Below are 112,923 nucleotides of genomic sequence, written 5' to 3' on the forward strand. Positions count from 1 at the left end.
GCAAGGCGCGGCAGCGCTGCACCCAACTCAATTCGCAAGAGCGGCAAAGCCGCGCCTTGCCGCTTCCCAGGCCAAACCGCCGGCGCACACGAGCGTGCGGCGATGTTCCTGCTCGCCCCGCGCGCCACGCTCCATCGTCACCCCGGCCCGCAATACGCGGACTTGGCCGCATATGGCGGTAATCCTCTACATGATCGCCGGCAGGATCGTGATGATCGCCGGGAATGCGACCAGCAGGGCGATCGTCAGGACGTCTGCGACGAAGAACGGCGCGCAGCCGCGGAAGACTTCCTGCACGGGAATGTCCGGGCGCACGCCCGACACCACGAAACAGTTCAGGCCTATGGGCGGCGTTATCAGACAGAGCTCCGCCATCTTCACCACCAGGATGCCGAACCAGATCGCGCAAAGTTCGCCCGACATGCCGAAGGCGCTGTCGGCCGCGCTCACCGTTTCGCCGCCATTGAGCGCCATCACCGCCGGATAGACGACCGGAAGCGTCAGCACCAGCATGCCGATTGCGTCCATGAACATGCCGAGCACGGCATAGGCGCACAGGATGATGACAAGCGTCAGCCACGGACTGAAATGCAGCGACACGATGAAATCGCGGAAGGCGTCCGGAAGGCCGGCGAAACCCAGGAACCGCACATAGACGAGCACGCCCCAGATCAGGGTGAAGATCATCACCGTCAGCTTCGCGGTTTCGTGCAGCGCCTGACCGAGCTGTTTGGTTCGCATGCCGTTGATGAAGGCGGCGATGAGCACCACGAAGGCGCCGAGCGCGCCGGCTTCCGTCGGAGTGGCGATGCCGAAATAAAGCGAGCCGAAGATGATGGCGACGACGGCGAGGATCGGCAGCGTTCCCGGCACGGACTGGATGCGCTGGCTCCAGGTGAAGCCCCGCACCGGCGGCGCGTCGCCGCGGAAGGCGGAGATCCCGACAATGATCAGGATGTAGATCAGCGCCGAGAAGAGGCCGGGCAGGAAGCCGGCGATCAGCAGTTTAGCCACCGACTGTTCGACGAGGATCGCATAGATGACGAGGATCGCCGACGGCGGAATGAGCGAGGCAAGCGTGCCGCCGGCCGCGACCACGGCAGCCGACAGGCGCTTGGAATAGCCGACGTCCAGCATTTCCGGAATTGCGACGCGGGCGAAGACGGCCGCTGTCGCGACGCTGGCGCCGGAGACGGCGGCGAAGCCCGCGGTGGCGAAGACGGTGCCGACCGCCATGCCGCCGGGCAGCCAGCCGAGCCAGCGCTTGGCGGCCTCGAAGAGCTGCCGGGTAAAGCCGGCGTAAAAGGCGAGAAAGCCGATCAGGATGAAGGTCGGCAGCACGGACAGCGAATAGGTGACAGACTTGGAATGGGGGATCGTGCCCGCCATTTTCAGCGCCGCCACGAACCCTTTCTCGAAGCCGAGCCGCATGGAGAAGATGGCGATGAGCCCGAGCGTGCCGACGAGGGCGGCGGCGAAGGCGACGCGCATGCCGATGACCACGAGCACCAGCAGCAGGCCTGTCATCAGCAGGCCGATTTCAAATGGCGTCATTATGCGCGCCCTCCCTCGTTGGCGCCGTCTTCGCCGAATGCTTCCTCGATTTCATGCTGAGCGGCCGTCGTCACGTCCTCGATGACGGGAACCGCGATCGGCTCCGCGTCGGGATGCAGGACGAGGCGCAGGTAGCCGTAGATCTGCATGGAGAGCCGCAGCCAAAGGAGCGAGAGCGCCACGGGCACCAACAGCTTCGATGGCCATGTCGGCAGGCCGACGTCGATGGTGCTGTCGCCGATCTGGTACGAGCGTTCGAAATGGAACCACGAGCCGTAGATCAATGCCGCAACCACCAGCCAGATCAGCACGACGCCGACGAGTTCCGCGATCCAGAGCGCGCGGCCCTTGAAGCGGCCGAGCACGATCTCCATGCGGATATGGCCGCCGACGCGCTGGCAATAGGCGATGCCGCCGAAGGCGAAGGCCGCCATGGCCTGCTCGGTCAGGTCGATGAAGCCGGGAACGGGCGAGTTGAAGAAGGTGCGGCCGATGATCTGCACGACGGCGAGCAGCATGAGCGCGAGGATGCTGGCAGCGGCGATGAGATTGAACAGATTCTCGATCCTGCCGAGGGCGCCGTCGAACCGGATATAGGTTTCCGGCCGGCCGCTTGGGGCGGTCTGCGATGTCATGGCGGGTTTCCGTGCGGACAGTGGATGCGCCCGGTGCGCGCGCCGGCGGCCGGGCAAGAAATCCTGCGCTCCGTCCCGTGGGATCGCGGGACGGAGCGCGAGGTTTTCCGATCGATGTCAGTCTCAGTTGAGCTTCGACTGGACCAGGTCAAGAAGTTCCTGGCCGGGAATGCCCTTGGCATTCATTTCTTCGACCCAGGCCTGCCAGAGCGGCTCACCGGCCTTATGCTTGAACGCGGTCAGCTCGTCCTTGTCGAAGGTCACCTGCTCGATCTTCATTTCGTCGAGCGTCTTGTACCACTGGTCGTAGACCTTGTCGTATTCGGCAAGGTAGTGGTCGAGCGATTCCTTGACGGAGGAATCAAGCGCCTGCTTGTAGTCGTCCGGCAGGGCGTTGTAGGCGTCGATATTGATCACCACCGGGCAATTGACGGTGCCCGGATTGAGGTTGGTCGTCCACCAGTTCGAGGCTTCGTAGGTCTTGAACGACAGGTGGGCATGCGGCGCGAAGGACGCGGAGCGCACGGTGCCGGAATCGATCGCCTGGAAGGTTTCGGCCGCGGTCACGGTCGTCGGCACGGCGCCGATGGTCTCCATGGCCTTGCCGATACCGCCGAGCGCGCGCACGCGCATGCCGGAGAAGTCCTCGACCTTCTTGGGCGCGTCGCCCTTGCCGACGAAGTTGTACTGCGGCATCGGCGAGGACATCAGCAGCTTGGCGTTCCAGCGGGCCAGGTCCTTCTGCACCGCCGGGTGATGGTAGAGCGCCTCGTCGACCTCGATCTGCGTCTTAAGGTCGGGCACGCCGAGGAAGGGAAGCTCCAGAACCGTAAGCGTCGGGTTCTTGTCCTCGTGATAGGAAGCGCAGATCTGCGCCATCTCGAAGGCGCCGATGGAGATGCCGTCAAGGTTCTCGCGCGACTTGGACAGCGCCTCGCCATAGGCGATGTTGAGCTTGAACTTTCCGTCGGTCTTCTGCGCCAGCAGTTCGTTCAGCTTTTCCAGATGCTCGGTAAAGGCGCGCCGCTTGCCCCAGACGGAAACGTTCCAGGTCACGTCCTGGGCGAATGCCTCGGCTGTAAAGGCGAAGCCGAGCGCGAGCGCGGTGGCCGCCGTCAGCAAGGTACGAGTGCGTTTCATTCCCTTCCTCCCAAAGATATTAGCCAAACTTGTTGGCAGTCTTATCGTTACGGGTCGCTTGTTGAAGCCCGTTCTGCCGACGTCGCGCGACCGCAGGGCACGCTCGCCGGCAGAAGAAAGCGCAGCCTACGTTTTTACCCATACCCAACTCAACCCTGTTAAGCCGATGACGTCGCGGCCTTCCTCAGCAAATTTACTTCACCGATGCGTGGGACGGGGAAACCAGGGTTTAAATTCAATCGGGAGGGCGTTTGGCCCCTTAGCCCTCGGGTGCAATGGACAGGCGCAACCTTCCGATCTAACGCTACCAACCGGAGCGTTTTTCGATTTCACGAGGCAGGCCTATGGAATTCTCGCTGACAGAAGAAGAAACCCTGATCCGCGAGACGGCGCGCAAGCTGGCGGCGGACCGCATCGCCCCGCTGGCACAGCGCCTCGACGAAGGGGAGGGGCGGCCGGAATTCCTCGCCAATCTCAGGCTTCTGGCCGAAAACGGCTTCATGGCGCTCAATGTCGGCGCCGACTACGGCGGCACGGAAGCGGGCACCGTCGCCTTCGCCCTTTCGGTGGAAGAGATCGGACGCGCCTGCGCTTCCACCGGCGTGACGGTCTCGGTCACCAACATGGTGTGCGAGGTGATCCAGGCGGTGGGATCGAAGGAGCAGCGCGAGGCCTATCTGCCGAAACTCGCCGACGGCACCTATCCGGCCGGCGGCTTCTGCCTGACGGAAGCGGGGGCGGGCTCCGATCCGTCTTCCATGCGCACGCGGGCGGAGCGCGACGGCAACCATTATGTGCTGAACGGCTCGAAGCTCTACATCACCTCGGCCGAATATGCCGGTGTCTTCGTCGTCTGGGCGGTGACCGACCCGGACGCGCCGAAGGGCAAGGGCATTTCCTGCTTCCTGGTGGAACGGGAGACGGAAGGCCTCATCGTCGGCAAGGCCGAGAAGAAGATGGGCCAGCACGGCTCGGTCACCAACGAGGTGCACTTCGAGAATTGCCGGGTGCCGGCGACTGCGATGATGGGCGCGGAGAATGACGGCTTCCGCATTGCCGTGGGCGAGCTTGCGGGCGGGCGCATCGGCATCGCGTCGCTGGCGCTCGGCATCTCGCGGGCCGCGATGGACGCGGCCAAGGCCTATGTCAAGGAACGCAAGCAGTTCGGCAAGGCGATCGCCGACATGCAGGGTATCCAGTGGATGATCGCCGACCGTGAAACGGAGCTTGAGGCCGCGCGCCTTCTGATCCTGCAGGCGGCCTACCTGAAGGACCAGGGCCGGCCCTTCGCCCGCGAAGCCTCGATGGCAAAGCTCTTTGCCTCGGAAGCCGCGCAGCGTGCCACCTATACCGCGCTGCAGCTGCACGGCGGGGCGGGCTTTCTGCAGGACCTGCCGCTGGAGCGGTACGCGCGCGATGCCCGTATCACGACGATCTACGAGGGTACGTCGGAGGTACAGCGCCTGATCATCGCCCGCGAGGTGATGAAGGCAATCTAGACATTGCGTGCGCTCTCGTGCCAGGCGGGACGATAGCCGGCGGCAAGGACCGCCAGGATGGTGGGCGGCGTCAGCACATCCGCGATGCCCGATACGGGACGCGGAACGGGTTGGCCGTAGCCCTCGAAGCTCCAGGGCAACAGGGTCTCGCCCTTGATCGCGAATATATGGCCGTCGCGCAGAATCATGGCGCCGTCCGGCAGGGTGGAGATCTCAAGTCGATGCAGACGCTTGACCTTGCCGTCGAGGCGTTCGGCATGGAGGCAGCGGTCCATCTGCGGAGCGGAAGGCGGCGCATCGTGACCGCCGGCCGCGGCCCATGCGCCGACAAAGGCTTTCGCATCCTCGCGCCGGCATTCGAAACAGGGGCGGTGGCCTGCGGCAAGCGCTGTCACCTCGTCGAGGAAGAACAGCTCCGTATAGCCGGGACCCATCACCTCCCGTTGCCGTCCCTTGAAGGAGAGGCGGCAGCAGATCCATTGCCGGCTGGCAAATGCGCGCGTCCCGAGCAGCTTCGTTTCCGGGTCATGCAGCCGGCCGCCGCGATTGCCCATGAAGGCGCCGCGCTCCGGGCGGGCATGAATGGATCCGTCGGGGGCAACGCGGTTTTGCAGGGGCATCGCAATTTCCAAACGTAGCGTTAGATGGTAGAGCGCGGCTATTCCATTGGACAGGTCGCGATTTTACAGGGGTGCGGGCGATGAACATTCTGCTGATCGGATCGGGCGGCCGCGAGCACGCCCTTGCCTGGGCAATAGCCAATTCTCCTCTGACGACAAGGCTTTATGCTGCGCCCGGCAATGCCGGTATCGCCGGCGAGGCGGAACTGGTCGCCCTTGATACCACGGACCACGATGCGGTGATTTCATTTTGCCGAGATAAGGAGATCGGCTTTGTCGTCGTTGGCCCCGAAGCCCCCCTCGTCGCCGGCCTCGTGGACGACCTGACGGCTGCCGGCATCAAGGCCTTCGGGCCGTCGAAGCAGGCAGCGCGCCTTGAAGGCTCGAAGGGTTTCACCAAGGACCTCTGCGCCAGGGCGCATATCCCGACCGCCGCCTATCGCCGCTTCACCGATGCGTCGTCGGCCCGCGCCTATGTCGAGGTCAAGGGCGCGCCGATCGTCATCAAGGCGGACGGGCTCGCGGCGGGCAAGGGCGTGACGGTCGCCATGACAAAGGAAGAGGCCTTTGCCGCCATCGACGCCTGTTTCAGCGGTGAATTCGGCGAGGCGGGCGCCGAACTGGTGGTCGAGGAATTTCTGACCGGCGAGGAAGCGAGCTTCTTCGTGCTGTGCGACGGCACACACGCGCTGCCGCTGGCCACGGCGCAGGACCACAAGCGCGTGCTCGACGGCGACAAGGGGCCGAATACCGGCGGGATGGGCGCCTATTCGCCGGCTCCGGTAATGAGCGACGACCTGATCGAGCGCACGATGCGCGAGATCATCATGCCGACGGTCAAGACGATGGCGGCGGAGGGAACGCCCTTCAAGGGCGTGCTCTACGCGGGACTGATGATCACCGGGGACGGGCCGAAGCTCATCGAATACAATACCCGCTTCGGCGACCCGGAAACCCAGGTGCTGATGATGCGGCTGAAGGACGACATCGTCCTGCTGATGCTGGCATCGGTCGACGGCACGCTCGACAAGATGAGCGCGCGCTGGCGCGACGAGGTGGCGCTGACCGTCGTCATGGCCGCGAGGGGCTATCCCGGCGACTATGCCAAGGGGACGGAAATTCGTGGGCTTGAAGCCGCCGCGGAGGACCCGATGGTGGAGATCTTCCATGCCGGTACCAAACAGGACGGCGACCGGCTGCTTGCCAATGGCGGGCGGGTGTTGAACGTGACGGCGCTGGGCAGCACCGTGGCCGAAGCGCAGGACCGGGCCTATGCGGCGATTGCCAGGATCGACTGGCCGGAAGGCTTCTGCCGTGCGGATATCGGCTGGCGTGCCGTGGAGCGCGAAAAAGCCTCCTGAAGCCTTGCCCGGTCCACGCCCTTCGTTCCATGCTCCCGGCAACAACGGGAGGAGACGAACTTGAGCACGGAAAACGGATTGCAGACCGATCTGCCGGAGCTTTTTCCAGGGTTCCGGGCCGGGCTTGTCGAGGGCGAAGGCGCGGAGATCTTCTGCCGCATCGGGGGCAGCGGTCCGCCGGTGCTGCTTCTGCACGGCTATCCGCAATCGCATGCCATGTGGCATCCGATCGCGGCGCGGCTTGCCGCAGAGTTCACGGTCGTGGCGGCCGATCTGCGCGGCTACGGTGCGTCATCCGCTCCGCGGGGCGACGACGGGCACGTTCTCTATTCCAAGCGCGCGATGGGCGCGGACATGGTCAGGATGATGGAACGCCTCGGGTTCCAGCGCTTTGCCGTGGTCGGCCACGACCGGGGCGGTCGGGTCGCCTACCGGATGGGCTTCGACCATCCGGATCGACTGACGCGGGTCGCCGTGCTCGATATCCTGCCGACCTATGCCTATTGGGCGCGGATGGACTGGCGCTACGGCATGCGCATGTATCACTGGATGTTCCTCGCCCAGCCGAAGCCAATGCCCGAGCGCCTGATTGCCGGCGACAGCATTGCCTATCTGGAACACACACTGGCAAGCTGGACGAAGGCCAAGGACCTCTCCGCCTTCGATCCGCGCGCGCTGGAGCATTACCGTGCCTTCTATCGCCAGGAAGCGAGAATCCATGCCGTCTGCGAGGATTATCGGGCCGGCGCCACGGTCGACATGGCGCAGGATACGGCCGATCGTGAGGCCGGCCGGAAGATCAAGGTGCCGCTCCTCTCGATCTACGGGGAGGCAGGTTTTGGCGGCGGCGAGCGTTCGCCGGCTGAAGTCTGGGGCGAATGGGCGCAAGAGGTCGAGGCTGTCGGCGTCGACGCGGGCCATTTCCTCATCGAGGAAGCCCCTCAGGCAACCTATGCGGCGCTGCGTCCGTTCCTCGCGAAAGATATCCAATGAGTGGGACAATCGACAGGCAGGACGCTTTTTCCGGCACCAGGGAAGTGCCGCAAGCCCTTGCCTTCGACGCCGAAAGGCTGGCGGCTCATCTCGGTCGCCGGATCGACGGATTTGCCGGTCCGCTGCAGGTCCGCCAGTTCAAGGGCGGCCAGTCGAACCCGACCTATCTGCTGGACACGCCCGACAGGGCCTATGTGCTCAGGCGCAAGCCGCCGGGCACGCTCCTGCCTTCGGCGCACGCGATCGACCGGGAGTATCGGGTGATGTCGGCGCTTGGAAAGGCCGGCTTTCCGGTGCCGCGTACCTTTCTGCTCTGCGAGGACGAGGGTGTCATCGGCACGGCCTTCTACGTCATGGAAAAGGTCGAGGGCCGCATCTTCTGGGAGCCGTCGATCCCGACCGTGGGCGGGCAGGAGCGGGGCGCAATCTATCGAGCGATGAACGCGACCATTTCACGGCTGCACGGTTTCGAACCTGAAGCGCTGGGGCTCTCCGATTTCGGCCGGGCGGAAGGCTATGTCGCGCGCCAGATTTCCCGCTGGGCCAAGCAGTATCGTGCGTCGGAAACCGAAGCGATCCCGGAGATGGACCGGTTGATCGAGTGGCTGCCGGCTCAGGACGTTCCCGCCCATCCGCCGCGGATCGTGCATGGGGATTTCCGTCTCGACAACCTCATCGTCGCGCCAATAGGCCCGGACGTGCTTGCCGTCCTCGACTGGGAGCTTTCGACGCTCGGCGATCCGGTTGCCGATTTCACCTATCACTGCATGCAATGGGTGATGCCGGCCATGCCGGACGGTTCCGGCATCGGCTCTCTGGACGGCCTCGACCTCGACGCGCTGGGTATTCCGGGGCTTGCCGACTATATCGCGCTCTATGAAGCAGCGACCGGCTTCGAGGTCGCGGAACGGCTCGACTTCTATTTCGCCTATAATTTCTTCCGCATCGCTGCGATCCTGCAGGGGATCGCGGGCCGGGTCCGGGACGGAACTGCGGCCAATGCCAATGCGGCTGCGATGATCCGTCAGATCCGCCCGCTGGCGGAGACGGCCTGGACATTCGCCAGGCAGGCGGGGGCGTGAGGCCGCGACGTGGCGTTGCGGTGGAAAATTCGGGAAAGGTCAGTTCCTGGCGATGATCTCGTATTCGCCGCGGTGGACGAGTTGCCTTGCAGCCGGCGAGCCCGCCTTGCGCCGGCACAGAAAACGCGGGCGGCGGTTGGTGAGCGCGGCGACGCGACGGCGGGCAGCGGAAATGCGCGGCGTGCCGGTCGGGGCCTGATCGTCGAGGACGCGGATCGCGCCATTCGGTTCGACGGCGACCAGCGGCAGGCCAAGAAGGCTCGACCAGGAGCGCCAGTCCTCGGCCGCGGCTTCAATATCGGCGCCGGAAAAGAGCTCGACGCAAAGGCTCGGATCGCGGTGATGCAGGCCGATGCTGATTGAAAGTGCCGCGGAATTCGGCGCCGGCGTGACCCGCGCATAGACCCCGGTGAAGGTTCCGACCGGCAGGACGACGGTGAGGGGCAGGCCGGAAAGGCGCCGCTTCATGATGACCGTCTGCTGGTCGATATAGACGTTGAAGGCTTCGTTGCCGGTCGGCTCGCCCAGCGGGTCGGCCTTTGCGGTGAAGCGATGCGGGAGCCTTGCGGGATCGAGTCGCAGAGCGCGGCTCGATCCCGCGGCAGCGGCATCCTGGAGTGCTGTTTGACGCCTCAATTGCCTCTCCATCGGACCCTTTGTTTTGTGGGCCTCTGATGGAACCAACTTAAGCGGGGGACGTACCGATCTGCTTAACAAGCACGGTTAAATTTCTCTGATTTTGAAGAGGGTTAGGGAAGAGTGACCAAAGTTGGTTGCCAGCAGGTTAGGAAATGGAGCGGCCGCGCGGGCGTCGGCCGGTGTTCCGCGCTGCTTGCCGAAGGGCGGGCGAATGCCTAAACACAGGGCTGACACGCTCCCGCAGCCGCAGCCATGGATGAACAATGACGGAACTGGTCGATCAGGCAGTGCTTGAAAAGCGCGCCGCAGCGCTTGTCGAGGCGGCGAAGAAGGCGGGTGCGGATGCCGCCGACGCGGTCGCCGTTTCCGCCGTATCGCTCGGCGTCGACGTGCGTGAGGGGAAGGTCGAGGAGACCGAACGCGCCGAAGGCGACGATTTCACGCTGCGCGTCTTCGTGGGGCGCAAGGTGGCGAGCGTTTCCGCAAACAGCCTTGGCGATATCGCAGCACTTGCGGAGCGCGCGGTCGCGATGGCGAAAGTGGCGCCGGACGATCCCTATGCCGGGCTGGCCGATCCCGGCGACCTCATCCGCGACATGCCGGCTCTCGACCTGCTTGACGGGACCAGCGTCGATGCGGCTTTCCTCGGCGAGCGGGCGCGGGCGGCCGAAGCCGCCGGCCTTGATGTCGCAGGCGTCAGCAAATCGGGCGGTGCCAGTGCCTCCTGGCAGCTTGCGGGCCTGGTGCTTGCCGCCAGCAACGGCTTTTCCGGCTCCTACCTTACCTCCCGCTTCGGCCTGTCGATGACGGCGGTGGCGGGCGAGGGCACGGGGATGGAGCGCGACTACGATTACGACTACCGCACCTATCTCTCCGACATGGACCGGCCGGAAGATATCGGCCGCCGCGCCGGCGAGCGGGCAGTCAGGCGGCTCAACCCCCGCAAACTGTCAAGCCGTACGGCCGACGTGATCTACGAGACCAGGGCAGCGCGCTCGCTGGTCGGCCATTTCGCCGGCGCGGTCAATGGCGCCGCGATCGCGCGCAAGACAAGTTTCCTGAAGGACAGGATGGGAAGCCGCGTCTTCGCCGAAGGCATTACAATCACCGACGATCCGAGGAAGCCGCGCTCCCCCGCCACCCGTCCGTTCGATGGCGAGGGGCTGGCCGCGCTGCCGCTTGCGATGGTCGAGGACGGCGTGCTGCGGCACTGGTTCCTCGATACGGCGACGGCACGCGAACTCGGCCTTGTCTCCAACGGGCGCGCCTCTCGCGGCGGCGCCGGGCCTTCGCCGAGCGCCACCAACCTTTGCCTCAGTCCCGGCAAGGAAAGCCCGGAGGCGATGATGAAGGCGATCGGCACCGGACTGCTGGTGACGGACCTGATCGGCCATGGCGTCAACGGCGTGACGGGAGACTATTCCAGGGGCGCTTCGGGTTTCTGGATCGAGAATGGCGAAATCGTCTATCCGGTGAGCGAGATCACCCTGGCCGGCAACCTGACCGACATGTTCGCCCGCCTCGTGCCGGCCTCCGATCTCGACGACCGCTATTCGACCGCCGCACCCAGCATCCTGATCGAGGGTATGACCATTGCAGGTCAGTGAAATCGAAGACGCGCAATCCGACCTGGACCTGCTGGAGGCCGCCGCCCGCGAGGCGGGGCGCGTCGCGCTCGGCTTTTTCGGCTGCGATCCCAGGCGTTGGTCCAAGGAAGGGGACTCCCCGGTCTCCGAAGCCGATATCGCCGTCGACCGGGCGCTGCATGAGTTGCTGACCTCGGCGCGGCCCGAATACGGCTGGCTTTCCGAAGAAACGACGGACGATGCCGCCCGCCTGTCGCGCCGCCGCATCTTCGTTGTCGATCCCATCGACGGCACACGGGCGTTCCTGTCCGGTGGCGACGAATGGACGGTGGCACTGGCCGTGGTGGAAGAAGGGCGGCCGATTTCGGCAGCCGTCTACCGGCCTGTCGGTGACGAGATGTACTTGGCGCGGACGGGCTCCGGAACGATGATGAACGGTGCGCGCGTGCGGGTATCGCGGAGGGACAGCCTGGAAGGTGCGACCTTCGCCGGCCCGAAGGCCGTTGCGGGGCGTTCGGACCTGAAGGCGCGCGGGCTGGAATATGCCGGTTACATCCCTTCGCTCGCCTATCGCCTGGCGCTGGTCGCCGCGGGGCGCATCGATATTGCGGCGGCGCGCGGGCGGGCCTGCGACTGGGACCTTGCGGCAGCCGATCTTTTGGTGCAGGAAGCGGGCGGCCGCCTGACCGACCTTTCCGGCAGGACGGCACACTACAACAAGACGGATGTGCGCCATGGCGCGCTGATCGCCGGTCCGGCAAATCTGGTCGAGGATCTACGGCCGATGCTGGACTTGGCGATGTAGCGGCCGCCGATTTGGCCCGATCGCACCCCCCGATCGCATCCTGCGAACAACGCCCGGCAACCGGGTTTCGAACATGTGCACTGATGGAGAGCAGGAATGACTGGGAAAGACCAGCCCAAGCAGCTTCTTCACCTCGTATTCGGCGGCGAACTTGAGAAGGTCGACGAGCTGACCTTCCGCGACCTTTCAGATCTCGACATCGTCGGGATCTATCCGAATTACGCAACGGCCTATACCGCGTGGAAGGAAAAGGCGCAGGCTTCCGTCGATAACGCCCACATGCGCTATTTTATCGTCCACATGCATCGCCTGTTCGATCCGGAAACCGACAAGCACCCGTCGTGAACCGGATCTTCCTGTCACTCGCCTCGCCGCGGGCAGGGGGGATCCTGCCTTGCTGAAGAGCCTTGGCCGTCATCCGATGGTGCTCAACGCCATTGGTTCGATGCTTGCCGGCTACCTGCTTGCCGTGCGCAAGACGAGTTCGCTTGTCGTCGATCCGCCGGATTTCTACGAGAAGGTCCTGCCGGACCTGCCGATGATCGTTGCCATGTGGCACGGCCAGCATTTTCTGATGCCCTTCGCGCGGCCCGACGGCTGGGATGTTCGCGCCATGATCTCCCGTTCGGCGGATGGCGAGATCAATGCCATCGCCGCGCGAAAGCTGGGTCTCGGCCTCATCCGCGCGTCCGGTGCGCAGAAGGCGCATCAGGTGACCAAGCGCGGCGGCATGCGCGGCTTCATCGAGGCGATGCGCGCGCTCAGGGAAGGCGGCACTGTTGCGCTCACCGCCGATGTTCCGAAGGGGCCCGCGCGTGTTGCGGGGCTCGGCATCGTGCAGCTTGCCAAGCATTCCGGCCGGCCAATCGTTCCCATGGCCTTTGCGACCAGCCGGCATATCGATCTGAACTCCTGGGACAAGGCCTCGATAAACCTGCCCTTCAGCCGCGCGGCGCTGGCAATCGGTGATATGATCCATGTGGACGCGGATGCCGGGGAAGAGGCTTTGGAAGTGGCGAGGAAAAAGGTCGAGGACGGCCTGAACGAGGCGACGGAACGTGCCTACAGGCTGGTGAAGGCTCGATGACGGCTTCGCGCCCTCCGGCCGGTACGCTTTCGCGCGCCGCCGCGTTGGCGCTTCTTTCCCTCTATGACGGGGTGGGGCATATCGCCTACCCGGTCCTTTCCCTTCTCCATCGGCGGCGGGCAAGGCTCGGCAAGGAAGATCCGGCCCGGCGCGGCGAGCGTTTCGGCGCAGCGAGCCAGCCGCGCCCCGAAGGCGACCTCGTCTGGGTGCATGCGGCGAGCGTCGGCGAGACCAATGCGGTCATGCCGGTGGTTCGCGCGCTGACGGATCGCGGCCTGAAAGTGGTGCTGACTTCGGGGACGGTGACGTCGGCCAAGACGGCGGCGGAGCGCCTGCCGGACGGCGCGCTGCATCAATATGTGCCCTACGATCTCTCCGGCGGCGTGGCGGCGTTCCTCGACTATTGGCGACCGGCGGTTGTCATGCTGGTGGAGTCCGAGATCTGGCCGGCGACTTTTCGGGCAGTTAAACGGCGCGGTCTGCCGCTTGCGATCCTTAACGGCCGGATGTCGCCGAAATCCACGTCCGGGTGGCTGAAGGCGCGCGCGCTGGCGCAGACCCTGTTTGGCCTCGTGGATGTCTGCCTCGCCCGATCGGAAGAAGACGCGGAAAACTACCGCAGCCTTGGCGTTCGCGATGTTCGCGTGGTTGGCGACCTCAAGTTCGAGAGCCCGGTTCCGGATGCCGATCCGGCGGCCTTGGAAGACTTTCGCCGATGGATCGACGGCAGGCCGATCTGGCTTGCAGCGAGCACGCATCCCGGCGAGGAGGAAGTGGTGGCGGAGGTCCATCGCCGCCTGCGCGACGAACATCCGGGACTTCTGACACTGCTGGCGCCCCGCCATCCCAACCGCAGCGGTGAGATCCGCGTGGTGCTGGAAGGGCGGGGGCTCAATGTCGCCGTCCGCAGCCGTCATGACCTTCCCGGGCCGGAGACGGACGTCTATCTTGCCGATACGATCGGCGAGATGGGGCTCTTCTATCGGCTGTCGCCGATCGTCTTCATGGGCGGTTCTTTCATGTCGGCCGGCGGACACAATCCTCTGGAGCCGGCATTCTGCGGTGCCGCGATCCTGACCGGGCCCGGTTTCGCCAATCAGCAGGACGTGTACGATCGCCTGATTGCCGAGAAGGGGACGCTGGTCGTGCATGGGGCGGAAGATCTCGCGGAAACCCTGAGCGAACTCCTGCACAATCCGCGGCACGCGGCTGAAGTGGCCGCCGCGGCGGGCCGGACCGCGCATGATGGCCAGGGGGCGGTGTCGCGGACGATGGATGCCCTGTCCGCGTTGCTTCCCCGAAACGGTGCTGCCTGACCATGGCGCTCTTCGGCCGGGCACCGGCGTTCTGGTGGCAGCCGCAGCCGAGCCTGCAGGCGCTGGCGCTATGGCCGATCGGCGCCTTCTACGGAGCGGTTACGGCGAGCCGCATGCTCGGCGCTCCGTCCGGCAAGGTCGATACAGGTGTCGTTTGCATCGGCAATTTCGTTGCCGGAGGCACGGGAAAGACGCCCTTCAGCCTCGCTTTTTACGAGCATCTGGCGCGGCGCGGCAGGAAACCGGTGTTTCTGTTGCGGGGCCACGGAGGCGCTCAGGCGGGGCCGTTGCTGGTCGATCCGCTGCAACATCGCTCGGAAGATGTCGGTGACGAAGCACTGCTTCTTGCCGAGAGGGGACCTACCGTTGTGTCCCGCAACCGGCTTGCTGGCGCCGAACTGGCGGCGCGCCATGGGGACATGATCCTGATGGATGACGGCTGGCAGAACCCGAGCCTTGCAAAAGACTTTTCCTTTGCGCTCGTCGATGCGGCGACGGGCGTGGGCAACGGCTTCTGCCTCCCGGCAGGACCGCTGCGCGCGCCGGTCGGGAAACAGATCGTCGCCGCCTCCGCGCTAGTCGTCGTGGGCGAGGGGAACGCCGCCGACCCGGTCATCCGGTTCGCCGCCCGCAAAGGGTTGCCGATCTTCCACGCGCGGCTCGAAGCGAGGATCGACGATGACTTGCGCGGCAGCAGGGTGCTGGCCTTCGCCGGTATCGGCCGGCCGGCGAAGTTCTTCGACAGCCTGAGGGACAGCGGCGTTGACGTTGTCGCGGAAAGGGCCTTCGCCGATCATCAGCCCTATAGCCGTCAGGACGCGGAAAGCCTGCTGATGGAGGCGGAGGAAAAAGGCCTGGAACTTGTAACGACGACCAAGGACATGGTGCGGCTCAAGACGGGAGACGGCGAGGTCCTGCGATGGCTGGCCGCGCGTGCGCGGGTGGTCGAGGCCGAAATGCGGATCGACGACGCAGGCCGCATGGTCGATCTGGTGCTAGGGACGCTCCGCCGGAAGGCGTGAGCATTGCAGTCAGGGGAGGTTGCCGGCTTCCTGGAAGCGTTTCAGGGCCGCCGCCGCATCTACGTAAGCCTCCTGGCGCGATACGCTCCAGTATTTCAGCTCGTCGATCGGGATTGCCTGGCCGGTCACCGCGCAGCGTACGAAAGTGCCCGGCGCCTCGATCTGGAAATCGCCGTCGAGAAAACGGACGCGCGCCTCGCTCGGCATTCTGGGCTTTTCGAAACGGTTCATTCTCTGCGCTCGCCGACTGTCAGCTGATGGGCCTTGATAACGCCTGCCGCCCGGCTTGACCAGCCCGTTGCCCCTTGCCGAGCGACCGCGCGCCGATCTCAATTCACTTGTCCTCCGGGTGAGAGCTCGCTCCCAGCGTCTCCAGAATACGGCAGGACGAGACATCCTCGCCATCGCATCTTTCGATCATGCCGGAAAGCGCCGATCGAAGCGCCTGGAGCCTGGCGATCTTGCGGTCGACTTCCGCCAGCTGACATCGCGCCATGCGGTCCACCGGTTCGCAAGGCTTGCCGGAAACGGACGACAGGTCAATCATCTCGGCGATATCCGGCAGCGAGAAGCCCATCTCCCGCGCATGGCGAATAAAGAGAAGGCGGGTGCGGTGGTCGTCGGTATAGCGGCGCTGTCCGCCATCCGAGCGCGGAGGCTTCGGCAGAAGGCCGCGTGCCTCGTAGTAGCGCACCGTCTGGACGCTGGTGCCCGTGTCGCGGGCAATCTCGCCGATGGAAGAAATCCCGGTCATGCCTCAACAAGCCTCTTGAAGCTACAATTGCTATAGGGATTAGGGTCGCCGGGCTGGAATTCAAGATGCGGAGAAGACGGCCAATGGCTGGATGCTGTTCCCATGAGGCCCGTTTCGAGGGCATGAGCAAAGCCTACAAGCGGTCGCTGGTCGCGGTCATCGTCATCAATGCGGCGATGTTCCTGGTCGAACTGACGGGTAGTGCCGTTGCCGGCTCGCAGGCGTTGCAGGCCGATTCGCTCGATTTCTTCGCCGATACGATGACCTATGCGATCAGCCTCGCCGTGATCGGCCGGCCGCTGCGCATTCGCTCGCTTGCCGCGCTGGCGAAGGGCGTCAGCCTCTGCTTCATGGGCTTCTTCGTATTCGGCGCGACGATCTGGCGGGTTTTCTTTCTTGGAGTGCCAGATGCTCCGATCATGGGCGGCATCGGGATGCTGGCTCTTGCTGCAAACCTTGCCAGCGTCCTGATCCTGCTGCGCTATCGGGACGGCGACGCGAATGTGCGTTCCGTCTGGCTGTGCAGCCGCAACGACGCGATCGGCAATCTGGTCGTCGTGGCGGCGGCGGGCGGGGTGTTTGCATCCGGGACTGGCTGGCCGGACGTCGCGGTTGCCGGCCTGATGGCCGGGCTCTTCCTGTGGTCGTCCGTCTCCATCCTTCGCCAGGCGATCGGCGAATGGCAGCATGGACTATTGCATCGGCTCGAGCATGAAGACGCGAAAAGTCATGGAAGTGCGGCCAGTTGAGCCACAGATGCCCGGATCAGTCGTCGGACCCACCTTCGCCGCCTGCGTCCCGTGTTCGCGGTGTTACCTGATGCAGCCGGTCGGCGCCTGCAAAGAGCCCTTCCTTGAGTTGAAGCTCGAGCCGTTCCTTGTCCCGCCGCCGGACATCCGTTTCGATCTCGATGATCCTCTCGCCTTCTATGCCGAGTGCGTCGAGGGCGGCGCGGCCGAACGCAATGCCGGACTCGAAGGTTTCGCGGATCTGGAAATCCACGCCGCGTTTCGTCAGGTCTAGGGCGTGGGCCCGGTCCGTCGCGCGGCAATAGAGCTTTGCAGTGGGAAAATGGGCGCGGATGACGTCGATGGCCCGGGCCATCACCTGTTCGTTTTCGATGCAAAGGGCGATGAGGACCGCGTCGCCGGCTCCCGCGTGGGTCAGAATGTCGGCCCTTGTCGCGTCGCCATAATAAACCTTGTAGCCAAGCTTGCGCGCATAGCGGATCCGGTCCGGATGCAGGTCGATCGCCGTGATCGCCACGGCGTCGGACGTCAGCATTTGCGCCACCACCATGCCGAAACGGCCGAAGCCGACGACCAGCACCGTCGGTTTGGCGGCGCTGAATTCCTCGATGACGGTGGTATCCGCGCCGCGTCGCTGCATGCGGGTGGCGACAAGGTCGTGTGCCGTACACGCTAGCGGCGTGCACAGCATGGTGAGGATGACGATCGCAATCAGCAGGGTAGTCTCGGGCCGGTCGAATATTCCGGCGACCGTAGCCGAGGTGAACAGGACGAAGGCGAATTCGCCGCCTTGCGGCAGCGTGACGGCGATCTTCAGTGCATCGGAATTCGAAGACCCGAACAGGCGCGAGATCAGCCAGAGCAGCACGCCCTTCACCCCCATTACCAGGAGGACGCCGGCCGCGACGAGCCAGATGTTGTTCAGGAGCAGGCCGATATCCAGCACCATGCCGATGGAGATGAAAAAGAGGCCCATGAAGAGGGAGCGGAAGGGCTCGATATCCGCTTCCAGCGTTGGGCGGAAGCTCGATTCGGCGAGCATGACGCCGGCCAGGAACGCACCAAGCGCCATGGACAGGCCTGCGGCATGCATGACGCCGGCGCTTCCCAATGCGACCAGCAGGGCGGCGGCCAGCATCACCTCCCGGGCGCGCGAGGCTGCCAGGAAGGAAAAGATCGGGGTGAGCAGGTATCGACCGGCGAAGATCACGCCGGCCACCGCTGCCGCCGTGATCCCGATCTCGTTGAATATTCCCGACACTGAGGTTGGTGTCTGCGATGGCGCCAACATGGGGACGAGCGCCAGAAGCGGTACGATGGCCATGTCCTGCAGCAGCAGGATGCCGAAGGCGCGCTGGCCGTAATTGGTGGAAAGCTGGCCGCGCTCCTGCAGGATCTGCAAGGCGAAGGCTGTCGATGAAAGGGCCAGCCCGAAGCCGCCGATCACCGCTTTTTCGGCAGTGCCGCCGGCCAGCAGCAGGCACGCGGTGAGGGCAGCGCCGCAAGCCAGTACCTGCGTGGTGCCAAGGCCGAATATGTCGCCCTTCATGCGCCAGAGCCGCGCGGGCTCCAGTTCCAGGCCAATGACGAAGAGAAGGAGAACGACACCGATCTCGGCAACGGAAAGGATTTCGCCCGGGTCGGGGATCACGTCGAAGCCGAAAGGGCCGATCGCGATGCCGGCGGCCAGGAACCCCACCACCGAGCCGAGCCCCAGCCGCTTGAAAAGCGGTACGGCGATGACCGCAGCCGAAAGGAAGACGATAGCCTCGGTAAAAATCGGCGGGGCGGCTTCGGCGGCCATGAATCGCATCCGGTGGCGTTGTTGCGGCGATCCAGCCTAGTCGCTGTTCGGTCCAGGTCAAACCGGCTTCGTCAAATGCCGATAATCCGTCGCATCGCCTTGAAATGGGCAATCGCCTGCACTTCGAAGACCTGCATGAACTGGCGGGCGGTCTCGCGGGCGACCTGGTCCGGGATGATCCTGAGTGGCTTGCCGGTCGAAAGCGCGAGCACGTGCTGGCGACAGGCGCGTTCCAGGTAGTAGAGGTCGTCGAAGGCATGGGCGACGCTGGGGCCGCCCACGACGACGCCGTGGTTCGCGAGGAAGATCACGTCGGCCGAGGGATCGTCCTTGGCGCGCTGGGCAATCCGCCGGCCCTCTTCCTCGTCGAGCGCAATGCCGCCGAACTCGTCGTCATAGGCAAGGCGGCCATAGAAACGGCAGGCGGTCTGGTGCGCCATTTCCAGGCGTCCGTTCTCCAGCATGGTGAGCGAGGTCGCGTAGGGCATGTGGGTATGCAGCACGCAGACATGGCGCGGGTTGGCGCGGTGGCTGGCGATGTGGATGTTGCGCGCGGTCGCCTCCACTTCGCCGTCGCCCTCCAGGATCTGGCCGTCGCCGTCGATCATGACCAGGTCGTCCGGGCGCATCTCGGACCAGTGAATGCCGTATGGATTGATGAGATAGCGCTCGCCGTCGCCGGGCAGGACGACGGAAAAATGATTGCAGATGCCTTCGTTCAGGTCGAAATGTGCGGCAAGGCGCAGGACGGCGGCAAGCTCGCGGCGATACTCGGCCACAATCGACATTGGAAGGCACCTCTTTTTGTAATACGAATAGCCTTTGTTTATCCAATCCCTTTATCGAGGGAAAGAGGCTCCGTATCGAGTCGGCGAGCTAAAGAATCCCGCAGGAGTGCAGGGCCGACTTGAGGGAGCCGGCGTCCGTGTAGAGATGCGCCTGCAGACCGGCGGCTTCCGCCCCGCGCACATTGGTTTGGCTATCGTCGATGAAGAGCGTTTCCGAAGGCTTGTGCCCGTAGCGTTCGCAAATCCTGAGATAGCAGGCAACATCCGGCTTGCGGGCGCCGAACTCGGCCGAAACATGTGCCGACTCGCCGAAGATCTCGATCGCCTCCGGCGCACAGAAGGGGAGTGCCTCCTTCAGCATCATGCCGTTGTTGGTCAGCAGTGCGGTGTCGACCTCTTCCGATACCGCGCTGGCGACCGCAAGCGTTTGCGGGCGCGGGCGCATCATTGCCTTTTGCACGGAAATCCAGGTCTGCCGGTCGATCCTGTGGTTGAGGCGTCGGGAAAGGGCGGCGAGATAGGCGTCGCCCGTTGGCGGATCGCCCGCTTCCGCGCGTTCCTCGAACTCGGATCCGTAGATCAGGCGGTCGATGTCCTCCCCGGAAAGGCCTGTCAGCCTTTCCAGCGCGCCAAGGCGGATATCCGTGTCCCAGTCGTAGAGGACACCGGCCATGTCGAAGATGACGAAGGAGATCGTCATCGTGCTGTTCCTATCCGTTCGCGTTCAAAGCGCGGTACCGCCGATGGTCATGCCGTCGATGCGGAGCGTCGGCTGGCCGACGCCGACCGGCACGCCTTGACCCTGCTTGCCGCAGGTGCCGATACCCGGGTCGAGCTGCATGTCGTTGCCGATCATCGCCACCCGCGTCAGCGCATCGGGGCCGTTGCCGATCAGCATGGCTCCCTTGATCGGCTGGCCCACCTTGCCGCCTTGCACACGGTAGGCCTCGGTGCAGGAAAACACGAACTTGCCGGAGGTGATGTCGACCTGGCCGCCGCCGAAGGAAACGGCATAGATGCCATCCTCGACGCTTGCCAGGATTTCGGCCGGGTCGCGGTCACCGGCCATCATGACCGTGTTGGTCATGCGCGGCATCGGGATATGGGCGAAGGACTGGCGGCGGCCATTGCCCGTCGGCTTCACGCCCATCAGTCGTGCATTCTGCCGGTCCTGCATGTAGCCGACCAGAATGCCGTCTTCGATCAGTACCGTGCGGTTCGTCGGCGTGCCTTCGTCGTCGACCGTCAGCGAGCCGCGCCGGTCGGGGATCGTGCCGTCGTCGACGATGGTCACGCCCTTGGAGGCGACCCGCTCTCCCATGAGGCCGGCAAAGGCGGACGTCTTCTTGCGGTTGAAGTCGCCCTCGAGGCCATGACCGACGGCTTCGTGCAACAGGATGCCCGGCCAGCCGGGGCCAAGCACCACGTCGAAGCTGCCGGCGGGAGCCGGAACCGCGGAGAGGTTGACGACAGCCTGGCGCAGGGCCTCGTCGACCGCCGCCTGCCAGCGGGCCTCGGCGACGAATTCACCGAAACCGGCGCGGCCGCCGAAACCGTAGGAGCCCGATTCCTGCCGGTCGCCTTCGCCGACGACGATGGAAACGTTGAAACGCACCAGCGGGCGAATATCGCGCACGCGGTGCCCGTCGGCGCGCAGGATGTCGACCACCTGCCATGTGCCGGCAATCGACACGCTGACCTGCCGCACGCGCGGATCGCGAGCGCGCGCGAAGGCGTCGACCTCCTGCAGCAGGCGCACCTTCTCTTCGAATGATGGTTGGCCAAGCGGATTTTCATCCACGTAAAGATGGCGGTTCGTGCGCTGGGGCGCTGCGGCATAGGTGCCCGAGCGCCCGCTCGCAACTGCCGACACCGCATCCGCCGCACGCTTCAGGGCGGCTTTCGAGATTTCGCCGGAATGGGCGTATCCAGCCGCCTCGCCGGCAACCGCACGCAGGCCGAAGCCCTGGGTCGTATCGAAGTTCGCGCCCTTCAGGCGGCCATTGTCGAAGACGAGGCTTTCGGACTGGCGGTATTCCAGGAAAAGCTCGCCGTCATCAGCGCCCGCAAGCGCACCTGCCGTGATAGCCCGTGCCGTTTCCTCGTCCAGGTCGGACAGGGCCAGAAGGTCGATGGTGCTGTCGGTCATTGTGGGCTCGGTATCCTGAACGAATTTGAATTGGGCCGGCCGTCTTGCCCGGCCACCCGATAAGATAGGGTTGCGATCCAGCAATTGCAGGCCGGCATTCGCCGTGGCGTCAGGGCAGTGCCGCGAAACCTTCCTTGAAACCCTTGAGCGAGATCGGAATGCCGATACCTTCCTCGGGCGTCTGGAAGATGACGAAGGTGGCGGTCTCGCCCGTCTCGAACTTGGCAATCAGGTCGTCCTGGAGCACGGCTTCCGAAATGCAGCCGGTCGGCAGGCAACGCACGAATGTCGCATTTCCTATGTCGTCGCCGTCTACCCTGAGACCAAGGCCGGTCGGGATCAGCACTCCAAGCGGGGCTAGTACGCGCAACAGACGTGTCTTCTTGTCCGCCGTTTTCAGGACGATGACCGAAAGGCCGACGTTTTCGCGATCCTCGGCGGTGACATTCTGGATGAGCGCGCATTGCTCCTCCTTGGCACCGGGGGGCGTATCGCAACGCATCTGCCAGTCGCCATGGACGGTGCGGACTTCGCCTTGCGCCTTTGCGACTGGAGCGCCGCCCGACGCGGCCAGGGCCAGGGCGACGAGGGCCGTTGCCGCATGCCTGGCAAGGCACGCTCTCAGATCGCGAGCATCCCGCCTGGCCGTTGAATAGATTTTCCAGGGCACGGTCTTTTCTCCGTCCTCGACCATTTTCGGTCTCTCGTGCGGTCTGCGATTGTCGCCCTTGCCGAACGGGGCCGATCCGGGCGATTCGCAAAAAAGGGTTACAGCCCCATGGTTTTCCGATGCGCGCGCGTTCTTTTCAAGGCGAAAGCGGGATTCGGTCCTCGAAAGCCCCAACACTGACGGCGGACGGTCTGGAAATGCGGCCCGGGCATCCCTTCTGTCGGCGATACGCCGCGGCGCGGCGATATTCTGGGTAGCGCTGCCAGAACCTTATTGCGGTCGAGGCCGGCTTGTGGTTTCACATGCGCGACTATGATCTCGATCAAGCGGGGCTGCGGCGTTTCGCCGCTGGTCGCTGCTTTCGATCATGCAGTATGTGGCTGTTTGCGTATTATACTGCGTCGAATTTATGGTCATTCCGGCATGAGGTCTACCGCGCGCCATCAAGAAGGCGCGCTGGCCGCCAGGCTGGACGACCACGTTTTGGTGAAGGACCCGGCCGCAAAACGGGGGCTGAGGGTCAGGGAAGGGAGCGTAGACGTGACGAATACGGTCAAGCGTCTTACAGCGGGAATTGCCGGCGTCGCCGGATTTGCGGGCCAGGCAGCCGCGTCGCAGCCTGTGCCGTGGCAGACTGGCCTTCAGCCGTCCGTCACGAGCGTTATGGATGACATTCACTGGTTCAACGGCTTCACGTTGGCCATCATCACGGTCATCACGCTTTTCGTTTTGGCGCTTCTGATTGTCTGCATCACGCGCTTCAGCGCCAAGGCCAATCCGCAGCCGTCCCGCACCTCCCACAATACACTCATAGAGGTGCTGTGGACCGTGGTGCCGATCCTGATTCTGGTCGTGATCGCGGTGCCGTCCTTCCGCCTGCTGTTCAAGCAGCTTGAAATCCCGTCCTATGACATGACGGTCAAGGCGACCGGCTATCAGTGGTACTGGGGCTACGAGTACACTGACGAGAACATGGATGGCCTCTCCTTCGAGGCCTACATGCTGCAGGATGACGGGCGCGAGGAGCGCGCTTCCCAGCAGGGCGTTTCCGTTGATCAGTTTCCGCGCCTCCTTGCCGCCGACAACGAGCTCGTTGTGCCGGTGGGCAAGACGGTCCGCGTGCAGGTCACGGCCAACGACGTCATCCATGCCTTCGCCATGCCGGCCTTCGGCGTGAAAGTGGACGCCGTTCCGGGGCGCCTGAACGAGACCTGGTTCCGCGCCGACCAGACCGGCGTGTATTACGGCCAGTGTTCCGAGCTCTGCGGCAAGGATCATGCCTTCATGCCGATCGCCGTTCGCGTTGTGACCGAGGAGCAGTTTTCGGCCTGGGCCGAGGCCGCGAAATCCGACCTGGAGCAGGCGAACAAGGATCTTTGGGCTGCGATCGCGGCGGAAAAGAAGACGGCCCAAAAGGCTGTCACGCCGATTGCCGTGGCCAACCGCTGATCGGTTGAAGGACGCACGGGCGGCGCCTTCTGTGCGGCGCCGCCTCGCACAAGTTCGAAAGAGGGAGCTTCACTCATGGCCACTGCGACCGACGCGCATGGCGCCCACGACCACCCGACAGGGTGGACCCGCTGGGTCTACTCGACCAATCACAAGGACATCGGCGTCCTTTATCTCTGCTTCGCCATCTGCGCCGGCATTGTCGGCGGCCTGCTTTCGGTCGGCATTCGCCTCGAGCTGCAGCAGCCCGGCATGCAGATCTTCTCCGATCCGCATCTGTTCAATGTGTTCACGACGGCGCACGGCCTGATCATGATCTTCTTCATGGTGATGCCGGCCCTGATCGGCGGCTTCGCCAACTTCTTCGTGCCCATCATGATCGGCGCGCCGGACATGGCGTTCCCGCGCATGAACAACATCTCCTTCTGGCTGCTCCCGCCGGCCTTTATCCTGCTGCTGCTGTCGCTATTCGTCGAAGGCCCTCCTGGTGGCAACGGCGTCGGCGGCGGCTGGACGGTCTATCCGCCGCTCTCGACCTCCGGTCAGCCCGGTCCCGCCATGGATCTGGCGATCCTGTCGCTGCACATTGCCGGTGCTTCGTCGATCCTCGGCGCGATCAACTTCATCACCACCATCTTCAACATGCGCGCGCCCGGCATGACGCTGCACAAGATGCCGCTCTTCGCCTGGTCCGTGCTCGTGACGGCCTTCCTGCTCGTGCTCTCCCTGCCGGTTCTGGCGGGCGGCATCACGATGCTGCTGACCGACCGCAATTTCGGGACGACCTTCTTCGACCCGGCCGGCGGCGGTGACCCGATCCTTTTCCAGCACCTGTTCTGGTTCTTCGGTCACCCGGAAGTGTACATCCTGATCCTGCCGGCCTTCGGCATCATCAGCCACATCATCTCCACCTTCTCCAGGAAGCCGATCTTCGGATATCTCGGCATGGCCTATGCCATGGTGGCGATCGGCGTCGTCGGTTTCATCGTGTGGGCGCACCACATGTTCACCGTCGGCCTCGACGTGAAGACGCAGGCGTATTTCGTTGCCGCGACCATGGTGATCGCCGTGCCGACGGGCGTGAAGGTGTTCTCCTGGATCGCCACGATGTGGGGCGGCTCGATCCAGTTCCGCACGCCGATGCTGTGGGCAATCGGCTTCATCTTCCTGTTCACCGTCGGCGGCGTGACGGGCGTTCAGCTCGCCAATGCCGGTCTCGATCGCGCGCTGCATGACACCTATTACGTGGTGGCCCACTTCCACTACGTGCTGTCTCTCGGCGCCGTGTTCGGCATCTTCGCGGGCTGGTACTACTGGTTCCCGAAGATGTTCGGCTACATGTACAACGAGACGATCGGCAAGGCGCATTTCTGGATCACCTTCATCGGCGTCAACCTGATCTTCTTCCCGCAGCACTTCCTGGGTCTGGCCGGCATGCCGCGCCGCTATGTCGACTACCCGGATGCCTTCGCCGGCTGGAATGCGATCTCCTCCTACGGCTCCTATATCTCGGCCTTTGCCGTGCTGGTTTTCCTCTACGGCATTGTGGAGGCATTCAGCCGCAAGCGCGCCGCTGCGGACAATCCGTGGGGCGAAGGTGCCACGACGCTCGAGTGGACGCTGTCGTCGCCGCCGCCGTATCACCAGTTCGAGACGCTGCCGCGGATCAAGTAACAGGCAGGCGGCGCGCGGGATTGCCGTGCGCCGCCCGCAGATCTCGGGAATATCGCGCCATCGGTCGCACGACATGGACGGCGCGTGGAATTCAAGGGAAGTCGAAGGATGTCATTGGCGGAAGTCCGGGAAGAGATGGTCGACGAAGCCTGGGCCGGCGGGCAGGGCGGCGTTGGCGACTATCTCGCTCTGCTGAAGCCGCGCGTCATGTCGCTCGTCATCTTCACCGCATTGGTGGGAATTGCGATCGCACCAGGCGGCATTCATCCGGTTCTCGGCTTCACGGCACTGCTATGCATCGCAATCGGCGCCGGAGCGTCGGGTGCGCTGAATATGTGGTACGACGCGGATATCGACCGGGTGATGTCCCGCACCCGTAACCGGCCGATCCCGGCCGGCAAGGTGACGCGGAGCGAGGCGCTGGCCTTCGGCATGACGCTCGCGGTGCTCTCGGTCCTCGTGCTCGGCCTGCTGGTGAACTGGCTTTCGGCCGGACTGCTCGCCTTCACGATTTTCTTCTATGTCGTCATCTACACGATGTGGCTGAAGCGCTCGACGCCGCAAAACATCGTCATCGGCGGTGCCGCGGGAGCATTCCCGCCAATGGTTGGCTGGGCAGCGGTAACCGGCAGCGTGAGTCTTGAGAGCATTGTCCTGTTCCTCATCATCTTCATGTGGACGCCGCCGCATTTCTGGGCGCTGGCGCTGTTCAAGTCGAGCGACTACGAAGCGGCCGGCGTGCCCATGATGCCGGTGGTGGCGGGAGATGCCTCTACCCGGAACCAGATCCTGCTCTACTCGCTGATTCTGGCGCCTGTCGGTGTGCTCCCCTATGCGCTCGGCTTCGGCGGCCTGGTCTACGGCGTCACGTCTGGCGTGCTCGGCGCGGCGTTCCTGTTGCTCGCCTACCGGGTCTGGCGGAACCGGGAGGGGGATGAGGCGCGCCGTTCGGCGATCCGTCTGTTCTCTTTCTCGATCCTCTATCTCTTCCTGCTCTTTGCCGTCCTGCTGGGTGAGCACCTGGCGGTCTCGCTGCTAACCGGTGTCGCATGATGGCTGAGGAAGGTATCCGGCTGACGGCGGAGCAGAAGAAGCGGCGGCGGGCGCGGAACATTGCCATCGCCGCGGCAATCGGAGCGCTCGTGGTGCTGTTTTACGTCGTCACGATCGTGAAGCTCGGGCCGGGCGTGTTGAACCGGCCGATCTGAGGAAAGAGTGTGAAAGTAGTGGCAGCATGAGCGAAGCCCCGGAAAAGACGCGTGAAGAGACAGCGCTGAACCGCAGCAATCGCAAGATCGCGCTCGCGGTAGGAGGCGTCTTTTTCGCGATGGTCGGCGTCGCCTATGCGTCCGTTCCACTCTATGAGCTTTTTTGCCGGGTCACCGGCTACGGCGGGACGACGCAGCGCTCCGACGCCGGGGCCGACACGATCATCGATCGCGAGATCACAATTCGCTTCGACGCGAACGTGAATTCGCGGCTCGGTTGGGAATTCAGGCCGCTGCAGCGGACGATAACGCTGAAGATGGGTGAGACGGCGCAGGTCGCCTATTACGCCGCCAATCTCGGCGCCGCCGACAGCATCGGAACGTCCGTCTTCAACGTCACGCCCTTCGAGGCTGGCGCCTATTTCAACAAGATCGAGTGCTTCTGCTTCACCGAACAGGAACTGGCGAGCGGGGAATCGGTCGAGATGCCGGTGGTGTTCTTTGTCGATCCGGAAATGGACAAGGACGAAGACCTGAAGCACGTGAGGGAGATTACGCTCTCCTACACGTTCTTTCCGGCTGCGGATGCGGAAAAGCCGGTGGCGTCAGCGCCGCGATCCGGCTTGACCAAGGATAATCTTTGATTGCGGCGGCATAGCCGACGCTTGGTGTAAAATCGGGGGAAGCCACCCATGGCCCATACCAAGAACCATGACTACCATCTTGTCGATCCGAGCCCGTGGCCGTTTATCGGCGCCATTGGTGCGCTGCTTACCGCACTCGGCGCCATCGGCTGGATGAAATCGGCGCAGGGCGTCTCTTTCGACATTTTCGGCATCGACCTGACGGGTTGGGGGCTCTTCGCCGTCGGCATGCTGATCGTGCTCTACACGATGTTCGGCTGGTGGCGCGATACCATCCGCGAATCCATCAAGGGCGACCATACGCCGGTCGTGCAGCTTCATCTGCGCTACGGCATGCTGCTGTTCATCGCGTCGGAAGTGATGTTCTTCGTGGCGTGGTTCTGGGCTTTCTTCGATGCATCGCTCTTCGCGGGCGAGGCGCAGCAATTCGGCCGTATCGAGGCAACCGGCGGCGTCTGGCCGCCCCACGGCATCGAGACCTTCGATCCCTGGCACCTGCCGCTTCTCAACACGCTGATCCTGCTCACCTCCGGCACCACGGTTACCTGGGCGCATCACGCGCTGCTGCACAACGACCGGCAGGGTCTGAAGTGGGGCCTCGCTCTGACGGTGATCCTGGGCGTGCTCTTCACCGCGACCCAGGCCTACGAATACGCCCATGCGGCCTTCGACTTCTCCGGCAACATCTATGGTGCGACATTCTTCATGGCGACGGGCTTCCACGGCTTCCATGTGATCGTCGGCACGATCTTTCTTGCCGTGTGCCTGATCCGCGCTGCGATCGGCCAGTTCACGGTAGAGAAGCATTTCGGCTTCGAGGCGGCTGCCTGGTACTGGCACTTCGTTGACGTGGTGTGGCTGTTCCTCTTCGCCGCCATCTATATCTGGGGTGGCGGGTCGCACTTCCACAACACGTACTGAGCGGTTGGCGCAGGGAGCGCCAATGCGTTCCCGCCGGTACGTTCGGCCGCTGAGCCATGAACCTTGGAGAGGCCGCTCACGACAGGATCGTGGCGGCCTTTGCGCTATTCGGCCGAATGCTTGCGAGCGAGGGAGAGCCGATGAGTAATCAGCATCCGATGGACAAGGCATTGTATCCGCCGCTCAGTCCGCTGAGCACGGGCTGGAGGGGGCGTTGCCCCCGCTGCGGGCAGGGGCGGCTCTTCAAGGGCTTCATCACGCCCGTCGAACGATGCTCGAACTGCGGGCTCGACCTCAATTTTGCGGATTCCGGTGACGGGCCGGCGGTCTTCATCATCATGATCGTCGGCTTCATCATTGTCGGCCTGGCGCTTGCGATGGAGTTCACGCTCGCGCCGCCGATCTGGGTGCACATGATCATCTGGCTGCCGCTGACGGTCGGCCTGGCGCTTGGCATGCTTCGCCCGCTGAAAGGACTGATGATCGCCCAGCAATATCGGCACAGCGCCCAGGAGGGCCGCCTTGACGATTGAGGGTGCTGACTTGCCTCGCGCATCAAGACCGGTCTGGCGCATCCTGCTTTGGCCGACCATAGCGGCGGCACTTGGCTTTGCCGTTCTTCTCAGCCTCGGTATCTGGCAGGTGCAACGGCTTGCCTGGAAGGAAAGCCTGATCGCGCGGGTGAACGAGCGGCTCGACCTGGCACCCGTCGCCTTGCCCGGCCCCGGCCAATGGGCGGAGTTCGATACCGACCGGTGGGATTACCGTGCCGTGGCGGCGGAAGGCCGGTTCCTGCCGGGCGAACTCTACTACTACATTGCGCTCGGCAAGGCGAACGGACCGCTGAACGGACCGGGCTACTTCGTCTATTCGCCTTTCGAGACGGAGCAGGGCTTCGTCGTGATGGTCAATCGCGGCTTCGTGCCGGACGGCCAGCGCCTGCCCGAGGCCAGGCCGGGCAGCGACGCCCCGTCGGGCGAAGTGCGCATATCCGGACTGCTGCGGCGTGCCGAGGTGCCGAACTACCTGTCAGTGGAACCCGATCTGGCCAAGCGGATATGGTTCGTGCGCGAGCCGGAGAGAATGGCCGACAGCCTTGGAGTCTCGGGGTTGGCCGTGGCGCCCTACGCGGTCGATCTCGGCGCCGATGCGACGCTTAGCGGAGGGTTGCCGCAGGCGGGCGAAACGATCGTGTCCTTCACGAACAATCATCTGCAATATGCGGGAACCTGGTTCGGCCTGGCTGCCGTGCTTCTTGTGATGTATGCGCTTTTCGTACGTTCGCGGCTGTCTGTCAGGAAGGCCGAGTAGCGGTTCCGGCCGGAATGAAAAAGCCCGCCGGAGGGCGGGCTTGATAGGCGCTTTAAATGTAGCGATCAAAGCGCTTCAAGTATCGCAGCAGCCCCCGAAACGGTCGCCTGCCCCGGTGCATCCTCGACGTTGAGCGCGGTCACGACACCGTCCTTGACGATCATGGAGTAGCGCTTCGAGCGGATACCGAGGCCGCCGGCAGTGGCGTCCAGCTCCAGGCCGATCGCCTTGGCGAAATTCGCGCTGCCATCGGCAAGAAAGGTGATTCTGCCTTCACCACCTGTCGATTTCGCCCAGGCATCCATCACGAAGACATCATTGACGCTGACAACGGCGATCGTTTCGACGCCCTTGGCCTTGATTGCCCGTTCGTTTTCCAGAAACCCAGGCAGGTGGTTGCGATGGCATGTCGGCGTGAAGGCGCCGGGTACGGCAAAGAGCACCACGGTCCGGCCGCTGAAGATATCTGCGGTCGTGACCTCGGCCGGACCGTCGGCGGTCATGATCTTGAACGAGGCTTCGGGAAGACGATCGCCAACCTTGATGCTCATGAAACTCCCTCCTTGAAAGATGCCGGCGTGTTCGCACTCTGACTTCGGGCGCGCATCGCCTGCCTGCGGTGATAGGGCGGCCAGGGGCCGCCGTCGAGAGCGATCTGCATCAGGCGACCGGAATTAGCCCCGATCAGTTACCGGCGGAGAGCGGAATTTCGGTTCGATATTCCACCGCTGCGTCTCCGTGCGTCAGCACCAGGAGAAGCGGTGCCTTGTCTCCGTTCGGCAGAAGGCCGTCCGTCGAAAGCTCGAATACCGCGCTTTTTCCGGATGCCTCCACGAGGCGTGGAACCTCGATATAGGAGCCCGGTGCCCCTTCCGCGAAAAGATCGAAAGGCGTCGAGCCGTCGGCAAGTTCGACCGATATTCGAAGCATCTTGCCGGCGCCGGGGCCGGTGATGGATGCGATGCGCGGCGCGGCGTCGTTTTGCGGCTTCGGCAACGCCTTCGACGCGGCGTCGAGCTTCGCCCGCATTTCCTCGTCCGCCGCGGTTTCCGGAGACAGGATGAGCGACAGTTCGGCCTGTGCCGGCACGCAGATTTCCCGGCAGATGCCGAAGCGCACATCGGCGCTGAGCGTGACCGGCCTTGTCTTGTCCTCGGCCTCCAGCCGGACCGGCAGGACCACCTGGTCGTGATAGACTATCGCGGTTGAATAGCCGTCGTAGAAGCGCTCGGGGGCGGGAAACAGCAGGGTTGCCGCCGCAAGATTCGTCGAAGCCTGGAAATCAGCTTCCGTCGGCACGCCGGATTCGCCCGGGAAGCGCCAGTAGATATGCCAGCCCGGCTCTAGCTCGAATTCGAGACCGGCGTCGTAGGCGCCGTTATCTCCGCCTGCCGCAATGAGGCGTACCCGTCCGCCCATGACATCGGTCCAGTCCGTCACGGCCGCCGCCGCCGGCTGCGCCACCATCGACGCAAGGGCAAGGAAGCATGCAATAAGGTAGGAAGCGGAAGAATTGCGCATGGTGAACAACGATCTCGGCCCGTCCCTTAGATGGTCTGTCTGGCGGAAGCCTAACCGATTTCAGGTGAACCTGCCTCAACCCCGCGCCGGCAAGGCCGTCAGTTCTCCGTGAAGTCGCGAAATGGAGGGGTGTGGCCAAGGATCAAGGGTCGTCCGGCGGCACTGGTCCACGAAAGTGAGCGGGTATGGACTGGCAAAGTGGCGAGCGATTAACAATAATATTGTGTAAATGTAAGTGTGATTCACATGATGTTGGGTCATGCGGCCGATTGCGGCAACGTGTGAGGATGGAGATGGAGCGCGGGTATCTTGATGGCCAGTTCCTGATCGCCATGCCAAGCATGGAGGACGGACGGTTTGCGCACAGCGTCGTCTATGTCTGCGCCCATTCCGAAGAAGGGGCCATGGGAATTATCCTCAACCAGTCGGCCTCGAACCTGACCTTTGCCGACCTTCTGCAGCAGCTCGACATCATCGAGGAGGGCGATCCCATCCGCCTGCCGTCTCCCGCAGACCGCATGCTGGTGCATCGTGGCGGACCGGTTGAAACAGGGCGCGGCTTCGTCTTGCACACGGACGACTTCTTCATCGAAAGCTCCACACTGCCGATCGATGACGGCATTTGCCTGACCGCCACCTTGGAGATCCTGAAGGCGATCGCCGAGGGGCGCGGCCCCGAACAGGCGCTTCTTGCGCTCGGTTATGCCGGCTGGGCGCCGGGCCAGCTTGAAAGCGAGATCCAGTCGAATGGCTGGCTCACCGCGCCGGCCGACCCGCTGATCATCTTCGATCGGGACAACGCGACGAAATGGGAGCGGGCACTGGCGCTCATCGGTATCGACGCCGGGATGCTTTCCAGCGACATAGGCCATGCCTGAATATCATGGCGGCGGGTTCGGCTTGCTGAATTCGGGCAACAATCCTGACTGACGCGCTTGTCGCCGATTGCGCGGGGCGATAGGGTGCGCGCTTGGCTCGTCGCAACGCCGTTGCTGTTATGACGCGGTGCAATGCGGCCAGTCTGGCAAGCGGTAATCCTGCGTGACAAGCAGGGACGGATCAACCCGCGCGCAGCGCCCCGCAGCGCGCGGATAGGCCGTGTGTGACGCGGCAACGGAGGAAGGCTGCAGTCGTGAAATATGTGAGTACGCGAGGCGAGGCACCGGTTCTTGATTTTGCCGAAGTGTTGTTGACCGGGCTTGCGCGCGACGGGGGGCTCTATGTTCCTGAGACATGGCCCCGGCTCGATGAAACGACGATTGCAGGCTTTGCCGGCAAATCCTATTCGGACGTGGCTCTTGCGGTGATCGAGCCCTTCGTTGGCTCCGCCATAGCCCGGGAGGATCTGGCGAAGCTGATTTCGGGCGCCTATTCATCCTTCGGCCATCCGGCTGTGACGCCGCTCGTGCAGATCGCGCCCAACCGCTTTGTACTCGAACTCTTCCACGGTCCGACGCTCGCCTTCAAGGACGTGGCGATGCAGCTCCTCGGCCGGCTGATGGACCACGTGCTGGAAGCGCGTGGCGAACGGGCGACGATCGTCGGCGCGACATCCGGCGATACGGGCGGTGCGGCGATCGAGGCCTTCCGCGGACGCGATCGCACCGATGTCTTCATCCTCTTTCCCGATGGCCGCGTTTCACCTGTGCAGCGGCGGCAGATGACGACGCCGAAGGAAGCGAATGTTCATTCGCTTGCGGTGTCCGGCAATTTCGACGATTGCCAGTCGATCCTGAAGGGGATGTTCAATCATTTCTCTTTCCGCGACCAGGTCCGCCTTGCGGGGGTCAATTCCATCAACTGGGCGCGCATCGTCGCGCAGGTCGTCTACTATTTCGTCGCGGGCGTCGCACTCGGTGCCCCGCATCGTGCGGTGTCCTTTACGGTGCCGACGGGCAACTTCGGCGATATCTTCGCCGGCTTTGTCGCCAAGCGGATAGGATTGCCGATCGACAGGCTGGTGATCGCCACCAATGCCAACGATATCCTCGCCCGCACCTTCGCGACCGGCAGCTATGCGATGGCAGGTGTCAGCCCCACCATGTCGCCATCGATGGACATTCAGATCTCCTCCAATTTCGAGCGACTGCTGTTTGAGGCCTATGATCGGGACGGCGCGGCGGTACGCCGCCTGATGCAGGGGCTTGGACAGTCCGGGTCTTTCCAGATCGGGTCCGCCGAGATGGCGGCGATGCGGTCGGAATTCAGCGCCGGCCGCTGCGGTGAGGACGATACGGCGGCCACGATCCGCGAGACGCTGGCCGAGACCGGCTATCTGGTCGACCCTCACACGGCCACCGGTGTCAAGGTGGCGAAGGAGCAGGGTGAAAGTGCCGTTCCGATGGTTGTACTCGGTACCGCTCATCCGGCAAAATTCCCCGATGCGGTGGAGAAGGCCTGCGGCGTGCGTCCCGGGCTCCCTGCCAGGCTTGAGCACATCCTGACGGACGAGGAGCGCATGACGGTTCTGCCGGCGGACCAGGGAGTGATCGAGGACCATGTCGCCCGCTTCGCCAGAGCCGTGCGTCAGGGAGCCTGAGAACATGACTGTCGAGATTACCAGGCTTGCCAACGGACTGACGGTCGTAACCGACACCATGCCGCATCTGGCGACAGCCGCTCTCGGCGTTTGGGTGCATGGCGGTTCCCGGTCCGAACAGCCGTCGCAAAACGGGATCACCCATCTTCTGGAGCATATGGCTTTCAAGGGGACGGCCCGGCGCAGCGCCCGCCAGATTGCCGAGGAAATAGAGGCTGTCGGCGGCGAGCTCAATGCGGCGACCAGCGTCGAGCATACCAACTACTATGCCCGCGTTCTGGCCGAGGACGTTCCTTTGGCCATCGACATCCTGTCCGACATCCTTCTTAATTCGACCTTCGACGCCGAGGAGCTTGCCCGCGAGAAGCATGTAATCTTGCAGGAGATCGGTGCCGCCCACGATAGTCCGGACGACAAGGTATTCGATCTCTTTCAGGAGATGGCCTGGGCCCGGCAGGCGATCGGCCGGCCGATCCTCGGCACGCCGGAACGGGTGATGTCCTTCACGCCCGACGACCTCAAGAGCTATCTGTCCACACACTACCGCGGGCCGCAGATGGTGCTGGCCGCTGCGGGGAAGGTCGATCACCGGCAGATCGTCGCGTTGGCTGAGGAGCGCTTTTCGGGTGTTCCGGGGGACGCGGCGCCGGTGGACGCCGACGCCAGCTACACGGGCGGCTCGAACCGGCTCGAGCGCGATCTGATGGAAGTCCAGTTCCTGCTCGGCTTCGAGGGCAAACCCTACAAGGCGGACGATTACTACGCTATCCAGGTTCTTGCCTCGGTCATGGGTGGCGGCATGTCCTCGCGCCTGTTCCAGGAAGTACGGGAAGCGCGCGGGCTGTGCTATGCGATCTATTCCTTCCACTGGGCCTTTCGCGACACCGGACTGTTCGGCGTTCACGCGGCAACCGGCCAGGAGGATGTGGAAGAACTGATTCCCGTGATCCTCGGCGAGTTGTCGCGCGCAAGCCTCGATATTTCTCAGGAGGAAATCGAACGTTCAAAGGCGCAGATCCGTGCCGGGCTGTTGATGTCCCTGGAAAGTCCCGCGGCGCGTGCCGGGCAGATTGCCCGTCAGATCATGATCCACGGCCGGGTGCTGACGCTCGATGAGATCGAAGGGAAGATCGGAGCTGTCGATGCCGACCAGGTTCGCCGGCTTGCCGCTGATACCTTCACCGGCGCGGACCCTACCATGGCGGCAATCGGGCCGCTCGATCGCGTCATGTCGCTGGACAGCCTTTCCGCCCGCCTCGGCTCACCCTTGCGGCGCGCGGCCGGTATATCGTGAGCGGGAGCGGCGGCGATGGTCTTCCTGCGGTCCGTCGGCTTCCCCGAGCGTGAGAGCATCCTGGCGGGCCGCAGGATTTATCTGAGGGCGCCCGCCGCCCACGACTATGTCCCATGGGCGGCGCTTCGCGAGGAAAGCCGCAGCTTCCTGAAACCCTGGGAGCCTCGCTGGCCGGAGGACGACCTGAGCCGGGCCTCCTTTCGCCGCCGCCTCAGGCGATACGCGCGGGAGATGCGCGAAGACAAGGCCTATCCCTTCTTTCTTTTCAAGGCGGATGACGGATGCCTCGTCGGCGGGGCGACGCTTTCCAACATTCGCCGTGGCGTCGCGCAATCCTGCTCGCTGGGCTACTGGATGGGCGCACCCTTCGCCGGCCAGGGTTTCATGAGCGAAGCCGTGCGCCTTCTGGTGCCGCATGCATTCAGCCGGCTTCGGCTCCATCGGGTGGAGGCTGCCTGCCTGCCACACAACGCCGCCTCCATTACCCTCCTTCAAAATGCCGGATTTCAACGCGAGGGCTACGCCCGCCGATATCTGTGCATCGACGGGCGCTGGGAGGATCACGTCCTTTTCGCCCGCATCTCGGACGATCCGGATCCCGACCTGATTCCGGCCGAGGCGCTGAATGCCGAAGATCCTGGTTCGGGGATACGAGAAAAAGAAGCCTTGTGACATGCCGGCCAAGCCGATACTCCTGCCCGGCATCACCCTTACGCGCACGGGAGCCATCTTGCGATCCTTCGTCATTCTGCTTTCGACGCTGATCGTTCTCCTGGCGGGCGGATTGTCAGCCCTGGCGCTTGAGGCGATTCCCGTGCCGCTCGACGCGGAAGCGCTCGACCTGACGAATTCGATCGAACGCTACCCGAATGTGGGGCCCGGCCTGCAGGTCTCCACCGCGCCGGGAGCGGATGGCATCGTGCGGCGCATCGAGGTGAATTCCCGCAACGACGAGAACTCGAGCTGGGCCGTCTTTGCGCTTTCCAACCCGAGCGACGAACAGATCGATCGCCTTATCGTGGCTCCGTTCTTTCGTCTGGTCGGCTCCCAGGTGGTGTGGCCTGATCTCGGCTCATCGCGCATCGTTTCCATGACGCCCAGCCAGGGATTTTCACCCGAACGCCAGAAGAGCCAGGAGGCGGATGTCTTTCTGATTACGCTCGACCCGGGTGCCGTCGTCACATTCGTCCTGGAGCTTCGCACGACGACGTTGCCGCAGATCCGCCTCTGGCAGCCGGAGGTCTACAAGGAGACGGTCAACGCCTACACGCTCTACCGCGGCATCATTCTGGGCATTTCCGGCCTGCTCGCCCTGTTTTTGACCATCCTTTTCGTGGTCAAGGGGACGGTGATGTTTCCCGCGACCGCGATCCTCGCCTGGTCGGTTCTTGCTTACCTGTGCATCGACTTCGGCTTCTGGAACCGGGTTTTCCAGCTCATTCCGGGTGACGACCAACTGTATCGCGCGTCTGCCGAGGTGGCGCTGGCTGCAAGCCTGATCGTCTTCCTCTACGCCTATCTCAACCTCAATCGCTGGCACATCCGATACAGCCATCTGGTGCTGGGCACCCTGATCCTGGTGCTGGGGCTGCTGGGGGTTGCGGTCTGGGATCCATCGGTTGCCGCCGGCATAGCCCGCATGTCGCTCGGCGTCATCGCCATCCTCGGATTCGTCGTCATCTCGGTGCTCGCGTTCCAGGGCTACGACCGGGCGATCATGCTGGTGCCGACCTGGGTCCTGCTGATTGCCTGGATGATCGGCGCCGCCATGACAATCACCGGGGCGCTTGCCAATGACATCGTCCAGCCGGCGCTTGCCGGCGGACTCGTGCTGATCGTCTTGCTGATTGGCTTCACGGTGATGCAGCACGCATTTGCGGGCGGCGCGATCGTCCAGGGATTGATTTCCGATGTTGAACGACGGGCCCTGGCCCTTACTGGATCGGGCGACATCATCTGGGACTGGGACGTCGACCGCGACCGCATTACCACCGGCAACGAGGTGGAAGACCTGCTTGGCATGAAGCGCGGCGTTCTTGACGGCCCGGCCCGCGACTGGCTCGATTTTCTCCATCCACAGGACCGCGATCGGTTCAGGGCGACCCTGGACGCGGTCGTTGATCAGCGCAGGGGCAGGATCTCTCAGGTTTTCCGCCTGCGTGCAGAAGACGGGCATTTCCGCTGGCTCAGGCTCCGGGCACGGCCGATCGTCGGTTCCGATGGCGAGGTGATCCGGTGCGTCGGCACGCTGCTGGATGTCACCGAGCAGAAGATTGCCGAAGAACGGCTCCTGCACGATGCGGTGCATGACAATCTCACCGGACTGCCCAACCGCGAGATCTTCATGGATCGCGTGGATGCCGCGGTTGCCAGGGCGAAGGCGGAAGGCAACGGCCGTCCCACAGTGCTGATCATCAATCTCGATCGCTTCAAGCAGGTCAATGACACGATCGGTCTCTCGGCGGGCGACAGCATCCTGCTGACTGTCGCGCGCCGTCTCGGACGGCAATTGAAGCCGCTCGATTCCGTCGCGCGTATCTCCGGCGATACCTATGGCCTGCTGCTCTTGTCGGAACAGGCCGCGGATCGTATCGCAACCTTCGCCGATACATTGCGCAAGGCGCTGCGGTCGCCGATCACCTTCGGCGATCGCGAGGTTTTCCTCACGGCCTCCATCGGCGTTTCTATTTTCGAGAGCGGTCAGGTTCGCCCGGATGAACTCATTGGCGACGCCGAAATCGCGATGAACCACGCCAAGCGCCTGGGTGGCGACCGGGTTGAGATTTATCGCCCGACCCTGCGTTCGGCGTCCGTCCATACGGTGGAACTGGAGGCGGATCTTCGCAAAGCCCTGGAAACCGACGGCATTTCGGTCTCCTATCAACCGATCGTTCGCCTCGTCGACCGGGCGATCGCCGGTTTCGAAGTCTTGGCGCGCTGGAACCATCCGGTACGCGGGCCGATTTCCCCAAGCGAATTCATTCCCGTCGCCGAGCAGTCCGGTCTCATCAACGATCTCGGCCTTTTCGTGCTGGAGCGCGGCGCCAGGCAACTCGCCGAATGGCAGCAGAAATTCCGGGCGCCGGCACCACTCTTCATTTCCGTCAATATTTCGTCCCGTCAGCTCCTGCGGCAGGATCTGATCAACGACGTCAAGGCGATCCTGTCGCGCTCTCTGCTTTCGCCGGGCACGCTGAAACTCGAACTCACCGAATCGATGGTGATGAGCAATCCGGAATATTCCGCCAAAGTGCTGGAGAGGCTGCGCGAGCTTGGCGCCGGCCTGTCCCTCGATGATTTCGGGACCGGCTATTCAAGCCTGAGCTATCTGCAGCGCTTCCGCTTCGACACGATCAAGATCGACCAGTCTTTCGTCAGGCCGAACGGGCGCAGCGCGAGGCCGGTCATTCTGCGGTCCATCGTGGCGCTTGGCCATGATCTCGGCATGCAGGTGGTCGCGGAAGGGGCGGAGACGGAGTCGGATGCGCTCGAACTCTACCAACTCGGATGCGAATATGCGCAGGGCTTCCTTTTCGGCCAGCCCATGCCGCCGGCGGAAGCGACCAAGCTGCTGCAGTCGGAAACGCGGCTCGAGCACGCGTGATTTGACACTCCGGCGCCCATTCGCGCAGGTGGCGAAGATCGTGCTCCCTTCCGATTGCGGATGACATGAACGTAGATACGCTGATCGTCGGCGGCGGACTTTCGGGTCTTGCGCTCGCCAACCTGCTCGAAGCGCGGGGCCATGCCTATCATCTGGTCGAGGCTCGCAATCGCTTCGGCGGACGTGTTCTCAGCCATCGCGCGGATGAGCAGGCGGGGGCACCGGGCTTCGACCTCGGGCCGGCGTGGTTCTGGCCGCATCAGCCGCGCATGCTGCGCCTGACGGGTGATCTGGGGCTGCGCGTCTTCGAGCAATATTCGTCGGGCCGGCTGGTCCTGGAAGAGGCGGACGGTTCGGTTCGCCGTGACCTCGATTTCTCCACAATGGCCGGTTCCTTGCGGCTCGCGGGCGGTATCGCAGAACTGACCGACCGGCTGGCGGCGTCGCTTCCTGCCGGGAGAAGATCGAACCGCAGCCGCGTCGTCTCCATCGAAAGAATGGACGGCGGTCTCGTCTCGACGATTGCCAACAAGGGCGAGGATATCCGGAAGATCGTCAGCAGGCAGGTAGTGCTGTGCCTTCCCACCCGGCTCGCCGCCGATACCATCCGCTTCATTCCGGAACTCGGGGCTGCGGAAATGCGTGCCATGGCGGATGTCCTGACCTGGATGGGCGGGCAGGCGAAGGTGGTCGCCTTGTACGACACGCCATTCTGGCGCGGGATCGGCTTGTCCGGCGACGGCATGAGCCGGCGCGGGCCCATGGTGGAAATCCATGACCTGTCGCCGCCGGAGGGCGGACCCTATGCCCTATTCGGCTTTGTCGGTGTGCCGGCCCATATCCGGCAAGGCCGGGAAGCGGAGCTGAGGGAAGCGGCAAGGCAACAGCTGGAGCGTATGTTCGGACCTGAAGCCGGGAAGCCTATCGATATTCAGCTCAAGGACTGGGCCTTTGACGGGTTGACGTCGACCGAGGCCGATCACGTGCCGGCCGGCGAACATCCCGCCTACGGGATGCCGCACCCGCTGCGAAATCTCTGGGACGGTCGTCTTGTCTTCGCCTCGTCGGAGATGGCCGTCGAGCACGGCGGGTACCTGGAAGGCGCCCTTGAGGCGGCCGAAGCCGCGGCCGATCGGATAGTGTCCCCGGTCGCCTGACAGCGATACGCGACCTAGAGCGCTTTCCACGAAAGCGGGATCGCTTTCGTGGATCAAGAAATCGCTCCAGGATCAATGCTTTGAGCATATCCTTATCGCCAAATCCGATTCAGATTTGGCGGGATATGCTCTAGCTGACGCTGCGCAGCCTGTCCTTGGCTAACTTGTGGGTTCCGGCCGGCGACTTGAATACTCTCTCGCCGCTCTTGTCGGTGGCAACCGAGACCACCTTGTTGCGGCCGCTTTCCTTTGCCCGGTAGAGGGCGGCATCGGCTTCCTCGATCAGGCTGGCAAGCGATGCCGTTCCATGGGACGAAGACATCGACGCAACGCCGGCACTGATGGTGATGCGGATTTCGGCACCTGGAAGGCTTATCGTCGTCGCTTCGATCAGCCTGCGGATCCGGTCCGCGCATTGCAGGGCCTGATGCGCCTTGGCGCCGAGCATCAAAACCGCATATTCCTCGCCGCCGTAACGGATCACCTCGTCTTCACGGCGTGCCATTTCCCGGATGATTTCCGCTACCCGCGCAATAACCTTGTCGCCGGCGGCATGGCCATGCATATCGTTCACCCGTTTGAAGAAGTCGATATCGAACAGGGCGACTGCGAAGGATGCGTCGTCTCCCTTCAGGCGGCCTCGCAGGCTTTTTTCGACATCTTCCAGGCGGCGCCGATTGGAGAGTTGCGTCAGCCAGTCCGTCTGCGCGGCAATTTGGGCATTCTGCATCAACATCGAGCGCTTTTCTTCCCAGCGCAGGAAGAGGCCGACGATGAAGACACCGGCCAGGTTGATCGCACCCAGCGGAAAAGCGAAGCGCTCGATGATCGTCCAGGCGAGGTCGCCGGGCAGGGCGAGAAGGCCAAGGATCTGAAACAGCGCGGCATTGGCGCCGTAGAGCGCCAGATGGGTGAGGTTTCGACCTCCCGGAAAGATGCGCGACCAGAAAATACCGGCGACAGTGGCTCCCACGATGCCGAGAGAGCCGGCAATGACGCCGGTCCCGCCTTCCGAAATGCGGAACAAGGCCGCCATGCTGCCTGCAATGACGGCGGCAATCCAACCGCCGAAGGGGGCGGCGAGCGTCACCATGACGCCACGGGCGTCGATCAGCAGGCCCGGAGCGAATACGATCGGATTGAGCATTGAAGCGATTGCGGCGCCGCCAAAGAGAATTCCGGCAAGCAGGATTTTCAGCCTGCCATGCAGGCTCGGCCGAATGACGAGGCTGTAGGTCAGGGCAACGAGCGCCGCCAGCCCCAGGCTGCCTATCATCTGCGCTATGACGCCGGATTGTAGATACTGCATATGGTTTGCCGTTCTCGCCTGCAGGCTATTATGACTTTTCTATTATTAACGATTGAATATACACGCCGTGATAGAGATCACGCTTTGATCGCTACTGGATGCGACATGTAGACGCGCTTATACACGCATTTCACGAATATTGGTGCAAATACTCAGAAATTCGGTCGCGGAACGATGAAAGGGATTGACTCGCCACCGGATTCGATCAGTAGCGGGGTTGTGGCGAAAGGATCGCCATCGATCTGTGCGGCCACCGGCTCTTCGGCCGTAATTTCCACACGGTTGGCGGCAAAGCAACGAACGCCGCGCATCTTGTGAAGGCGCCGGAAGGCGAGGGCGAGGCCGGCCCGCAGAAGAAAGGGTGCGTCGTCGCGTTCGAGCGCAATCAGATGCAGTCCGCTTCGGGTTACCGATGCATCGGGGCAGATGACGAAAGCTCCGCCATAGCAACGGCCGTTGGTTACGACCGCAAGCCGGGCGGATATCGTTTTTTCCGAAGTCTTTATGGTGAGCGGGGCTTTTGGGCGTCTTGCGGCAAACCTTTTCAAGGCCGTCGCGACATAAGACAGCTTGCCGTAGCGTCGCTTCATCGCGAGCGGCACCGCATGCACCACCTCCGCATCGAAACCGGCCGATGCCATCAGCACGAAGGGACGCCCGTTGGCGAGGCCGTGATGGAGCGGCACGCGACGGTCGTCGAGGATCATCTCGGCAATCGCGTGGGCCTTGAACGGAAGGCGCAGTTCCTGCGCCAATACGTTGGCGGTGCCGAAGGGAATGACGGCAAGCGCCGGTGGGGCGGCGTGCAGGACCAGACCGCCGAGCGCTTCGTTGACGGAGCCGTCGCCGCCCGCCACGACGATTATGCCGGCCGATAGCGAGGGCTCGGCGCAGATCGCGCCAATCTCCCCCGCGCGCTGGGTCAGATGCAGCCTGACCGACCGGCCGCTTTCCGTCAGCAGGCGGGACACGGCCTCCAGAAGCCTTGCATCGAACGACCCCGCAGTCGGATTGGCGAGAATGAGGATTTCGGCAGGTTCCCCGGATGGGGCGGCGTTGCCGGTCACGCCGACGCCCCGTTGCGGCCCTTCTGGAAGGGTTTCATGCCGCGGCGCGCCAGTTCGTCGGCCTTCTCGTTCTCGGGATGGCCGGCATGACCCTTCACCCAGTGCCAGTCGACCTGGTGGCGCTGGCGGGCCTGATCGAGCGCCTGCCATAGATCGGCGTTCTTCACCGGCTTCCTGTCGGCGGTGCGCCAGTTGTTGCGCTTCCAGTTGAAGAGCCACTGGGTGATGCCGTTCTTCACGTAGGCGCTGTCGGTATAGAGGTCGACCGAGCACGGTCGCTTGAGCGAATTCAGCGCCTCGATCGCCGCCGTGAGTTCCATGCGGTTGTTGGTGGTCTCGCTTTCGCCGCCGCAAAGTTCCTTTTCGTGCTCGCCAAAGCGCAGCAATACGCCCCAGCCACCGGGACCCGGATTGCCGGAGCAGGCGCCATCGGTATAGGCGGTGACGCGGGACATGGCGCTATCCGTCGAGGCCATAGGCACTCACCGATTGGGCGTCGCGATGGAACCGCAGTTTCTTCAGATATTCCTTTGGATCCTTCGGCGTCACCAGCGCCCCCTCGGGCACGTTCAGCCAGTCGTGCAGCCGCGTCAGCAGGAAGCGCAAGGCCGCTCCGCGTGCAAGGATCGGCAGCGTCGCGAATTCCGCGTCGGTGAAATCGCGCACCGAGCGGTAGCCGTTCAGGAGCGCGCGGGCCTTCGTCACGTTGAAGGAAAGATCGGCCTCGAAGCACCAGGCGTTGAGACAGATCGCGACGTCATAGGCCAGGAAATCGGTGCAGGCGAAATAGAAGTCGATCAGGCCCGAGAGGTCTTCGCCGAGAAAGAAGACATTGTCCGGAAAAAGGTCGGCATGGATCACTCCGGTGGGAAGATTACCGGGCCACGCAGCCTCGAGATAGGCGAGTTCCTCGGAAAGCTCGGCGCCGAGCCCCGGCGCGACCTCGTCGGCGCGGGCAAGCGATCCCTCCAGAAGCGGCCGCCAACCCGTCACCGAAAGTGCATTCCGGCGGACCATCGTGAAATCGGCACCTGCAAGATGGAAGCGCGCCAGCGCTTCGCCAAGGGCGGCGCAATGCACAGTGCGCGGACGCCTGATCCACATGCCGTCGAGAAAGGTGACCATTGCCGCGGGCCGCCCGGCGAGCGTGCCGAGCATTTCCCCGTCATTGGCGACGAGCGGCGTCGGGCAGGTGATCCCCTTGCCGGCGAGGTGCCGCATCAACTCGAGGAAGAACGGCAGGTCCTTCGGGTCGACGCGCTTCTCGTAGAGCGTCAGGATGAAATAGCCGGCTTCCGTATGGACGAGAAAGTTCGAGTTCTCCACGCCCTCGGCAATGCCCTTGAAAGACAGCAGCTTGCCGATATCGTAGCGGGCGACAAAAGCGGCGAGCTCTTCGTCGGCGACGTCGGTATAGACGGCCACGGGCGCTACTCCGCGGCCTGTTCGCGCAAGGCGCGCGGCAGATTGAAGGCCGTGGTTTCCTTGGCCGTCCGCACCGTCTCGACGTTGACGTCATAGCGATCCGCGAACGCGCCGATGATCTCCTCGACCAGCACCTCCGGTGCCGAAGCCCCGGCGGTGATGCCGAGCCGCGAGATGCCTTCAAAGGTTCCCCAAGGGATTTCCGATGCGCGTTGAACGAGCACGGCGACCGGACAACCGGCGCGCTCGGCCACTTCGCGCAGGCGCTGCGAATTGGAGGAGTTCGGAGCTCCGACCACAAGCATCGCATCGACCAGCGGAGCGACGCTCTTCACGGCTTCCTGGCGGTTGGTAGTGGCGTAGCAGATGTCGTCCTTGTGCGGGGCCACGATATCGGGAAAGCGCTCGCGCAGGATGTCGACGATAGCCTTGGTGTCGTCGACCGAAAGGGTCGTCTGGGTGATCCATGCCAGCGGCCTGTCGCCGGCGGGTTGGAAAGTGCGGGCATCGTCTTCCGTTTCGACGAGCCGCACGGCCCCTTCCGGCAACTGGCCCATCGTGCCGATCACTTCCGGGTGGCCGGCATGGCCGATCAGCACGATCTCGCGTCCCTTGCGATAGTGGATCTCGGCTTCCTTGTGCACCTTGGAAACGAGCGGGCAGGTGGCATCGAGGTAGAACATGTTGCGGGCCTGCGCTTCCGCGGGGACCGATTTCGCCACGCCATGCGCGGAGAAGATCACCGGCCGCTCGCGCTCGGCATCGGGGATCTCGGCCAGTTCCTCCACGAAGACGGCGCCCTTCGCCTTCAGGCTTTCCACGACATATTTGTTATGGACGATCTCGTGGCGGACATAGACGGGCGCGCCGAAGCGTTCGATGGCCAGTTCGACGATCTGCACGGCGCGGTCGACGCCGGCGCAGAAGCCGCGCGGGGCGCAAAGCGAAATGTCGAGGCGAGGCTTGCTGTTCGCCGGTGCCGCGATCCCTGTCGCCGTCATGAATACCTCGATTGATCTTGCAAGCCGCTGCGTTAGCCTTTGAGGACGGCTATTGGGGGGCAATAGAGGTAAGCGCGGGGCGACTGTCAAGGGCAGGTGGCGAGACCGGCCCCCGCTCGCCAAAGCCCGCCTCACCTGATATAGACGTGCCCGCGATTTTGACAAAACAGTCGGGTACGGGATGTCGCTCAGGAAGAATGCCGGCTTCAAGCCGCTTTGTCGCGCCGCCATGGTCGTTGCTGCCGCCTCGGGCCTTGCGGCCTGCAATATCCCTGGCGAAGGGATCGGCAAGCAGATCGTCACGGGCGGCGGCGCCGGCAAGAGCGTGGCGGACGTCTCGCCCGATGCTTTTGTCGCTCCGCCCTGGTGCCCGCCGATCAGTGTCGAACGGAACAAGTTTCTCGTGATGAACTACGAGCGCGGCAAGGATGGCGACGCCAGCGCGCTCATCTATCAGGCATCCATCGAGAAATGGGCGGTGGGCTGCAAGCGCGTCAACGGCCAGACCCAGGTGACGGTCGGCGTTTCGGGACGGATTACGCCCGGCCCGGTCTGGAAGGGTGGCGAGGTGCTCCTGCCGGTCCATGTCAACCTGATCGAAAGCGGCGAGGCCGAAGCCGAGGACAAGAAGACCGAAAACGTCTTCACCGTCCCGGTCACGCTTGGCGAAGGCGCGCCGGCGGAACTTTGGAACCTCGTTGAGAGCAGCATCACGATCCCGCCGGACGCGCGGCCCAAGATCACGATCGCCCTCGATGAGGCGGGCAAGTCCGCCAGGCGGTAACCGCCACGTTTGCGAAGAAACGTGTGCGGGGTGTCAATTGGCGATTGCAAGATGGCGCGCTTTGGTGTTCTAGAAGCCCTGAATTCAGGCATCCGGAAGAATTGACTCGGCCAAGGCAAGCGTCGATTATTCCGGCCCGTATGGCGTCGCCGTTGCGCGCCTTATGGGAGGAGGGAGCGATCCCTCGCAAAGTTCTGCGGGAGAGGCCAGCGGAAGAGCTGGCGCCGAAGGAGCAACCGCCCCGGAAACTCTCAGGCAAAAGGACCGCTGAACAAGCAACGCTCTGGAAAGAAGCCGGGTGGATTTCCGCCTGGCTCGCCGAAGGAGTAACCGGCGCGGGTTCGTCCTGCCGGGAAATCTCTCAGGCCCGCAGGACAGAGGGGGCGCGGATGGGCTAGCCATGCCCGGTCCGTGTCATGTCTCTTGTCTGGGTGCCTTTGCGATGAGCGATGCTGCCGACGGTCCGTTGCTGGACACTCCCCTTTCCGATCTCCACCGCGAGCTTGGCGCCCGTATGGTTCCTTTCGCGGGCTATGCCATGCCGGTGCAATATCCGGCCGGCATCATTGCCGAGCACAACTGGACGCGCGAGTCGGCCGGCCTTTTCGACGTCTCGCATATGGGCCAGGCCTTTCTGGTCGGCCCGGATCACGAAACGACGGCGCGGGCGCTGGAGCGGATGGTCCCCTCCGATATCGTCGGCCTGAAGCCCGGCCGCCAGCGCTATAGCGTGCTGCTCAACGAGGCCGGCGGCATCATCGACGACCTGATGGTGACGCGCTCGATCTCTCCCGATGATGACGGCAGGCTCTTCCTCGTCGTCAATGCATCGCGGAAGGCCGTGGACTACGACGTGATCCGCGCGGGGCTGCCTGCCGATGTGCGCCTTGACCCGGTCGAGGACCGCGCTCTGGTTGCCTTGCAGGGCCCGAAGGCGGCCGAGGTGATGGCGTTGCACGCGCCGGCTGCCGCCGACCTCGATTTCATGACCGCCGCTTCCATGGAATTCGATGGCATCGACTGCCACGTCTCGCGTTCAGGCTATTCGGGCGAGGATGGCTACGAGATTTCCGTTAAGGCGGGTGCAGCCGAAGCGCTCGTGAAAGCGCTGCTGGCCGACGAGCGGGTGAAGCCGGTCGGGCTTGGCGCGCGCGACTCGCTGCGTCTTGAGGCGGGGCTTTGCCTCTATGGCCACGATATCGACGAGACGACGTCGCCGGTCGAGGGCGCGATTGCCTTCGTGCTGCAGAAGCGTCGTCGCGAAGCCGCCGATTTTCCCGGCGCGGCCCGTATTCTTTCCGAATTCGGCGGAAACGTCTCCCGGCTGCGCGTCGGGCTGAAGCTGGAAGGCCGTGCCCCGGCCCGTGAAGGCGCGGAAATCCGCAATGAAAGCGGCGAGACCGTTGGCGTGGTGACATCGGGCGGCTTCGCGCCGACCCTCGGCGCGCCGATTGCCATGGGCTACATGGCGAAGGATTTCGCCACGCCGGGCACGAAGCTTGAGATCGTCGTGCGCGGCAAGGGGCTGGCGGCGACTGTGGCCGAGCTCCCCTTCGTTCAGCAGCGCTATTACCGCAAGCCAAAATCCTGACTTCTAAAACGATCCTTGGCCGGAAAACCGGCCTCTTTTCGGGGAACAAGCAACATGAACATCCGCTACACCGAAGACCATGAATGGATTTCCGTCGACGGCGACGTTGCCACGATCGGTATCACCGACTATGCGCAGAGCCAGCTTGGCGATGTCGTCTTCGTGGAACTGCCCGATGTCGGCAAGAAGCTGGCCAAGGGCGATGAAGCGGCGGTCGTCGAATCCGTGAAGGCAGCCTCGGAAGTCTATGCGCCGGTCGACGGCGAAGTGGTCGAGGTCAACGGCGCGATCGTCGACGAGCCGGCCAAGGTCAACGAGGATCCGACCGGCGCGGCCTGGTTCGTGAAGGTGAAGCTCTCCAACGCCTCCCAGCTTGACGACCTGATGGACGAGACCGCCTACAAGGCTCACGTCGACGCGCTCTGAGCCATGGCAAGCCATCTCCACCGTGCGGATGTGATCTGGCATCGCGAGGGCGACTTCGCGGCGAACCGGTATTCGCGCGGCCATCGCTGGCGTTTCGACGGCGGCGTGGAGGTGGCGGCTTCGTCGTCGCCCTCCGTCGTGCCGCTGCCCCATTCCGTCGAGGCTGCGGTTGACCCCGAAGAAGCCTTCATCGCCGCGATCTCGAGCTGCCATATGCTGTGGTTCCTCGATTTCGCGCGCCGGGAAGGTCTCCTCGTCGAAGCCTATGAGGACAGGGCAGAAGGGGAGATGGCGCGCGTGGCGCCGGGCAGGCTTGCCATAACCAGGGTCACGCTGCGCCCGGAGATCACCTTTTCAGGCGACAGGCTGCCGGAGCGCAGCTTCGTCGACGACCTTCACCACAAGGCGCATGAGGCCTGCTTCATCGCCAATTCCGTATTGACCGAGATCGTGGTGGCGGGCCTGCCGCCACGGCTTGCAACGACCCGATAGGGAGCCGTTTTCATGCGGTATCTTCCGCTTTCCGATAGCGACCGCGCCGACATGCTGGCGCGCGTCGGCGTATCGTCGGTAGACGAGATCTTTTCCGATATTCCCGAGAAGGCGCGCATCGACGGTCTCGTCGATCTGCCGCGCCGCCAGGGCGAAATGGCGGTGGAGCGCGATCTCGGCCGTATGGCTGCGCGCAACATTCCGGCATCTTCCGTGCCGTTTTTCGTCGGGGCGGGTGCCTACAAGCACCATGTGCCGGCGACGGTGGATCACCTGATCCAGCGCTCCGAGTTCCTGACCTCCTATACGCCGTATCAGCCGGAGATCACCCAGGGAACGCTGCAGTATCTCTTCGAGTTCCAGACCCAGGTCGCCGAACTCACCGGCATGGATGTTGCCAATGCCTCCATGTATGACGGGTCGACGGGAACGGCGGAAGCGGTGCTGATGGCTCACCGCGTCACGCGGCGCAACAAGGCGGTGCTGTCCGGCGGTCTCCACCCGCAATATCGCGCTGTGGTCGAGGGTCTGTCCGGTCTTGCCGGCGACGCGGTGGAAAGCCTGCCGGCCGATCCGACCGGCACCGAGGATATCCTGTCGCGGATCGACGACGAAACGTCCTGCGTCGTAGTGCAGTCTCCGTCCTTCTATGGCGAGTTGATCGACCTGAAGCCGATCGCCGACAAGGCGCATCAGCACGGCGCGCTGCTCATTGCCGTCTTCACGGAAGTGGTCTCGCTCGGCCTCGTCGAATCTCCGGGCGCGCAGGGGGCGGATATCGTCGTCGGGGAAGGCCAGTCGATCGGCAATCCGCTCACCTTCGGCGGACCCTATGTCGGCCTTTTCGCCACGAAGCAGAAATATATCCGCCAGATGCCGGGTCGCCTCTGCGGCGAGACTGTGGACGCGGAAGGCAAACGCGGCTTCGTGCTGACGCTCTCCACCCGCGAGCAACATATCCGCCGCGACAAGGCGACCTCGAATATCTGCACCAATTCCGGCCTCTGCTGCCTTGCCTTCACCATTCATATGACGCTTCTGGGCGGCACCGGCCTTTCGCGGCTTGCCCGCATCAATCACGCAAACGCGGTGAAGCTGAAGAAGCTGCTTGCGGCTGTGCCGGGCGTGGAAGTGCTCAACCGCGCCTATTTCAACGAGTTCACCCTGCGACTTCCCAAGCCCGCCCACGACGTGGTGGAGGCACTGGTCGCCAAGGGCATCCTCGGCGGCGTTCCGGTGTCGCGCCTGGAACCGGGCATTGCCGGCCTGGAAAACCTGCTCGTCGTCGCCTCGACGGAAGTGAACACGGATGAAGACCGCGCGGCATTCGCGGCGGCGCTGAAGGAGGTGCTGGCATGAGCATGAACACGCAAGGCCGGCCCACGTCTCCCGGCGAAGCGGGCGAGGGCGCGCACAAGACCTTTACCGGCAACAAGGGGCTGGCGATGGAAGAGGCGCTCCTCTTCGAAATCGGCCGCACCGACATTACCGGCGTCGACCTTGATGAGCCGGACGAATTCGAGCCGGAACTGGGCAGCCTCGCCCGCAAGGATCCGGTTGAGCTTGCGGCCCTTTCCGAACCCGAGGCGATGCGCCACTACGTGCGGCTCTCGACCAAGAACTACGCGATCGATTCCGGGCTCTATCCGCTCGGCTCCTGCACGATGAAGCACAACCCGCGCCTCAACGAAAAAGCGGCGCGGCTGCCCGGCTTCGGCGATATTCATCCGCTGCAGCCGCTTTCGACCGTTCCCGGCGCAGTCGATCTTATCAGCGAACTCGGCCACTGGCTGATGGTGCTGACCGGAATGAGCGCCGTCGCCATGAGCCCGAAGGCCGGCGCGCATGGCGAGCTTTGCGGCATGATGGCGATCAAGGCGGCGCATATCGCGGCCGGTCGGGATCCGAAGATCGTGCTCGTCCCGGAATCGGCGCACGGCACCAATCCCGCTACGGCTGCCCTGCTCGGCTATCAGGTGGTCGCCGTGGATGCGCGCGAGGACGGCACGGTCGATCCTGGCGAAGTCCAGGCCAGGATTGCCGAGCATGCCGGCAACGTGGCCGCGATCATGCTGACGAACCCGAATACGTGCGGCATCTTCGAGCGCGATATCATCGAGATCGCCGCCGCGGTGCATGAGGCCGACGCCTATTTCTACTGCGACGGCGCGAACTTCAACGCCATCGTCGGTAAGGCGAAGCCGGGCGACCTCGGCGTCGACGCCATGCACATCAACCTGCACAAGACCTTTTCCACGCCGCATGGCGGTGGCGGTCCGGGCGCAGGTCCGGTGGTGCTGTCCGACCGCCTTGCGCCTTTCGCGCCTCTGCCCTTCATTCGGGCTGGCAAGGATGGTCCGGTGCTGGTGGAGACGGAAGCCGGCACCGAGGGCGGCGAGAAGCCCTTCGGCCGCATGACCGCCTTCCACGGCCAGATGGGCATGTTCGTGCGGGCGCTGGCTTACATGAAGAGCCACGGGTCCGACGGCCTGAAGCAGGCGTCCGAGGACGCGGTGCTCAACGCGAACTACGTCCGCGTCGGCCTTGAGGATCTGATGAGCCTGCCCTTCGGGTCGCGCTGGTGCATGCACGAGGTTCTCTTCGACGATACCTTCCTGAAAGATACCGGCGTCTCGACGCTCGACTTCGCCAAGGCGATGATCGACGAGGGCTATCACCCGATGACCATGTATTTCCCACTGGTCGTGCACGGGGCGATGCTGATCGAGCCGACGGAATCCGAAAGCCGGGCCTCGCTCGATCTCTTCGTCGCGACGCTGCGCGATCTCGTCATGAGTGCCAAACGTGGCGAGACCGAACGTTTCAGCGGCGCGCCGTATCTGGCACCGCGCCGCCGTCTCGATGAAACCCGGGCTGCCCGCAAGCCGATCCTGAAATGGGAAAGGCCGGCGCCGCAGTCCGTGCAGCCGGAAGCGGCGGAATAGCTGACGCGCTCGCAAGAAAAATGCCCGGCTCATCGCCGGGCATTTTTGTATTCGCCTATGCCGTGCGTCAGGCCGCGAGGCGGCCGAGATAGCTGGGACGGCGACGCAGGAAGTCGCGCAGCAGGTCCGGATAGTCCTCGCCGACCGCGTTCTTTACCGAATCGCGTTCGGCCAGCGCCTTGCGCCACGCGGCAACCTTTTCGAGCCCCTGCAGGATGCCGAAGTCGTCGACTCGGTCGAAGACGTCGAAATAGCGGAAGATCGGTCCGAAGACCGCATCGACCAGCGTGAATTTCCCGCCGGCAAAATACGGCCCGTCCTTCAGTTCTTCCTCGATGCGCTCGAAGCGCTGGCGCAATTCACCGGCCTTGGCGCGGAAGGCGGCCTCGTCCGGAGCGTTGTAGAGCCCGGCGATGCCGTTCAGAATGTTCGAGCCCATCTCCATATAGGCGCGGTGCCTGGCGCGCGTCACCGCATTCTCGGGGTGGAGCGGGTTCGGGTAGGCATCCTCGAGATATTCGACGATCGCTGCCGATTCAAAGAGCGATTCCTCGCCTACCTTGAGCACCGGAACCTTGCCGAGCGGCGAGATCTGCTTGAACCAGTCCGGCTTGTCGGACAGGTCGACATAGACGCGCTGGAAAGGGACGCCCTTCTCGGCGAAGGCGATTGCCGCGCGCTGGACATAGGGGCAAAGCGTGTGGCTGACGAGAACAGGTTTGTCGGTCATGGACCGCTCCTTATATAAATGCACTTGCATCTATAATGGTGCAATTGCAATAAAACTGCAAGGTTGATGGCCTGACACGAAGCTGATAGCGAATGCGCATGGAAATGGACGTCCTGCCTTCACAAGACATCCAGAAAGCCTGGGCGAGGCTCGTAAGGGCCGCGGAATTCGCGCGCGCCTCGGTCGAGCGCGATCTGAAGGATGCGGGCTTTCCGCCGCTAGCCTGGTATGACGTGCTGCTGGAACTCGACCGCGAGCCGGAGGGGGGCTTGCGTCCGCTCGAGATCGAAAGACGCATCCTCATGGCGCAGTACAACATGTCCCGGCTGATAGACCGGCTGGTGCGGGAAGGCCTCGTCTCGCGCGAGCCTTGCGCGGAGGACGGTCGCGGTTCCGTCATCCGCATTACCCGCAAGGGCAGGGACCTGCGTGGGGCCATGTGGCCCGTCTACGCGGCAGCCATTCAGCGTCATGTCGGCGACAAACTCGGCGAAGCCCAGGCTGAAGGCCTGGCGGACCTTCTCGTCTGCCTCATGCCGGCCGATCAGAAAAAGCCGATCCCGCTGAGATAGACAAAGCCTCCGGGCGGGAACCGCCCGGAGGCCTTTTGGCTCGCGGGGAAGAGCGCTGGAGCATACCCCGCCAAATCTGAATCGGATTTGGCGACAAGGATATGCTCAAAGCATCGATTCTGGAGCGATTTCTTGTCACGAAAGCGATCCCGCTTTCGTGGAAAGCGCTCTAAGTCACCGGCCGCTTGTCGGCAGTCCGGATCGGATGATCTGTCGCATGTTGTCGATCGGGGTCAGGAGACCGCCATCCTCGGTGTGCCAGAAGGTCCAGCCGTTGCAGGCCTCCTGTCCCTGGACGAGGGCCCCCACCTTGTGGATCGAACCGCGGTGGTCGCCGCTGACCAGCGAGCCGTCGGCGCGCACGGTGGCCTGGTGGCGGCCGCGGGCGCAGGTCAGCTTTGTGCCCGGCGCAATCAGCCCCGCCTCGATCAGGTTTCCGAATGGAACGCGAGGGGCCGCCCGCTTGCCGAGCGTGATCTCGAGCGCGTCGTCATTGGCAGGGCTCAGTGCATCGATGCGGGCGCGGGCCGCATCGATATAGTCCTGCTCGCGCTCGACGCCGACGAAATGCCGTCCGAGCTTTCGCGCCACCGCACCGGTCGTACCCGTGCCGAAGAAGGGGTCGAGGACGACGTCGCCCGGGTTCGTGGAGGACAGGAGAACGCGATAGAGCAGCGATTCCGGCTTTTGCGTCGGATGGACCTTGCGGCCGTCCTCATCCTTCAACCGCTCCGACCCCGTGCATAGCGGCAGATGCCAGTCGGAACGCATCTGGAGATCGTCGTTGAAGGTCTTCAGCGCTTCGTAATTGAAGGTGTATTTCGCATCCTTGCGCGGCACGGCCCAGATCATCGTTTCATGGGCATTGGTGAACCGCTTGCCGCGGAAGTTCGGCATCGGATTCGATTTCAGCCACACGACGTCATTGAGGATCCAGTAGCCGAGATCCTGTAGGATGGCGCCGACGCGGAAGATGTTGTGGTAGGAGCCGATCACCCAGATCGAGCCGTCCGGCTTCAAAACGCGCTTGACCGCCAGCAGCCACGCCCTGGTGAAGGCGTCATAGGCATCGAAGCTGTCGAACTGATCCCAATGATCGTCGCAGGCGTCGACGCGCGACTGATCGGGGCGATGAAGGTCGCCGCCGAGCTGCAGATTGTAGGGCGGATCGGCGAAGACCATGTCGACCGAATGCTTCGGCAGCTTTTCAAGAGCTGCCACGCAGTCGCCCTTCAGGATCGTGTCGAGCCAGTCCGGCTTCTCGAAGGAGTGGGGTGCCGTCAGGGGCACCCCTATACGCTGTACACTCATTGCGACGCAGAACCTCACGCAATTTCGAGCATCATGGTTACTTGAGTTGGTAAATCAGGAGTTAAGCCCCGGGAGTGATTTTTCTTTTGGAATCAGTAGTTTGTTTACGTTTATGAAGATCGGAGTCAATCTTGCGTCGCTTTGTTAACGGCTCCCGGGGCCTCTGGCAGGACAGCCGAATGCGGCAAGCGCCTTGCGGGACTCGGCTTTTTGGCCGCTCCGGGCTTCGGCCTCATGCAATTTGCAAGGTTAAGAACTTGCGGCCGTTAACGCTGAAAGTCCGGCAAAATTTTTTTGCGCGATCCGTCAAATCGCGCCCGGAAAAACTTTGCGGCGCCTGAAATATTTTCCGGAACCGGATCGTGCATGCTTGACCGCGATCCCTGCGTCGGCGCAGGCTTGGTCGCACCATGAGACCGATTTGGGTTGAGGCGGTGAACGCGTTGCCTCTCCACACGGTTCCTGCAAGAGGTGTGCATGCCCGACAACGACCATGTGACCCGCGGCAACAAGAGAGCGGGCCGCCTGTTTCATTCCCCCGAGCCGGCGCCGCACGAGCCCTTCCGCGATGCCGGGCGGGCAGTCGACCGTCTCTGCGAGCTGTTCGAACGCAATACCGCGTATCTGCGAGAGGCTTTCGCCAGAGTGGGCAGGGGAGACCTGCCGGACGGCCGGGTGAGGGCGTTCTATCCGGAAGTCAGACTGCGCACCGCCACCCATGGCCGGCTGGACAGCCGCCTTTCCTACGGCTTCGTCTCGGGGCCGGGCGACTATTCCACGACGGTGACGCGGCCGGATCTCTTTGCGGGGTATCTGCGCGAACAGATGTCGCAGCTCATCCGCAATCATGATGTGCCGGTGGAGATCGGCGAAAGCACGCTGCCGATCCCGCTGCATTTCGCCTATTACGACGGGCGGCATGTCGAAAGCACGATAGCCGGACGGTTGGAACGGCCGCTTGCCGATGTCTTCGACCTGCCGGACCTCTCGGTGATGGACGATGCGATCGCCAACGGGACCTATGAGGCGCCGGCGGGCACGCCGGAGCCGCTCGCGCCGTTCACCGCGCCGCGTATCGACTATTCGCTGCATCGCCTGCAGCATTACACCGCCACGGCGCCGGAGCATTTCCAGAACTTTGTGATCTTCACCAACTATCAGTTCTATATGGACGAATTCTGCCGGCTCGCCCGTGCGCTGCTCGCGTCGCCCGCCAGCGGCTATCGCGCATTCGTCGAGCCGGGCAACGTCATCACGCTTGCCGGGGATGCGTCGGCCTGTGCCGGCGAAAGCCCGCTGCGCCTGCCGCAAATGCCCGCCTATCATCTCGTGCGGGACGACCATTCCGGCATTACGATGGTCAATATCGGCGTCGGGCCATCGAATGCCAAGACGATAACCGACCATATCGCGGTGCTTCGGCCCCATGCCTGGCTGATGCTCGGTCATTGCGCCGGGCTGAGGAACAGCCAGACGCTCGGCGACTACGTGCTTGCCCATGGTTATGTGCGCGAGGACCATGTCCTGGACGCCGACCTGCCGACCTGGGTGCCGATACCCCCGCTTGCCGAAGTGCAGGTCGCTCTGGAGCAGGCGGTCGCCGAAGTCACCGGCTATCAGGGTTACGAGTTGAAGCGCGTCATGCGGACCGGCACGGTCGCCTCCATCGACAATCGCAACTGGGAACTCCGCGACCACCGCGAGCCGGTCCAGCGCTTTTCGCAATCGCGGGCGATCGCGCTGGACATGGAATCGGCGACGATCGCCGCCAACGGCTTCCGCTTCCGCGTGCCCTACGGAACGCTGCTCTGCGTTTCCGACAAACCGCTGCACGGCGAATTGAAGCTTCCGGGCATGGCGACGGATTTCTACAAGCGGCAGGTGAGCCAGCACCTGGAGATCGGCATTCTGGCGATGGAGAAACTGCGGGCGATGCCGCGCGAAAGACTCCATTCGCGCAAGCTGCGCAGCTTCGCGGAAACGGCATTCCAGTAGTCGTGTTGACTACCTTGCCTTGGCGGCGGGTTTGCCGATGCCTTCCGCCAGCGCCTTTCGCATGACCGTGGGAAGGGCTTCGCCGTCGAGGTCGGCAGGCGGCGACCACCAATGGCCGTCCGGCGCAGCGGTGTCTGACGGCGCCTTGGCCCGCCACACCGCCATCTCGAGGTGGAAGTGGGTGAAGGTGTGGCGCACGTCGGCCGCCGAGCGCTGCCATTCGAGCGGAAGCGGCGCATGGCCGAGGTTGTCCGTCTCCGCTTCCTCGGACCAGGGAGTGGTCGGCGGTTCGCTCATGCCGCCGAGCAGCCCCCTGGGTGGGCGGCGGCGCAGAAGCACTGCTCCATCCTCGCGAATGGCGACGAATGCCATGCCCTTGCGGGTCGGCTTTTCCGCCTTGGGAGCCTTGCGAGGAAGGCTTTCGGCGATGCCCTGCTTGCGCCCGGCGCAATGCGAAGTCCACGGACAAAGCGCGCAGGCAGGCTTTCTCGGCGTGCAAATCGTTGCCCCGAGATCCATCATCGCCTGCGCGAAGTCGCCAGGCCTTCCTTCAGGCGTCAACTTTTCGACCAACGCCCGGATTTGAGGCTTGGCCTGCGGCAGCGGCGTCTCCAGCGCAGCGAGACGGGTCATCACCCTTTCGATATTGCCGTCGACGACGGCGGCCTTGCGGTCGAAGGCGATGGCTGCGATGGCCGCCGCCGTATAGGGACCGACGCCAGGAAGCTGCCGCAAGCCGTCCTCGTCGTCCGGAAAGCGTCCTCCGAAATCATCGGCGACCGTTTCGGCGCATTTCTTCAGGTTGCGGGCGCGCGAGTAGTAACCCAGTCCCGCCCAGGCCTTCATGACGTCTTCTTCGGCGGCCCGCGCCAGCGCCTTCACCGTCGGCCACTTTTTCGTGAAGGCCTCGAAATAGGACCTCACGGCCGCGACCGTTGTCTGCTGCAGCATGACTTCCGACAACCACACCCGATAGGGATCGGGGACGACGCCGTGCGCGCGATCTTCCGGCGGAACGCGCCAGGGAAGCCGTCGGGCATGGCGGTCGTACCAGGTCAGGAGTTCGGCCGGGTTGGCGGTGATATTCATGCGGTCAACGGCTTGTCCGAGCATCGTGTCGATAGCGTTAGTTCCTGCACCCGGCTGCCGTCAAATCCCTGCATTGCCTGTGCAGGACCGGTGGAAATCGATTCGGCGTGAATGAGATTTGACGCGCCCGGCCCGGATTCGCCAACAAAACCTTGCCCTTCTGCAGTACAAGCAATGCGAATCACCCTAACAGTCTTGTGGATAGCAGGGCACGGGACATCGTTTCGTCTCAAACCACTGTTGGACTCAAGACAAGCGGACGGCGTGTAGTTTCGAGTATCGATCCATCCGGCTGTAACGGAAGCGACGGAAACTTGCAGAACCAGGCCACCAGTCACCCTGCACGGCGAGCGAAGGCAAGATCGGCAAGACCAATTGCAGATCTCATCGGCCCGGGTCTTTCCGCGGCCTGCCGCAAGCGCGGCTTTGCGAGTGCCGACCTGCTGACCGCCTGGCCGGATATCGTCGGCGATCGCTATGCGGAAAAGGTGCAGCCCGAAAGGCTCGTCTGGCCGCGAGGCCGCGGCGCCGGCGGCGAGGACGAAGTGCTCGAGCCGGCGGTCCTCACCGTGCACACGGACGGAGCGACGGCGTTGTTTCTCAGCTACGAACTGCCGGTGGTGATCGAGCGGATCAACGCCTTTTTCGGTTGGGCGGCGGTTGGACGCATAAAGATCGTTCAACGGCCGATCACGGCGCGAAAACGGCAACGTCCGCCTCGGCTGCGCGATCTGACGGCCGAGGAAGAAAGCGAACTCGCCGGCAAGGTCGGCGCGGTCGCAAATCCGAAGCTGCGTCAGGCGCTGGAGCAGCTTGGCCGCGCGGTGATCGCCAAAAACCGCTGATCTTGCGGCTCAGCGGCTGACGACCAGCTCCGGTCCATCCACCATGTAACCTGTCAGCAGATCCGGCCTGTCGACATAGAGGAAGGCGACGGGCGTCCCGCTTGCCGAAAACAGCTCGATGCGGTCTCCCGCCCCGCGCCAGCTGGAAACTTCCGCGAGTTGGCTCGTCGGGCAATGGCGCGCGCTGGCTGCGGCGATACCGTTCGCGGCCGGATGATCGAAGCGCAACTGGCAACCGCTTGCCGCGCCGCCCGCCACCTTCCAGGAGCCTTGCGCGAGATCGACCCAGGACTGCCCGTCGCCTGCCGGCGCCGGATAGTCACCGGCGTCCGGCAGGAAGGGGTCCGCCCCATTCGCCGCGCTGTCGAGCACCAGCGGCCCGTCACCGGAAATGTCGCCTTCCGCGTTCGCAGGCTGCACAGCCGAAATCGCCGCAGGAGAGGGCGTATAGGCCGGCGGAGACTGGTCCGCCTGGCAGGCGGCAAGCAGGATTGCGGCAAGGGGTGCGACCAGGCGGTGAGACATGATAACCCGAGAGCATTGAAATCGTTCGATCCCTTTCGGAAAGGCGGAACCGAGTTGCAGGAAACTAGCGGATCGATCGCGGGTCTGCTCGTCAAAATACCGGTTATCAAGAGCTAGTTCGTGGTTCCGGTTTCATGAGGTCCTCACCTCTCATTGATGCCATAATTTCTGTGTCCCGTTGACGCGCGGCACCGCCGCCTACACATTCTGTCGCAGACGCGCGAGAGGTGAGGTCCGTCAAGCGGAAGGCTCGCTTTATTCAGGCGCATGCACCAAAGGCGGCACATTCCGCTTCCACGCCAATCCGGATGGGAAATTCAACGTGACTTTGAACCGCAGACAGTTTCTGGAACGCACCGCCTGCACGCTCGTCGCCGCCGGCTTTGCCCTGTCGGCCGCGCCCGCCTTCGCCGAGACGGTCGACGTGGACGCCCTGATGCAGCCTGGAGCGCTGTCCGACATGGTGCTGGGCGATCCGAATGCCGGCGTGACGATCGTCGAATATGCGTCGATGACCTGCGGCCATTGCGCCAATTTCCACAAGAACACCTACCCACATCTCAAGAAGGAATATATCGACACGGGTAAGGTGCGGTTCGTTTTCCGCGAATTCCCGCTCGATCCGGTCGCCACGGCCGCCTTCATGCTGGCGCGCTGCGCGCCGCAGGAGAAGTATTTCGATATCGTGGAAACCATGTTCCACGAGCAGCGCTCCTGGGCTTTCACCAACGATCCGTATAATTCTCTGTTGAATTTCGCCAAGCAGGTCGGTTTTACGCAGGAAAGCTTTGACACCTGCCTGAAGAATCAGGAACTCCTGAACAATGTAAATGCCGTTCGGGAGCGTGCCTCGACGGAATTCGGCGTGAATTCGACGCCGACCTTCTTCTTCAACGGCACGCGGGTGAATGGAGCCATCACGGTTGACGAGCTTGAAAAGGCCCTCGAACCGCTTCTTTGACGCAGTGGCGCGCGGCGCTTGTCGCCGCGCCCTGCTTGCCGGAAGGTATGATGGCATGGCCGGAGGAGGCGTCCGGCCGTGAAATTCAACAAGCTTCGCGTTCTCGGGTTCAAATCCTTCGTCGAGCCGATGGAATTCGTCATCGGCGATGGCCTGACGGGCGTCGTCGGGCCGAACGGTTGCGGCAAATCCAATCTCGTCGAGGCCCTGCGCTGGGTGATGGGCGAGAATTCCTACAAGAATATGCGCGCTTCCGGCATGGACGACGTCATATTCTCCGGCAGCCTCAACCGTCCCTCGCGCAATACCGCCGAAGTGACGCTGTTTCTCGACAATTCGGCCCGCACCGCGCCGACCGGCTTCAATGACGGCGACACCCTGGAGGTGACGCGGCGGATCGAACGGGAGTCGGGCTCCCTCTACAAGATCAACGGCAAGGACGTTCGCGCCCGCGACGTGCAGTTGCTCTTTGCGGATGCTTCGACGGGCGCCCGCTCGCCGGCGCTTGTCCGTCAGGGCCAGATCGGCGAGCTGATCGCCGCCAAGCCGACCTCGCGGCGCATGATCCTGGAAGAAGCGGCCGGCATTTCAGGCCTTCACTCGCGGCGCCATGAAGCAGAACTTCGCCTCAGGGCCGCCGAGCAGAACCTGGATCGTCTCGAAGACGTGCTGGTGCAGATCGACAGCCGGCTCGACGGTCTGCGGCGCCAGGCGCGTCAGGCCAGCCGCTACCGCAACCTTTCGTCGGAGATTCGCGAGACCGAAGCCGCGCTGCTCTATCTGCGCTGGGCCGAGGGCAGGGCTCAGCTTGAGGAGGCGGAGGCCGATGCAATCGCCGCCGACGCGCGGCTGGCCGAGGCGGCAAGCCGGCAGGGCGAGGCTGCCAGGCAGCAGGCGATCGCCGCCCATCAGCTGCCGCAGGTGCGCGATCAGGCCGCGCGCGCGGGTGCCGTGCTGCAGCGGCTGGTAATCGCGCGCAACGAACTGGACGCGGAAGAGCGCCGCGTGAAGGAGCGCCTGTCGGACCTGACGGCGCGCCTCCAGCACCTTGCGCAGGATCTTGCCCGCGAGGAGCAGATGATCGCCGAGAACGGCGAGCATTTGCTGATCCTGCAGGAGGAAGAGGAAACTCTCAGGCTTGAGAACGAGGCTGACGGCGAACGCGCCGAGGAAGCGCGCGTTGTTGTGGAAACCGCCGCCGAGGCGGTCGCCCGCCGCGAAGGCAAGCTGGCGGAACTGACCGAGGAGCAGGCGCGCGTTCTGGCGCGCCGCCAGCAGCTCGAACGTGTAGTTCAGGACACCAGGGCGCGGGCGGACCGGCTTTCGCGCCAGATGAGCGAGGCTGAAGCGGAACTTGCCGGGATTGCCGCGGAGATTGCCGCCGTCGAAGGTCCCGCCCTGATGCGCGAGGAGCTGGAAAGCGCCGAATCGCACCTTCTGGAATCAGAAGAAACGGTTGCGGCGGCCGAAGAGGCAACGATTTCTGCACGGGAGGCTCTTGATTCCGCCCGCCCGCCGCTGACGGAGGCACAGGCCCGGCTGTCTCGTCTGGAAGCTGAGGCCGAAACGCTCGCCAAGGTGCTGAATGTCGGTCAAACCGGCGATTTCGAAGCCGTGATCGAGGCAGTTCGCGTGGCTGGCGGCTTCGAGACGGCGCTGGGCGCGGCACTGGGCGAGGATCTGGACGCGCCGACAGACGCCAGGGCGCCCGTGCATTGGACGCAATCCTCGGCGGGCGACGGCGATCCGCCCTTGCCGCAAGGTGTGCGGTCGCTGACCGAAGTGGTCGAGGCGCCGCCCGCGCTTGCTCGCCGCCTCGCCCAGATTGGCGTGGTTGAACGAGAGCAGGGGGCGGCGCTTCAGCCGCGGCTCAAGCCCGGCCAAAGGCTGGTCAGCAAGGACGGCGATCTCTGGCGCTGGGACGGCTTCACCGTCGCGGCCGAAGCACCGACGCCGGCCGCGCAGCGGTTGGTCCAGAAGAACCGGCTTGCCGCACTGGAAGACGAGATTGTCGCTGCTCGCGAGGAGCTGCGCGCGCGCGAGGATGCTCTCGCCGAAGCTGCCGAGCGCGTCGCTCTGGCCAATGGCACGGTGGAGGCGGCGCGCGTTCGCCTTCGCGATGCGCAGCGCAAGGTCGCCGGCGCGCGCGACAGCCTGGCGCAGGCGGAAAAGACGCTTGCGCAGTCGGTCACGCGGCAGCAGGCCTTGCAGGATGCGGTAATGCGGCTTGAAGCCGATATCGCCGAGGTTCGCGAGGCGCTGCTGGAAGCCGAAGCCAATCTGCAGGAGCTTCCGTCCGGCGATGGTATTGCAGAGACCCTCGCCGCACTGAGGGCGGAACTGGCCGATGCGCGGGCAACCCTGGCCGAGGCGAGGGCGGCGGCGGACAGCGTCGCGCGCGAGCGCCAGCTGCGCGACCGCCGTATCGAGGCGATCGCGCGCGAACGGGCAAGCTGGCACAATCGCGCGTCGGGCGCGCGCGCCCAGATCGAAATTCTTGCTCAACGCCGCGAGGAAGCCGAGGAAGAGCGCCAGATTCTGCTGGAGGCGCCCGAGGATATCGAGATCAAGCGGCGAGAGCTCTTCGCCGAAATCGCCAAGGCCGAAGAGGCACGACGGAGTGCGGACGACGCGCTGGTAATCGCCGAATCGGAGCTGAGCCGGCTCGACCAGCTTGCAAGAGAGGCACTGGAGGCATTGTCGGCCGCGCGCGAGCAGAAAGTGCGTACGGAAGAGCGGCTGGTCGCGGCCCGGCGCCGCAAGGGCGAAATCGAGGCGCGAATCGACGAGGTGCTTGAAGTTCCTGCGGCTGCGCTGCTGCAGATCGCCGGGCTGTCCGAGAATGCTCCCCTGCCGCAGCAGGATGCCATGGAGCGCAAGCTTGAAAGGCTCAAGGCGGAACGCGAGCGTCTTGGCGGCGTCAACCTCCGCGCCGAGGAAGAATTGAAGGAAATCGACGAGCAGCGGGGCACGCTGGCCGCCGAGCGCGATGATCTCGTGGAAGCCATCAAGCGGCTGAGGACGGGGATCTCCAACCTCAACCGCGAGGCCCGCGAGCGTCTGCTGGCGGCTTTCGACACGGTGAATGGCCATTTCCAGGGGCTTTTCACCCACCTTTTCGGCGGTGGCACGGCGGAACTGCAGCTCGTCGACGCGGAGGACCCGCTGGAAGCCGGACTTGAGATCATCGCCCGCCCCCCCGGCAAGAAGCCGCAGACGATGACGCTTCTTTCGGGCGGCGAGCAGGCGCTGACGGCGATGGCGCTGATCTTTGCCGTCTTCCTGACGAATCCCGCGCCGATCTGCGTGCTGGACGAGGTGGACGCACCGCTCGACGATGCCAATGTCGAGCGTTACTGCGACCTCCTGGACGATATGGCCGGACGCACCGAGACCCGGTTCGTGGTGATTACCCACAATCCGATCACCATGGCGCGGATGAATCGCCTTTTCGGCGTGACAATGGCCGAAAGGGGGGTCTCCCAGCTCGTTTCGGTGGACCTCCAGACGGCGGAACGCTTCCTGGAAGCCGTGTGATTGCTGCAACGGCGAACGATGTCGTTGCGAGGCGCATGTGAAAAGCGCTTTCCCGAACCTTCTCCAAAAGTCGAAGATCCATATTTTTCAATATCTTAGTTCCATCCAGCGCCGCCTTGACAGGGCATGGGGTGCCGACTATGGTGCGCCCGGCTTTAGGGGGTCGATTTCCAAGCCGAATTTCTGGCCTGAGCCTGGGAGGGAACCTGATGGTGTCTCCGCGTGATCCGGGGCAGGAAGAAGGCAAGGCCGGCCCGCCCGATGCCGGGCTGTCCAAGCGAATGGAACAGCTCAGCCGCTCGCTTGACGCGAAGCGCCAGACGGATGAGCGGAACGCTTCATCCGGGCGGCGGCGCGAGAGCGATGCCAGGGGATTTGCGCTCGCCATGCGCCTGTCGACGGAGTTCGTCGCGGGCGTTCTGGTCGGAGGCGGAATTGGCTGGTTGTTCGACGCCGGACTGGGCACGTCGCCCTGGGGGCTGATCGTGTTCCTGTTGCTGGGGTTCGTGGCCGGTGTGCTGAACGTCCTGCGGTCCGCCGGCAAACTGGCGGATCCGCTCGATCGGGAGCGCGGCGGGTAAGGGATGCCGGGCCGATACGGAATTTCGGGCCCGCCTTTCCTCGGATTTTTCCGAAGGAGGGGCGGGCCTCTCAAGACTGCCGGTGCTTTCCGCCGCGTTTAACGCCAAGGCGGTCGTTCCGGAAACCAACCCAGGGGCGCTTTGCGCGTGAGCGAGAACAGGAAGAGGGGCTGAGCCGGTGGCGAACGATCCGATCCATCAGTTCCATATCAACAAGATCATCCCGATCGAGGTCGGCGGCCTTGATCTGTCCTTTACCAATGCTTCGCTCTTCATGGTCGCGACGGTCGCCGTGACGGCACTGTTCCTGATCATGTCGACGAGCGGTCGCGGCCTGGTGCCGACCCGCTGGCAGTCGATGGCGGAGATGAGCTACGAATTCGTCGCAAGTACCTTGCGAAGTTCGGCCGGCAACGAGGGGATGCGGTTCTTTCCCTTCGTCTTCTCGCTGTTCATGTTCGTGCTGATTGCCAACCTGATCGGCATGTTCCCGTATTTCTTCACCGTCACCAGCCAGATCATCGTCACCTTCGCGCTGGCGATGCTGGTCATCGGCACGGTCATCGTCTACGGCTTCGCCAAGCATGGCATGAAGTTCCTCGGACTTTTCGTGCCGCACGGCGTGCCGGGGGTTCTCGTGCCGCTGGTGACGATGATCGAGGTCATCTCGTTCCTGTCCCGTCCGATCAGCCTCTCCGTTCGTCTTTTCGCGAACATGCTGGCCGGCCACATCACGCTGAAGGTCTTCGCCGGCTTCGTCATTTCGCTCGCCGCCAGCGAAAGCCTCGGCCTTTTCGGTCCGGTTACCTCGGTGCTGCCGCTGATCATGACGGTCGCGCTGACGGGCCTGGAATTCCTGGTCGCCTTCCTGCAGGCCTATGTCTTCACCGTCTTGACCTGCATGTACCTCAACGACGCTCTGCATCCGAGCCATTGAGGGCAACCCATTGGCTCCGCATGTCGCGGAGCCGGACGTAACAGCTTGAATCCCACGAAGGAGCATTTGTCATGGAAGCTGAAGCAGCAAAGTTGATCGGTGCCGGTATTGCCTGCCTTGGCATGGGCGGCGCGGCTATCGGCCTCGGCAGCATTTTCGGTAACTACCTCGCCGGCGCACTGCGCAACCCGTCGGCCGCCGACGGCCAGTTCGGCCGCCTGATCTTCGGCTTCGCCGTTACCGAAGCTCTCGGCATCTTCTCGCTTCTCGTTGCCCTTCTCCTCCTCTTCGCCGTCTGATCAACAGACTGGCGTCAGCGACGTGATCTGGCCGGGCAGCGGGTGTGGTGACACCGGCTGCCCGGTTTGACTGATGACCGGCCTTCCCGGAGCAGGCGCTCAGGGTTCTGTTTCCAGTTGGCAAGGTCCGGCGGCAGCGTCACTGAAATCGGGTAAGGACGACGGCTATGGCGACGACACACGGTGCGGAGTCGACCAGCGGTGAAACCACCGCCGGGACGGAAGTGCCCCACGATGCGCAGGCGACGGGTTCATTCCCCCCGTTCGACAGCGCGACATTTCCCTCGCAGCTCCTTTGGCTGGCGATCACCTTCGGCGTGCTCTACTGGGCGATGACCAAGGTGGCGCTGCCGCGGATCAGCGGCATTCTCGAAGACCGGCGCGACCGTATCGCGGGTGATCTTGCCGAAGCCAACAGGCTGAAGCAGGAGAGCGACGCGGCGATTGCCGCCTATGAGCAGGCACTGGCCGAGGCCCGCAACCGCGCGCACGGCATTGCCAGCGACACGCGGGCAAAGCTGAAGGCGGAAACGGACGCACGCCGTCGCGATGCCGAAGCCCAACTCGGCAAGCGTCTGGCGGATGCCGAAGAACGGATCTCCGAGATCAAGTCCGCGGCCCTTTCGCAGGTCGGCGACATTGCCACCGAGACGACGAGCGCGCTCGTCGAGGCGTTGATCGGCAAGGCTCCGTCCAAGACGGAACTCGACAAGGCCGTCAAGGCGGCCCTGAAGTAAGGAGAGGCAGATGGACGCTACATTCTGGGCGTTTGTATCGCTCGTACTCTTCCTGGCTCTCCTGGTCTACCTGAAGATCCCTGGCAAGATCGGCTCGGCGCTCGACAAGCGCGCCGACACGATCTCCAAGGAACTGGACGAGGCGCGCCGGCTGCGCGAGGAGGCCCAGGCCCTTCTCGCCGAGTATCAGCGCAAGCGTCGCGAGGCCGAGGAGGAGGCAACCGCCATCGTGGCCGAAGCCAGGCTCGAGGCCGAGCGGTTGACGACCGAGGCTAACGAGGCGCTCGAAGAAATGATCGAGCGCCGGACCAAGGCTGCCGAGCGCAAGATCGAGCAGGCCGAGGGGCAGGCAATCGCGGAAGTGCGGGCGCGGGCTACGGACCTCGCCGTTGCCGCGGCTCGCGAGATTCTCGGCAAGACGGTCAAGGGCGATCTCGCCGACGGCCTGCTTGGAAAGAGCATCGACGAGGTCAAGGCCCGGCTCAACTGAGCACGCGGTCCGGCTTCGACAGCAAGTGTGAAAGGCCTCGCCATGCGCGGGGCCTTTTGCTTTTGAAAAAGGCCAATTCAGTTCGGGCCGATCGTCTGGGAGGCCAGCGCCACGGGCCGAAAGCTCATGCGATGGTGAAGGCAGGGTCCTAGGCGCGCGAGGGCTTCGGAATGTTCCGGCGTGCCGTAGCCCTTGTGGCTGGCAAAGCCGTAGCCGGGGCTCAGCAGGTCGAGCCGCTCCATCAGTCTGTCGCGGACGACCTTGGCGACGATGGATGCCGCGGCGATCGCAAGGATCCTGCCATCCCCCCTGATAGCCGCCTGGCCCGGATAGCGCAGCCCCGGCGGTATGTCCCTGCCGTCGATCAGGCAGGCTGCCGGATGCTGCCTTAGCCCGTCTGCGGCGCGGCACATGGCCCACAGGCTCGCGGCGCGGATATTCATGAGGTCGATGCGGCGGGGGGAGGCATAGGCAACAGAAACGTCCGCCGTTTCGCAAATGACCTCGAACAGGCTCTGCCGCTTTTTCTCGGTGAGTTTCTTGGAATCGTCCAGTCCTGCCGGCAGTCTCGAATAGTCGAGGATCACGGCCGCGGTCACCACGGGCCCGGCCCAGGGACCGCGCCCCGCTTCGTCCAGTCCCGCCAGCCGATCGTCGAACCGCCCTGCGATCCGGCGCTCCCTGGCGGCGGAGAGTTCTTCGGGGAGGTCGAGGGAAAGCGGAGCCACGAGGCTGAAATCGTGCATGGGCCGAGGAAATGTCCGTAATGCTGGAATCGCCCCAGCTTAGACGACATCCGGCTTGCACGGAAACCGCAGCCCGCCCTTCGCCCGTAATTCTTTACGTGTATCAGAGGAGCGAGAGTTGAACGCCGCCGTTCAATGGCGGCGCGAAGCTCTCGGCGCTGAGCTTGCGGCGCCGGGCGTTCATGCCCAGACGTTTGGCCGCCAGCGTGAAGCGCCGGCCGAGATGCTGGGCGTAGGGGCCGGCTCCCTTGAAGCGCTTGCCCCATTCGGCGTCGTAGTCCTTGCCGCCGCGCATGGAGCGCAGCAGGTTCATCACATGGCGATAGCGGTCGGGCCGTTCGCGCAGCAGCCAGTCGCGAAACAGCGGGCTTACCTCCAGCGGCAGGCGCAGAAGAATATAGCCGGCCTCCGTGGCGCCCGCGTCATGGGCGGCTTCCAGAATTGCCTCCATTTCGCTGTCGGTCAGCGCCGGTATCACCGGGGCGATCATCACGGAGGTCGGGATCCCGGCTTCTGCAAGGCCTCGGATCGCGGACAGCCGGCGCTCCGGCGTTGCGGCGCGCGGCTCCATCGCGCGGGCAAGCTTGCGGTCGAGCGTCGTGACCGAAAGGGCGACCTTCACCAGCCCGCGCTCCGCCATCCTGCCCAGGATATCGATGTCGCGCAGCACCAGCGCCGACTTGGTGACGATGCCGACGGGATGGTTGCTGCGGTCGAGGACCTCCAATACCTCCCGCATGATGGCGAATTTCCGCTCGATCGGCTGATAGGGGTCGGTATTGGTGCCGATCGCGATTGTCTTCGGCTGATAGCCCGGCTTCGAAAGCTCCCGCCCCAGCAGTTCGGCGGCATTGGGCTTTGCAAACAGCCGGGTTTCGAAGTCGAGCCCAGGCGACATGCCCATATAGGCATGCGTGGGCCGGGCGAAGCAGTAGATGCAGCCATGTTCGCAGCCCCGATAGGGGTTTATCGAACGGTCGAAGGAAATATCCGGCGATTCGTTGCGCGTGATGATCGTTCGCGCCCTCTCGGTCTGCACCTCGGTGCGGAACGGCGGCAGGTCCTCGATCGTTTCCCAGCCGTCGTCGAAGATCTCGCGCGCCTGTTTCTCGAAGCGCCCGCTCATGTTGAGGCCGGCGCCTCTGCCCCGACGGCGTTCCGCGTCGATGGTGGGCGCGCTCCCGGCGACCGAAAAGTCGATGCAGTTTTCTTCGGTAAAGGCGGTGGCGGCAATATCCAGCGCCTGTATCTGCTCGGCGGATCGGGGTCTCATGGGTACTCGTCCAACTGGAACATAACGAGAACATAGCGCCGTGTCCCGGAGGCGGCAAGGGGGATTCTCATCGGCGTGCCCGCTTGCGGGGAGCAAAAAAATAAGGCAGTGATTTCAATCTAGGCAAAAAGCACTTATGAATGCGCCATGCTGAGCGTGATCATTCCAACATTCAACAGCGAGCAGGCGCTGCTGCGCACCCTGAGCGCGCTCGTCCCGGCCGCCGCGGAAGGCGTTGTTCGCGAAGTCGTCGTCGCCGATGGCGGTTCGACGGACGGAACGCATCTGATTGCCGACGCGGCAGGGGCGGAACTCATAGAAGTGGCCGGCTCGCAAGGGGAGAGGCTTGCCGGCGGCGCCGACGCGGCGCGACGGGGCGAGTGGCTGATGTTTCTGGCGCCCGGCAGCGTGCTCGAACCCGGCTGGTCGGAGGAGTTGCGCAGTTTCGCCGAACGGGCGGAGCGTGCCGGGCGTGCCGAAGAATGCGCGGCCGTATTTCGCCTGGCGGTGGACGATTTCGGCTGGCAGGCGCGCCTTGTCGAATGGCGGGCATCTCTCGGTTGCCGGCTGCTTGCCTTGCCGCACGCGGGGCAGGGGCTGGTGTTGTCGCGCGCCTTCTATCGCGGCCTTGGAGGCGTGAGGGCCATGGCATCGCGCCCGGACCGCGATCTTGCCCGGCGGATCGGCCGCCGCCGCCTCGTGCAGTTGCGCTCCGCAGCCGTGGCGACCTGTGTGGCCGAAGCCGGGCGGGCGGCCTGAGGCAATCCCATTGAAAAAGAAAACCCGGAGCGCGCATGAAGCGCCCCGGGCCTTTCTTCCGGTTTTCGCTGAAAATCAGATCGAGAACTGGTAGCTCGCCGCGTCCCAGCGATAGCCCCCGTCCTTGGCCGAGATGTAGCCGAGCGAAGGGAAGGGCATGTGATAGCCGGTAACCGCCAGGCTGTCGGCTGCGGCCATGTCGAAGATCCGCTTGCGGGTGGCTGCGGCCTTTTCCTTGTCCATGTCGAAGCGGACATGCCAGTCGGGACGCTGGATCGACACGACGAAATGGTTGGCGACATCGCCCCAGACCAGCAGTCGGTGGCCGTCGCTTTCGATGTGGAAGGCCATGTGGCCCGGCGTGTGGCCATGGGCGTCGATGCCGTGGATGCCGGCAACCACCTCGCCCTCGTTGCCGATGAAGGTCATCTTGCCGGCAAGCGGCACGACATTCGCCTGCACCAGCTTGGCGCCGCCTTCCGTCGGGCCGGACAAGCGGTCGGGCGAGGACCAGAAATCGTACTCGACCTGGCCGGTCACGTAGCGCGCGTTGGCGTAGGTCGGGTGGCCGTTGCTCATCAGCCCGCCGATATGGTCGGGATGCATGTGGGTGATGACGACGACATCAACCTGCTCGGGGGTGTAGCCGGACGCCTTGATCTGGGCCGGCAGGCTGCCGGCGCCGCCGCCGAGGCCGGTATCGAAAAGCACCAGTTCCTTGCCTGTGTTGACGAGAACCGGGGTGAAGCCGATCACCATCTTGTCCGTCGGCAGATGGTTCTCTTTCGCAAGCGCGGCAACGGCTTCGGCCGTCTGGTCCTGGCCGAAGATCGGATGCGGACCGGGTATCGGGTTGGCGGCATCAAGCAGGGTGGTCACCTCGAAGCCGCCAAGCTGCACGCGATTGAAGCTCGGTCGGCTGGGGCCGAGCTGCGGAGCGGCTGCCTGCACGGGGGTGACGCCCCTGGCAATGAAGGGCGCGGCAAAGGCGGCTCCGGCAGCGCTGGCAAGAGCTGCGCGGCGGCTCATCGATACTGATTTCATAATCGTCTGACCTCCCGGGTCGGGCAATGGATGCGGGTTCCCACAGGTTGCCGCTTCGGGAGGTAAACTTCATCTCACGCACGCTTGATTACGCAAGATTGTTCGCATCGCTCCGTGGACAATTTCCGGTGGATGCGACTGCCGGTCGCTCAAGCCTGGCGCAGCTTGCCGCGCTTCAGATGTTCATCCAGCCTCGGCATGATCTCGACGAAGTTGCAGGGCATGTGCCGGTAGTCGAGCTGGAATTTCAAAATGCCGTCCCAGGCGTCCTTGCAGGCGCCGGGCGAGCCCGGCAGGACGAAGATGTAGGTGGCATTGGCCACGCCGCCGGTCGCGCGCGACTGGATCGTCGATGTGCCGATCTTGTCGTAGGAAATACGGTGAAAGACTTCGGAAAAGCCGTCCATCTTCTTTTCGAAGAGAGGTTCGATGGCTTCGGGCGTCACGTCACGCCCCGTGAAGCCCGTGCCGCCGGTGGTGATGACGACGTCGATCTCCGGCGAAGCGATCCACTTGCCCACGACCGCGCGTATTGCCTCGATATCGTCGGTGGCGATGTCGCGGGCGGCGAGCTTGTGGCCGGCCTCGGCGATGCGGGCCGCCAGCGTCGAGCCGCTCTTGTCATCCTGAAGCGAGCGCGTATCCGACACGGTGAGGACGGCGATGCGCATGGGAATGAAGGGCCGGCTTTCGTCGATGCGGTGCATTTGGCTTCCTTGTCCTGATATGTCTGCTTGTCCGGTTCCGCCGACTATATCTCCGGCAGGGCGAACCGCGCCTCAAACTTTTTCGGCAAGCCCATCCAAGGGAGGAAACAGCCAATGGACTGGACGGCGCCGGTCGACGCCTATTGCGAGCGGGTGGGACCGGCTTTCTGGGCGGAACCGCTGAACGCGGTTTCGAATGCTGCCTTCCTGATAGCAGCGGTCGCCGCCTGGCAATTGTTGCGGCGGCGCGGAGGCGGGGATTTCCCGTCGCTGCTCCTCATCCTGCTGGTGGCGGCGATCGGCATCGGCTCCTTCCTCTTTCACACGTTTGCGAACCGCTGGTCGGCGCTGGCCGACGTCATCCCGATCGCCGTCTTCATCCATGCCTATCTCTTCGTCGCGCTGCGGCGCTTCTTCGGGCTGCCGGTCTGGCCCAGTCTCGGCATCGTGATCGCCTTCGCGCTGGCGTCCGCCGGGGCGGGCGGAGTGTTGCGGGCCGCTTTCGGCTCGACCGGCGGCTACGTGCCGGCCTTCCTGGCGATGGCGGCGACGGGACTGGCGCTTTATCGCCGAAACCCGCCGGCATCGCGCGGGCTGCTGTCGGCGGCATGCGTCTTCCTGCCGTCGATGGCCTTGCGAATGGCGGATGCGCCCCTTTGCGAAAGCTGGCCCACAGGAACGCATTTCCTCTGGCATGCCTTCAACGCGACGACGCTCTATCTCCTGCTCCGCACCGTGATCCTGGCGGACCGGCCGGGCCGTTCTGGCGTTTCAGTTCAAAAATGCTAGCTTGTGCAATCCGATTCACTGCCTGCGCAACGACAAGATCCTCCCATGACCGATCAGCCGCCGACTTCCGCCGACCTCGACGAGGCCGCCCTCTTTTATCATCGCCACCCGCGCCCCGGGAAACTGGAGATCCAGGCGACGAAGCCGCTTGGCAACCAGCGCGACCTGGCGCTGGCCTATTCGCCGGGCGTCGCCGCACCCTGTCTGGAGATCGCGAAGGATCCGGGCAAGGCGGCCGACTATACGGCGCGCGGCAACCTGGTCGCGGTGATCTCCAACGGCACGGCGGTGCTGGGACTGGGCGCCATCGGGCCGCTCGCCTCCAAGCCGGTGATGGAGGGCAAGGCGGTCCTCTTCAAGAAATTCGCTGGGATCGACGTCTTCGACATCGAGGTGGACGAGCGCGAGGTCGACCGCTTCTGCAACGCGGTGGCAGCGCTCGAGCCGACCTTCGGGGGCATCAACCTGGAGGACATCAAGGCACCGGAATGTTTCGTCATCGAACGCCGCCTGCGCGAGCGGATGAACATTCCCGTCTTCCATGACGACCAGCACGGCACGGCGATCATCGTGGCGGCGGCCGTCCGCAACGGCCTGGAGCTGGGCGGCAAGAAGATCGAGGAGGCGAAGATCGTCGCCTCCGGCGCGGGCGCGGCGGCGCTGGCCTGCCTCAACCTGCTGGTGTCGCTCGGCGCGAAGCGGGAGAATATCTGGATCAGCGATATCGAGGGCGTCGTCTATGAAGGCCGCGAGGCGCTGATGGACGAGTGGAAGGCCGTCTTCGCGCAGAAGACCGAATGCCGGACGCTGGCCGAAATCCTGCCGGGCGCCGACGTGTTCCTGGGTCTTTCGGCCGCCGGCGTGCTGAAGCCGGACATGGTGAAGAAGATGGCGCCGGGGCCGCTGATCCTGGCGCTGGCGAATCCGAAGCCCGAGATCATGCCGGAGGAGGCGCTGGCCGCCCGCGGCGACGCCATCATCTGCACCGGCCGCTCGGACTATCCCAACCAGGTCAACAACGTCCTTTGCTTCCCCTACATCTTCCGCGGGGCGCTCGATGTCGGCGCGACGACGATCAACGAGGAGATGAAGCTTGCGGCGGTCGAGGCGATCGCCCAGCTCGCGCGTGAGGAACCGTCGGACGTGGCCGCGCGCGCCTATGGCGGCGTGTCGGAAACCTTCGGCCCGAAATACCTGATCCCGTCGCCCTTCGACCAGCGGCTGATCCTGCGCATCGCCCCGGCAGTGGCGAAGGCGGCGATGGAAACGGGCGTCGCCACACGGCCGATCGAGGATTTTGAGGCCTATCACGACCGCCTCAACCGCTTCGTCTTCCGCTCCGGCCTGATCATGAAGCCGATCTTCGCCGCGGCAAGGGCGACGGAAAAGAGGATCATCTATTCCAACGGCGAGGATGAGCGCGTGCTGCGCGCCACCCAGGTGCTGCTGGAAGACAAGCTCGCCGTGCCGATCCTGATCGGTCGCCCGGCGGTGATCGAGACGCGCTGCGAACGCTTCGGCCTGAAGATCCGGCCGGGCAGGGATTTCGAGTGCATCAATCCCGAAGACGATCCGCGTTACCGCGACTACGTGGACACGCTTTTGGAACTGGTGGGCCGCAAGGGCGTGACGCCGGAAGCCGCCCGCACCATGGTGCGCTCCAACACCACGGTGATCGGCGCGCTGGCCGTGCATCGCGGCGAGGCGGACGCGCTGATCTGCGGTCTCGAAGGGCGCTTTTCCAAGCACCTGCGCGACGTGCGCAACATCATCGGCACGGCGATGGGCGTGCGCGACTTTTCCGCCCTGTCGCTCTTGATCAACGGCAAGGGCGCGACCTTCTTCACCGATACCTATGTGACGGTCGATCCGACGGCGGAAGAGATCGCCGAGATGACGATGCTGGCGGCGCGCGAGATCCGGCGTTTCGGTATCACGCCGAAGGCGGCGCTGCTCTCAAGCTCCAATTTCGGCTCGCGCGACATGCCCGCCTCGCGGAAGATGCGCGAGGCGCTGGAAATGATCTGGAAGATGGCGCCCGATCTTGAGGTCGACGGCGAGATGCACGGCGATTCCGCGCTGTCGGAGGCGATGCGCCGGCGCGTGATGGCGGGTTCCCGGCTGGAAGGGGAGGCGAACCTCCTGGTCTTCCCGTCGTTGGATGCGGCCAATATCGCGCTGAACCTGATCAAGGTGATGACGGAATCGCTGCATGTCGGGCCGATCCTGCTCGGCACGGCCAGGCCCGCGCATATCCTGACGCCGTCGGTGACCTCGCGTGGCGTGGTCAACATGTCGGCCTTCGCCGCTGTGGAGGCGCATACGCGGGTGGTGGCGACGATCTGAGCGGCGGGCGTTCGCCATCGGGAATGATGTGCGGGCTAGCGCCCGCGCTGATTTCTGGATACCGGCTCTGCACTCGGCTGCGCCTCGTTTGTCCGGCATGACGGAGTGTGCGGCTACTTTTCTGCCGTAACCTCTCGGTTCGTCATACGCGGGCTTGACCCGCGTATCCATCCTTGCCGCAAACTTCCGATGGATCGCCGGGTCTGGGCCCGGCGAAGACGAGGGTGAGGCAGGGTGCTTGCCTCAAAACCCAGGTGTCATCCCCGTGAAGACGGGGATCCAGTAAACGCGTGCCTCAGTGGCAAAATCTCCGGAGTTGGCGGTTACTGGATGCCCGGTCGGGCCGGGCATGACAGGACTTGTGGGCGCGCCGGTGCGAACATGACAGAGTGGGTAGCCTCTCTGCCGCAACCCCTCGGTTCGTCATACGCGGGCTTGACACGCGTATCCATCCTCGCCTCAACCGTCCATGGATCGCCGGATTAAGTCCGGCGAAGACGAGGGGAGAGGCAGGGCGCCCTCCGACGGTCGAGGGTGAGGCAGGGTGCTTGCCTCAAAACCCAGGTGTCATCCCCGTGAAGACGGGGATCCAGTAAACGCGTGCCTCAGTGGCAAAATCTCCGGAGTTGGCGGTTACTGGATGCCCGGTCGGGCCGGGCATGACAGGACTTGTGGGCGCGCCGGTGCGAGCATGACAAAGTGGGTAGCCTCTCTGCCGCAACCCCTCGGTTCGTCATGCGGGGGCTTGACCCGCGTATCCATGCGGCATGTCTCCTTGCCGCAACCATCCATGGATCGCCCGGTCTGGGCCCGGCGACGACGAGAGGAGAGGCGGAGCGCCCATTCGACCGTAGAGGGGTGAGACCGGCGCCCCATCCTCTGGTGTCATCCCCGTGAAAACGGGGATCCAGTAGACACCTGAATATGTGGCTAAATCTCCGGAGCGGGCGGTTACCGGATGCCCGGTCGGGCCGGGCATGACAGGACTTGTGGGCGCGTCGGTGCGAGCATGACAGAGTGGGTAGCCTCTCTGCCGTAGCCCCTCGGTTCGTCATACGCGGGCTTGACCCGCGTATCCATGCGGCATGTCTCCTCGCCGCAACCGTCCATGGATCGCCGGATTAAGTCCGGCGAAGACGAGGGGAGAGGCAGGGCGCCCTCCGACGGTCGAGGGTGAGGCAGGGTGCCTGCCTCAAACTCAGGTGTCATCCCCGTGAAGACGGGGATCCAGTAAACGCGTGCCTCAGTGGCAAAATCTCCGGAGTGGGCGGTTACTGGATGCCCGGTCGGGCCGGGCATGACAGGGCTTGTGGGCGCGTCGGTGCGAGCATGACAGAGTGGGTAGCCTCTCTGCCGCAACCCCTCGGTTCGTCATACGCGGGCCTGACCCGCGTATCCATCCTCGCCGCAACCGTCCATGGATCGCCGGGTCTGGGCCCGGCGAAGACGAGGGGAGAGGCAGGGCGTCCTTTCCGCAGCGGAATTAGATACAGCCGCCGCCCCCGCACCAAATTCCGGGCCCCTATCCCGCGATCTTCGAGAAATCCGCCACCGCGCGGGTTGCATCGCGGATTTCGGCCAGAAGTTTCAGCCGGTTCTCGCGCAAGTGAGGGTCTTCGGCATTGACGAGGATTTCCTCGAAGAAACGGTCCACCGGGCCGCGCAGGCGGGCAAGGGCGGCCATGGCGCCCTCGAAATCCTCCCCGGCGATCGCCTCGGCCGCATCGGAGCGGGCGGCGTCGATGGCGGCGGCAAGCTGGACTTCCGCCGGCTCGACCAGATGGTCGGCATGGGGGCGGCCTTCAACCGGCCTGCCGTCCTTCTTTTCCTCGATGCGCAGGATGTTGGCGGCGCGCTTGGTGCCGGCCAGCAGGTTGGCGCCGTCCTCCGTTTCGAGGAAACGCCCGAGCGCCTCGACGCGCTTGACGATCATCAAAAGGTCGTCCTGGCCGCCGAGCGCGAAGACGGCGTCGATCAGGTCGTGCCGCGCGCCTTCCTCCTTCAGATGCACCTTCAGTCGGTCGGCGAAGAAGGAAAGGAGGTCGAGGCTTTGCTCGCTAGCTTTTCCACTACCCCAAGGGTGACTTACAGTTACTCTTGCGGGAAAGAATTTATTTCCTTCAACCGCTTGCTGCATTGTTGCGGTCGCTGAGATTGAAACGGTCACTTGCTCACGCGAATTTTCAAGCAAGTCAACAACAGACAGACGCAGTCCGTTATCCAGCACGATCCGGATCACCCCCAGCGCCGCTCTCCTAAGCGCATAGGGATCCTTGCTCCCCGTAGGCTTTTCATCGATCGCCCAGAAACCGGCGAGAAGGTCGAGCTTGTCGGCGAGCGCGACGGCAATGGAAACCGGGTCGGAGGGTACGCGGTCGCTCGGTCCCTGCGGCTTGTAGTGCTCCTCGATGGCCGCGGCCACGGAAGCGTCCTCGCCCTGGATCGAGGCGTAGGTGCGGCCCATCTGGCCCTGAAGCTCGGGGAACTCGTAGACCATGGAGGAGACGAGGTCGGCCTTCGCCAGCCTTGCCGCCCGCTCCGCCTTGTCCGGATCGGCGCCGACCAGCGGCGCGATCTCGCGCGACAGCGCCATCAGCCGCTTCACCCGTTCGCCCTGCGTGCCGAGCTTTTCGTGGAAGACGATTGAATCGAGCTTCGGCAGGAAGGCTTCGAGCTTCGTCTTCAGGTCGGTTTCCCAGAAGAACTTGGCGTCGGAAAGCCTGGCGCGGATCACCTTCTCGTTGCCGTGGACGATCTCCTTGCCGCCGTCGCTCGCCTCGATATTGGCGGTCAGCACGAACCGGTTGGCAAGCCGCCCGGTCGCCGGAGCGCGCAGCACGAAGCATTTCTGGTTGGCGCGGATCGTCAGGCGGATCGCCTCGTCCGGGATCTCCAGGAAGCTTTCGTCGAAGGAGCCGACCAGCACCACCGGCCACTCGACGAGGCCGGACACCTCTTCCAGCAGGCCTTCGTCCTCGACCAGCTCAAGGCCGAGGGCCAGCGCCCGGTCGCGGGCGTCGTGGCGGATGATGTCCTTGCGCCGTTCGGCGTCGAGCACCACCTTCGCCCGCTCCAGCTTCTCCATGTAGTCGTCGAGCCGGCGCACGCTGAACGCCTCGCCGCCCATGAAGCGGTGGCCGCGCGTCGTGTCGCCGGATGCGATGCCGTCCACCTCGAAGCGCACGATTTCCGGCTCCTCGGTCTCGGGGCCGAAGGTGCAGACGATGGAATGCAGCGGCCGGACCCAGCGCAGCTGGCCGGTGCCCCAGCGCATGGATTTCGGCCAGGGGAAGGACCGCACGATCCCCGGCATTGCTTCGGCGATGATGTCGAGCGCCGCGCGGCCCGGCTTTTCGGTGCGCGCGACGTAGAACTCGCCCTTTTTGGGATCGGAGACGACTTCCGCCTGCTCGATCGACGAAAGACCGGCCGCCTTCAGGAAGCCTTCCAGCGCCTTTTCCGGCGAGCCGACGCGGGGACCCTTGCGTTCTTCCACCGTTGCCTTGGAGCCTGCCGGCAGCCCGGCGACATGCAGCGCGAGCCGGCGCGGCGTCCAGAAAACCTTGGCGCCCTCATAGACGAGACCGGCATCGACCAGCGCGTTGGTGACCAGCGACTTCAGGTCTTCGGCCGCGCGGCGCTGCATGCGGGCGGGAATTTCCTCGCTGAAAAGCTCCAGGAGAAGGTCGGGCATCGGCTTGGTCTCGAACGGTTGGATATGGAAAAAACCATATTTTCGGTCAGCGGTGCCTAGCAAGAAGCCTCGCGCTTGTCACCCCTTTCGCGCGCGCTGCCCGCCGGATTGCGCCCGCCCTTGGCGGATCGCTCAAAGTTTCCATCTAATCTTGGGAAAAAGACGTATATTTAATGACGAAAAGGCTGAACTCATCGAATGATGAGCACCGATCGGATCGACGGTTCCCGGCCAGGCAAGAGGGAACCCATTTTGGAGCACAGTGAGTGCAGTTCCTCAAGCAGCTCGTCATCATCCTCGTTCTCGCCGGGCTCGGATGGGGCGGCTACACGGTGTATCTCGAACAGTTCGCCAATGGCGCGACGGCGCCCGAGCGCGGCGGTAGCCGGGGCGGCGGAGACCGCAAGGTCGGCGTCGAGGTGGCGTCAGCCGAAAAGGCGCGGCTGACGCGCAGCGTCGAGGCGGTCGGCACCACGCGGGCCCGCCAGTCGGTCGAAATCGTGCCGCTGGCCGACGGGACGATCGTGGAACTGCTGATCACCGCCGGCAAGGACGTGGAAAAGGGCGAGATCGTTGCAAGGCTCGACGACGATATCGAGCGGGCCAACCTGGAAAGCGCCGAAGGCATCCTGCTGCAGAAGGAACAGGCGGCGGCGCGCGCCGAAAAGCTGCGCGAGACCCAGACGCTGAGCCTCGCCGCGCTGGAATCCCTGCATGCGGAGGAGATCGTCGCCCGCGCCGTGGTCGACAAGGCGAGACGCCAGCTCGAGGACCGCACGATTCGCGCTCCCTTTGCAGGCGTGCTCGGCCTTTCCAGCATCGATGTCGGCGCACGGGTGGAATCGGGCGACGTGCTCGCCACCCTCGACGACCTCAGCGAGGTGGAGGTGGAGTTCCAGCTGCCCGAGACGCTTTACGCCTCGGTGAAGCCGGGCCAGGTGGTGTCGGCGCGCACGGCGGCCTTCCCCGGACGCTCCTTCGAGGGCAGGATCGTCGCCATCGATAGCCGGGTCGACCGCAATTCCCGATCCTTTGCCACGCGCGCGCTGCTGCCCAATCCGGACAGGGCGCTGCCTTCGGGCATGTTCGTGCTGATGTCGATCACGCTGGACGACTACGAGGCGATCACGGTGCCGGATGCTGCGATCGTCGCGGAAGGTTCGCGGAACTTCGTCTACCGCATCGCCGATGGCAAGGCGGAGAAGACGATGGTGACCCTCGGCCTGCGCCAGCCGGGCAGTGTCGAGATCGCCGAAGGGCTTTCGCCTGGCGATCTGGTGGCGGTGACCGGGCTGCAGCGCCTGCGCAATGGCGCGGAGGTGCAGGTGAGCGGCACCAGGCCGGAAAGGAAGGAAACCACGGACGAAGGCGAGCCGGGCAAGGAGGGGCAGTCGTGACCCTGTCCGACCTTTCGGTCCGCCGTCCGGTCCTTGCCGCCGTCGCGAGCCTGCTGATCGTCGTTTTCGGCCTTGCCGGCCTCACGCAGCTTCCGATCCGCGAACTGCCGAATGTCGACAGCTCCGTTGTGACGGTGACGACACAGTATCCCGGCGCGGCGCCGGAGATCGTCGACACCGACATCACCGAGATCGTGGAGGGAGCTGTCGCCGGCATCGCCGGCGTGCGCACCATCTCCTCCGAAAGCCGGCGGGGACGCAGCCGCACCACCATCGAATTCGAGACGGGCCGCGATATCGATCAGGCAGCCAACGACGTGCGTGACGCGGTGGGGCGGGTGCGCTCCAGCCTGCCCGACGACGTGGACGAACCGCGCGTTGTGAAGAACGACGCGGATGCCGACCCGGTGATGCGTCTAGCCGTCACCAGCGACATGATGACGACGGCGGAGATCACCGACTACGTCGACCGCTTCGTGCTCGACCGGCTGGCCACCGTCGACGGCGTGGCGAGCATCAACGTCTATGGCGACCGGCCTTTCGCCATCCGTATCTGGCTGAACCGGCGCGAGATGGCGGCGCGAAACCTCACCGTCGCCGACGTCGAGGCGTCGCTCCGGCGCAACAACGTGGAGCTGCCTGCGGGCGAGATCGAGAGCCGGGACCGGCAGATCGGCATCCGCCTCGACAGCCGCCTGTCCTCAGTCGAGCAGTTCCGCAACATCGTCATCGACCGCATTGCCGGCTATCCGGTGAAGCTCGGCGATATCGCCCGCATCGAGGCCGGCGTTTCCGACGACACGACGATCGCCCGCAGCAACGGTCGCGAGGCGGTGGGCCTTGCCATCGTCCGCCAGAGCCAGAGCAATACGATTGCCATCTCCAACGCCGTGCGCGCCGAGATCGAGTTGCTGAGGCCCACTTTGCCGGCCGGCATGGATATCGAGATCGGTTCGGACGACGCGATCTTCGTCGGCGCCTCCATCCGCGAGGTGATCGAAGCGCTCGGCATCTCGCTCGTGCTGGTCGTGGTGGTGATCCTGCTGTTCCTGATGAGCGTCAGGGCGACGCTGGTGCCGGCGATCACCATTCCCGTGGCGCTGATCGGCTGTTTCCTGCTGATCCAGGCGCTCGGCTTCTCCATCAACGTGCTGACGCTGCTGGCGCTGCTGCTCGCCATCGGCCTGGTGGTGGATGACGCCATCGTCGTGCTGGAAAACATCCAGCGCCGCATCGATCTGGGCGAAAGCCCGTTGGTGGCGAGCGTGCTCGGCTCGCGCCAGGTGACCTTCGCCGTGCTGGCCACCTCCGCCACACTGATCGCCGTCTTCGTGCCGCTGTCCTTCCTGCCCGGTCAGGTCGGCCGGCTGTTCGTCGAGTTCGGCTTCGTCATGGCAAGTGCCGTGGCGATCTCCACCTTCGTGGCGCTCACCGCCTGTCCGGCGCTCGCCTCCAAGGTGCTGTCGCCGTCGAAGGTCGCGAAAGAACGGCTGGCGAAGGGAACCGCCGAGATCCCCGAAGGCTTCGTGCTGCGCGCCTATCGCTGGCTGCTGGAGCGGCTTATCCGCCTGCCGCTTGTGGTACTGGCCGGGGCGCTTGCGATCGCCGTCTTCTGCTGGCCGCTCTACCAGATGCTGCCGCGCGAACTGACGCCGAACGAGGATCGCGGCGTCGTCTTCGTGCCGCTGACCGCCCCGCAGGGCAGCACGCTGGAACATACCGACCAGGCGGCCCGCCAGGTGGAGGACATTGCCAGCCCCTTCCGCGACAGCGGCGAAATCGAGACGATCTTCACCTTCTCCGGCTTCGGCAACCGTGCCTACCGCTCCTTCGTCGTCTTCCGCCTCGCCCCCTGGAGCGAGCGGGAGATCGACAATCGCGGCCTGATCCGCCAGATCGCGCCGCGCATGGGCGAGGTCACCATCGCTCGCGGCTTCCCCGTCTCGCCGGCGGGACTTGGCCTGCGTGGCAGTTCGACGCCGTTGAGCATCGTGGTCGGCGGACCGGACTTCGAAAGCGTGAAGGGCTGGGCGAACGAAATCCTGCGCCGGGCGCAGGAGAACCCCCGGCTGATCAACCCGGAGATCGACTTCGAGGAGAACGAGCCGCAGATCTCGCTGATCGTCGACCGCGCGCGGGCCGACGATCTCGGCATTTCGGTGGAGACCATCGCCTCGACGCTGCAGACTCTGCTCGCCTCCCGCGAGGTGACGACCTATATCAGTCGGGGCCGGGAATACCCGGTGATCCTGCAGGCGGACCTGGAAGACCGCCGCTCGCCCTCCGACATCTCCAACATCTTCATCCGCTCCGGCGACGGCACGTCGCTGGTGCCGCTCGGCGCACTGGTCACCATGTCGGAATCGGCGGCGGCCGCCTCGCTGCGCCGCTACGACCGCCTGCCGTCGATCCAGATCTCGGCGGCCCTTGCAGAAGGTTACGACCTCGGCTCCGCCATCGACTTCATGCGCGAAACAGCGGCCGGCGTCCTGCCGGCGGAAGCCAAGCTTGCGCTTGCCGGACAGTCGCAGCAGTTCGAGGAAACCGCGCAGGGCGCCAATCTGGTCTTCGGCCTTGCGCTCCTGATCGTCTTCCTGGTGCTCGCCGCGCAGTTCGAGAGCTTCATCCACCCGCTGGTGATCCTGCTCACCGTGCCGCTGGGCGTCGCGGGTGCCGTCTATGCCATGGCGCTCGGTGGACTTTCCTTCAACGTCTACAGCCAGATCGGCATCGTGCTGCTGATCGGGCTGATGGCGAAGAACGGCATCCTGATCGTGGAATTCGCCAACCAGCTCCGCGACGAGGGCCAGAGCGTGCGCGAGGCTGTGGTCAATGCTTCGGTGCTGCGCCTGCGGCCGATCGTCATGACGGTGATCTCCACCGTGCTCGGCGCCCTGCCGCTGGTGCTGGCAAGCGGCGCGGGAGCGGAGAGCCGCATCGCCATCGGCAGCGTCATCATCGGCGGTCTGACGCTGTCCTCCGTGCTGACGCTGGTGCTCACTCCGGTGCTCTACGACCTCCTTGCCCGCTTCACCCGACCGCGGGGCGCGGTTGAGAAAGCGCTTGAAGACGAACTGGGCGCGGCGGTCAGGAAGAAGGGCGGCGGCGCCCAGGCGGAGCCTGGGGAGTAGACATTCGCTGCGAAAATGGCTGCTGCCCGCGTTATCTAACTGGGAAAGCGCGATTTTTTCCTGGAGTTGCCAGCGATGGATGCCGCAGGTCTCGCAAGGTCAGAACACAGTCTTTTCGGATTATGGAACAAAAAACAGTTATTCTTCGCGAGATGGACTCGCGTGCAAATCTGATTTCTGCAGCTTCAGATATCAAGGTGGCTTCAGACTGCTGCCGTTTGGCCGGCTTCAACCCGCATGAAGCAGTCGATCTTGCGGGGATATGTGGTTTGCCGTCCGTTTTGGCAAATGCGGGAAGAAGTTATCGCCGAATGCTACACCATGCGACCATGTATGCGCCATTGGTGCACCATTGACGCACCATGTTGCACCAGGAATGCGCCGGTAACGCCTCGGCCTGCCCGCGCCGTATCAGGCGGCGTGGCTCGCTCCGCCCGCTTCCGTTTCCAGGAAGGCCGCGCCGCAGGCTTTGGCAAGCTCGCGCACGCGCAGGATATAGCTCTGCCGCTCGGTTACGGAAATGACGCCGCGCGCATCCAGCAGGTTGAAGGCATGCGAGGCCTTGATGCACTGGTCATAGGCCGGCAGCACCACCTTGTGCACGCCGCCGCCGGCCGCATCGCGCGCCGAGGCGCCGGCGGCAAGCAGGCGGCGGCATTCCTCTTCCGCATCCCGGAAGTGGCGGAACAGCATCTCGGTATCGGCATATTCGAAATTGTGCCGCGAATATTCCTGCTCCGCCTGCAGGAAGACATCGCCATAGGTCACCTTGTCGGCGCCCTGCATGCCGTTGTAGTTGAGGTCGTAAACGTTATTGACGCCCTGGATATACATGGCCAGGCGTTCCAGCCCGTAGGTGAGCTCGCCGGAAACGGGCGAGCATTCGAAACCCGCCACCTGCTGGAAATAGGTGAACTGCGACACTTCCATGCCATCGCACCAGCATTCCCAGCCAAGGCCCCAGGCGCCGAGCGTCGGGCTTTCCCAGTCGTCCTCCACGAAGCGGATGTCGTGCAGCTTCGGATCGAGGCCGATGGCATAGAGGCTCTGCAGATAGAGGTCCTGCAGGTTTTCCGGCGACGGCTTCAGGATCACCTGGAACTGGTAATAGTGCTGGAGCCGGTTCGGGTTCTCGCCATAGCGGCCGTCCGTCGGCCGGCGCGAGGGCTGCACATAGGCCGCCTTCCACGGCTTCGGCCCGAGCGAGCGCAGGGTGGTCGCCGGGTGGAACGTGCCCGCTCCCACTTCCATGTCGTAGGGCTGCAGGACGACGCAGCCCTGATCCGCCCAGAAGCGTTGCAGCGTCAGGATCAGCCCCTGAAAGGAATTGCGGGGCTGCAGATGGGCCGGAAGGTTCTCGTTCGACATGCACTCGTCCCGCAAGGCTCTCAGGTAAAGAAAGAAGGCCCGCTTCCGATGCCGCGGACGCGGGCACAGGTGCCATCATCCCTTGCCCCAGTCAAGGACGGGGAGGCAGGGTCAATCGCGAGGCCGGTAGCGCCCGGTCTCGGGATCGCGCTCCAGCGTCCTGACGTCCTGCGTCTCGGCCTGCTTGCGCGCCGCCTCGGAGACCCGGTTCTCCACGCGTGCCATCTCGCGGCGCAGGGCTCGGGCGAGGATATAGCCACCGGCGGCAAGGGCTGCGAGGACGAAGAGGGGCGGCATCCTGTCCTCCTGACTTCCGCTCAGAGACCGAACCGGGCCCACAGCGCCCGGATTTCGGCGGCAGCAACGAGGTCGTCTGCCAGCCCCTCCGTACTGACGGAAATGCCGACACTCGGCCGGCGCGGAAAGATCGAGCGCGGCGCGCCGACGAGCCTGAGTTCGGTCTCCTTGCCGAAGCGCTCCTTCACCACGGAGCGCAGGTCGCCCAGCCGGTCGACCAGACCGAGGTCGCGGGCCGTGCGGCCGGTCCAGAACAGGCCGGAGAAGAGATCCGGCGAATTGCTCAGCACGTCGCCGCGCCGGGCACGTACCATCTCGATGAAGACCTCATGCACTTCCTGCTGCAGGGCGCGCAGGTGGACGACGTCTTCCTCCCGCTCCGGCTGGAAGGGATCGAGCACCACCTTCTTCTCTCCGGCGGTATAGACGCGGCGCTCGATGCCGAGCCTGCCGATAAGATCGGAAAACCCGAATCCGGCCGCCACCACGCCGATGGACCCGACGATGGAGGTGGCATCGGCAATGATCTCGTCGCCGGCCAGTGCGATCATGTAGCCGCCGGAAGCCGCCACATCCTCCACGAAGACCAGCACGTCCTTGCTCTTTTCCTCCGCCAGCTGGCGGATGCGCTGGAAGATGAGCCGCGACTGCACCGGCGATCCGCCGGGTGAATTGACGATGAGGGCGACGGCCGGCGCGTCCTTGTGGGAAAAGGCCCGCTCCAGCGGCGAGGCGACGGTGGAAAGCGACATGCCGGGCCTGAGTGGCGAGGCCAGGCCAATGGGCCCGTGCAGACGCACGACCGGAACGACCGCACCCTTGCGGCCAAGCTTGCCTGGAAGAAATTTACGAACGGATTTCAGCACTTCCGATCCTCAAACAACGAAAAAAAGGCACGTGGGAGATATAGGCAGGATTCGCGAACGGCCAAAGGAAAGTTGCAGCCAGAGACCTCTGGCAAATGGCTCAGGCGTTCTCGCCTTCTTTCAGCGCCGCGCCGATGGCCAGGAAATCGCGCCAGGCCAGACGCTTCTGGATCGGACTGCGCAGCAGGTAGGCGGGATGCAGGGTAGCGATCGCCCGGATCTCGCGCGTCGCAGTGCGATATGGCATCCAGCGGCCGCGCAGGCGCAGGATACCGTCGGTAACCCCGGTCAGCGCCTTGGCGGAGGCACCCCCCAGGAAAACGAGGATGTCGGGATCCACCAGTTCGATCTGCCGTGCGATGAAGGGTTTGCAGATCTCCGTTTCCTGCGGACTTGGCGTCCGGTTGCCGGGCGGGCGCCAGGGCACGACATTGGCAATGTAGACGCTCGACCGGTCGAGGCCGATCGCCGCCAGCATGCGATCGAGCAATTGCCCGGAGCGGCCGACGAAGGGCAGGCCCTGCAGATCCTCGTCGCGGCCAGGCGCCTCGCCGACGAACATGACGCGCGATTCCGGGTTTCCGTCGGCGAAGACGAGGTTCTTCGCGGTGCGGCTGAGGTTGCAGCCGTCGAAGGACGCAAGTGCCTTGTGCAGCGCGTCCAGCGACGCGGCTGAGCGCGCTGCGGCGCGCGCGGCGTCCACCGCCTCCTCGCCGGGAATGACGGCAGCCGGGGTTTGTTGTGCGGGCGGCCGCGGCGCGGTTGCGCCAGGCTGGGCGCGCGCGGGCGCAGGCTGCTGCGGGGTCGCAGGTTGTTGCGGACGCGGCATCTCGCGGCGGGCGGGGCCGGGATGCGCCGGCGCAGCCGCCTGCTCGGGCCTGCGCGATTGCGTTGCAGGCTGCAGGGTCTGCGAAAAGGCGTCGAACGGGTCGGCGTCGACAAGGCCGTCCACACCGGACGCGGCATAGAAATCGAGCAGCGCCTCGAGGGCGAGCGAAAGGCGATCCGCCTCGCCGGGGCTCGGCTTATGGCCAGTTTCAATGGGGCCGGAAGTCGACATACAGTCTTGTGGCAAATGTGCGGGCCGGACGCAATGGGCGACAGCCGCCGACGCCGATGTGATCCGCGACATCGGCAGGAGTGCTTGAAATTCCGTTTACGTAAACGTAATGATCGCCGCAATGACGCCAAGCGCATTGCGGCGGGTCTGGCGCTGCACTAAACAGGAGTTTCACGTCTGACTGCCGGCTGCCGGACCGGCGAGAGATGACAGGCGGGACTGCAAACAAAACGGACGCCTTCGGCCCGGGGGGTCCGTCAGGGGAGAAGAAGATGGCCGAGACCGACGCATTGCCCGAGCGCGAGAGCATGGAATTCGACGTCGTGATAGTCGGCGCCGGCCCTGCTGGTCTGGCAGCGGCCATCCGCCTGAAGCAGATCGCCAACGAAAAGGGCGACGAGCTTTCGGTCGTCGTGCTGGAGAAGGGCTCCGAGGTCGGCGCCCACATCCTGTCTGGCGCGGTGATCGACCCGATCGGCATCGACCGCCTGCTGCCGGAGTGGCGCGAGGAAGAAACGCCGATCAAGACGCCGGTCACCGCCGATCATTTCCTGGTGCTGGGACCCGCCGGCTCCATGCGCCTGCCGAATATCCTGATGCCCAAGCTGATGAGCAACCACGGCAACTACGTCGTGTCGCTCGGCAATGTCTGCCGCTGGATGGCGGAAAAGGCGGAGGCGCTCGGCGTCGAGATATATCCGGGTTTTGCCGCCGCCGAAGTGCTTTATGACGACAAGGGCACGGTCGTCGGCGTGGCGACCGGCGATATGGGTATCGGCCGCGACGGCAAGCCGAACGCCAACTATACTCGTGGCGTGGAGCTGCGCGGCAAATACGTCCTGATTGCGGAGGGTGCGCGCGGCTCGCTCGCCAAGCAACTCATCAGGCGTTTCGAGCTCGACAAGGATGCGGACCACCCGAAATTCGGCATCGGCATCAAGGAACTCTGGCAGATCGACCCGGAGAAGCATCGCCCGGGCCTCGTGCAGCACTCCTTCGGCTGGCCGCTGGACAACCGGACGGGTGGCGGTTCCTTCCTCTACCATCTGGAGGACAATCAGGTCGCCGTCGGTTTCGTCGTGCACCTGAACTACCAGAACCCCTATCTTTCGCCCTTCGAGGAGTTTCAGCGCTTCAAGACGCATCCGGCGATCCGCGATGTTTTCGAGGGCGGCAAGCGCATCTCCTACGGCGCGCGTGCCATCACGGAAGGCGGCATCCAGTCGGTGCCGAAGCTTTCCTTCCCCGGCGGCCTGATCATCGGTTGCTCGGCCGGCTTCGTGAACGTGCCGCGCATCAAAGGCTCGCACAACGCCATCCTCTCCGGCATGCTGGCCGCCGAACAGGTGATCGAGGCGCTGGGAGAAGGCCGCGTCAATGCGGAACTGACCGCCTATGACACCGCCTGGCGGGAAAGCGAGATCGGCAAGGACCTTTCCAAGGTCCGCAATGCCAAGCCGTTGTGGTCGCGCTTCGGCACGGCGATCGGTATCGCGCTCGGCGGCCTCGACATGTGGACCAACGAACTGTTCGGCTTCTCCTTCTTCGGCACGATGAACCATGGCAAGCCGGATTCGGCGACGCTGAAGCCTGCGGCGGAGTGCAAGCCGATCGCCTATCCCAAGCCCGACGGCGTGATCACCTTCGACAAGCTTTCCTCCGTCTTCCTGTCGAACACCAACCACGAGGAAGACCAGCCGGCGCATCTGAAGGTCGCCGACATGGCGCTGCAGAAGCGCTCCGAGCATGATGTTTTCGCCGGACCGTCCAGCCGCTATTGCCCGGCCGGGGTCTATGAGTGGATCGAGGAAGGCGAGGATGCACCGCGCTTCCAGATCAACGCGCAGAACTGCGTGCACTGCAAGACCTGCGACATCAAGGATCCGAACGGCAACATCAACTGGACCGTGCCGGAAGGCGCCGGCGGCCCGAATTATCCGAATATGTAGCATTACCTGAGCGGGAGAACTCCTCCCGCGCCTTTTCAAGTGAAGCCGCGGCTCACGGGCGAAAGATATCTGGCCCCGGCACTGGCGACGCGGCCGGCGCTCATGCGGTCCGGGGTGACGATGGAGCGTGACGCGCTGGGCCAGCCTCACGCCTCAACTGTCGAATGGATATACAGCCTCTCCTCTCGTCTTCGCCGGGCCCAGACCCGGCGATCCATGGAGAGTCTGCGGCAAGGGGCGATGTCGCTTGAATACGCGGGTCAAGCCCGCGTATGACGAACCGAGGGGTCGTGGCAGAGAGGCTACTCACTCTGTCATGCTTGCACCAACGTGCCACAAGCCGTGTCATGCCCACGAAGGTGGGCATCCAGTAACCGCCAGCTCCGGAGATTTAGCCATTGAGGCGGGTGTCTACTGGATCCCCGTTTTCACGGGGATGACACGGGAGTTTGGGGTGGGCGCCGGTCTCACCCCCCCTGCTGTCGGATGGGCGCTCTGCCTGTCCCCTCGTCTTCGCCAGACTTGATCCGGCGATCCATCGAAAGGCTGCGGTAAGGGGTGATGCCGCATGGATACGCGGGTCGAGCCCGCGTATGACGAACCGAGGGGTCATGGCAGAGAGGCTACTCACTCTGTCGTGCTTGCACCAACGTGCCCACACACTCTGTCATGTCCGGCTCGACCGGACATCCAGTAACCGCCGGTGCTGGAGATTTGACCGCAGGTGCATGTGTTTACTGGATCCCCGTTTTCACGGGGATGACACCAGAGGATGGGGCGGGCGCCGGCCTCACCCCTTAATCGTCGGATGGGCGCTCTGCCTGTCCCCTCGTCTTCGCCGGGCCCAGACCCGGCGATCCATGAAGCGCTGAGACGAGGCGAAACGCATCATGGATACGCGGGTCGAGCCCGCGTATGACGAACCGAGGGGTCGTGGCGGCGGACATTCCACTGCCGCTCCGGCAAAACCGCTATCCCAGGTCCACCACCAGCCGGCCGCGCACCTTGCCGTCGAGGATGGCGGAAGCGTGAGGGATAACGTCGTCGAAGCCGATGGTCGTCGTCATGCCGGCCAGGAGCCCCATGTCGAGATCGCGCACCAGCCGCTCGTAGGCTTCGACGCGCTTCGGCCGCGGCGCCATGACGCTGTCGATGCCGGCGAGCGTCACGCCGCGCAGGATGAAAGGCGCCACGGACGTGGGCAGGTCCATGCCGGCGGCGAGGCCACAGGCGGCGACCGTGCCTCCGTAACGGGTCATGGACAGGACATTGGCGAGCGTCGTGGAGCCCGCGACGTCGATGGCGCCGGCCCAGCGTTCCTTGGCAAGCGGCCTCACGGAACCAGAAAGCTCAGCCCGATCAATGATCTCGGCGGCGCCGAGGTTCCTTAGATAGGTGGCCTCCTCGGGGCGGCCGGTGGAGGCGACGATTTCGTAGCCGAGCCTGCCGAGCACGGCGAGAGCAACGGAGCCGACGCCGCCGGCTGCTCCCGTCACCAGGACCGGGCCGGATTGCGGCGTGACGCCATGGGCTTCGAGCGCCAGGACGCACAGCATGGCCGTATAGCCGGCGGTGCCGATCGCCATGGCCTGATCGGCGGACAGGTCCTTAGGCAGCGGAATCAGCCAGTCGGCCTTCAGTCGCGCGTAGCCGGCATAGGCGCCCATATGGACTTCGCCGACGCCGTAGCCGTTCAGCAGCACCATGTCGCCTCTGGCGAAGTCGCCGGAAGTGGAGGAGACGACCTCGCCGACGAGGTCGATGCCGGGGATCATGGGGAAGCGGCGCACGACCGGACCGCGGCCGGTGACCGCAAGGCCGTCCTTGTAGTTGATCGTCGACTTGAGGACGCGGACCGTGACGTCGCCTTCCATCAGATCGTCAAGGCCGATCTCCCTGATTTCGGCGGGGTTCTGGACTTTCGCTCCTTCTTCACGGGTGATCCAGATTGCCTTGAACCTGTCCATGGATGTTTCCTCCGGCTCTTGTTTTCGCGCTTGGGCCGAACGCTGCCAGACGGGCGAAAGGGAAGCAACCCCGCCGGTTGGCGGGGCCGCATGAACCGCTTCAGGGAATGTTTTTCGCGTTACTCGGCGGGAGCCGTGGCGAGCCGGGCGACGGGCTCCTCGCGGATCGGCCAGTGGACGAGTGCCGCAAACAGGCCGAGCGCGATGCCGAGCCACCAGATGGCGTCATAGGACCCGGTCTCGTCGTAGAGCTTGCCGCCCAGCCAGATGCCCAGGAACGAGCCAAGCTGGTGGGAGAAGAAGACGAAGCCGAACAGGGTCGCCATGTAGCGGGGGCCGAACATCACCGCGACGAGGCCGGAGGTGGGCGGCACGGTGGAGAGCCACAGCAGACCCATGGCACCGGCAAACAGCATGACGGTGAGCGGGCTTGGCGGCGCGAACAGGAAGATCGCGATGACAGCCGCGCGGCTAAGATAGATCAGCGACAGGAAGATCGGCTTCGGATAGCGCCCGCCGATATAGCCGGAAGCCAGCGAGCCGAAGATGTTGAACAAGCCGATCGTCGCGATCGCCGCGCCGCCCCAGAAGGGATCGAGCCCGATGTCGGCGATATAGGGCGGCAGGTGTACGGTGATGAAGGCCACGTGGAAGCCGCAGACGAAGAAGCCGAAGGTGAGCAGGATATAGCCGCGCGTGTTGAAGGCTTCCGCGAGCGCCTGCCTGAGGTTCTGCTCGGCGACGGCGGTGGTGGAGGACGCCGCGGCCTTACCCTTCAGCGCCATCGCGAACAGGCCGATCGTCATCATCAGGCCGGCCATGCTGACGAGCGCCATCTGCCAGCCGAGCCCGTCGATGAGGAGGGGAGCCAGGAAGGCGAAGACGAACTGGCCCATGGAGCCTGACGCCGTGCCGATGCCGAAGGCGAGCGAGCGCTGCGCCGGGCTGACGACGCGGCCGAAGGCGGCAATGACGAGCGCGAAGGAGGAGGCGGCAATGCCGATGCCGATCAGGATGCCGGCCGACACGTTGAGCATGAACGTGGATTCGGCGAACGCCATCAGGAGCAGGCCGGCGGCATAGAGGAAACCGCCGATGGTCAGCATGCGGGCCGTGCCGTAGCGGTCGGCGATCATGCCGACGAAGGGCTGCGCTGCGCCCCAGGCGAGGTTCTGGATAGCCAATGCCAGCGCGAAGGCCTCCCGCGACCAGCCGTTGGCTTCCGTCATCGGCAGCAGGAACATGCCCATGGTCGAGCGCGGGCCGAAGGACATCATCGCGATGACGCAGCCGCAAATGAGGATCAGGGGAATGTTCGGCCGGGCAATCGTCGATGACGGGGCCGATGAGGGAGGGGGCGAAACGTCGGATGAGGACGCAGTGGACATGAGCTTGATCCGTCCAATCTTTCCTGGCGCTGGCGGCCCCTTGAGCGGGGACGCGCGCAGGCCGCAATGGATGTTGCGTTCAATATGCTCTGAATCGTATCATGAGAATAATGAAAGTTTTTCATTCGAGACATTCGAATTGCGCATGAATCGGGTGCGAACGGGTGACATGCGATGTCGATGAACATCGAGGACATGCGGGCGCTGGTGGCGGTGGTGGAGAACGGCTCCCTTTCACAGGCGGCCGCGAAGCTGCATCTGACGCAACCGGCGATCACGCGGCGTCTGCAGCGGCTCGAGGAGGCGCTCGGCGTCACGCTTCTCGACCGCGAGCAGAAGCCGGCACGTCCGACGGAGCAGGGGCTTTCGGTCTACAGGGCCTGCCTCAAGGTGCTGGAGGCGACCGAGGATCTGCGGACCGCCGTCGGCCAGCCGCCGCAGGCGCGCCATTTCCGCCTTGGCATCTCGCGCGGCGTGGTCGATGCAGTGCTGTCACCGATCGTATTGACGCTGAAGGACAAGTTTCCCGATGTCGATCTGGATGTCGACACGAGCGAGACCCTGAACCTGCGCAGCGACCTGCGGCAGGGCGTCTATGACGCCGTGGTCGTCTTTCTGCGCGAGAACAGGGCGCCGGATCCGCGCGAGATCGGACATTACGTGGGCACCGAGGAAGTGGTTTTCACGGCAGCGCATTCCCATGCGCTGGACCGGATCAATTCGGTGGAGGAGCTGGCCGGCGAAGCCTTCGTGATGAACCCGGACGGCTGCGGTTTTCGTACGGGCCTCGAACACCGGCTGATGCGGGGCGGCGACACGCTCAAGGTGGCGGCGTCGATCTGGGGCGTGCCGCAGCAGCTGTCGCTGATCGCGGAAGGCGTCGGGCTCGGCCTGATCCCCCGGCGAATGATCGCGGCAAGCGCGCAGGCCGATCGGCTAAAGGTGATCGAGGTGCCGGATTTCTCCGCGCGGCTTGCCGTCTGGGTGCTGAGGGCGCGCGATCTCGGGTCGCTCGAAGAAGTGGTCGACGAGGTGGAGCGGACGGCGCGCGCCGTCTTCGCGTCGAGCGGCAACGCTTCGAAGTGAGGCGCGCCGGCCCGATCCCGCTTTCGCCCGGCCGCGAGCCGACAATCCGTCAGACGTTGAGCAGCAGGTATTCCCGCTCCCAGGACGAGATCACCTTGTTGTAGAGCTGCCATTCGAGCCGCTTCACGTCGATGAAGGCATCGACGAAGCGCTCGCCCAGGATGTCGCGCAGCGGCGCGCATTGTTCCAGCACGCTCAAGGCTTCGTGGATATGCCAGGGCAGGGAGACGCCGAGCTTGTGCGCGTCGACCGTCACCGCCGGTTCAGGCATCCGCTGTTCCTCAAGGCCGAGGAGGCCGCAGGCAAGGGTCGCCGCGGTCGCCAGATAGGGGTTCGAATCCGCGCCGATGACGCGGTTTTCCACGCGCCGGGCTTCCGGCGGGGAGTCCGGCACGCGAAGCCCGCAGGTGCGGTTGTCCTGGCCCCAATGCACGTTGATCGGCGCGTCGGATTCCAGGCGGATGCGGCGGTAGGCATTCACGTTCGGGCAGAACAGCGACATCGCCGCCGGGACATAGGTCTGCAGCCCGCCGATATAATGCAGCAGCGCATCGGAATCCGAACCGTCCGCATTGGCGAAGATGTTGCGCCCGCCCGACGTCTCGATCACGGACTGGTGGATATGGGTTGCCGAGCCCGGCATGTCCTGATGCGGCATCGCCATGAAGGTCGCCACCATGTCGTGGCGGCGGGCGGCAAGGCGCGCGGTACGCTTGAAGAGGAAGGTCTGGTCGGCCCGCTCGATCGGGTCGCCGTGGCGGAAATTCATCTCAAGCTGTGCCGGGCCGGCCTCATGCGCCATCGTGGCGATCTCGATGCGGCTTCTTTCGCAATAGTCGTAGATCAGGTTGACCACGTGGTCGTAGTCGTTGGCATGCTCGATGCCATAGGCCTGACGGCCGGATTCCCGCCGCCCGGAAAGACCCTTGGGCACGGCGAGCGGCAGGTCCGGATCGTCGTTGCGCGCCACCAGGTAGAATTCCAGCTCCGGTGCCACCACGGGCTTGAGGCCGAGGGCCGCATAGCGCTCCAGCACTCGGCGCAGCACCTGGCGCGGGGCGAAGTCGACCGGCCGCCCGTCCATGAAATAGCAGTCGCAGATCACCTGCGCCGTCGGCTCGTCGTACCAGGGAACAAGCCTGAGCGTCGCGATGTCGGGCACGGCGCGGATATCGCGGTCGAGCGGATTGACAACGGTGGACTCGTCGGCCGTGTCGCCGGTTACCGCCTGGAAGAAAAGGAATTCCGGCAGGCGGATGCCGTCCTCGATCACCCGGATGAAATCCTCGCGCGGGATGATCTTGCCGCGCATGATGCCGTTCATGTCCGGCACCATGCATTCCACCTCGTCGATCATCAGCGTGCGCAGCCAGGAGATCGCGTCGTCGATCGAGCGGGGGCGATGGGTGCAAAGATCTTCGGCTGCGGGTTTCGGCGGCATGAAAGGGTCCGGACTGGAAAGGCAGGGGCAGGATGCGCAAAAAATGAGGAAGCGCTGATTACGCTTCCCCGTCAAGGTGCTGCAGGTAGGGAATTTTCGGCGGACGCTACTCGGCCGGAGCGGAGGCCGGCGCGCGGAACGGCCAGGCGACCTCGTTGCCCTCATGCGGGTTGAGCGGTATCAGCCGGGCAAGGACCAGGCTGACCGCCGCCATGCCGGCGCCGATCAGGAAGACCGCGGCCGGAGAGATCAGCCAGATCAGGCCGAAGGCCGCCGGAATGAATACCGCCGCGATATGGTTGATGGTGAACGCAACGCCCGCCGTCGGCGCGATATCGGCGGGATCGGCAATCTTCTGGAAATAGGTTTTCATGGCGATCGCAATGGCGAAGAAGGCGTGGTCGATCACGTAAAGGGCTGCCGCGACCGTCGCGCTGGTGACGAAGGCATAGGAAGCGAAGACGGCGATCAGGCCGATATATTCGAAGGTCAGGGCCCGCTTTTCGCCGACGCGGATGATCATCTTGCCGATCTTCGGCGCCAGCAGCATGTTGATCACGCCATTGATGAGGAACAGGCCCGCCACCTCGTGCACGTCGTAGCCGAAGCGCTCGACCATCAGGAAGCCGGCAAAAACCGTAAAGATCTGCCGCCGCGCGCCGCCCATGAAGGTCAGCGCATAGTAGAGCCAGTAGCGCTTGCGCAGGATCAGCTTCTTGTGCTGCGGCACGCCTTCGCGGAAGTGCGGGAAAGCGGCGAGCAGGAAGATCACCACGCCGATCGTCAGCAGGCCGGCGATCATGAACACCGTCGTGAAGGACAGGTTGAAGGTCTTCCAGGCGACGAAGATGAGGCCGTAGGCGACAAGCTGCGCGAAGGCGCCCACCGAGATGATCCTGCCCATGCTGGCGGCCGCCGTTTCCTTCGGCAGCCATTGCAGCGACAGCGACTGGTTCATCGTCTCGTAATAGTGAAAGCCCACCGACATGACGAAGGTTGTGAGGTAGAAGCCCCAGGCGGTCGGGAAATAGCCGGTCGCCGCCACGCCAATGCCGAGAAGCGCGAGCGACACGAAGGCGAGCGTCTGCTCGCGCATCATCAGCAGCAGATAGATCGCGGTGAAGGCGAGAAAGCCGGGAATTTCGCGGATCGACTGCTGGATGCCGATCTCGCGGCCGCTGAAGGACAGCTCATGAACGGCGAAATTGTTCATGAGGTTCCACCACGCCGCAAAGGAAAGTTGCATGGCGCCGGCCATGATCATCAGCATCACGACGGGGGAGCGCCAGCCAGTGGCCGTTGCCGGGTCGGCGGATTTGGTAAAATAGCTCATCGTGTCGCGCTTCGCGTTTCCTCGCGCGCCGGTTTTCCGGCGCTGCGTAAAGATCTTTTGCAGGTTCGTTTCTAGATATCTCCGCGCACGGCTTGCGCGTTAGCGCCAAAATGCCAATTAATGTTGGTGACACGACAAAGCGGAGCGGGCTTCGATGGCAATCGCAGGTGCGGAGCGTATTCATCCGGAGCATTTCGAAAGGCCCGACCAGGAGCACCCGGCGCCCGTGCTCGCCTTCGCCTCCGACGACAGGGCCGGCTTTTCTCGTCCAAGCCACAGCCATCCGCGCGGCCAACTGCTGCATATCGTTTCAGGCAGTCTGACCGTCACCACCGACAGCGGCACCTTCGTCGTGCCGCCGGAACGGGCGGTGTGGATCCCCGCACATGTCTTCCACGCGACCTACTATCCGATCCCGACCAAGCTCAGGACCCTCTACATCCGCCCGGAAGCCGCGCCGGACCTGCCCGACCGCCCGATGGTCATTCAGGTCACGCCGCTGTTGCGCGAACTGATCCTGGCGCTGATGGAGGTGCCGCGAAGCTACGATCCGGACGGGCCGACCGGGCGGCTGGCGACAGTGCTGCTCGACCAGATCGCGCATTTGCCGGTGGCGCCGCTGCGGCTGGCGCTGCCGGTGACCGAGAAGCTGAAGTCGCTGGCGGAAGGGATCATCCGCTGTCCCTCCGATATTCCCCCGCTCAAGGATGCCGCGAAAGCCTGCGCCCTTTCGGAGCGTTCCTTCGAGCGGCGGTTTGCCCTGGAAGCCGGCCTGAGCTACCGCGCCTGGTGCCGGCAGGCGAAGCTTTTCCGGGCGCTCGAACTGCTCGCGGCCGGGCGCAGCGTCAGCGATGTCGCCCACAAGCTCGGATACGAGGGGCCGAGCGCCTTCGTGGCAACCTTCCGCAAGGCCTTCGGCGTCACTCCCGGCCGCTATTTCCAGCAGAACGGCGCTTGAGATCGAGCGGCTTCAGACTGCCTCGACGGCGGCCCTTGCCGACAGGCGCAGGTAGTCTTCCGGCCAGCCGGCCTTGATCAGCACGCGCAGGCCGAGATACGAGGCCATCAGATGCGCCGCCTTTTTCGTCGTCAATTCCGCATCCGTGTCGTAGGGCTTCGAGGTTGCCAGCACCCGTTCGAAGAGGCGGGCGACCTGCTCCATGATGCGATGCACCTGCCTGAGGGTTTCCTTGTCGACCTGCGCCTGGTCGACGGCGGCGTTGCACAGGAAACAGCCGCGCCTGTCGCCCGTCTTCAGCGCATCATCGATGAAATGGCCGAAAAAGCCGGCAAAGCGTTCCTTCGCCGTACCCGGCGTCTCCAGAAGCTCGGCCGCCTTGCGGATCTCGTTTTCCTCGTAGTGGCGCAGGGCCGCGAGATACATCTGCCGTTTGTCGCCGAAAAGCCGATAGAGGCTCTGCTTCTTCAGGCCCGTCGCCGCCTCGATGTCCTGCATGGACGTGCCTTCGTAGCCCTTCTCCCAGAAGGCGTCCTTGATACGGGCCAGCGCCGCATCGGGGGCGAATGTCCGCGGTCTCGCCATCCCGGTCTCCTTCACCAATTTGTTACTGATTGGTCCGAAATTCGATTATTACGGACCGGTCAGTAACACTATATGAGGCATGTCGTCGGTCGCAACAAGCGGCCGGTCTCCCAAGACCATACAAAACCCTCGGGCGCCAGCGCCCGACCAGAAAGGTGATGAAAAATGGCTCGTCTGACCCAGATTAGCGATGCGGATGCGTCCCCGGCCGCTGCCGAACTCTTCGGCGCGATCAAGGGCAAGGTCGGCATGGTGCCGAACCTGTACCGCGTCGTCGCCAACCAGCCAGCCGCTCTCGTCGCGCTGCTTCAGTTCGGCGACCAGCTCGGCAAGGGCAACTTCGACGCCAAGACCCGCGAAGCGATCGCCCTCGCCGTTGCCGGCGCCAACAAATGCGACTACTGCGCTTCCGCTCACACCACCATCTCCACGGCCATGCTGAAGGTCGATGCCGTCGAGGCCGCCGGCCATCTGCGCGCCAAGTCGGCCGACGCCCGCCTGCAGGCAATCCTCGACCTGTCGGTCGCCATCGTCGAGAAGCGCGGCTTCGCCAGCGACGCCGACGTTGCCGCCGCCCGCGCCGCCGGTCTTTCCGAAGGCGATATCGTCGAAGTCGTCGCCAACGTGGTCGTGAACATCTTCACCAACTACATTAACCACGTCGCCCAGACCGACATCGACTTCCCGGTCGTCAAGGTCGACGCGGCCTGATTTCGCTGAGCTGGCGAAACCCGGAGGGGGCGGCGGAGCAATTCCGCCGCTCCTTTCGTTTCCGGTCACGCCGCACGGATGCGGGTGAAGAACTGATCGACCTTCGCCTTCAGCGTTGCAGACTGGTCCGCAAGTCCGATCGCCGCTCCGCGAACGTCCACCGCGATCGCCTCTGTTCGGATCGCGCCTTCCGAGACGCCGGAGATGCGGCTGCTGACATCCTGAGTTCCCTGCGCCGCTTCCGTCACGTTGCGGGCGATCTCACCGGTCGCCGCGCCCTGTTCCTCCACGGCCGCCGAGGTCGCGATCGCCGTCTCGTTGATCCTGCCGACGATATCGCCCACCGCACGGATCGCCTCGGCGGCTTCGCCCGACACGTGCTGGATCTGCTGGATCTGGGCCTGGATCTCCTCGGTCGCCTTCGCTGTCTGGGTGGCGAGGTTCTTCACCTCCGAGGCAACCACGGCAAAGCCCTTGCCGGCTTCTCCGGCACGCGCCGCCTCGATCGTCGCGTTGAGGGCCAGCAGGTTGGTCTGTTCGGCAATGTCGCTGATGAGACTGATGACGGTGCCGATGCGCTGGGCGGCAGCCACGAGGCCCTGCACCGTGCCGTCGGTCTTTTCCGTCAGCTCGCGCGCTTCGCCGGCAATGCGCATGGACGAGGCGACCTGCTGCGATATCTCGGTGATCGAGGCGGCAAGTTGTTCTGACGCGGACGCGACCGTCTGCACGTTGCCGGTGGCCTGTTCGGCCGCGTTCGCGACGTCCGAGGCGTCCGCCGTGCTTTTTTCCGCCGTCTCGTTCAAGGCGCCGGCCGTCCGCTCCAGCCGGTCGGACGCGTCGGCGACGCCGGCGAGGATCTCGTTCATGTCGCGGCTGAATTCCTGGATCAGATCGTCGACATTGCGGGCCCGCACCTGCTGGGATTCGCGGCCCTGCCGGTCGGCAGCCTCCAGGCGTTGCCGCTCCAGAGCATTGTCGCGGAACACGGTGACGGCGGCGGCCATGGCGCCGATCTCGTCCTTACGGTCGGCCGCGGGAATGGCGGTCTCCAGGTTTCCGGCGGCAAGTTCGCGCATCGCCGTCTCGATGTCGTGCATCGGCCGGACCACCTGTCGCGATACCGTGTAGAAACCGAAGGCGACCATGCCGGCGACGAAAACCGCGAGCAGCTGGATCAGGCCGATGGCGAAGGAACTGACGCTGCCGGCGCTTTCCGCTTCTTCGCGTGACAGGCGGATCTGCAGGTCGACGAGTTTCGAGATCGGATCGCCGATCGGGTCGATCGCCTGATAAAGCTTCTTGACCGCGAAGACGGATATCCCTGCCTGGTCTTCGTTGAGGACATGCTCCTGCAATTCTGCGAGCGCGCCCTTGGCTTCGGCCATGGCCGCGTTGGCCTGTGCGACAATCGCCTCTTCCTCGCTTGTCAGCTTGCCGGAAGTGTATTCGGCCCAGTTGCGTTCGATGTCGGCGAGCGCCCGATCAAGCGTCGCCTTGCCCTCTTCCCAGCCGATTTGCGCACCACGCAGCTTGTGCGTCATGTCGACGATCGACACTGCATAGGCATCTGCGATGGTCTTCAGCTTTTCCAGAGGCAGGACCCGGTCGCCGACGATTGTCTCGATATGCGCGTTGGTGCTGTTCAGGGAAAGATAACCGATCGTACTCATCACCGCGGCGGCAATCGCCATGAATGCAATGGTGAGGTAGAGGCGAACGCGAATGGTCATTGGTCCCCCAAAAGGTCGTGCGGTGGGCCGTTTTTGTCAAATCCGCGAAATTGGCGGATCCGAAATTCGGGTTTCCGGTTCAGGCGGCGGCCTGGGGCTGCTTGCGCAGTTCGTCGGAACGAAGTTCGGAAATGCGGCCCGCAATAGGCGTTGGCGATCATTCAGGGTTGAAATAATGAAAATTACGTATCTAATCGATTGAAAGAGTGTTCCGGCACGCATCCCAAGCTTGCACAAATGAGTGATTCAAGCTTTCGGTGTCTTAAGGGCCAAGCCTGTGTTTGGTCTAAAAAATATTCGAATTCCTTGATGTGAATTTGCGCGCATCGACTCAGCGCGCGAGTTCCTTCATGCCGGCTTCCAGCCCTTCCAGGGTCAGAGGGTACATGCGTCCGGCCATGAGCTCGCGGATCATCTGGATGGAGTGGGTATAGTCCCAGTGCTTCTCGCGCACGGGATTGAGCCAGACGGCCTTTGGATAAAGGTCGGTTATCCGCTTCATCCATGTCGAGCCCGGTTCCTCGTTCCAGTGCTCCACCGAACCGCCGGGATAGGCAATCTCGTAAGGGCTCATCGAGGCGTCGCCGACGAAGACGATCCGGTAGTCGTGCGGATATTTGTGCAGCACGTCCCAGGTGGGAATGCGCTCGGAGCGGCGTCGCGAATTGTCCTTCCACACGAACTCGTAGGGGCAATTGTGGAAGTAGAAATGCTCCATCACCTTGAATTCGCTGCGTGCGGCGGAAAACAGCTCCTCGCAGACGCGGATGTGGTCGTCCATCGAGCCGCCGATGTCGAAGAACAGCAGTACCTTCACCGTGTTGCGCCGCTCGGGCCGCATCCTGATGTCCAGCAGTCCCTTGTGTGCGGTCGAGCGGATCGTGTCGTCGAGGTCGAGTTCCTCGGCTGCGCCCTGGCGTGCGAAACGCCGCAGCCGCTTCAGCGCCACCTTGATGTTGCGGGTGCCGAGTTCGACCGTGTCGTCGAGATCCCTGAACTCGCGCTTGTCCCAGACCTTCACCGCCCGGCGATGGCGGCTCCTGTCCTGGCCGATGCGAATGCCTTCGGGGTTGTAGCCATAGGCGCCGAAGGGGGAGGTCCCGGCAGTGCCGATCCATTTGGAGCCGCCCTGATGGCGCTCCTTCTGTTCCTCCAGACGCTTCTTCAGCGTCTCCATCAGCTTTTCCCAGCCGCCGAGCGCCTCAATCTGCGCCTTTTCCTCTTCCGTAAGGTGCTTTTCTGCAAGCTTCCGCAGCCATTCCTCGGGGATCGCGGCTTCTGCCGCCTCGCTCATCAGGTCGAGGCCCTTGAAGACGTGGCCGAAGACCCGGTCGAACTTGTCGAGATTGCTCTCGTCCTTCACCAGGCTTGCCCGGGCCAGATAGTAGAAATCCTCCACCCGGCTTTCCGCCAGATCGGCCTCGAGCGCCTTCATCAGCGTCAGGTATTCCCGCAGCGATACGGGAATGCCGGCGGTTTTCAGCTCATGGAAGAAGGAGATGAACATGGAGCCACGCTACTCCGGCTTATGAGGGCGCTCAAGCCGGCCTATTTCTTTTCTTTTTCCGCTTCTTCCAGCAACGCTTTCGCCTGCGGGTCGCCCTTGAAGAGTTCGCCCATGATGTCGGAGACCGCCGGCCGCCGGGCGCCGACAAAGGGGGAGGGGCGGCAGACGTCGATTGCGGCAATGCCGATGCGCGCCGTGAGCAGGCCGTTCACCACGCCCTCGCCGAGGCGCGCGGAGAGCCGTGCGGCGAGGCCGTGGCCAAGTACCTGCGAGACCAGCGTGTCGCCGGCCGCCATGCCGCCGGTGATCGCCAGGTGCGCGGCGACCGATCGCGACAGCCGCAGAAAGCCCACAAAGCCGGGTCGGCCGCCGTAAAGTGCGGACAGGCGGCGGATCAGCCGCAGGTTTTCGAACAGCACCATCAGCAGGTCGACCAGTGCCCGCGGCGAAAGGGCGGTGACGACGGAGACCCGTTTCGCGCTTTCGGTGACGAAGCGCCGCGCCTGTTCGTCGAGCGGCTTGAGGAGGTCGCGCTCGGCCAGGATGACGAGATCGCGGCCGTCGATCACCTCGCCAAGATGCTGGCTGAGCGCGCGTCGGCCGGCGGCGGTCTCGGGCCTGCCGTGATAGAGCTGCATCAACGACTGCAGCCCGGCCTTTGCGGCCTTTGCGTCATCCCTTTCGGCGGCGGCGGCGATCTCGTCCCGCAGCGCATCGATCCGGGAGAGGCGCATCAGGCCGGCAATCTCGCGGATCGCGAGGCCCAGAAGTCCGAGGGCGGCAAGCGCGGCAAGCCCGACGCCCAGGAACCCGAGCCAGTCGGACCGCGAGAAAAGATCGCGGATCAGCGCATCGATCGAAAGACCGACTGCAAGCGAGACGAGACCGGCGAGGCCGGCCGCAAAAAGGCGGCCCCAGCGGAATGGCTTGCGCTCGATCGCGGCAGGCACGCTGTCGCCGTCCTCTTCGCGGGCAGGAACGATCCGCGTTTCCCGGCTCAACAGGTCGGAACTGGCGTCATCGAGGCGCACCCGTCCGTCGTCGAGGCGAAAGGCGGTCGGCTTGCGCCCCGTATGAGCCGTTTCTTTTGTCTTCGGCCGGTCGGTCATGCGAGGCGGTCTCCGATCAGGAAGTCGAGCGCCCGGTCGAGGCGGATATGCGGCAGGGACAGAGTGACCCCCTCCGCCGTGCGTTCGAGCTTCGGCGGGCGGAAGCGAAGGAAGCGCACGCCGGCCTTGCCGAGATCGGCGCCGGGGCGGAACACGGCTTCCGGGTCGTCCGGCAGATCGCCGGGAAACATGGCGATCTCCGCCTTACCGTCATAGGTTTCCCCGTCGACGCTCTCGCCCGCGAGCGGCGTGCCGAGAATGGCCGGCAGGCTCTGCCCGTCATGCAGTACGGTCGCTTCCCGCGTCGCGCGCACGGCCGCCAGCGCCATCACATCCACCTCCGCGCCCCTGAATGATGCCTGTTCCGCGCCACGCCTGACGAGGCGTTCAAGGATCGCTTCCAGCCGGTCGTGGTCTTCATGGTGCAGATGGTCGGCCTTGGTCGCCGCAAACAGGATGCGGTCGATCCGGCGGTTCAGGATCGAAAACAGCCACGAGGCGCGCCCGGGCCGGAAGGCGGTCAGGATTTCGGCAAGAGCGGTCTCCAGATCGGCAAGGGCCGCTGGTCCCGCATTCAGGGCATGCAACGCGTCGACCAGCACGATCTGCCGGTCCAGACGTGCGAAATGCTCGCGGAAGAAAGGGCGTACCACATGCGCCTTGTAGGCCTCGTAGCGCCGCTCCATCATTGCCGCCAGCGACCCTGGCCGGGGAGGCGGGGCATCGTCTTCCATATCCAGCGGCGCGAAGGTCAGCGCCGGCGAGCCGTCGAGATCGCCGGGCATCAGGAAGCGACCCGGCGGCAGCATGGACAAAGCATGCTCATCCGCCCGGCAGGCTGCGAGATAGGCGGTGAACTCCGCCGCCAGCCGCCTTGCGGCCGCCTCGTCAGCCTCCGCTTTTGGATCGCAGGCGGCAAGTGTGGCAAGATAGGCATTTGCCAGATGGGATCGGGCCTCGCTCCGTGCCGCCTTCACGGCCTCTCGGGAAAAGGTGGCGTAGTCCTTGGCAAGCAGCGGCAGGTCGAGCAGCCATTCGCCGGGATAGTCGACGATATCGAGATGCAGCCGGCCCCGGCCGAAATTGCGCGACAGGAAGCTTGCCGACTCGTAGTCGATGGTCAGCCTGAGTTCGGAAACCTGCCTCGTGGAATGCGGCCAGACGCGTTCGCCGGTCAGCGCCGCCACGTGCGACTCCACATCGAAGCGTGGCACGGCATCGTCCGGCTGCGGTTCCAGGCGTGCCTCCGCGATCCGGCCGGAAGCGGCTGCGGAAAACAGCGGCAGCCGGCCGCCATGCATCAGATTGTGGACGAGGGCGGTGATGAAGACCGTCTTGCCGGAGCGCGCCAGGCCGGTGACGCCCAGACGCAGGCTCGGCACCGCAAGGTCGCCGGCAAGGCCGCTGATATTGTCGAAGGCGTAACGCGCTTCGTCGGCAAGGCGGGAAATCAGGGAACGGGGCACCGCTGACCTAGGCTAAGGACTTGTGAGACAAGGCATGTAGGAAGGTAAGCCGTATCCCGCAAGTTTGCGAGGTCAGCTCTCGTTCGCCGCTTCGCCGGTTATGCCGCCCGCCAGCAGCTTCGGACGGAAGAAGGCGACGACCCTTCCGCTATCCTTCTCCACATCGGCCCAGCTTTCCGCGTCGAAATCGATGACGGCAAGGGCCGCAGTGGGGAACTTCTCCGCGATTTCGTCCCTTAGCGCCGGATTGCCGTTTCCGATTAGTGCGAGCGCCGTCGCCTGGATCGCCGGATTGTGGGCGATCAGCATCAGGGAGTGCGCATTGCCGCCAAGTGCGTGGATGATTGCCACATAGTCGTCCTCGCCCTCGTCATAGAGCCTGCGGGTCAAGCCGACGTCGCTGTCGCCGGAAAGATGGGGCAGCATCAGCGCAAGCGTTTCGCGGGCGCGCCGGGCGGTAGAGCAGAGGATGCGATCCGGCAAGAGCGCATGGGTTGCCAGATGCGCGCCCATCAGCGGAGCAGCCTGCCGTCCGCGCTCGTTGAGCGGCCGGTCGAAATCGTGAAGCCCAGCTTCGCTCCAATCGGATTTGGCGTGGCGCAAGAGCATCAGTCTCAGCAAGCGTACGTCCTCCTGGCCATCACTGCCTGTCGCCCGGCCCTTCGCCGGGAAGTTTCACTTTTGGCTTGCCGCCTCTTCGATAAAGGCTTGCAGGATGGGGCCGACCAATGCCCCCTGCAAGGGCAGGGTGTAGGCCATCCAGAGCGTGTAATCCATCTGGGCGCCGTCGAAGCGCCACAGCGTTTCGGAGCGCATCCCCTCCCTTGCGCCGCCGATGCGGAAGGTGACGCCCGAAGCTGCCGGCCCTTCTCCATCCACCAGGGTGAAGCCGGCCTGCGAAAAGCGCTCGGCAAAGGATGCCTGCGCCTGCGTGCCCGCGCCCTTCGGATGGCTGCGGATGACGGCGGCGATGCCTTCCGGCGACAGATAGACGCAGCCGGCGATGCGGTCGAGTTGGCTGGAGAGGATCTTTACCCGGCTCATCCGTCCCAGGTTGTCGGGGCAGCTCAGGCCCGTGAAATGACGCATGCCGCGCGGATCGACCTGCCAGCCCGAATCCGTTTCCGGATTGTCCAGCGCGCTGATGCCCTGCGCGTGCCCATTTCCCGGATGCAGCAGCACGGCAAGCGGCAACGCCAGCGTTGCGCGCCGCAATCCGCGAAGGAAGAGGCGCCACGCCATTCTCGATTTCTGGAGCGCTTTCCGATTGGGCGGCATCGCCCGATCGACAAGATATCGCTCCCGGCTCAATCCCTTGAATATGTCTCTTTCCCAAAACCGGTATCCACTTTCGGGGGACATGCTCTATCGCCCGTCGCGGCGTGCCATGAAGGCCAGCCGTTCGAAGAGATGGACGTCCTGCTCGTTCTTCAGCAGCGCGCCATGCAGCGGCGGGATCAGTTTCTTGGCATCGCGTTCGGCCAGAAGAGCCGGGTCGATGTCCTCGTTGAGAAGCAGCTTGATCCAGTCGAGCAGTTCCGAGGTCGACGGCTTCTTCTTCAGCCCCGGCATGTCGCGCACCTCGAAGAACACCTTCAGCGCCTCGCTCAGCAGCCGCGATTTGAGGCCGGGGAAGTGCACCTCGACGATTTCCGCCATCGTCTCGGCGTCGGGAAACTTGATGTAGTGGAAGAAGCAGCGGCGCAAGAAGGCGTCCGGCAGGTCCTTCTCGTTGTTGGAGGTGATGATGACCACCGGCCGCCGGCGTGCGGCCACCGTCTCGCCTGTCTCGTAGACGTGGAACTGCATGCGGTCGAGTTCCAGCAGCAGGTCGTTGGGAAACTCGATATCCGCCTTGTCGATCTCGTCGATCAGCAGCACGGGGCGCTCGGGCGCGACGAAGGCCTCCCACAGCTTGCCCTTGCGGATGTAATTGGCGATGTCGTGCACCCGCTCGTCGCCGAGCTGGCTGTCCCGCAGGCGGGAAACCGCATCGTATTCGTAAAGACCCTGCTGCGCCTTGGTGGTCGATTTCACATGCCACTCGATCAGCGGCGCGCCGATCGCCCTGGCGACCTCCTGGGCGAGCACCGTCTTGCCGGTGCCTGGCTCACCCTTCACCAGAAGCGGCCGCTCCAGCGTGATGGCGGCGTTGACGGCAATGCGAAGGTCCTCGGTCGCCACATAGTCGGCGGTGCCCTGAAAACGCATGAAAACTCCCGTACGTGTCGATTTCGCCTGAAGAGTAGGGACGGCGCGCCCGCCGCGCAAGCTGCACGGCAAGTTGTTCGCCGAGCGGCAGTCTTTGCCGGGTGGGCGGTCAAACCTGCCGGTCAAACCCGCCCATGCGTCTCAAGGGGTGCGCGTAAAGGCTTCATTCATCATGGTTTTTTCCCGTCCCGCGATTGGCACGCACGTTGCAGAAAGCCTTGACGACGGGCGTGTCCCTCACGCCCCAAAGGTTTTCAATCGTCCTGCTTCGGAGGATCACATGGGTGTCTTTGGTGCGTTGAACGCAGCCGTGTCGGGCCTGACGGCCCAGGCCTATGCGCTTGAGAATATTTCGGGAAATATCGCCAACTCGTCGACCTTCGGCTACAAGCGGCTGGATACGTCCTTCAGCGACTTCGTTTCCGGCGGCGGTGGTCCGCAGTCCGGTCAGGTCGCCGGCGGTGTCGCCGCGCGCTCGCGGGCGACGAACAATGTTGCCGGCGACTACCTGCCCTTCAACGACCAGGATACCTTCATCTCCATCAACGGGTCGGGCTATTTCGTCGTTACCGAGCGGATCGGCGACAATGGCGGCCAGCCGATCTTCAGCAGCCGCAACTTTTACACGCGCGCCGGCGACTTCGAGAAGGACAGCGCCGGCCGGCTGGTCAACGGATCGGGCTACTACCTGCTCGGCCGGCCGATCGACCCGGTCACCCGCAGCGTGTCCGGCAGCGCACCGGAAATTATCAAGATCGACAATTCGCTCATTCCGGCAGTGCGCACCAACCGCATCACCTTCAATCGCGGCGCGCTGCCGACCAGCTTCGACGATGGGCAGGGCGGGAACGTCAATGGGCCGCTCAGCCAGACCCTGACCACGCAGGCAGGCGCCGGCAGCCCGTTTGCTCTCGGAACCCGACTGGGCCTCAACCAGATCACCAATGCCGATGTCGGCACATTCCTCGACACCTCGATCGGCGGCGGGGCGATCACCGGCTTTACCGCGGTGGGCGAACCGGTGAATGTCCAGCTGCAATGGGCGAAGTCGGATGATGGCGATCCTACTGCCAAGATCTACGGCACGGCCGATCTGTCGAGCTTTCCGGGGGCCGATACTTTCGAGGGATCCGTTCTTACCCTGCGAAGCGGAGGAAGTGTCAGCTCGTACGTGTTCGACGGTACGGCGGATCAGGCGCAGCGATTCAACGATAATTTGGCTACCGCAGGGTATCGGGCGGAGATCGTCGATGGAAAACTAAAGGTCAGCAGAGCCGATGGCGCCGACTTCTCTTTGGGCGTGAACGACAACGCGCTCGCCACAGCCTTGGGAATTACGGGCGCCACTCAAGGATCGCCGCAGAACGTTTCTTCCGGAGGAGGGTCGCCGTCAACTGTTACTGGCGGGCAGGATCTGGCCGCAGGTGCCAGCCTTGCTTCCTTCGCCGGCGAAACGATCACCCTGCGGGTAGGGGGAGCGGATACGACTTTCCAGATTGGCAGTCAGACCAGCGTCGGCGATCTGGTCGCCGGTTTGAATGGCAATGGCGGTTTTACGGCGCAGTTGACTGGGAGTCCGGCAAGGCTGCAAATCAGCCGGGCCGACGGTGCGGCATTCGATATTTTCGCCAGCAACAGTGCACTCGCAACCGCCCTTGGCTTTACCGCGACTGCAGGCACGACCCTGGCTTCCGCCCCCCCGACCCAGGACACCTGGGGCCTCTATTACAATTCCAACACCAATCCGCAGTCGCCCTCGGCAGTAGCCTGGCAGAAGCTTGGCGACTTCCAGTTCGACAAGGAGTCCGGCGCGCTCATCTATCCCGTGCCGAGCGTGCTCACCATCCAGGATCTCGCCGTCAACGGAAGGTCCCTCGGAGAGGTCATCTTCGAGATCCCGGCCGATGCGCTGAAGCAACAGAATGTGCCCGGCAGTGGCTTCCAGTACGACCAGAACGGCTTCGCGGCCGGTGAGGTGACAAGGACGGAGATCAGCGACTCCGGCCGTCTCGTGGCGATCTATTCCAACGGCCGCCAGCGCGACCTCTACGAGATTCCGGTCGTTACCTTCGCCGGCGAGGCGGAGCTGTCGCGGCGGGACGGCGGCGTCTTCTCCGAGACGACGGAATCCGGCCAGCCGATTTATGCCGGCGGCGGCACGATCAATGGCGGCTCGGTGGAAGGCTCCAACGTCGATATCGCCGACGAGTTCTCCAAGCTGATCGTCACGCAGCAGGCTTATTCGGCCAATACCCGCATCATCACCACGGCGGACGAGTTGCTGCAGGAATCGATCAACATCATCCGGTAGCGCATATGGCCGTGGCCCGGTAGCGGCCAGGCCACGGCCGGACTTTCCTGATCTCTATTCGCGGGTGGCTATATGGGTCTGCTTGGCGCCCTCAATACGGCACTTACCGGCCTTTCGGTTAATCAGCGGCAGCTCGATGTCACGGCATCGAACATCGCCAATGCCGACCGCGCCGGCTATACGCGCAAGACACTGCAGACGTCGCTCAGGGTCGACGGCCAGGGGCGCACGCTCGCCGTTTCCGCGGGCAGTCTCAGCCGGCTCCTCAATACCGAGGTCCAGACGCAATACCGCTCGTCCCTGTCGCAGCAGCAATATGCGCAGGTCTCATCCGACTATTTCCAGTATCTCGACCGGCTCTTCGCCACCATCGACGACCCGGGCTCCCTATCGAACACCGCAAACGACTTTTCCGCAGCCCTCGCAAATCTGGTCGGCGCGCCTGAGGACTATCCAAGCCGGATCGGCGTCGTCCAGCAGGCGGAGCGCTTTGCCTCCAAGCTCAATTCGCTGTCGGGCCAGATCCAGAGCCAGCGGCAGGCAATCGAATTCCAGCTCGCGGAATCCGTGGACCGGGTCAACACGCTGCTCTCCAATCTTCAGGAGCTCGACGTCGAGATCATCGCGCAGACGGCCGGCGGTCTCAGTCCGGTGGAACTGCTCGACGAGCGCGACCGCGTCGTGGACGAACTGTCCGGGTTCCTCGATATCCAGGTCGACCAGACGGAAAACGGCGGCCTGCGCCTGACCACCACCTCGGGATTTCGCCTCTACGACGTGGTGCCGACGCGCTTGAGTTTCGATGCCCATGGCTCGATCGATGCGTTGTCGCGCTACAGCAAGGATCCGGCGCAGCGCAATGTCGGAACCGTCACCCTCGGTGGCGAACCGGGTCAGGGCCTCGATCTGATCGGGTTCGGCGGCTTGCGGTCCGGCTCAATCGCCGCGCTGATCCAGGCGCGCGACGTGACGCTGGTCGATGCGCAGCGCCAGCTCGACGAACTGGCCGCCAATCTGGCCCAGACCTTCTCGACCCATGAGGAGCCGGCGACGCCCTACGTCAATGGCGGGGTGCAGACGGGCTACGAGTTCGATCTGTCGAAGCTTGCGGAAGGGGACAGCCTTTCCTTCTCCTTCAAGGATCTCGCAAGCGGCATCACCAAGAACGTTACGCTGTTTCGCAGCGACGGGCCGGGCGCGCCGGATATCACGAAAACGAGCGATCCGAACGACATCTATATCGGCATCGATTTCTCGAGCGGCGACTACGACACGATCGCCGCCGCCGTCCAGACAGCGCTCGGTTCGGACCCCCGCATCGGCAATGGCGTTTTCGCCGCGTCCAATCCGGACGATCCCGGACCGCCCGCCACTGAGACCAGCGTCCTGCGTCTCGAAAGCGCCTCGCCCGGCAATTTCCGCATCGAGACGGCCCAGTCGAACATTTCCGTCGACGACCCGACGCAGTATGCCGACGTCTTCGCCTTGTTCGTGGACGGGGACAAGGGCGTCTTCACCGGCCTCAAAGACGGCAGGCCGAATATTGACGGTTTCGCCTCGCGTATCCGCGTCAACCGCACCATCGCGCAGGATCCCGGCCTGCTGGTGCAATACCAGCCCGGCATCGAGGCCGGTGACGTCAGCCGGCCGCAGGCGATCCTCGATCGTTTCACCCAGAGCGATCGCGCCTACACCACCGGCGCCAAGGTCGGCACAAGACAGTCGATCTACAGGGGTTCGATTACGGATTTCGTGACATCGACGGTTGCCTACACCTCCAACAGGGCGGCGCAGTCGGCCGCCACATCGGCCGGCCAGGATGTCGTCACCAACAACCTGAAAACCCGGTTCGACGAAGGTTCCAAGGTCGATGTCGATCAGGAACTCGGCCTGCTGATCCAGATCCAGAATGCCTATCAGGCCAATGCAAGGGTGCTGCAGGCCGCCCGCGAACTCTTTGAAGCGCTGCTGAGGGTCTAATCGTGGCTATCCAGAACGCGACCTTTTCACTGCCGCCGCAACTTTCCTACATCAAGAACCTGCGCGCCAAGTTCGATGACCTGCAGCTTCAGCTCGGCACCGGGCGCAAGTCGCAGACCTATAGCGGCCTCGGCGGTGGGTCGTCGCTCGATCTGATTCTGAAGCAGCAGCGCTCGCAGATCGCGGTCTACAATCAGTCGATTTCGGTTGCGGACTTACGACTTAAGACGTTGGACCTTACAAGCACTCGGCTTGAGAAGATTCGTATCGATGCAAAGGCGGCAATCGATCAGAATAACTTCAATCTGTTTCCGAATGGGCGAACGCAATCGCAGACGTCGGCGGAAATTCAATTGCGTGACTTTGTTGCGCAGCTGAATACGAATGTCGGTGGCCGTTACCTCTTTTCCGGCACTGCGCTCGACCGCAGCCCGGTGGCCGAACTGGACTATCTTCTCCAGGGTGATGGAAACTACGCCGGCTTGCGGCAGGTGACGCGCGAATACAACGAAGCGGATCTCGGGGCGGACAATAAAGGTCGACTGGTAACCGCGAGTGCTGTCGACACGGCTCCCAATCCACCCGTGGCAACCGTCAGTATCTTTGAGGATGCTGTGAAGGATGCGCATCCATTCGGCTTCAAGATCTACAGTGTTCAGTCCGGCTTGAGCAACGTAACCGTGAATTCCGGGCGGCAGCCGGCGCCTACCACACTTTCGACCGCCGCGATCAATCCCAGCAATCTAGGGCAGACGTTCACGGGCGGTGACTTGATCGTTGACGGGAAGACCATTTCGATCGATGACGGATCGGCATTGAATGATGTAACCCTGCAAACCCTCGCCGATGAAATCAGCCAGAAGCTTGCTGCTGCACCATCAAAGGATGTTACCGTTACTGTCGACAATGGTCGTCTTGTTTTTTCAAAGGCGGACGGTGCGGATCTAACCATCGCCGGGGATTTGCCGCTTCTGAACAGGCTTGCGATTCCGGTCGGCGGAAACGGTCAAGCCGAATCCACCAATGGCAGTTCGGTGGCCGAAGGAACCCAGCGCATCGATTTTCGCTTCGAAGGTCAGCCGGAACCGGGTGAAGTCATTCGCCTGTTCCTGGACTTGCCGGATGGTACGCAGACCGAAATTCGTATTGGGGCGGAAGGGCAGACGCAGGAGGATCCCGCGTACACGTTTGAAATTGGCGACACGGCCGAGGAAACGTCTGCCAATTTCAAGGCGGCTCTGGACGAAGCGCTGATTAAGGTCGGGCAATCCGAACTGCGGGCGGCGTCGTCCATTCGTGCGTCGGAAAATTTCTTCGATAATCTGCCGAGAGCTGGCGGTCAGCCCGGTGGACCGTTTCGTGTCGCCGAAGGTGCAGGGACTGCGGGATACTACTCTTTCCAGTTCCAGAACGGCGGCACAACCTTTGCTGCGGTCGATCAATTCACCTTCGAGATTGCCGTCGACAACGGCGCACCGCGGATCGTTACGATCAACCAATCGGATGTGGTCGGCGCAGGCGGTGATGCCACGATCGACGACATCAATGAATTCACCGCTATTCTCGCATCGAAACTTGCAGGCGATGGTGTCTCCGTCACCAATGATGGCGAGAACATTACGCTCACTTCGAATTCAACCGGCCAAGCGTCACGGGTGGCCATTTCGCAGCTTAACACGAATGCAGACGCCAACGGTGCTGGAACAGTGGCGGCTCAGACATTCGGTCTTGCCGACAACGGCGGTACTCCGGGCCAGGCTGCGGCTGTTGATTTTGCGCATGCGACGAGCATTGCTAGCAGCCCGAACAACACTGTCGCCTGGTATCGCGGGGAAAACGGGACGGATCCCGCGCGCGGTACCAATCTTTCCCGCATTGATGACAACCTCCATATTTCCTATGGCGCCCGCGCCAACGAGGATGCCTATCGCGAGGTTATCCAGTCTCTAGCCGCCTTTGTGGCGGCCGATTTTTCAACCACTCAGCCCGAAAACCAAGGATATCACAAGGCTCTCGCGATCCGCGCAAGGAGAGGCGTCACAGAGCCTGAAAACAGTGTTTCAGGCATTCGCCAGAACCATATCGAATTTGCGACCGCATACACCGCTCTTGATGGTGCGCGCGAGCGGCACGTAATTACCAATGGCACCATCGCCCTTGCGGTCGACGGCATCGAAGGCGTCAATCGGGATGAGGTTGCGGTAAAGCTGCTGGAATTACAGACGCTGCTGGAAGTCACCTACAGGGCGACGAGCATCGCGTTCGATCTGACCCTTTCGGACTTTATCTAGAAGCGCCGGTCGCCACGTCTGTCTCTCAAATCTCTTGAGGGTTGGCACCATGTAATAAAAAAGCGCCGGAATCCGCCGGCGCTTTTTTTTGGCTATCGTTGCTCTGTCCGCGCAACTGCTGCGAGCGCGGGTGGATCGTCATCCGCCCCGCAATCCTTGAGCAATGTTCCGGTTGATCGAAATGAGGGTCTTGATGCGATCGCGCTCCGGCCGCATCATGAGGTTCAACGTGTGGTTCAGGATGAAGGCGCCCAGCGAGCCGAGATTCTGCCTGATTTCGACTGGCAACGGGTTGTCTTCGCTCGTCACCGACGTAGCCAGGATCGTCCAGAGGCGGCGATTGTAAGTCAAGGCATCGGACAGGGATTCCGGCGCTTCGGTTTCCCACTGCTCCAGGGTCAGCTGAAGCTTAGCCGCCGCTTTCAACAGGAGCTGCGCTTCGAGCTCCCGACCACCCACCGTCTTCTGGCTTGTCGTCTGATATGCAGACGCTGCGAGATTGTGCATTCTCGATCAGCTCCCGTTCGTAGTCGATCAAATCCCTTGCTCGCTTCAGGGCATGGTAGAGCGAGCCGGTTAAGATTTGCTGGTTGATTGCCTCTATCCTGGTCACCGCGCTTGGGGCGGCCTGGATGAATTCCTTGACGAGTTCGAAATAGACCTCTTTGTGCCCGGCGATGTCCTTGTTGAGGTACATCAGTTGAACGGCGAGATAGATACGCTTGGCCGGCGAATTCGCTGTGTCGGCTGTGTAGATATCTTTCTCGCGCAGGATCGGTTCATTGCCTTCAATGAAGAAATAAGCCCGATGATCCCCGTTCGTGATGACGGTGGAGCCTATAATGATGCGTTCCTGCGGTTTGAGTTCTATTTTCAGTGCCATGATTGAATAGTAAGTTGAATCGCAATTTTGAGCAATAATTTATTGTCAAAATAAGAGAGGCGGCGAATATTTTCGCCGCCTCGGTAGTTTTTTCCCAGTAATGGGAAATTTCTGCCTGCTTGATATTAGAACAGTCGCAGAACGGCCTGGTCTGCCTGCGAGGACAGGGACAGCGCTGTTGTCGATAGCTGCTGTCTTGTCTGCAAGGCGAGAAGGTTCGCGCCTTCCTCGTTGGTATCGGCCAGAACCAGATTATCGGCACCGGTCTGCAACGTATTGACCAGTTCCTTGGTGAAGTCCTCGCGGATGTTCACCGTTGTGAGCTGCGAACCGAACTGGGAGCCGGTTGCTCGTAGTGTTGTTAAAGCGTTTGCAAGCTGATTGAGCTTGTCTTCGGATTCCACGGCCCCGAGATCGAATGCGCCTGTCAAGCTGAGGCCGAATGAGGTCAGGTCTCGACCGCCAATCGTCAATTCCGATCGTCCTTCATCCCGTCGTTCGTTGAAGGCAACGGTGAGTTCGGTATCGCTGGAATTGATCAGATTGATGCCGTTGAAGCTGGCGTCTGCGGCCAACTCGTCGATCTGCTGCAGAATGTCGTTGAACTGTTCCGCCAGATCCGAGTTGTCTGCCTCCTGTGCCTGCGCCTGATTGGTGATGGTTAACGTGTCGAACAGGTTTGCCGATGTGCCTTCGGTGTAGACGACGCGCGTACCGCCGGGATCGTCCACGTCGGCTGTGGTGTTGGCGTCATTCTCGTCATCTACACCGACAGCATCCGCGTTGTCTCCAAAACCGAGGGATGCAAACACGGATCCGGCTGCATTTTGTGTGATGAGGTCGGCCGTCGAGCCATTTCCGGTGTCTTGCGTCGTGATTGTGAGATTTAGCGTTTCGGCGCCATTCGCGCGGATATCCAGACGTCCGTCGGAAGTTACCGATGCCTTGGCGACGCCGGAATTGTTGATCCGGTTGATGACGTCATTGACGGTTTCGGTAGCCGGAGTGGCTCCAACAGTATAGGTCACCTTTGATTCGGTGCCGTTCGCGTCGGTTGCTGTTAACTCGATGGTGTCGCCGTTCTTGAAATTCAGGGCGCCAAGGTTCTGATCGAGAACGCGCTGCTGTGTGGTTCCAGCGGAGACCCCGGTGGTGTCGACGGCGGCGAGGCCTTGGATCTGGGTCTCGGCTTCCGCGTCGGTATTGTTCTGCTGAGCCTGGCGAACCGTCGACTGGGCGCTTTCGACCAGCTTGGTGATTGCCTTGATGCCGTTGTCGGCTGCTTCCAGCGTCTTGATCGCGTTGCCAATGCC

100 protein-coding genes and 1 riboswitch are annotated in these 112,923 nt (G+C 63.8%); of the genes, 53 read left to right on the plus strand and 47 right to left on the minus strand.

The window, feature by feature from the left end; translation table 11 throughout:
• Positions 1–186: 186 nt before the first annotated feature.
• From H2509_RS14630 to H2509_RS14640, 3 genes are all read right to left on the minus strand, one after another.
• The gene (locus H2509_RS14630) at positions 187–1,554 is read right to left on the minus strand and encodes a TRAP transporter large permease (protein ID WP_182166529.1); all 1,368 of its coding nucleotides are present in this window, start codon (positions 1,552–1,554) and stop codon (positions 187–189) included.
• Positions 1,554–2,189: a TRAP transporter small permease subunit gene (locus H2509_RS14635; RefSeq protein WP_182166531.1), complete on the minus strand. Its 636-nt coding sequence runs from the start codon at positions 2,187–2,189 to the stop codon at positions 1,554–1,556. Before H2509_RS14635 ends, H2509_RS14630 begins: the two co-directional genes overlap by 1 nt.
• A gap of 123 nt (positions 2,190–2,312) precedes the next feature.
• Positions 2,313–3,329, minus strand: a complete 1,017-nt coding sequence (locus tag H2509_RS14640) for a C4-dicarboxylate TRAP transporter substrate-binding protein (protein WP_182166533.1) — start codon at positions 3,327–3,329, stop codon at positions 2,313–2,315.
• 344 nt (positions 3,330–3,673) lie between these two features.
• On the opposite strand from H2509_RS14640, the gene H2509_RS14645 reads away from it, so the two are divergent.
• Complete coding sequence (locus H2509_RS14645; RefSeq protein ID WP_182166535.1) at positions 3,674–4,828, plus strand: acyl-CoA dehydrogenase family protein; 1,155 nt, start codon at positions 3,674–3,676, stop codon at positions 4,826–4,828.
• On the opposite strand, the gene H2509_RS14650 is transcribed toward H2509_RS14645, so the two are convergent.
• On the minus strand, positions 4,825–5,448 hold the full coding sequence (locus H2509_RS14650) for a hypothetical protein (RefSeq protein WP_182166537.1): 624 nt from the start codon (positions 5,446–5,448) through the stop codon (positions 4,825–4,827). The two genes, H2509_RS14645 and H2509_RS14650, sit on opposite strands and share 4 nt — an antisense overlap.
• An 80-nt stretch (positions 5,449–5,528) precedes the next feature.
• Here H2509_RS14650 and purD point away from each other — a divergent pair, with 80 nt between their 5' ends.
• The 3 genes from purD to H2509_RS14665 are packed head-to-tail and all read left to right on the plus strand — an operon-like array spanning position 5,529 to position 8,884.
• Positions 5,529–6,809, plus strand: coding sequence for a phosphoribosylamine--glycine ligase (gene purD, locus H2509_RS14655; RefSeq protein WP_182166539.1), 1,281 nt, complete (start codon positions 5,529–5,531; stop codon positions 6,807–6,809).
• Positions 6,810–6,869: 60 nt separating this feature from the next.
• Complete coding sequence (locus H2509_RS14660; protein WP_235974975.1) at positions 6,870–7,802, plus strand: alpha/beta fold hydrolase; 933 nt, start codon at positions 6,870–6,872, stop codon at positions 7,800–7,802.
• Positions 7,799–8,884, plus strand: a complete 1,086-nt coding sequence (locus H2509_RS14665; RefSeq protein ID WP_182166541.1) for a phosphotransferase family protein — start codon at positions 7,799–7,801, stop codon at positions 8,882–8,884. Before H2509_RS14660 ends, H2509_RS14665 begins: the two co-directional genes overlap by 4 nt.
• A gap of 39 nt (positions 8,885–8,923) precedes the next feature.
• On the opposite strand, the gene H2509_RS14670 is transcribed toward H2509_RS14665, so the two are convergent.
• Positions 8,924–9,520, minus strand: coding sequence for a DUF6101 family protein (locus H2509_RS14670; RefSeq protein WP_182166543.1), 597 nt, complete (start codon positions 9,518–9,520; stop codon positions 8,924–8,926).
• A gap of 266 nt (positions 9,521–9,786) precedes the next feature.
• Between H2509_RS14670 and H2509_RS14675 the strand changes: the two genes are divergently transcribed.
• The 6 genes from H2509_RS14675 (at position 9,787) to lpxK (ending at position 15,339) form a co-directional block, all read left to right on the plus strand.
• Positions 9,787–11,130 carry a TldD/PmbA family protein gene (locus tag H2509_RS14675; protein WP_182166545.1) on the plus strand — a complete coding sequence of 448 codons (1,344 nt, stop codon included), beginning with the start codon at positions 9,787–9,789 and terminating at the stop codon, positions 11,128–11,130.
• Entirely contained in the window at positions 11,117–11,914 is a 798-nt protein-coding gene (locus H2509_RS14680) for a 3'(2'),5'-bisphosphate nucleotidase CysQ (protein WP_209001979.1), read from the plus strand. Before H2509_RS14675 ends, H2509_RS14680 begins: the two co-directional genes overlap by 14 nt.
• A 96-nt stretch (positions 11,915–12,010) precedes the next feature.
• Positions 12,011–12,259, plus strand: a complete 249-nt coding sequence (locus H2509_RS14685; protein WP_182166547.1) for a DUF4170 domain-containing protein — start codon at positions 12,011–12,013, stop codon at positions 12,257–12,259.
• Between the two features lie 49 nt (positions 12,260–12,308).
• Positions 12,309–13,001, plus strand: coding sequence for a lysophospholipid acyltransferase family protein (locus tag H2509_RS14690; protein ID WP_182166549.1), 693 nt, complete (start codon positions 12,309–12,311; stop codon positions 12,999–13,001).
• A complete protein-coding gene (locus H2509_RS14695) occupies positions 12,998–14,317 on the plus strand; it encodes a 3-deoxy-D-manno-octulosonic acid transferase (protein ID WP_182166551.1) in 1,320 nt (439 codons plus the stop codon). Before H2509_RS14690 ends, H2509_RS14695 begins: the two co-directional genes overlap by 4 nt.
• 2 nt (positions 14,318–14,319) lie before the next feature.
• Positions 14,320–15,339 carry a tetraacyldisaccharide 4'-kinase gene (gene lpxK, locus H2509_RS14700; protein ID WP_182166553.1) on the plus strand — a complete coding sequence of 340 codons (1,020 nt, stop codon included), beginning with the start codon at positions 14,320–14,322 and terminating at the stop codon, positions 15,337–15,339.
• Positions 15,340–15,348: 9 nt separating this feature from the next.
• Here lpxK and H2509_RS14705 read toward each other — a convergent pair whose 3' ends face one another.
• Positions 15,349–15,570, minus strand: coding sequence for a DUF2093 domain-containing protein (locus H2509_RS14705; protein ID WP_182166555.1), 222 nt, complete (start codon positions 15,568–15,570; stop codon positions 15,349–15,351).
• A gap of 103 nt (positions 15,571–15,673) precedes the next feature.
• On the minus strand, positions 15,674–16,093 hold the full coding sequence (locus tag H2509_RS14710) for a MerR family transcriptional regulator (RefSeq protein WP_209001980.1): 420 nt from the start codon (positions 16,091–16,093) through the stop codon (positions 15,674–15,676).
• Between the two features lie 83 nt (positions 16,094–16,176).
• Between H2509_RS14710 and H2509_RS14715 the strand changes: the two genes are divergently transcribed.
• A complete protein-coding gene (locus H2509_RS14715; RefSeq protein ID WP_182166557.1) occupies positions 16,177–16,842 on the plus strand; it encodes a cation transporter in 666 nt (221 codons plus the stop codon).
• Between the two features lie 16 nt (positions 16,843–16,858).
• On the opposite strand, the gene H2509_RS14720 is transcribed toward H2509_RS14715, so the two are convergent.
• From H2509_RS14720 to H2509_RS14740, 5 genes are all read right to left on the minus strand, one after another.
• Positions 16,859–18,646 carry a monovalent cation:proton antiporter-2 (CPA2) family protein gene (locus H2509_RS14720; RefSeq protein WP_182166559.1) on the minus strand — a complete coding sequence of 596 codons (1,788 nt, stop codon included), beginning with the start codon at positions 18,644–18,646 and terminating at the stop codon, positions 16,859–16,861.
• A gap of 71 nt (positions 18,647–18,717) precedes the next feature.
• On the minus strand, positions 18,718–19,434 hold the full coding sequence (locus H2509_RS14725; protein ID WP_182166561.1) for an aldolase: 717 nt from the start codon (positions 19,432–19,434) through the stop codon (positions 18,718–18,720).
• Positions 19,435–19,522: 88 nt separating this feature from the next.
• Positions 19,523–20,134, minus strand: a complete 612-nt coding sequence (locus H2509_RS14730) for an HAD family hydrolase (RefSeq protein ID WP_182166563.1) — start codon at positions 20,132–20,134, stop codon at positions 19,523–19,525.
• Between the two features lie 24 nt (positions 20,135–20,158).
• On the minus strand, positions 20,159–21,583 hold the full coding sequence (tldD, locus tag H2509_RS14735) for a metalloprotease TldD (protein ID WP_182166565.1): 1,425 nt from the start codon (positions 21,581–21,583) through the stop codon (positions 20,159–20,161).
• Positions 21,584–21,692: 109 nt separating this feature from the next.
• A complete protein-coding gene (locus H2509_RS14740) occupies positions 21,693–22,277 on the minus strand; it encodes an invasion associated locus B family protein (protein ID WP_182166567.1) in 585 nt (194 codons plus the stop codon).
• A 516-nt stretch (positions 22,278–22,793) separates the two neighbouring features.
• Between H2509_RS14740 and coxB the strand changes: the two genes are divergently transcribed.
• The 8 genes from coxB to H2509_RS14780 all read left to right on the plus strand — a co-directional run bounded on the left by coxB (position 22,794) and on the right by H2509_RS14780 (position 29,460).
• Positions 22,794–23,702, plus strand: a complete 909-nt coding sequence (gene coxB, locus H2509_RS14745) for a cytochrome c oxidase subunit II (RefSeq protein ID WP_328805086.1) — start codon at positions 22,794–22,796, stop codon at positions 23,700–23,702.
• 75 nt (positions 23,703–23,777) lie between these two features.
• Positions 23,778–25,376: a cytochrome c oxidase subunit I gene (gene ctaD / locus H2509_RS14750; RefSeq protein ID WP_182166571.1), complete on the plus strand. Its 1,599-nt coding sequence runs from the start codon at positions 23,778–23,780 to the stop codon at positions 25,374–25,376.
• A gap of 108 nt (positions 25,377–25,484) precedes the next feature.
• Positions 25,485–26,429, plus strand: a complete 945-nt coding sequence (locus tag H2509_RS14755; protein ID WP_182166573.1) for a heme o synthase — start codon at positions 25,485–25,487, stop codon at positions 26,427–26,429.
• On the plus strand, positions 26,429–26,584 hold the full coding sequence (locus tag H2509_RS14760) for a hypothetical protein (protein ID WP_209001990.1): 156 nt from the start codon (positions 26,429–26,431) through the stop codon (positions 26,582–26,584). The genes H2509_RS14755 and H2509_RS14760 overlap by 1 nt, the downstream gene beginning before the upstream one ends.
• Positions 26,585–26,610: 26 nt before the next feature.
• Positions 26,611–27,228: a cytochrome c oxidase assembly protein gene (locus H2509_RS14765; RefSeq protein ID WP_182166575.1), complete on the plus strand. Its 618-nt coding sequence runs from the start codon at positions 26,611–26,613 to the stop codon at positions 27,226–27,228.
• Positions 27,229–27,276: 48 nt separating this feature from the next.
• A complete protein-coding gene (locus H2509_RS14770) occupies positions 27,277–28,149 on the plus strand; it encodes a cytochrome c oxidase subunit 3 (RefSeq protein ID WP_182166577.1) in 873 nt (290 codons plus the stop codon).
• A gap of 140 nt (positions 28,150–28,289) precedes the next feature.
• Positions 28,290–28,682, plus strand: coding sequence for a DUF983 domain-containing protein (locus tag H2509_RS14775; RefSeq protein ID WP_182166580.1), 393 nt, complete (start codon positions 28,290–28,292; stop codon positions 28,680–28,682).
• A complete protein-coding gene (locus H2509_RS14780) occupies positions 28,672–29,460 on the plus strand; it encodes an SURF1 family protein (RefSeq protein ID WP_209001981.1) in 789 nt (262 codons plus the stop codon). Before H2509_RS14775 ends, H2509_RS14780 begins: the two co-directional genes overlap by 11 nt.
• Before the next feature lie 65 nt (positions 29,461–29,525).
• Here H2509_RS14780 and H2509_RS14785 read toward each other — a convergent pair whose 3' ends face one another.
• Positions 29,526–30,011, minus strand: coding sequence for a peroxiredoxin (locus tag H2509_RS14785; protein ID WP_182166582.1), 486 nt, complete (start codon positions 30,009–30,011; stop codon positions 29,526–29,528).
• Positions 30,012–30,144: 133 nt separating this feature from the next.
• A complete protein-coding gene (locus H2509_RS14790; RefSeq protein ID WP_182166584.1) occupies positions 30,145–30,981 on the minus strand; it encodes a protein-disulfide reductase DsbD domain-containing protein in 837 nt (278 codons plus the stop codon).
• A 293-nt stretch (positions 30,982–31,274) separates the two neighbouring features.
• Between H2509_RS14790 and H2509_RS14795 the strand changes: the two genes are divergently transcribed.
• The 6 genes from H2509_RS14795 to H2509_RS14820 all read left to right on the plus strand — a co-directional run bounded on the left by H2509_RS14795 (position 31,275) and on the right by H2509_RS14820 (position 39,575).
• Positions 31,275–31,859, plus strand: a complete 585-nt coding sequence (locus H2509_RS14795) for a YqgE/AlgH family protein (protein WP_408022682.1) — start codon at positions 31,275–31,277, stop codon at positions 31,857–31,859.
• A 254-nt stretch (positions 31,860–32,113) separates the two neighbouring features.
• Complete coding sequence (thrC, locus tag H2509_RS14800; protein ID WP_182166588.1) at positions 32,114–33,520, plus strand: threonine synthase; 1,407 nt, start codon at positions 32,114–32,116, stop codon at positions 33,518–33,520.
• Between the two features lie 4 nt (positions 33,521–33,524).
• On the plus strand, positions 33,525–34,814 hold the full coding sequence (locus tag H2509_RS14805) for a M16 family metallopeptidase (protein ID WP_182166591.1): 1,290 nt from the start codon (positions 33,525–33,527) through the stop codon (positions 34,812–34,814).
• A gap of 15 nt (positions 34,815–34,829) precedes the next feature.
• Complete coding sequence (locus H2509_RS14810) at positions 34,830–35,486, plus strand: GNAT family N-acetyltransferase (protein WP_182166593.1); 657 nt, start codon at positions 34,830–34,832, stop codon at positions 35,484–35,486.
• A 1-nt stretch (position 35,487) separates the two neighbouring features.
• Positions 35,488–38,418: an EAL domain-containing protein gene (locus H2509_RS14815; protein ID WP_182166719.1), complete on the plus strand. Its 2,931-nt coding sequence runs from the start codon at positions 35,488–35,490 to the stop codon at positions 38,416–38,418.
• Positions 38,419–38,483: 65 nt separating this feature from the next.
• A complete protein-coding gene (locus H2509_RS14820) occupies positions 38,484–39,575 on the plus strand; it encodes a flavin monoamine oxidase family protein (RefSeq protein WP_182166595.1) in 1,092 nt (363 codons plus the stop codon).
• Positions 39,576–39,705: 130 nt separating this feature from the next.
• Here the strand turns inward: H2509_RS14820 and H2509_RS14825 are convergent, their stop codons facing one another.
• The 5 genes from H2509_RS14825 to ispH form a co-directional block, all read right to left on the minus strand.
• Entirely contained in the window at positions 39,706–40,884 is a 1,179-nt protein-coding gene (locus tag H2509_RS14825; RefSeq protein ID WP_182166597.1) for a GGDEF domain-containing protein, read from the minus strand.
• A gap of 152 nt (positions 40,885–41,036) precedes the next feature.
• On the minus strand, positions 41,037–41,951 hold the full coding sequence (locus H2509_RS14830) for a diacylglycerol/lipid kinase family protein (RefSeq protein WP_182166599.1): 915 nt from the start codon (positions 41,949–41,951) through the stop codon (positions 41,037–41,039).
• Positions 41,948–42,406, minus strand: coding sequence for a ribonuclease HI (rnhA, locus tag H2509_RS14835; RefSeq protein WP_182166601.1), 459 nt, complete (start codon positions 42,404–42,406; stop codon positions 41,948–41,950). The genes H2509_RS14830 and rnhA overlap by 4 nt, the downstream gene beginning before the upstream one ends.
• Positions 42,407–42,410: 4 nt before the next feature.
• Positions 42,411–43,376, minus strand: a complete 966-nt coding sequence (locus H2509_RS14840) for a homoserine kinase (protein WP_182166603.1) — start codon at positions 43,374–43,376, stop codon at positions 42,411–42,413.
• 5 nt (positions 43,377–43,381) lie between these two features.
• Complete coding sequence (gene ispH / locus H2509_RS14845) at positions 43,382–44,377, minus strand: 4-hydroxy-3-methylbut-2-enyl diphosphate reductase (protein ID WP_182166605.1); 996 nt, start codon at positions 44,375–44,377, stop codon at positions 43,382–43,384.
• 181 nt (positions 44,378–44,558) lie between these two features.
• On the opposite strand from ispH, the gene H2509_RS14850 reads away from it, so the two are divergent.
• The 6 genes from H2509_RS14850 to gcvPB all read left to right on the plus strand — a co-directional run bounded on the left by H2509_RS14850 (position 44,559) and on the right by gcvPB (position 50,615).
• Positions 44,559–45,161 (plus strand): hypothetical protein, encoded by a 603-nt coding sequence (locus H2509_RS14850; RefSeq protein WP_182166607.1) that lies wholly within the window; start codon positions 44,559–44,561, stop codon positions 45,159–45,161.
• A 187-nt stretch (positions 45,162–45,348) separates the two neighbouring features.
• Positions 45,349–45,438, plus strand: a riboswitch (glycine riboswitch).
• 165 nt (positions 45,439–45,603) lie between these two features.
• Positions 45,604–46,752: a glycine cleavage system aminomethyltransferase GcvT gene (gene gcvT / locus H2509_RS14855; protein ID WP_182166609.1), complete on the plus strand. Its 1,149-nt coding sequence runs from the start codon at positions 45,604–45,606 to the stop codon at positions 46,750–46,752.
• 54 nt (positions 46,753–46,806) lie between these two features.
• Positions 46,807–47,178 (plus strand): glycine cleavage system protein GcvH, encoded by a 372-nt coding sequence (gcvH, locus tag H2509_RS14860; RefSeq protein ID WP_182166611.1) that lies wholly within the window; start codon positions 46,807–46,809, stop codon positions 47,176–47,178.
• 3 nt (positions 47,179–47,181) lie between these two features.
• Positions 47,182–47,670: an OsmC family protein gene (locus tag H2509_RS14865; RefSeq protein WP_182166613.1), complete on the plus strand. Its 489-nt coding sequence runs from the start codon at positions 47,182–47,184 to the stop codon at positions 47,668–47,670.
• Positions 47,671–47,682: 12 nt separating this feature from the next.
• A complete protein-coding gene (gene gcvPA, locus H2509_RS14870) occupies positions 47,683–49,029 on the plus strand; it encodes an aminomethyl-transferring glycine dehydrogenase subunit GcvPA (protein ID WP_182166615.1) in 1,347 nt (448 codons plus the stop codon).
• Positions 49,026–50,615: an aminomethyl-transferring glycine dehydrogenase subunit GcvPB gene (gene gcvPB, locus H2509_RS14875; RefSeq protein WP_182166617.1), complete on the plus strand. Its 1,590-nt coding sequence runs from the start codon at positions 49,026–49,028 to the stop codon at positions 50,613–50,615. Before gcvPA ends, gcvPB begins: the two co-directional genes overlap by 4 nt.
• Before the next feature lie 67 nt (positions 50,616–50,682).
• On the opposite strand, the gene H2509_RS14880 is transcribed toward gcvPB, so the two are convergent.
• Entirely contained in the window at positions 50,683–51,345 is a 663-nt protein-coding gene (locus tag H2509_RS14880; RefSeq protein WP_182166619.1) for a glutathione S-transferase family protein, read from the minus strand.
• 98 nt (positions 51,346–51,443) lie between these two features.
• On the opposite strand from H2509_RS14880, the gene H2509_RS14885 reads away from it, so the two are divergent.
• The gene (locus H2509_RS14885) at positions 51,444–51,917 is read left to right on the plus strand and encodes a MarR family winged helix-turn-helix transcriptional regulator (protein WP_235974977.1); all 474 of its coding nucleotides are present in this window, start codon (positions 51,444–51,446) and stop codon (positions 51,915–51,917) included.
• A 174-nt stretch (positions 51,918–52,091) separates the two neighbouring features.
• Here H2509_RS14885 and H2509_RS14890 read toward each other — a convergent pair whose 3' ends face one another.
• Positions 52,092–53,228: a site-specific DNA-methyltransferase gene (locus H2509_RS14890; RefSeq protein WP_182166621.1), complete on the minus strand. Its 1,137-nt coding sequence runs from the start codon at positions 53,226–53,228 to the stop codon at positions 52,092–52,094.
• 477 nt (positions 53,229–53,705) lie between these two features.
• On the opposite strand from H2509_RS14890, the gene H2509_RS14895 reads away from it, so the two are divergent.
• Positions 53,706–55,223: an AMP nucleosidase gene (locus H2509_RS14895; protein ID WP_182166623.1), complete on the plus strand. Its 1,518-nt coding sequence runs from the start codon at positions 53,706–53,708 to the stop codon at positions 55,221–55,223.
• Between the two features lie 9 nt (positions 55,224–55,232).
• Here H2509_RS14895 and mutY read toward each other — a convergent pair whose 3' ends face one another.
• On the minus strand, positions 55,233–56,312 hold the full coding sequence (gene mutY, locus H2509_RS14900; RefSeq protein ID WP_235974978.1) for an A/G-specific adenine glycosylase: 1,080 nt from the start codon (positions 56,310–56,312) through the stop codon (positions 55,233–55,235).
• A 314-nt stretch (positions 56,313–56,626) separates the two neighbouring features.
• On the opposite strand from mutY, the gene H2509_RS14905 reads away from it, so the two are divergent.
• Positions 56,627–57,157 carry a DUF721 domain-containing protein gene (locus tag H2509_RS14905; protein WP_182166627.1) on the plus strand — a complete coding sequence of 177 codons (531 nt, stop codon included), beginning with the start codon at positions 56,627–56,629 and terminating at the stop codon, positions 57,155–57,157.
• Positions 57,158–57,166: 9 nt separating this feature from the next.
• Here H2509_RS14905 and H2509_RS14910 read toward each other — a convergent pair whose 3' ends face one another.
• The gene (locus H2509_RS14910) at positions 57,167–57,682 is read right to left on the minus strand and encodes an AprI/Inh family metalloprotease inhibitor (RefSeq protein ID WP_182166629.1); all 516 of its coding nucleotides are present in this window, start codon (positions 57,680–57,682) and stop codon (positions 57,167–57,169) included.
• 322 nt (positions 57,683–58,004) lie between these two features.
• Here H2509_RS14910 and H2509_RS14915 point away from each other — a divergent pair, with 322 nt between their 5' ends.
• The 7 genes from H2509_RS14915 to H2509_RS14945 all read left to right on the plus strand — a co-directional run bounded on the left by H2509_RS14915 (position 58,005) and on the right by H2509_RS14945 (position 65,224).
• A complete protein-coding gene (locus tag H2509_RS14915; protein WP_182166631.1) occupies positions 58,005–58,643 on the plus strand; it encodes a DsbA family protein in 639 nt (212 codons plus the stop codon).
• A gap of 78 nt (positions 58,644–58,721) precedes the next feature.
• The gene (gene smc / locus H2509_RS14920; protein WP_182166633.1) at positions 58,722–62,180 is read left to right on the plus strand and encodes a chromosome segregation protein SMC; all 3,459 of its coding nucleotides are present in this window, start codon (positions 58,722–58,724) and stop codon (positions 62,178–62,180) included.
• A gap of 209 nt (positions 62,181–62,389) precedes the next feature.
• Positions 62,390–62,761: an AtpZ/AtpI family protein gene (locus H2509_RS14925; RefSeq protein WP_235974984.1), complete on the plus strand. Its 372-nt coding sequence runs from the start codon at positions 62,390–62,392 to the stop codon at positions 62,759–62,761.
• A 178-nt stretch (positions 62,762–62,939) separates the two neighbouring features.
• Positions 62,940–63,698, plus strand: coding sequence for a F0F1 ATP synthase subunit A (locus tag H2509_RS14930; protein ID WP_182166637.1), 759 nt, complete (start codon positions 62,940–62,942; stop codon positions 63,696–63,698).
• Positions 63,699–63,769: 71 nt separating this feature from the next.
• A complete protein-coding gene (locus tag H2509_RS14935) occupies positions 63,770–63,997 on the plus strand; it encodes a F0F1 ATP synthase subunit C (RefSeq protein ID WP_182166639.1) in 228 nt (75 codons plus the stop codon).
• Between the two features lie 167 nt (positions 63,998–64,164).
• Positions 64,165–64,734 (plus strand): F0F1 ATP synthase subunit B, encoded by a 570-nt coding sequence (locus H2509_RS14940; RefSeq protein ID WP_182166641.1) that lies wholly within the window; start codon positions 64,165–64,167, stop codon positions 64,732–64,734.
• 10 nt (positions 64,735–64,744) lie between these two features.
• Positions 64,745–65,224, plus strand: a complete 480-nt coding sequence (locus H2509_RS14945; RefSeq protein ID WP_182166643.1) for a F0F1 ATP synthase subunit B — start codon at positions 64,745–64,747, stop codon at positions 65,222–65,224.
• Positions 65,225–65,301: 77 nt separating this feature from the next.
• On the opposite strand, the gene H2509_RS14950 is transcribed toward H2509_RS14945, so the two are convergent.
• Both H2509_RS14950 and H2509_RS14955 read right to left on the minus strand, forming a co-directional pair.
• Positions 65,302–65,970, minus strand: coding sequence for a ribonuclease HII (locus tag H2509_RS14950; RefSeq protein WP_182166645.1), 669 nt, complete (start codon positions 65,968–65,970; stop codon positions 65,302–65,304).
• A gap of 103 nt (positions 65,971–66,073) precedes the next feature.
• Positions 66,074–67,243 carry a PA0069 family radical SAM protein gene (locus tag H2509_RS14955; protein ID WP_182166647.1) on the minus strand — a complete coding sequence of 390 codons (1,170 nt, stop codon included), beginning with the start codon at positions 67,241–67,243 and terminating at the stop codon, positions 66,074–66,076.
• A gap of 147 nt (positions 67,244–67,390) precedes the next feature.
• Here H2509_RS14955 and H2509_RS14960 point away from each other — a divergent pair, with 147 nt between their 5' ends.
• On the plus strand, positions 67,391–68,002 hold the full coding sequence (locus tag H2509_RS14960; RefSeq protein ID WP_182166649.1) for a glycosyltransferase: 612 nt from the start codon (positions 67,391–67,393) through the stop codon (positions 68,000–68,002).
• A gap of 75 nt (positions 68,003–68,077) precedes the next feature.
• Here H2509_RS14960 and H2509_RS14965 read toward each other — a convergent pair whose 3' ends face one another.
• Both H2509_RS14965 and moaB read right to left on the minus strand, forming a co-directional pair.
• Positions 68,078–69,046: an MBL fold metallo-hydrolase gene (locus H2509_RS14965; protein WP_182166651.1), complete on the minus strand. Its 969-nt coding sequence runs from the start codon at positions 69,044–69,046 to the stop codon at positions 68,078–68,080.
• 149 nt (positions 69,047–69,195) lie between these two features.
• A complete protein-coding gene (gene moaB / locus H2509_RS14970) occupies positions 69,196–69,753 on the minus strand; it encodes a molybdenum cofactor biosynthesis protein B (RefSeq protein ID WP_182166653.1) in 558 nt (185 codons plus the stop codon).
• A 114-nt stretch (positions 69,754–69,867) separates the two neighbouring features.
• On the opposite strand from moaB, the gene H2509_RS14975 reads away from it, so the two are divergent.
• Positions 69,868–70,542 carry a ceramidase domain-containing protein gene (locus H2509_RS14975; protein ID WP_182166655.1) on the plus strand — a complete coding sequence of 225 codons (675 nt, stop codon included), beginning with the start codon at positions 69,868–69,870 and terminating at the stop codon, positions 70,540–70,542.
• 45 nt (positions 70,543–70,587) lie between these two features.
• Positions 70,588–72,888 (plus strand): NADP-dependent malic enzyme, encoded by a 2,301-nt coding sequence (locus H2509_RS14980; protein WP_182166657.1) that lies wholly within the window; start codon positions 70,588–70,590, stop codon positions 72,886–72,888.
• Positions 72,889–74,410: 1,522 nt separating this feature from the next.
• Here the strand turns inward: H2509_RS14980 and glyS are convergent.
• Complete coding sequence (glyS, locus tag H2509_RS14985) at positions 74,411–76,582, minus strand: glycine--tRNA ligase subunit beta (protein WP_182166659.1); 2,172 nt, start codon at positions 76,580–76,582, stop codon at positions 74,411–74,413.
• A 266-nt stretch (positions 76,583–76,848) separates the two neighbouring features.
• On the opposite strand from glyS, the gene H2509_RS14990 reads away from it, so the two are divergent.
• Positions 76,849–77,979: an efflux RND transporter periplasmic adaptor subunit gene (locus H2509_RS14990; RefSeq protein ID WP_182166661.1), complete on the plus strand. Its 1,131-nt coding sequence runs from the start codon at positions 76,849–76,851 to the stop codon at positions 77,977–77,979.
• Positions 77,976–81,110, plus strand: coding sequence for an efflux RND transporter permease subunit (locus H2509_RS14995; protein ID WP_182166663.1), 3,135 nt, complete (start codon positions 77,976–77,978; stop codon positions 81,108–81,110). Before H2509_RS14990 ends, H2509_RS14995 begins: the two co-directional genes overlap by 4 nt.
• Before the next feature lie 411 nt (positions 81,111–81,521).
• Here H2509_RS14995 and H2509_RS15000 read toward each other — a convergent pair whose 3' ends face one another.
• The 4 genes from H2509_RS15000 to H2509_RS15015 form a co-directional block, all read right to left on the minus strand.
• Complete coding sequence (locus H2509_RS15000; RefSeq protein WP_182166665.1) at positions 81,522–82,478, minus strand: glycine--tRNA ligase subunit alpha; 957 nt, start codon at positions 82,476–82,478, stop codon at positions 81,522–81,524.
• A gap of 111 nt (positions 82,479–82,589) precedes the next feature.
• Entirely contained in the window at positions 82,590–82,775 is a 186-nt protein-coding gene (locus H2509_RS15005) for a hypothetical protein (RefSeq protein ID WP_182166667.1), read from the minus strand.
• A gap of 20 nt (positions 82,776–82,795) precedes the next feature.
• Positions 82,796–83,641 carry a S49 family peptidase gene (locus H2509_RS15010; protein ID WP_182166669.1) on the minus strand — a complete coding sequence of 282 codons (846 nt, stop codon included), beginning with the start codon at positions 83,639–83,641 and terminating at the stop codon, positions 82,796–82,798.
• A 100-nt stretch (positions 83,642–83,741) separates the two neighbouring features.
• On the minus strand, positions 83,742–84,701 hold the full coding sequence (locus tag H2509_RS15015; RefSeq protein ID WP_182166671.1) for a uracil-DNA glycosylase: 960 nt from the start codon (positions 84,699–84,701) through the stop codon (positions 83,742–83,744).
• A gap of 272 nt (positions 84,702–84,973) precedes the next feature.
• Between H2509_RS15015 and H2509_RS15020 the strand changes: the two genes are divergently transcribed.
• Positions 84,974–86,650 (plus strand): electron transfer flavoprotein-ubiquinone oxidoreductase, encoded by a 1,677-nt coding sequence (locus H2509_RS15020; protein WP_182166673.1) that lies wholly within the window; start codon positions 84,974–84,976, stop codon positions 86,648–86,650.
• Positions 86,651–87,621: 971 nt separating this feature from the next.
• Here the strand turns inward: H2509_RS15020 and acuI are convergent.
• Both acuI and H2509_RS15030 read right to left on the minus strand, forming a co-directional pair.
• On the minus strand, positions 87,622–88,617 hold the full coding sequence (gene acuI, locus H2509_RS15025; RefSeq protein ID WP_182166675.1) for an acrylyl-CoA reductase (NADPH): 996 nt from the start codon (positions 88,615–88,617) through the stop codon (positions 87,622–87,624).
• A 119-nt stretch (positions 88,618–88,736) separates the two neighbouring features.
• Positions 88,737–90,005: an MFS transporter gene (locus tag H2509_RS15030; RefSeq protein WP_182166677.1), complete on the minus strand. Its 1,269-nt coding sequence runs from the start codon at positions 90,003–90,005 to the stop codon at positions 88,737–88,739.
• Between the two features lie 174 nt (positions 90,006–90,179).
• On the opposite strand from H2509_RS15030, the gene H2509_RS15035 reads away from it, so the two are divergent.
• Positions 90,180–91,091 (plus strand): LysR family transcriptional regulator, encoded by a 912-nt coding sequence (locus H2509_RS15035; RefSeq protein WP_182166678.1) that lies wholly within the window; start codon positions 90,180–90,182, stop codon positions 91,089–91,091.
• A 49-nt stretch (positions 91,092–91,140) separates the two neighbouring features.
• Here H2509_RS15035 and H2509_RS15040 read toward each other — a convergent pair whose 3' ends face one another.
• A complete protein-coding gene (locus H2509_RS15040) occupies positions 91,141–92,532 on the minus strand; it encodes a glutamine synthetase family protein (protein ID WP_209001982.1) in 1,392 nt (463 codons plus the stop codon).
• A gap of 106 nt (positions 92,533–92,638) precedes the next feature.
• Positions 92,639–93,865 carry an MFS transporter gene (locus H2509_RS15045; protein ID WP_182166680.1) on the minus strand — a complete coding sequence of 409 codons (1,227 nt, stop codon included), beginning with the start codon at positions 93,863–93,865 and terminating at the stop codon, positions 92,639–92,641.
• A 154-nt stretch (positions 93,866–94,019) separates the two neighbouring features.
• On the opposite strand from H2509_RS15045, the gene H2509_RS15050 reads away from it, so the two are divergent.
• Positions 94,020–94,823 carry an AraC family transcriptional regulator gene (locus tag H2509_RS15050; RefSeq protein WP_182166682.1) on the plus strand — a complete coding sequence of 268 codons (804 nt, stop codon included), beginning with the start codon at positions 94,020–94,022 and terminating at the stop codon, positions 94,821–94,823.
• A gap of 12 nt (positions 94,824–94,835) precedes the next feature.
• On the opposite strand, the gene H2509_RS15055 is transcribed toward H2509_RS15050, so the two are convergent.
• Positions 94,836–95,408: a TetR/AcrR family transcriptional regulator gene (locus H2509_RS15055; RefSeq protein ID WP_182166684.1), complete on the minus strand. Its 573-nt coding sequence runs from the start codon at positions 95,406–95,408 to the stop codon at positions 94,836–94,838.
• Positions 95,409–95,573: 165 nt separating this feature from the next.
• Here H2509_RS15055 and H2509_RS15060 point away from each other — a divergent pair, with 165 nt between their 5' ends.
• A complete protein-coding gene (locus H2509_RS15060) occupies positions 95,574–96,119 on the plus strand; it encodes a carboxymuconolactone decarboxylase family protein (RefSeq protein WP_182166686.1) in 546 nt (181 codons plus the stop codon).
• A gap of 65 nt (positions 96,120–96,184) precedes the next feature.
• On the opposite strand, the gene H2509_RS15065 is transcribed toward H2509_RS15060, so the two are convergent.
• The 7 genes from H2509_RS15065 to H2509_RS15095 form a co-directional block, all read right to left on the minus strand.
• Entirely contained in the window at positions 96,185–97,852 is a 1,668-nt protein-coding gene (locus H2509_RS15065; RefSeq protein ID WP_182166688.1) for a methyl-accepting chemotaxis protein, read from the minus strand.
• Positions 97,853–98,183: 331 nt separating this feature from the next.
• Positions 98,184–99,359: a vWA domain-containing protein gene (locus tag H2509_RS15070; protein ID WP_182166690.1), complete on the minus strand. Its 1,176-nt coding sequence runs from the start codon at positions 99,357–99,359 to the stop codon at positions 98,184–98,186.
• Positions 99,360–99,400: 41 nt separating this feature from the next.
• Positions 99,401–100,468: a YcjF family protein gene (locus H2509_RS15075; RefSeq protein ID WP_182166692.1), complete on the minus strand. Its 1,068-nt coding sequence runs from the start codon at positions 100,466–100,468 to the stop codon at positions 99,401–99,403.
• A complete protein-coding gene (locus H2509_RS15080; RefSeq protein WP_328805088.1) occupies positions 100,465–101,934 on the minus strand; it encodes a YcjX family GTP-binding protein in 1,470 nt (489 codons plus the stop codon). Before H2509_RS15080 ends, H2509_RS15075 begins: the two co-directional genes overlap by 4 nt.
• A 72-nt stretch (positions 101,935–102,006) precedes the next feature.
• Entirely contained in the window at positions 102,007–102,555 is a 549-nt protein-coding gene (locus H2509_RS15085; RefSeq protein ID WP_235974986.1) for a SixA phosphatase family protein, read from the minus strand.
• 54 nt (positions 102,556–102,609) lie between these two features.
• A complete protein-coding gene (locus H2509_RS15090) occupies positions 102,610–103,176 on the minus strand; it encodes a hypothetical protein (protein ID WP_182166694.1) in 567 nt (188 codons plus the stop codon).
• A 123-nt stretch (positions 103,177–103,299) separates the two neighbouring features.
• On the minus strand, positions 103,300–104,145 hold the full coding sequence (locus H2509_RS15095) for an AAA family ATPase (RefSeq protein WP_182166696.1): 846 nt from the start codon (positions 104,143–104,145) through the stop codon (positions 103,300–103,302).
• Between the two features lie 280 nt (positions 104,146–104,425).
• Between H2509_RS15095 and H2509_RS15100 the strand changes: the two genes are divergently transcribed.
• The 3 genes from H2509_RS15100 to H2509_RS15110 all read left to right on the plus strand — a co-directional run bounded on the left by H2509_RS15100 (position 104,426) and on the right by H2509_RS15110 (position 110,727).
• Entirely contained in the window at positions 104,426–106,456 is a 2,031-nt protein-coding gene (locus H2509_RS15100; RefSeq protein WP_182166698.1) for a flagellar hook-basal body complex protein, read from the plus strand.
• 72 nt (positions 106,457–106,528) lie between these two features.
• Positions 106,529–108,436, plus strand: coding sequence for a flagellar hook-associated protein FlgK (gene flgK, locus H2509_RS15105; RefSeq protein WP_182166700.1), 1,908 nt, complete (start codon positions 106,529–106,531; stop codon positions 108,434–108,436).
• 2 nt (positions 108,437–108,438) lie between these two features.
• Positions 108,439–110,727, plus strand: coding sequence for a flagellin (locus H2509_RS15110; RefSeq protein ID WP_182166702.1), 2,289 nt, complete (start codon positions 108,439–108,441; stop codon positions 110,725–110,727).
• A 138-nt stretch (positions 110,728–110,865) separates the two neighbouring features.
• Here H2509_RS15110 and flaF read toward each other — a convergent pair whose 3' ends face one another.
• The 3 genes from flaF to H2509_RS15125 form a co-directional block, all read right to left on the minus strand.
• A complete protein-coding gene (flaF, locus tag H2509_RS15115) occupies positions 110,866–111,234 on the minus strand; it encodes a flagellar biosynthesis regulator FlaF (RefSeq protein WP_182166704.1) in 369 nt (122 codons plus the stop codon).
• A complete protein-coding gene (flbT, locus tag H2509_RS15120) occupies positions 111,137–111,610 on the minus strand; it encodes a flagellar biosynthesis repressor FlbT (protein ID WP_182166706.1) in 474 nt (157 codons plus the stop codon). The genes flaF and flbT overlap by 98 nt, the downstream gene beginning before the upstream one ends.
• A 125-nt stretch (positions 111,611–111,735) precedes the next feature.
• Positions 111,736–112,923: flagellin (locus H2509_RS15125; protein WP_182166708.1), on the minus strand; the 1,188-nt coding region annotated here is incomplete at its 5' end.

It is taken from the genome of Stappia albiluteola, assembly GCF_014050225.1.
Classification (GTDB): domain Bacteria; phylum Pseudomonadota; class Alphaproteobacteria; order Rhizobiales; family Stappiaceae; genus Hongsoonwoonella; species Hongsoonwoonella albiluteola.

Coding starts and splice junctions, on each gene's coding strand:
- H2509_RS14665 (WP_182166541.1), top strand. CDS start 7,799: ATGAGTGGGACAATCGACAGGCAGGACGCTTTTTCCGGCACCAGGGAA.
- H2509_RS15070 (WP_182166690.1), bottom strand. CDS start 99,359: ATGTTCATCTCCTTCTTCCATGAGCTGAAAACCGCCGGCATTCCCGTA.
- H2509_RS14730 (WP_182166563.1), bottom strand. CDS start 20,134: ATGACGATCTCCTTCGTCATCTTCGACATGGCCGGTGTCCTCTACGAC.
- H2509_RS14945 (WP_182166643.1), top strand. CDS start 64,745: ATGGACGCTACATTCTGGGCGTTTGTATCGCTCGTACTCTTCCTGGCT.
- H2509_RS14910 (WP_182166629.1), bottom strand. CDS start 57,682: ATGTCTCACCGCCTGGTCGCACCCCTTGCCGCAATCCTGCTTGCCGCC.
- H2509_RS15065 (WP_182166688.1), bottom strand. CDS start 97,852: ATGACCATTCGCGTTCGCCTCTACCTCACCATTGCATTCATGGCGATT.
- H2509_RS14865 (WP_182166613.1), top strand. CDS start 47,182: ATGGCAAGCCATCTCCACCGTGCGGATGTGATCTGGCATCGCGAGGGC.
- H2509_RS14980 (WP_182166657.1), top strand. CDS start 70,588: ATGACCGATCAGCCGCCGACTTCCGCCGACCTCGACGAGGCCGCCCTC.
- H2509_RS14630 (WP_182166529.1), bottom strand. CDS start 1,554: ATGACGCCATTTGAAATCGGCCTGCTGATGACAGGCCTGCTGCTGGTG.
- glyS (WP_182166659.1), bottom strand. CDS start 76,582: ATGCCCGACCTTCTCCTGGAGCTTTTCAGCGAGGAAATTCCCGCCCGC.
- H2509_RS14820 (WP_182166595.1), top strand. CDS start 38,484: ATGAACGTAGATACGCTGATCGTCGGCGGCGGACTTTCGGGTCTTGCG.
- H2509_RS14885 (WP_235974977.1), top strand. CDS start 51,444: ATGGAAATGGACGTCCTGCCTTCACAAGACATCCAGAAAGCCTGGGCG.
- H2509_RS14710 (WP_209001980.1), bottom strand. CDS start 16,093: ATGACCGGGATTTCTTCCATCGGCGAGATTGCCCGCGACACGGGCACC.
- H2509_RS14940 (WP_182166641.1), top strand. CDS start 64,165: ATGGCGACGACACACGGTGCGGAGTCGACCAGCGGTGAAACCACCGCC.
- H2509_RS14895 (WP_182166623.1), top strand. CDS start 53,706: ATGCCCGACAACGACCATGTGACCCGCGGCAACAAGAGAGCGGGCCGC.
- H2509_RS15000 (WP_182166665.1), bottom strand. CDS start 82,478: ATGTCGAACGAGAACCTTCCGGCCCATCTGCAGCCCCGCAATTCCTTT.
- H2509_RS14695 (WP_182166551.1), top strand. CDS start 12,998: ATGACGGCTTCGCGCCCTCCGGCCGGTACGCTTTCGCGCGCCGCCGCG.
- H2509_RS15005 (WP_182166667.1), bottom strand. CDS start 82,775: ATGCCGCCCCTCTTCGTCCTCGCAGCCCTTGCCGCCGGTGGCTATATC.
- lpxK (WP_182166553.1), top strand. CDS start 14,320: ATGGCGCTCTTCGGCCGGGCACCGGCGTTCTGGTGGCAGCCGCAGCCG.
- gcvPB (WP_182166617.1), top strand. CDS start 49,026: ATGAGCATGAACACGCAAGGCCGGCCCACGTCTCCCGGCGAAGCGGGC.
- H2509_RS15100 (WP_182166698.1), top strand. CDS start 104,426: ATGGGTGTCTTTGGTGCGTTGAACGCAGCCGTGTCGGGCCTGACGGCC.
- H2509_RS15035 (WP_182166678.1), top strand. CDS start 90,180: ATGTCGATGAACATCGAGGACATGCGGGCGCTGGTGGCGGTGGTGGAG.
- flaF (WP_182166704.1), bottom strand. CDS start 111,234: ATGCACAATCTCGCAGCGTCTGCATATCAGACGACAAGCCAGAAGACG.
- H2509_RS14775 (WP_182166580.1), top strand. CDS start 28,290: ATGAGTAATCAGCATCCGATGGACAAGGCATTGTATCCGCCGCTCAGT.
- H2509_RS14720 (WP_182166559.1), bottom strand. CDS start 18,646: ATGGCCGCCGAAGCCGCCCCGCCGATTTTTACCGAGGCTATCGTCTTC.
- H2509_RS14950 (WP_182166645.1), bottom strand. CDS start 65,970: ATGCACGATTTCAGCCTCGTGGCTCCGCTTTCCCTCGACCTCCCCGAA.
- H2509_RS14850 (WP_182166607.1), top strand. CDS start 44,559: ATGTCGCTCAGGAAGAATGCCGGCTTCAAGCCGCTTTGTCGCGCCGCC.
- purD (WP_182166539.1), top strand. CDS start 5,529: ATGAACATTCTGCTGATCGGATCGGGCGGCCGCGAGCACGCCCTTGCC.
- H2509_RS14890 (WP_182166621.1), bottom strand. CDS start 53,228: ATGAGTGTACAGCGTATAGGGGTGCCCCTGACGGCACCCCACTCCTTC.
- H2509_RS14935 (WP_182166639.1), top strand. CDS start 63,770: ATGGAAGCTGAAGCAGCAAAGTTGATCGGTGCCGGTATTGCCTGCCTT.
- gcvPA (WP_182166615.1), top strand. CDS start 47,683: ATGCGGTATCTTCCGCTTTCCGATAGCGACCGCGCCGACATGCTGGCG.
- H2509_RS15090 (WP_182166694.1), bottom strand. CDS start 103,176: ATGGCGTGGCGCCTCTTCCTTCGCGGATTGCGGCGCGCAACGCTGGCG.
- H2509_RS14635 (WP_182166531.1), bottom strand. CDS start 2,189: ATGACATCGCAGACCGCCCCAAGCGGCCGGCCGGAAACCTATATCCGG.
- tldD (WP_182166565.1), bottom strand. CDS start 21,583: ATGACCGACAGCACCATCGACCTTCTGGCCCTGTCCGACCTGGACGAG.
- H2509_RS14685 (WP_182166547.1), top strand. CDS start 12,011: ATGACTGGGAAAGACCAGCCCAAGCAGCTTCTTCACCTCGTATTCGGC.
- H2509_RS14650 (WP_182166537.1), bottom strand. CDS start 5,448: ATGCCCCTGCAAAACCGCGTTGCCCCCGACGGATCCATTCATGCCCGC.
- H2509_RS14675 (WP_182166545.1), top strand. CDS start 9,787: ATGACGGAACTGGTCGATCAGGCAGTGCTTGAAAAGCGCGCCGCAGCG.
- H2509_RS14795 (WP_408022682.1), top strand. CDS start 31,275: ATGGAGCGCGGGTATCTTGATGGCCAGTTCCTGATCGCCATGCCAAGC.
- flgK (WP_182166700.1), top strand. CDS start 106,529: ATGGGTCTGCTTGGCGCCCTCAATACGGCACTTACCGGCCTTTCGGTT.
- H2509_RS14785 (WP_182166582.1), bottom strand. CDS start 30,011: ATGAGCATCAAGGTTGGCGATCGTCTTCCCGAAGCCTCGTTCAAGATC.
- H2509_RS15055 (WP_182166684.1), bottom strand. CDS start 95,408: ATGGCGAGACCGCGGACATTCGCCCCCGATGCGGCGCTGGCCCGTATC.
- H2509_RS15040 (WP_209001982.1), bottom strand. CDS start 92,532: ATGCCGCCGAAACCCGCAGCCGAAGATCTTTGCACCCATCGCCCCCGC.
- H2509_RS14960 (WP_182166649.1), top strand. CDS start 67,391: ATGCTGAGCGTGATCATTCCAACATTCAACAGCGAGCAGGCGCTGCTG.
- H2509_RS14880 (WP_182166619.1), bottom strand. CDS start 51,345: ATGACCGACAAACCTGTTCTCGTCAGCCACACGCTTTGCCCCTATGTC.
- ispH (WP_182166605.1), bottom strand. CDS start 44,377: ATGACGGCGACAGGGATCGCGGCACCGGCGAACAGCAAGCCTCGCCTC.
- H2509_RS14770 (WP_182166577.1), top strand. CDS start 27,277: ATGGCCCATACCAAGAACCATGACTACCATCTTGTCGATCCGAGCCCG.
- H2509_RS15045 (WP_182166680.1), bottom strand. CDS start 93,865: ATGAGCTATTTTACCAAATCCGCCGACCCGGCAACGGCCACTGGCTGG.
- gcvH (WP_182166611.1), top strand. CDS start 46,807: ATGAACATCCGCTACACCGAAGACCATGAATGGATTTCCGTCGACGGC.
- H2509_RS14815 (WP_182166719.1), top strand. CDS start 35,488: ATGCCGGCCAAGCCGATACTCCTGCCCGGCATCACCCTTACGCGCACG.
- H2509_RS14760 (WP_209001990.1), top strand. CDS start 26,429: ATGGCTGAGGAAGGTATCCGGCTGACGGCGGAGCAGAAGAAGCGGCGG.
- H2509_RS14705 (WP_182166555.1), bottom strand. CDS start 15,570: ATGAACCGTTTCGAAAAGCCCAGAATGCCGAGCGAGGCGCGCGTCCGT.
- H2509_RS14725 (WP_182166561.1), bottom strand. CDS start 19,434: ATGTCGATTGTGGCCGAGTATCGCCGCGAGCTTGCCGCCGTCCTGCGC.
- mutY (WP_235974978.1), bottom strand. CDS start 56,312: ATGAATATCACCGCCAACCCGGCCGAACTCCTGACCTGGTACGACCGC.
- H2509_RS15050 (WP_182166682.1), top strand. CDS start 94,020: ATGGCAATCGCAGGTGCGGAGCGTATTCATCCGGAGCATTTCGAAAGG.
- H2509_RS14740 (WP_182166567.1), bottom strand. CDS start 22,277: ATGGTCGAGGACGGAGAAAAGACCGTGCCCTGGAAAATCTATTCAACG.
- H2509_RS15095 (WP_182166696.1), bottom strand. CDS start 104,145: ATGCGTTTTCAGGGCACCGCCGACTATGTGGCGACCGAGGACCTTCGC.
- H2509_RS15060 (WP_182166686.1), top strand. CDS start 95,574: ATGGCTCGTCTGACCCAGATTAGCGATGCGGATGCGTCCCCGGCCGCT.
- H2509_RS14825 (WP_182166597.1), bottom strand. CDS start 40,884: ATGCAGTATCTACAATCCGGCGTCATAGCGCAGATGATAGGCAGCCTG.
- H2509_RS14755 (WP_182166573.1), top strand. CDS start 25,485: ATGTCATTGGCGGAAGTCCGGGAAGAGATGGTCGACGAAGCCTGGGCC.
- H2509_RS15030 (WP_182166677.1), bottom strand. CDS start 90,005: ATGTCCACTGCGTCCTCATCCGACGTTTCGCCCCCTCCCTCATCGGCC.
- H2509_RS15015 (WP_182166671.1), bottom strand. CDS start 84,701: ATGTCGACTTCCGGCCCCATTGAAACTGGCCATAAGCCGAGCCCCGGC.
- H2509_RS14765 (WP_182166575.1), top strand. CDS start 26,611: ATGAGCGAAGCCCCGGAAAAGACGCGTGAAGAGACAGCGCTGAACCGC.
- acuI (WP_182166675.1), bottom strand. CDS start 88,617: ATGGACAGGTTCAAGGCAATCTGGATCACCCGTGAAGAAGGAGCGAAA.
- H2509_RS14790 (WP_182166584.1), bottom strand. CDS start 30,981: ATGCGCAATTCTTCCGCTTCCTACCTTATTGCATGCTTCCTTGCCCTT.
- H2509_RS14975 (WP_182166655.1), top strand. CDS start 69,868: ATGGACTGGACGGCGCCGGTCGACGCCTATTGCGAGCGGGTGGGACCG.
- ctaD (WP_182166571.1), top strand. CDS start 23,778: ATGGCCACTGCGACCGACGCGCATGGCGCCCACGACCACCCGACAGGG.
- H2509_RS15075 (WP_182166692.1), bottom strand. CDS start 100,468: ATGACCGACCGGCCGAAGACAAAAGAAACGGCTCATACGGGGCGCAAG.
- H2509_RS14640 (WP_182166533.1), bottom strand. CDS start 3,329: ATGAAACGCACTCGTACCTTGCTGACGGCGGCCACCGCGCTCGCGCTC.
- H2509_RS15020 (WP_182166673.1), top strand. CDS start 84,974: ATGGCCGAGACCGACGCATTGCCCGAGCGCGAGAGCATGGAATTCGAC.
- rnhA (WP_182166601.1), bottom strand. CDS start 42,406: ATGTCCCGCGTCACCGCCTATACCGATGGCGCCTGCTCCGGCAATCCG.
- H2509_RS14965 (WP_182166651.1), bottom strand. CDS start 69,046: ATGAAATCAGTATCGATGAGCCGCCGCGCAGCTCTTGCCAGCGCTGCC.
- H2509_RS14715 (WP_182166557.1), top strand. CDS start 16,177: ATGGCTGGATGCTGTTCCCATGAGGCCCGTTTCGAGGGCATGAGCAAA.
- H2509_RS14810 (WP_182166593.1), top strand. CDS start 34,830: ATGGTCTTCCTGCGGTCCGTCGGCTTCCCCGAGCGTGAGAGCATCCTG.
- H2509_RS14925 (WP_235974984.1), top strand. CDS start 62,390: ATGGTGTCTCCGCGTGATCCGGGGCAGGAAGAAGGCAAGGCCGGCCCG.
- H2509_RS14955 (WP_182166647.1), bottom strand. CDS start 67,243: ATGAGACCCCGATCCGCCGAGCAGATACAGGCGCTGGATATTGCCGCC.
- moaB (WP_182166653.1), bottom strand. CDS start 69,753: ATGCACCGCATCGACGAAAGCCGGCCCTTCATTCCCATGCGCATCGCC.
- gcvT (WP_182166609.1), top strand. CDS start 45,604: ATGAGCGATGCTGCCGACGGTCCGTTGCTGGACACTCCCCTTTCCGAT.
- flbT (WP_182166706.1), bottom strand. CDS start 111,610: ATGGCACTGAAAATAGAACTCAAACCGCAGGAACGCATCATTATAGGC.
- H2509_RS14645 (WP_182166535.1), top strand. CDS start 3,674: ATGGAATTCTCGCTGACAGAAGAAGAAACCCTGATCCGCGAGACGGCG.
- H2509_RS14805 (WP_182166591.1), top strand. CDS start 33,525: ATGACTGTCGAGATTACCAGGCTTGCCAACGGACTGACGGTCGTAACC.